Origin of the sequence: Streptococcus pantholopis (assembly GCF_001642085.1) — a bacterium.
In the GTDB taxonomy this organism is placed as follows: domain Bacteria; phylum Bacillota; class Bacilli; order Lactobacillales; family Streptococcaceae; genus Streptococcus; species Streptococcus pantholopis.
On sequence record NZ_CP014699.1, the window covers coordinates 634142 to 749484 of the forward strand.

Genomic DNA, 115343 nt, shown 5'->3' on the forward strand with positions numbered 1-115343 from the left:
AACCGTGAATTTGTGGAAAGCATCGGCGGCTGGCGCAACGGCGCCTTAACAGAAGATACGGATATCTCCTTTAAAATTATGCAGAGCGGAAAGCTGATTGCACTGGCTTATAATTCTGAAGCTTTTCAGCAGGAGCCTGAAACAGTAAAGACTTATTACATGCAGCGAAAACGCTGGGCAAAAGGCAATTATGAAGTCGTTCTGGCCAATTTTAAACACCTTTTTGATAAAAGCAATTGGCGGGTAAAATTGGAAGTCTTTTACTATTCTTGTACTTTCTTCTGGTTCAATGCCGCCATTATTTTATCTGACCTTGTTTTTCTGGCTAATATTACAGCTATGGGACTTCATCTGTTTGTTCCAGATGTTCGTCTGCCTTTTACCTTTGATTCAAGTAATATCTATATTACCCAGCTGATGCTGTTTAATTGGATACTGATGATTTTACTTTATCTTTTACAAATTAATATTTCCTTAGCTACACAGTTTGGACAGGCAACAGTCAGACAGGTGTGGCTGGCTCTGGCTGCCTATTTTACCTATGCGCAGCTGTTCATTATAGTCTCTATTGATTCCGTTATTTCGGTAACTCTTGATAAGATTTTCCGGCGTGATGGGACTAAATGGGTTAAAACAAAACGATTTGCAGGTTAGGAGAAGATGTGAAGCGAACAAAATTTAGATTTATTTGGTTTACAGTAGTTTTAGCAGCCTTGACAGCTATTATGTTCTATGCCAGAAAGGACAGCACAGGTATTTTACAGAAGAACAGTTATAAGGAGTGGCAGCAGCACTTTGTTGTTGCAGGACAGGATTATGCTTATGTCAAAACAAGCACGGACAAAGACAAAGATATTGTCTTGTCCGAAGCACAGGGCTATGGTATGCTGATTGCTGTTGATGCGGCAGAAAAAGGCCAAGCGCAGCAGGAGGATTTTGAAAAACTCTATCAGTATTACCTTTCTCATAGGGAAGGAGAGACTCAGTTAATGTCCTGGCGGCAGACAGTTATTGAAAACCAAGTTAGTGCTGAAGCCAATAATGCTACAGACGGCGACCTTTATATTGCTTATTCTTTGATAAAAGCAGCGAAACAGTGGCCTAAAAAATCTGATGACTATCTGCAACAGGCACAGGCGATTTTACAAGATATTCTGACATATAATTATAACAGCGAACAAAAAATTCTGACTGTCGGCAACTGGGCAACTGCAGACAGTAAGTTTCATAATCTTGTCAGAACATCAGACATCTTACCAGCTCAGTTTCAGGCTTTTTATGACCTTACGGGCAATAAAGACTGGCTGACCATCAAAGATTCAATGCTTTCCAAATTAGAGACTGTCAGCCAACAATATGAAACCGGACTTGTTCCTGATTTTGTTTGGGTTGACGGCGATACAGTATCTCCTGCAGAGCCCAACGATATCTCAACAGAAAATGATGGGGACTATTCATACAATGCCTGTCGTCTCCCCTACAATTTAGCTCAAAGCAAGGATAATAAGAGCCAAAAAATAGTAACAAAAATGCTGGACTTCTTTATGGAGGAAGACAGTATTAAAGCAGGATATGATTTAGAAGGCCAGCCCTTAAACCAGTATCAGGCTTCCAGTTTTTCTGCTCCGGTTTTTTATGCAGCTAATAAAAATAATGATTACCGTAAGCTGGTTCAGCAGAACAAATACATTTTCATGACTGAACTCTCTTCTGAAAATTACTATGAAGCAGCTTTAGTCACTTTAGTCGCTTTAGAATCATTATAATATCAAAAACTCTTGGAGAAAGCCCAGTCGGCCGGAACTCTCCAAGAGTTTTTTAAAACAAGATACAAAGACCGTTAAAAACGCAAAAGGAAAATAGGCGGTAAGTCCGAAATCTCTGATTTGGCAGACGCACCCCTGCCAAGACGACTAGAAGGGTGCGGTCAGGCGGCTGGTACTGAAATCAGTCTACATGCCTTTTCTTCTCCCTTCCTTTTTAGTCTCCCAGTCTGTTTGTTAATAAAAGAGTAGGTGAAACAAAAAAGATAGTTTGAATGAGCAAATGATTCATTTTTTAGATTATTAGAAGTATGAAACATTTTGGTTACAAATGTTACATGATGTTTAGGAAATCTGAAGAAAGATTGTTTCTTTGTTATTTCTATGTTAAAATGGCTGGTATAGATGTTATTATGACATCTATACTTATAAATAAAGAGGTTTTAACAATTATGAAAATGAAGCGAAAACTTTTAAGTTTACTTACAGTTTTAGCGGCTTTAATAGGGATCTTTTCATTAAGTCAGACAGTTAAAGCAGAGTCGGTTACAAATTATACTAACACAGCTACTGTGACGAAAGAAGATGGAACCTTGCTGTCAGAAAATGCTTCAGTAGGTTACTGGGAGCCTCTGGCGGTTAGTAACCGTATCACTTTTCCCGATGAACAAGCTATTAAAGCAGGAGATACTTTAACGCTCAAATTACCTGAGCAGCTGAGTTTTTCCACTACTATACCTTTTGAGGTCATGCACGACAGCGGTGAGTTAGCCGGTCAAGCTATTATCAATTCTGAAACAGGTGAGGTCACTGTGACCTTCACGGATATTTTTGAACGACTTCCGCTTGATAAACAAATGTCTTTAAATTTTAATGTGCTGGTCAATCATAATACCGTTCCTACAAACACTCCTATTAATATCACATATGAAGGAGTGGTTTATCCGCTGATAGTGGAAGAACATACGGTGGTACCTGTCAGTCCAGTTATTACTAAGACGGGCTATCAGGATAATCTTGATTCCAGTATTATCCACTGGCGTGTTTTAATTAACAGTCAGCAAAGTTTAGTTGAAAACTTGACAATTGCTGATACACTTGGCGAAGGGCAGGAACTGATTCCGGAATCAATGCTTGGTGTCCAGCTTCAGTTTGTTGACGGGGATCCTGTCGACTCACTTGATGAGGCGGCTTCACGTCCTTATCATTATGACTTTTCAAAAGATATTACTTATACAAACGATGCGTTAGGAAAAACGAACGGCTTCACCTATACTATAGGAGGAACCAGTAATAATGCGGTTTTCCTATCATATGATACGCGTTTGACTTCTGCGCAGGCTGCTGGTACGGATATGACAAATTCTGTTGCTATTTCAGGCCAAAATATTACCTATACTACTGAGACAGGGTATGCCCGTATAGAAGCTGCATACGGCAGTGCGTCATCGAGGATTCTCCCTAATGTGTCTGAGGAAACAACAACAACCACGCAGACAACAACAGAAAATGCAACGACAACTTCAGCACCAACGACAACAGAAAATGCTGCAACGACAACAGCAGGAACGACAACGGAAAGTTCAGTAAGCACATCAGAATCAGCTACAACAAGTCCAACTAACAACAGTTCTGAAAATACTGGCACAACCAGTTCAGTTTCTGAAGGCGGTCCGGTAACAACAGTCTCATCACAAAGTAAAAAAGCTAAAAAAGCTTCTCTTCCCAGCACTGGTGATGAAAACAGGCTGTTACTGCCTATCATAGGTATTATTGTAGTCAGTATCACGATTTGGCTTTTCACTGGCCAAAAAGCTAAGAAAAATTGAGAATGACAATTCACATAAATCATAAAAGACGGAACCTAGGGTTCTGTCTTTTTTGTTTAACTTGCCTGACAAAGCAGCTTCTCTTAGCGAATTTCTGTTAAATAAAAGACTCAAAAAAATTAAGCCGTCTTCAGCTGAAATGATAACAGCAACAGAATTGATCTAAAAGCGTTTACAGTTGTTTCAGTTAATTGCTGCAGTAATAAGATTGCTAAATGATTTTAATTAGTTTTGTCTTATAAATCATGTCGTGTTAAATAGAATCAAAAACAAAAAAGCCAAATTCGAAGAAATCGAACTTGGCTTAATACTGTTTTTAGTCGGTAAATGCGGCTGCTTATTTGAGACCGTATTTCTTGTTGAAACGATCCACACGGCCGTCTGCCTGTGTGAACTTTTGACGTCCTGTATAGAAGGGATGCGAGTCTGATGAAATTTCGACACGAACAAGCGGGTAAGTTTTTCCTTCAAACTCTACAGTTTCGTTAGAAGTACGTGTAGAGCCGCTAAGAAACTGATAACCGGTAGTAGTATCCATAAAGACGACAGAACGATATTCCGGATGAATGTCTTTTCTCATTTTAAATTCTTTCCTTTCTGCCATGACAGACGCCTGCCATAGTTGTTAACCATTATATTTTACCAGAACTCAACTGGCTTGACAAGCTTTTTATTCAAAAAAATAGATTATTTGCCTGAGACTGATAGATAATTGCCTAGAAAGATAAGACAGGGTTTTTAGCACCTGATTCTTACGGCTCTGGGCTGTTTTTTAACAGTGCCTTAATTTCTTGGTAAATGATTTCGTTTTCCTCAAGGCTGTATGAATTTGCACCGCTGGCCAGAGGGTGGCCACCGCCCGCATGTCGTTTAGCGATGCCGTTGATGATATGTGATTTGCTGCGCAGGCGCACACGATAGTGGCCGTCAGGCTGTTCCACAAATATGGCCCAGGCCTCCACGCTGTTGATTTTACCTGGAGTAGCGACAATGGCAGATGTTTCAGGATCAGTAATATCAAATTTTTTCATCAGTTCCTGAGTTAGAACCAGCCGTGCCGCACCATTTTCGTCAATTTCAAGATTAGATAAGGCATAAGCCTGCAGTTTTGCAATTTTTAAAGAAAAACTGTCCATTTGTCGTGCGATAGCTGCAAAATCAAAATGATAGTTTCTCAGCTGGCTGGCTATAGAGAAGGTTTTACTGCTGGTAGAAGGGTAGAGGAAACGCCCGGTATCACCGACAATTCCGGCATAAAGAAGGCGTGCTGCCTCATCTGAAAGTTGTAGCTGCAGGGTCATAGCAAAATCGGCGATAATCTCGCTGCTGCTGGAAGCGTCAGTATCAACATAGATAAGATCTCCATAGGCGTCGTCGTTAGGATGATGATCGATTTTAATAAGAAAATCTCCCTGTTCATAGCTGCTGCTATCAATCCTCGGCCTGTTAGCAGTATCAGTTACAATTACTAGAGCATCTAAGTAATCGCTGTCACTTACAGTTTCCATTTGTCCCAGCCAGGCTAGTGTAGGTTCATCGTAACCTGGAGTGATGACCTTTTTATCCGGGAAGTTGTGTTTAATGATTTCTTTGAGACCAAGCTGGCTGCCCAGTGCATCAGGATCAGGTTTCATATGTCTATGGATAATGATTGTATTATACTGCTTAATTTTTGCTAAGATTTGTTCAAATAGTGTCATAAAAAAATCAGTTCCTTTTTAAAATCATATCAATATGAGGGATGCCGTCTTCCAAATAGCGGCTAGAGGTCGTTTGAAAGCCAAAAGAGGCATAAAAATCTTTGAGGTAGAATTGTGCTTGGATAGAGACAGGAAGTGCGGGCAACTTTTCTTGGCAAATTTGCAGAGCCTGTCTGACTAGTTTCCTTCCAAGGCCGTTTTGCCGGCAGTTCCTTGCGGTTAAAACGCGGCCTAATGCGACACTTTCCTCTCCGGGTATTATCCGGCAGTAGGCCTGAATGTCTCCGGATTTTTTCTTGAAAAAATGCAGGGCTTCTAAATCATGTTTATCTACTTCTTGGTAGGGACAGTTTTGCTCAACAATAAAAACGGCAACCCGCACCTGATAGATAGCGAAGAGTTCGGATTTCGTCAGTTCCTCAAATGTTTTGCAGACCCACATAAAGTTCCTTTCTTTTCGATGTTATTATACCATAAAAAAAGAGCGGTCCGACAGTATAGCAGAGCCGCTTTTCCGGTTTTTCCGCCCTTTTAAAAGCTGAGGACTGCCTCCCAAGTGTTAGAAAGCAGAAGCTTAGAACAAAAAGCATCAGACTGGAAGCTGTAGCTGCGGTTTAGAGACAGCAGCCAAATCAGCTTTTCGCTGTTATTTAATGTCTTGGTATTTTGCCTGTAAGCCACGGATGACAGCAGGCCTTTCAGCGATTTTTTCAGTCCAGGCCTGTACGTTTTGATAGGATTGGACATCAAGGAATTCTCCTGCTCTGTCCCAAATTTTATCTTGAGCCAGACGGCCGTACCATGACCAAATGGCAATATCTGCGATAGTGTAGCTGCTTCCGGCGATATAAGGCTTAAGTGCCAATTCTTTATCCAGCAGATCGAGCTGCCGTTTGGCCTCCATAGCAAAGCGATTGATACTGTACTCAATTTTTTCCGGTGCATAATGGAAAAAATGACCAAAGCCGCCTCCAAGAAACGGTGCGGCACCGGTTTGCCAGAAGAGCCAGTTTAAGACTTCTGTTCGTTGAAGAGGATCTGTTGGCATCAGCTGATTGAATTTTTCAGCTAAATAGAAAAGAATATTAGATGACTCAAAGATACGAATAGCTTTGTCCCCTGACTTATCAAGCAGAGCTGGAATTTTTGAATTAGGATTGATTGCAACAAAGTCTGAACCAAACTGATCGCCTTCACTGATTGCGATTCGGTAAAGGTCATATGCTGCCTCAGTGATTCCCAGCTCTTTAAGCTCTTCAAACATGATGGTCGCTTTTATGCCATTGGGCGTGCCAAGGGAATAAAGCTGAAAAGGATTGCTTCCGCTTGGCAGTGTCTGTTCAAATCGAGATCCGGCAGTGGGCTGGTTAAGGCTGCCCCACTGTCCGCCCATACTGGCAGGATTTTTCCAAATTTTAGGTGGTTGATAGTCTGACATGATTTTCTCCTTTTAAAATATAAGAGTATATGAAACGCATATAAACAGAACAGTATAAAGGGCACTGCAGCTGTTTGCACCGAATTTCGAGTTCACTTAAAGGCGTCCGATAAAACAAAAAGAAAAATACTGATTAATCATTGAAGTCAGTCATTTCTTTCAGCAATTCTGCTCAAGGTGTTTTGGCGTATCAGTCAGCATACTTTTGATATCTTAAGTTTTTAAGAAATTACCGCTCGTTGTGCTAGACTGCTTACTTTAGAGAGACGCCTTTGCTTTAACGATGTGATAAGCATAGCAAATTTACACTTGAATTTCAAATAAATTGTGTTAAGATAGTAAAAATATCATTTTGCTGCGGGAGGACTGATAATGGATAGGCGATTGCTGCAAGATTTAGCAAAAACTGAGCTGCACTGTCATTTAGATGGTTCGATTTCGATGGAGACCATTCGTCTTTTGGCTGATATGGCTGGAATTATGCTGCCGCAATCAGATCAGGAGCTAAAAAAGCTAGTTACTGTGCCTGAGCAGACTGAGAGCCTGACCGATTATCTGAAAACTTTTGATTTTATCCGCCCGCTTTTACAGACTAAAAAAGCACTGCAGATGGCTGCTTATGATGTTGCCAGACAGGCTGCAGCTGATAACGTCATCTATATTGAAATCCGTTTCGCACCGGAGCTATCTATGGATCAAGGCTTATCCGCCCCTGAGACTGTCTTTGCTGTTTTAGAAGGCTTAAAGCAGGCAAAAACAGATTTTGGCATTAGGGGAAAAGTCATTGCCTGCGGGATGCGTCAGTCTCCTAAAGAATTGACTCGAGACCTTTTTGGGCAGCTGGCAGAGCTTTCAGAAGCTGGTTTTGCTGGCTTTGATTTTGCTGGGGATGAGCATGGTTTTCCCCCTGCAAAAATTGAGGATTTAATCCGCTATACTCAAACTTTAGGCCGTCCTTTGACCTTCCATGCCGGTGAATGCGGCTGTCCAAACCATATTGCCGATTCTATCGCTCTTGGGATTAAGCGCCTGGGGCATGTAACAGCTATTCATAATCAACCTGAAATCATCAAATCTTTGGTTGAACATCAAGTTACAGCAGAACTTTGTCTGACCAGCAATCTTCAGACCAAAGCAGTAAAGGATTTATCTGATTTTCCCTATCAGGAATTGTATGACGCAGGTGCAAAAATTACCATCAATACTGATAACCGGACAGTATCTGATACAAATCTAACCAGAGAATATGAACTGTTTCACCAGTACTTTGCAGCTGATTTAGCAGATTTTCTGCAGTTTAACCGCAATGCTGTCCAAGCTTCTTTTACAAGCGATGCTGAAAAAAGGGATTTATTAGCAAAAATAGAAAAATTATATGCTGCATTCTTGTAGAAATATGCTAAAATAATAGTAATGTTTTATTGGAGGAAGAAATGGCTTTAGCTAAAATTGTTTTTGCCAGTATGACCGGAAATACTGAAGAAATCGCTGATATAGTCGCTCAAAAATTAGAAGATTTAGGGCATACGGTTGAAGTAGATGAGTGTACAACAGTTGATGCAGCAGATTTCGAAGATGTGGATCTGGCTATTGTAGCAACCTACACCTACGGTGACGGGGAGCTTCCTGATGAGATTGTTGATTTTTACGAAGATTTAGCTGATTTAGATTTGTCAGGTAAACTTTACGGTGTCGTTGGGTCAGGGGATACCTTTTATGATTATTTTTGCCAGTCCGTGGATGATTTTGAGGCACAGTTTGCTTTGACAGGAGCTTCAAAGGGAGCAGAGTCAGTTAAGGTGGATTTAGCTGCTGAAGACGAAGACATTGAACACTTAGAGGCTTTTGCAGAGGAACTTTCAGCAAAACTGCCTTAAACCATATCTGAAAGCCAAACCGAAAAAGCTGTTTGGCTTTTTTATTTACTAGGCTGCAAATCTAATAATTATGATGCAATTGAGTGTGCCCTATAAAACATTTTCGAACTGTCTTTTCATTTCTTGTGAGAGGCAGTCAGCAGCTTTTAGTTTTTCTGGTTTTTATTCATGAAATTGTTTTCAAAAGGGGGTATAATAGAATAAAAGCTGATTATTAGTTTTAGACAGAGGTTTTTCTGTAAGAGAGAAAAGAGGTGCACAATGGTAAAAAATAGGGAGTATGCCTTTGGTTTTCATGATAACGTCAAGCCGCTTTACTCAACAGGCAAGGGGCTGACAGAAGAAATCGTCCGCAATATTTCTGAAATTAAGAATGAGCCGCAGTGGATGCTTGATTACCGTCTGCAATCTTTAGAACTATTCAACAAGCTGCCTTTGCCTGACTGGGGTCCTGACTTATCCGGCATTGATTTTGAGCAGGTTATTTATTATCAAAGATATTCCGGTGAAACGGTTCGTTCATGGGATGATGTCCCTGATAAAATCAAAGAAACTTTTGACCGTTTGGGGATTCCTGAAGCTGAGAAGCAATTTTTGTCCGGAGCGGTGGCTCAGTATGAATCAGAAGTTGTTTATCACAATATGCAGGCTGAGTTTGAAAAACAAGGGATTATTTTTACAGATACTGACACCGCTGTCCAGAAATATCCGGAGTTGGTTAAAAAGTATTTTGGCACCATTATTTCCAATGCAGAGCACAAATTTGCTGCCTTAAACGGTGCTGTTTGGTCGGGCGGAACATTTATTTATGTGCCAAAAGGAGTTCAGTGTGATATTCCTGTGCAAACTTATTTTCGGATTAACGGTGAGAATGCCGGTCAGTTTGAACGGACCTTGGTTATCGTTGAGGAAGGTGGGTCTATCCAGTACATTGAAGGCTGTACAGCCCCTACCTATTCTGCCAACAGCCTGCATGCAGCGACCGTGGAAATTGTCGTCAAAAGAGATGCCTACTTCAGATATACTACTATGCAAAATTGGTCGGACAATGTTTACAACTTAGTGACTGAGCGCGGGACTGTTGCTGAAAATGGGACTTTGGAGTGGATTGATGGCAATATCGGCAGTAAGGTCAATATGAAATACCCTTGTTCCATCCTCAATGGGCCTCATGCCCGAACAACAGTTCTGTCCATGTCCTTTGCCAATTTCGGTCAGGATTTGGATGCCGGCTGTAAGGTTTTTCACAATGCTCCCCATACGTCATCGACTTTAATCTCAAAATCAGTTGCCAAGGATGGCGGCAGAACGGATTACCGCGGTCAGGTCACTTTTGGGAAGGACAGCTCGGGTTCCAAATCACATATTGAATGTGACACGATTCTTATGGATGATTTATCTTCATCAGATACCATTCCCTTCAACGAAATTCATAATGCTAATGTGGCTTTGGAGCATGAGGCTAAAGTTTCAAAGGTGTCTGAAGCTCAGCTTTATTATATGATGAGCAGGGGGATTTCAGAAGAAGAAGCGACTGCCATGATTGTTAATGGTTTTATGGAACCGATAACCAAAGAGTTGCCGATGGAATATGCAGTTGAATTAAATACTCTGATTAATATGAGTATGGAAGGCTCTGTCGGCTGAGGTTTTGTCTTTCTTGCCAAGCGGCCCGCTTTTCTTTATAATATTAACAAGATGAAGAAAATCCATTTGAAGTATGATAATCTCAAGAAAGGGTTGCTTTTAGCCGGTTTTGTGCTTATCATTCTGTATTTTTTACTTTTTATTGTGAGGCATTATCAGGATATTGCAGCTGTTTTTTCTGCAAAGCAGCCCTTGGAAGATTTTGAAGCACATTTCAAGGCTCGGACGCTGCTGAATTTTATATTGCTTATCTTGCTGACAGCAGTGACGGCGGCTATTCCGTTTATGTCCAATGCTGTTTTTGCTGTTTTTAACGGGGTGGTCTTTGGACCTTTGCTGGGCTTTGTCATGAATCTGTCCAGCAATGTCATCGGGAATTTTTTCTTGATTCAGGTGATGAAGAGGGTTAATATTGCAGACAAAGATAGTCGGTTTCAGAAGCGGCTGGCTGAATGGGAGGCTTTTGAAAACAAAACGACAGCCCTAATAATAGGCTATATGCTGCCGATTATCCCGACATTTATTATTGATTACAATGTGACGAAAATGCGGATTTCCTGGAAGCACTGGTTGCTTTGTGCTTTAATCGGAGTAGCTCCGACCAGCCTCCTCTATGCTTTTGGCGGCGATGCCATTTTATCCGGCAACATCAAACGTCTGGCTGTCATTTTGGTTATTATGATTTTGGTATATGGCAGTTATCGTTATTTTAAAAAGAGAAAAGAGAAATAAGTATGGAATTGAATCATATTCGCCAGCAGATTGATTTGGTCGACAAAGATCTGGTTGCCTTGCTGGAAAAACGAATGCAGCTGGTAACTGAGGTCAGTCAATATAAAAGGGAAAAACAACAGCCGGTTTTGGATTCCGTTCGTGAGCAGACTGTCCTAAAAAAAGCAGCTGCCTATGTCGAAAATAAAGAATTTGAAAACAGTATTGTCAGTATTTTTTCTGATATTATGAAACATTCACGCGCTTATCAAACCAGTAAATTAGAAGAATGAAGAAAGTTTGGGCCTTATTTTTAGTTTTTATCTTGGCCTTTGTGGCTGGAATTATGCGCTATAGTTTGAGTCAGTGGCTTTCTCCTGAGTGGGGGACAGCAATTGTTAATTTTTCCGGGACTGTTTTCTTAGCTTTTTTTATCAAAGGGATTTTTTCTGAAAAAAAGGCATCAAAAAACCTATTAACTATTTTTAGCTCCGGTTTTATCGGCAGTTTTACGACCTTTGCCGCTCCTCTTTTGCTTATGCTTCAGGCTCTGCAGGAAGGTGATTGGGCTAAATTTAGCTTTTGGTTTTTGATTTATTTCTTAGGAGGCATAGGGGCAGTGCGTTTGAGCATTTATTTGGCCAAGAGAAGGATGGAGAGACAGAGTGATTAATATTTTAGGGATTGGTTTTGCCTGTGGTATAGGAGCTCTTTGTCGCTATATTTTATCGTTTGCTAACAGAAAAAACTTTCCTTTTGGAACCCTGATCAGCAACCTTTTCGCGGCTTTCCTTGTAGGCTTTTTTTCGCGGCATCTGACAGATAAAAATCTTAATATCTTCTTATCTGTCGGATTTTTAGGGGGCTTAGGAACGTATGCTACCCTAAACTATGAATTTGCGGCCTTTTTCTCAAAACGATCCTATGCTTTTGTTTACTACAGCCTGACCTATGGTCTGGGGCTGCTTTTAGCCTACATCGGGATGTCAGTTTGAATAAGTCTTTGTTGAAAGCTTTAGTATGCAGTCTCTGCTCTATTTTAATGACTGACACATCGGTAAGAAATACCGATGCATTTAATCTTGAGTTATTTAAAAGAGATTTGGATTTCGCAGTATTTTTCTGGTGAAAAGGGCTGGACAGCTCTGCATATTTCTGTTAGAATAATGGTTGTGCTTGTAAAGAAAGCGCAAAAAACAGCTAATCCGCTGGGACGGAGCTCTTATGATTAGTAAAGAAGGAGAATCACATGAATCCATTAATTCAAAGTGTAACTGAACAACAGCTGCGGACTGATATTCCTGAGTTTCGTGCTGGTGATACAGTTCGTGTTCACGCTAAGGTTGTTGAAGGAAGCCGCGAACGGATCCAAATTTTTGAAGGGGTTGTTATTTCCCGTAAAGGTCAAGGCATTTCTGAAATGTATACAGTTCGGAAAATTTCCAGCGGTATCGGCGTTGAACGGACATTTCCGCTTCACACACCGCGTGTTGAGAAGATTGAAGTTACTCGCCGCGGCCGCGTTCGCCGTGCAAAACTCTATTATCTGCGTTCTCTGCAAGGTAAAGCTGCACGGATCAAGGAAATTCGTCAATAAGAAAAAAGCTCTTTACAAAGGGCTTTTTAACTTTTTATCAAATGTCTTGCGGGTTATCCTTTCAAAAATATAGAGCAGAAATATTTTTGCTGGCAGGGAGACTTGCATTCGGGCTGACTCTAAGGTACAATAGAAAGAGCTTATTTGTGTCCCCTTAGTTAAATGGATATAACAGCTCCCTCCTAAGGAGTAGTTGCTGGTTCGATTCCGGCAGGGGATATTGGCAGCAATGGCCTGTTTTAGTGTGTTACCAATAGATAGAGGACATTTATAGAACGAGATCTTACTTAAGAGACCAAAACCAGCAAAGCAAGCTGCTTAAGTGCAGCTTTTTCTTTTGCCTGCAGGAGCCTGCTGCATCTTTTAATGCTGAACTGCCGGTTCTGATTTATTGCTATCTTAGTCTGCCAATCTTGTAAGAAAAATGGTATAATAGGGGCGTTATTAGAAAAACGTAAAAGGAAGTATCATGGCACGTAAAAGAAATTCTATTGACAGTCGTATTGATTACTCAGTAGTGTTACCTGTTTTTATTCTTCTGCTTATTGGTTTAGCAGCAGTTTATATCGCAACACTGCACGATTATCCAAATAATGTCACTATGGTGATGACCCAGCAGATTATTTGGATGCTTTGCGGCTGTGTTATTGCTTTTGTTGTTATGCTTTTTAGCACCGAGCTGCTTTGGAAGATCACGCCTTATCTCTATGTTTTAGGCCTGTTTTTAATGATTCTGCCCTTAATTTTTTACAGCCCGACCCTAGTTGAAGCGACAGGGTCAAAAAACTGGGTGACAATCGGTTCGGTCACCTTATTTCAGCCGTCAGAATTTATGAAAATTTCCTACATTTTGATGCTGGCCCGGTCAACTATCTGGTTTCATCAAAAATATCAGGAGCTGACCTTTAAGCGGGATTTGCAGCTGATTGGCATTTATGCTTTAATTACCCTGCCTGTTATGATCTTTTTGGGCCTGCAGAAAGATTTAGGGACAGCTATGGTTTTTATGGCTATACTGGCCGGTATGATTCTGATTTCTGGGATATCTTGGTGGCTGATTTTACCGGTTGTTTTGTTTGTAGCTCTTTGTTTTTTGATTTTTATCATTATCTTTCTTATCCCCAACGGCAAAGAGTTTCTTTTCAATCTGGGAATGGATACCTATCAAATTAACCGTATATCCGCTTGGCTGGATCCTTTCAGCTTTTCAAAAACAATTGCCTATCAGCAAACGCAAAGTATGGTTTCAATCGGTATCGGCGGTTTGTTTGGACGAGGATTTGGAGATGTTGCTTTGTCGGTGCCGGTTCGCGAAAGCGATATGATTTTTACAGTCATTGCCGAAGATTTCGGCTTTATCGGCAGTGCCATTGTTTTGGGGCTCTATTTGCTTTTGATTTACCGTATGATTCGTGTGACATTTGCTTCTAATAATCGGTTTTATGTCTATATTTCGACTGGTTTCATTATGATGATTCTTTTTCATATTTTAGAAAATATTGGAGCGGCTATTGGTATTTTACCGCTGACTGGCATTCCTCTGCCTTTTATTTCCCAAGGGGGGAGCGCACTTATCACCAATCTTATCGGCGTAGGCTTGGTTCTTTCTATGGGATATCAGAACAACTTAAATATTCAAAAAGAGATTGCTGAAAAATTTCTGAGAAGCCGGCGCTGAACACTTAGATGGCAGATTTAAGCCATCTTTTTTTGTGCTTTCAGCAAGGAACGGTATTCAGTTTTCAACGAGATCTTTTTTTGTCTGCTTTTTAACAGTATTTGTGTCTTAAAATAAAAAAGACAGGCTTCTAATAAGAAGACCTGTCTTTTGATATAAACGGGCAAAGTTTCAGCTTATTCAGCCATCTTAGCAGTAAAACTTTACTGCCTATGTAATCTACGGAAGTAAATTACCGTAAGGCTTATAGACAGAAGTGCAAAACCAAGAATAACTGCGCCAGCAGATGTGTCTTCACCGGTACTTGGAAGTTTTTTCTTAGGTCTGTTTGCTGTCGTCGTTGGTGTCGGCTTACCGTTAGTTGTAGTGGTTGTTGTTGGATCAGAAGTACTTGCCCCAGAAGTGACTGTTGTTGGATCAGAACTACTTGCTGTAGTGGTGGTTGTTGCTGGATCAGAACTACTTGTTTCAGAGGTAGTAGATTCTGTTGACTCTGTTACAAGGGTTGTTCTTGCTTCAGTCACAGTTGTCGTGACCGGTGAGTCGGTTGTAGTGGCTGCTGGGGTTCCTGTTGTAGTAGTAGCCTCCGTTGTTGTAGTATTTGTGTCTGATGTCGTGCCTGCTATAGTCGTTGTTGGTTCAGTGGTTGTCGTTGCTTCTGCAGTGGTACTTGCTTCTGATGTCGTAGTAGCTGCAGTCGTTGTCGCAGGTTCGGTTGTTGTAGGTGCAGCAGTGGTTGTCGCTGACGTTGTAGTGGTCGTAGTTGTCGTTGTTTCTGGTGTATAGATATTTTCAAAAACCGCATCATTGTCTGTGTAGGTTACGGTTGCACTCAGATTCCCCTGATCATCGGCTTCGACCTTAACAGTGACTTTGATTGGCTCTGCATCATAGGTGATACGGTCAATTGTCTGACCGGCATTGGCTTCTGTAACGGTGTAGTTGTAAACACCGGCAGTATCATAGGTAAGTTTGGAGAATGTGATGTTGCCATCTGCATCGTTTTTTACTGTTTCAACGGCTTCACCAGTTTCATCATTAGTCAGTGTGAATTCAAATTCTTCTGCTTTTAAGTCACGTCCTGTCAGCTTTTTAGTAGCAGCAATGCTTGCTGAGGTTGTTTTGCGCTGGTTGCTGATTGTTCTAATCACTCCTTCTGAACCGACAGTCACCTCAATCGGAGTGGAGTCAAGTATATAACCTGTTGGTGCAGCCACTTCTGTAATAGTGAATGCGCCAAGCTTTACATCTTCTTCTGAATAGACAGGGGATTGTGCCACACCATTTTGGTCAGTTGTAACAATTTCTTCAGCTGCAGTTGCTCCCGCCGGAGGCGTGATTTTGAACTGAGCATTAGGAAGACGATTCAGTGTTTTGCTGTCTACCTTATAAAGTGTGATGCGGTAACCAGTCTGCAATTGGATTGTACCGCCGGTTGTGACGACTGAATTGCCTGTATGGTAATAGGTTAGCTGTGTATTCGTGCTAGTTGAAGTGATATCTTTCTCATCAGCTTTCATTGAGACCCCATTTTGCACCTTAGTGCCGTCTGCAGGGGCAGTTGTATCATACTGAATTTGGAAACTGGCTGTTTTCCCGTTTTTTACAAATGAAGAGGCCTTGTTGATTTTTAGAACAAACTGAGTGTAAGATTCATTCCAGTCAATAGTATAATCAGTACCCGGTGCTAACTCTTCTTGATCCATAAGGCTGAAGTCATTGCGGTACCAGCCCGCTGTTACTTTGAAAGTCTCAGGAATAAACTGCATTGGCGAGTAGTTTTCTGAAACAGTATCTGTCACTTCAATGGTCTCATAGCTTTCTTGTCTGGTGTTAATGCGCACTGTCCAGCCATGAACATACTGACCGTTTTTTCCAAGCGTTTCAGATGTCCAGTCTTTACTGCTTATGATTCCGCCTATTTTAGCAAAATTTTCTTTTTCGATGATGTATGAATAGTCAGAAGGTTTCGCAGGCGAAACTTTGATTTGGTGAGTGATAGTTTTTTCGGTTTCACCTGATGGAAAGCTGATTTCTGTATTTTCTGTCAGCTCTTCTGCTTTAAACTGAGTATAAAAAGTACCAGATACCCCTTGAATTTCTGTACCACCTTTTTCTTTAAGGTAATCAGCTAGATTTTTTAGGGTGATAGTAGCAGTGCCGCCAGCTCCTGCCCCGTTTGAAACAACACTTGCTTCTCCGACTGCTATGCCAGTGGCTTTGTCTGTTAGATCAAAGGTTGTTGCTGTTACAGTAAGCGGCGCAGGAATAGTGAAAGTAAAGGTATCGCCATCACTAAGATTTCCATCGTAAGCACTTAAGTCAAAATCGACAGCATATCGATAGTTGTTGTTTTGAGTAAGCTGGTAAATCCCGCCGCTTTGGGAGGCTTCCCGGCCATTTGCAACATCCCAAACAATGACATTTGTGATAACATTGGTCAGCTCTTTGGCGCTTACAGTTTCAGCGAAGGCTGTTATGCTAAACAAAAGAAGGAATGGGGTTAATAAGCTAATAAACTTTTTCTTCATTGAACCTCTCCTTTAGGTTTTAAAATTTTAGAACATACTTGATAGTTTTTTCAAGCATGAAAAATAAGAGGAGTTGCTATACTCCTAAAATCATTATAATAAAAAAGTAATTGAATTGCCATCTTTTTTTTTTTTTTTGAAAATTAAAAATATTTTATGAGGGGATAGAAAGACGTTAACGCTTCTGACTGAAAAAACTATCTGCATACTTTATACTTTGATTGTCTGATCCCCCGTCTTGTAAATTTTTTAAAGAGCCAAAATAAACTATTGATAATGACAAGACTGCCACCAAATTCAGCTGAAATAGTGGTACTTATATTCATTAGTATAACAGGAGAATTGCCGGCTCTAGTATCTTTTTCATAATACTCCCCATCACAAGTCCCAGTTTAAGAAGGCTTAACCAGCGCCATCAATAGGTTTAAAAAGCCTGCCGCATGCTCACCTGTGCTGATTTATGCTACTGTGCTAATCTATTGAGCAGCGGTCCATCATCTGATACGAAAAAACTGCATGCCGTCCAGTTCATAATTATTCCGCCGATTAAATCCAATAATAGCACTTGCCAGTGCTAATGCTTTTGTTTTTATTAACTTACAATACAAAGGCTGCATAAAGTTCAAGCAAAAATAGGGATCTTACGATGAGCCACTAAAGGCTCAAGAGGGAAAGGCTTACTCACAGAGCAGCCGCACTCGTAAGTTGTCGTTTTTTTGTAAAGAGCTTAGGTCGTGTGCAATGTAACAGTGTCCTTTTTCAGAGCGGTATTTATGCAGCAGCCCATCTTATTGCTGGAATAAAAACTGTTTCACTTTATACAAAAGCGATATCATTGCAGTCAGATAAACCAAGAAAAACCAATCAACAGACTGTTACAATTATGTTTTAGATAGCAGCTGGGGGGTGGTTTTGATATCGGTGTTTACTGAGTATCAAAGAGTCCTGAACGGCAGTATGTGATGAGCAGATTTTTAAGTGACTCACTGCAAGCTGTTTTATTTTAGGATTAAAATATGAAAAGGTGTAAAAATATGTTATAATAGGGAGTATGGATTATCATGATTATATTTGGGATTTAGGCGGTACACTGCTGGATAATTATGAACTGTCCGCCCAGGCTTTTGCCGAGACTTTGATAATGTTTGGTAAAAAGGCGGATCATGATGAGATTTATGCAAAGTTAAAAGAATCCACTCAGGCAGCTCTTGCTTATTTTGTCCCTGAAGCAGAAAATTTTCTCACATTTTACCGTATAAATGAAGCAAAGCGGCTGGAAAACCCGGTTTGTTTTGCTGGTGCAAAAGAAGTGCTGCAGAAAGTTGTGGCATCCGGCGGCCGCAACTTTTTGATTTCGCATCGGGATCAGCAGGTTTTGGAAATTTTGGATAAGACGGGGCTTGCTCCTTATTTTACAGAAGTCATCACTTCTGCTAATGGCTTTGCTCGAAAACCGAATCCGCAAAGCCTGCTTTATTTAAAAAATAAGTATCAGATACGCAAGGGACTGGTTATTGGAGATCGTGATATTGACATAGAAGCCGGTCAAAAAGCAGGTTTTGCTACTTTGCTTTTTGACGGTAAAAAATCATTATTGGAGATAGTGACATAAATGACAGAAGAAAAAACGCATTTTGAAGATTTGAGTCAGGAATATGATGCCAGCCAGATTCAGGTCTTAGAAGGTTTAGAGGCAGTTCGGATGCGCCCCGGCATGTATATCGGTTCAACTTCAAAGGAAGGGCTTCATCATTTAGTATGGGAAATCGTTGATAACTCAATTGATGAAGCTTTGGCAGGTTTTGCAACCCATATTGAAGTTTTCATTGAAGCAGATAATTCCATTACTGTCGTTGATGATGGCCGCGGAATTCCTGTTGATATTCAGGAAAAGACCGGACGTCCGGCAGTTGAGACTGTTTTTACAGTTCTGCATGCTGGCGGTAAATTCGGCGGCGGCGGTTATAAGGTGTCCGGCGGCCTTCACGGTGTTGGCTCTTCTGTTGTCAATGCGCTGTCAGAGCAGCTCGATGTAAGTGTTCATAAAAATGGGCAAATTTATTTTCAGGAATACCACCGCGGCCTTGTTGCGGCGGATCTGGCCGTTATTGGAGAGACGGACCAGCACGGAACGACCGTGCATTTTACGCCGGATTCTGAGATTTTTACAGAGACAACAGAATTTGATTTTGACAAATTGGCTAAACGAATACAGGAGCTGGCCTTTCTTAACCGCGGTCTGAAAATTTCAATTACTGATAAAAGGGCTGGTTTGGAGCAAGAGCGGGAGTTCTACTATGAGGGCGGCATTTCAAGCTATGTTGAGTTCATTAATGAAAACAAAGAGACGGTCTTTGAGACCCCTATCTACACAGAAGGCGAGCTAGATGGAATAGCAGTTGAAGTGTCCATGCAGTATACCGCTTCGTATCATGAAACCATTATGAGTTTTGCCAACAATATTCATACGCATGAAGGCGGGACGCATGAACAAGGGTTTCGAACAGCGCTGACCCGCGTCATTAATGATTATGCTAAGAAGAATAAATTGCTTAAGGAAAATGAAGACAATCTGACTGGCGAGGATGTTCGTGAAGGCTTGACGGCTGTTATATCTGTTAAGCACCCCAATCCACAGTTTGAAGGCCAGACCAAGACCAAACTCGGTAATTCCGAAGTGGTCAAGATAACCAACAGACTTTTTAGCGAAGCTTTCAGCCGTTTCTTGCTGGAAAACCCTCAGACAGCTAAAAAGATTGTAGAAAAGGGGATTCTGGCTTCTAAGGCACGGATTGCTGCTAAGCGTGCCCGTGAAGTGACACGCAGAAAATCGGGCTTGGAAATTTCCAATCTTCCCGGGAAACTGGCTGACTGTTCATCAAATGATGCCAGTCAAAATGAATTGTTTATTGTCGAGGGAGACTCAGCCGGCGGTTCAGCTAAATCTGGGCGCAACCGAGAGTTTCAGGCTATTCTGCCTATCCGCGGTAAGATTTTGAATGTGGAGAAGGCCAGCATGGATAAAATTCTTGCCAATGAAGAGATTCGCAGTCTGTTTACTGCCATGGGGACAGGTTTTGGAGCAGATTTTGATGTGACAAAGGCCCGCTATCAAAAATTGGTTATTATGACAGACGCTGATGTGGACGGTGCGCATATTCGCACTTTGCTGCTGACACTTATTTACCGTTTCATGCGGCCGGTTTTAGAAGCTGGCTATGTCTACATTGCTCAGCCACCAATTTACGGTGTTAAAGTCGGCAGCGAGATTAAGGAATATATCCAGCCCGGAAGCGATCAGGAAGAAGAGCTGCAGCAAGCTTTGGAACGTCACAGCTCGGGCCGCTCAAAACCGACCGTTCAGCGATACAAAGGTCTGGGAGAAATGGACGATCACCAGCTCTGGGAAACGACAATGGATCCTAATAACCGTTTGATGGCGCGTGTGTCTGTTGATGATGCCGCAGAAGCGGATAGAATTTTTGATATGCTGATGGGGGACCGTGTGGATCCCCGCCGTGAGTTTATTGAAGAAAATGCGGTCTACAGTACGCTTGATATTTAATCAGAGATTTTTTGAAAAGCGCATAAAAGTATGGTATAATCCTAGCGTTACAATATATTTTTTCACGAAATAAAAAGACCATTTAAGGAGATTAAGATGTCTAGCGGAATTTTATTGCTGATTATTGCGGCAGTTCTCTTAGTGATTGTTGCCTATCTGATTGGCGTTATTATACGTAGGCGAAATGATTCGCTGATTGAGAAACTGGAAGAAAGAAGGCAGGAGCTGTTTGAGCTGCCTGTTAATGAAGAAATCGAGGCCGTTAAATCCATGCATCTGGTTGGTCAGAGTCAGGCTGCTTTTCGCGAGTGGAATCAGAAGTGGGTTGATCTTTCATTAAACACTTTTTCAGATATTGAGAATCATATTTTTGAAGCAGAAAATTTAAATGATCGTTTTAAGTTTATCCGAGGGAAGCAGGCAATTGATAAAATTGACAGTCAGCTGACCTTAGCCGAGGAAGATATCGCTTCAATCCGTGAGGCGCTCGGTGTGCTGAAGGAGCAGGAAGAAAAGAACAGTGCCCGTGTGACCCATGCTTTAGATTTATATGAAAGCCTGCAGAGTTCGATTAAGGAAAATGAAGATAATTTTGGGGCAACAATGCCTGAAATTGATAAGCAGCTCAAAAATATCGAAAGCGAATTTTCTCAGTTTGTTGATCTGAATTCGACCGGCGACCCTGTTGAAGCTTCAGAAGTCTTGGATAAGGCTGAGGAGCATACAATTGCACTGGGACAAATCTCAGAGCAGATACCAGCTGTGGTTGCTAAGCTCGAAGATGATTTTCCGGATCAGCTGGATGATTTGGAATCAGGCTACCGCCGCCTGTTGGAGGAGCGTTATTACTTTCCTGAAAAGGATATTGAGCTGCGTTTTCAGGAAATTCGGGAAGCTATCCATGATAACTCCAACCAGTTGATTTCCTTGGATATGGATCGTGCCCGTGAGGAAAATGACCATATCCAGACCAAAATTGATGATCTTTATGATATTTTCGAACGTGAAATTGCGGCCCATAAGCTTGTTGTAAAAAATAATAAGGTCATTCCCCGTTATATCAAGCATGCTAAAACTAATAACAGACAGCTGGAAAATGAGATTGTCCGCCTCTCGCACAAATATATATTAAGTGAAAGCAAAGATCTTAATGTTGATGGTTTGAGGGGGCAGATAGCAGAAGCTGAGGAGTCTGTCCTGCCGCTTATTCAGCAGTTTACCGACAATGAAGCACCTTTCTCTGAACTGCAGCAAAAGTATGAGAAGATATTAGCTACCTTAGCTGAGGTTGAAAACAGTCAGATGGAAGTTTACGGTGAAATTAAAGATATCGAAATGATTGAAGAGACAGCTCGCAAGCAGCTCGACAAACATATCAATAAACTGCATATGATTAAGCGCTTTATGGAAAAAAGAAATCTCCCGGGCATTCCGCAGGATTTTTTGTCCCAGTTTTTTACAACCAGTTCACAGCTGGAAGCTCTGATGGATGAGCTAAGTCGAGGCCGTATTAATATTGATGCTGTTTCCCGCCTGACGGAAGTATCGGCCGGAGCCTTATCCAATTTGGAAGAAACCACTTATCAGGTTGTGGAGGATGCGACCTTGACAGAGCAGCTCCTACAGTATGCTAACCGTTACCGCAGCTTTGAGCCAGGTGTCCAAGCCAGCTTTGATACTGCTTTGCAGTTGTTTGAAACCGATTATGATTACGCGGCTTCTTTTGATGAAATATCTTATGCTCTTGAGTTAGTTGAACCGGGAGTGACAGAGCGTTTTGTCTCTTCTTATGAGAAAACTCGGGAAACAATTCGTTTTTAATTTCAGCATCAAAAGTCTTTAATCAATCCGTTAGATATCCTAAAAAACGGGAGAGACAGCTTTGATTGTCTCTTCTGTTTTTGCCAGTTACTGGGCTGGACAGCTGTTTTCGGCTCAGTCTGTCTTATGCTGAGACAGGCTTTTATTTTTAGCTTGCTATTTTCAGAATTTTCTTGTAGAATAATAATTATAAAACTAAAGCGTTGAGAGAAAATGATCTGAGATGTCAAAACCAGAGAGTGTTCTGTAATGCTGAGAGGGGCACACAAACCTCAGGTCTCACATTCTTGAGTGCGTATGCGAAAGCTGTTTTTGCTGATAAGTAGTGTACGACGGCAGGTTCACGTTACGAATCAGAAGTCATGTACTTCATGAGAGCAGCTCAGGCGACTGACTGCTGAATTAAGGTGGAACCACGTATGTTACGTCCTTGCAAATGCTTTGCGAGGGCTTTTTTGTTATCAGATATAAGGCAATGCTATTTAGATAGATTAATAGGGCTTAAGAGCTGTGGAGCACGGTATGACAGCGCGAACTTGGAAATGAGAAAGTAAAGGAACCTTTAAACTGAGGTTTTGTCCCGCTTTCTAGGTGTTCTGGCAGGTGTGCGTCTGCGAAATCAAAGATTTCGGACTTACCGCCAGCCGTAGCCGTCTGAAGGCTTTGTCGCCCTATCGGCCGACCGCACCCTTCTAGTCGTCTTGGCAGGGGTGCGTCTGCGAAATCGAAGATTTCGGACTTACCGCCAGCCGTAAACGTCTGAAAGCTTTATCGTCCTAGCGGCCGACCGCAGCTTTCTAGTCGTCTTGGCAGGGGTGCGTCTGCGAAATCGAAGATTTCGGACTTACCGCCAGCCGTAGCCGTCTGAAGGCTTTGTCGCCCTATCGGCCGACCGCACCCTTCTAGTCGTCTTGGCAGAGGTGCGTCTACGAAATCAAAGATTTCGGACTTACCGCCATTTTTGCTTTGCTCTTTTAGCGGGCTTTGTATCTTGTTAATTGAACACGGCCTAAACGCTGTGTAAAAAAGATAGACTTCCCTTGAGTTCTTAGTGACTCAGCGGTCAGTCTCCTATTTTTACTTTGCGTTTAATAAGGCCTTTGTATCTTGTTGTGAGGAGGGATGATATGATTAAGGGGTTGCGGCATATTACTCCTTATACACCGGGCAGTCAGCCGGCGGGAACTGATATGATTAAACTGAATACCAATGAAAATGCTTATGCGCCCAGTCCGGAAGTGCAAAGGGCACTTCAGACTTTTGACAGCGGCAGTTTGCGCCGTTATTCCAGTTTAGATCAGGATGGTTTGCGTCAGGTTTTGGCAGATCATTTGGCTGTTGCAGCTGACCAAATCATTGTCGGCAATGGTTCAGACGATGTTTTGTCAATGGCTTTTTTAGCCTTCTTTAATACGCAGCAGCCTGTTCTTTTTCCCGATTTGACTTACGGCTTTTATAAGGTGTGGGCGGATTTATATCATATTAATTATCAAGAAATCCCTTTGGCAGATGATTTCAGTCTTAGAGAGCAGGACTATCTGGGTCTTAACGGTGGTATAGTTCTTGCTAATCCTAATGCACCGACTGGACTGAGTAAATCTTTGCAGGAAATTGAAAAAATTGTTCAGGCTAATCAGGATACAGTCGTTGTAATTGATGAAGCTTATGTTAATTTTGGCGGCGAATCTACTCTTCCTTTGCTGAATAAATATGATAATGTTTTTATTATACGTACTTTTTCAAAGGATGCTTCATTGGCGGGTCTGCGTGTCGGATACGGAGTCGGAAATCCCAAACTGATAGGAGTAATCAAGGCGGTTAAAAATGCTCTTAATCCTTATAATGTTGATAGTATTGCTGAATGTTTGGCAACTGCCGCAGTGAAATCGTGGGATTATTACAAACAAGCTAATCAAAAAATTGTTGCAACGAGAGAATGGTTTGCTGCTGAGTTAAAGCGCTTAGGCTTCAGAGTTTTGGAGTCAAAGACAAATTTTATATTGACAGAACCTTCCGGTGTGACAGCTGGCGATTTATGGACCTACTTACAGTCACGGCATATCTATGTCCGCTATTTTCCAAATGTGGAACGGCTTAAAAATTTCCTGCGGATTTCAATCGGAAGGCCAGCAGAAATGGAAAAAGTAGTTCAGGCCATTCAGGAGTTTCTTTAAATGAAAAAAACAAGTTTACCAATTGGGATGCATGATAAGCTGTTCAAACGGGCCAAGCTTATGTATAAAATTGAGCATGATATCAGCAGCTTGCTGATGGGAAAAGGGTTTAACCGTATTGAGACACCGACCCTAGAACATTTTGAAGTTTTTTCAGATGACCTTCAGGCCAATCACTACCATTTTTTTGATAAAACAGGCGAACTGCTGGCTCTCCGTCCGGATATTACCAGCCAAATCGGGCGGGTTATTGCCTCTACACAGGTCGAAACGCCGATTAAGTTTTCTTATTCAGGTAAAGTTTTTAATTACAATGAAGAGCTGAGAGGACTTACAAATGAGCATACACAGGCAGGTATTGAAATTGTCGGTTATCCTGCACAAGAAGCCTTAGCTGAGGCTGTTCTTTCTGCCAAGGAAGCGCTGGATACTGCTCAAGTTTCTTCCTACCAGTTTGAATTTTCCCATGCAGCGGTTCTGCAGACTGTGTTTGCTGACTTGAATCTTGAGGAAGAAATCAAGCAAGGTCTGCAGGATGCCATAAGAAATAAAAATATTACAGCTCTGAATACCTTTACTAAAAGGCATCCCAGTGACTTCAGCGCTTTGCTGACGCAGCTCCCTTTTTTGTTTGGCGAAGGGGGGACTGTTATCAGTCAGGCTCGTCAGCTGGTTGCTCATCCGGATATTTTAAGGGCTTTGGAAGATTTAGAAAAGCTGATGAACCGGCTGGCTGCGTTTTTCCCGACAATTCATATTGATTTGGCGCAGATTCCGACAATGCCTTATTATACAGGTATTATGTTTAAAGTTTTTGGGGATAATGTTCCGGATGCTTTTGTCTCAGGCGGGCGTTATGATAAGCTTTTTGAGCGGTTCGGTGCTAAAGAGCTGACTGCAGTCGGTTGGAGTGTCGATATTGATTCCATCTATCAAGCAGTGCATGACAGCAGCAAAAATGAAAGGGGCGACTGATGGAAGAGCAGATTACGATAGCTTTAACCAAGGGGCGTATTGAGAAAGATACCATAAAACTGCTGGAAAAGGCTGGGTTTGATATGTCTTTTATGGCTGATAAGGGCAGGAATTTAATTTTTGAAAGTCTAGACAGACAGTTTCGTTTTCTGCTTGTTAAGGCACCGGATGTGACGACTTATGTCCGTCATGGTGTCGCTGATGTCGGTGTTGTCGGGAAAGATGTTTTATTTGAACACCCGTCTGGTTATCTGGAAATGCTTGATCTCAATTTTGGGCTCTGTAAATTTTCGGTTGCTTCAACACAGGATTATCAGCCCCACGACCACAAACGCAAACGAATTGCTACCAAATATCCTGCTGTAGCCAGAAGACACTTTAACAAAAAAGGAGAAGATGTCGAAATCATCTCTATACAGGGCAGTGTTGAAATTGCTCCGCTTATAGGTCTGGCAGATGCTATTGTCGATATTGTGGAGACCGGTAATACATTAGCAGCAAACGGCCTTCAGGTTTACGAAGATATTTGCCGGATTTCTGCTCGGATGATTGTCAATGAAGCGGCTTTAAAAAATAAGGCACAGCTGCTGCCTTTTCTAAAAAAAATAGAAACGATTGTGGGTAAGGAGGAGGTCCCTTTTCAATGAAAAGACTGACTGGAACGAATGCAGAGATTGCTGAGCTGCTTTATCAGGAGCAGCTGGATCTAGCAAAGCAAAATGCAGATACTGAGGCTGCTGTCCGGCAAATTCTTGCTGCAGTGAAAGAGGGGGGCGATCAAGCCCTGCGCGATTACTCTACTGCCTTTGATAAAATAGCTGTACAGAGGCTTGAAGTAGAAGAAGAGCTGATTGATGCAGCTTTTGCTGAAATCGATCAAGATGTGCTGGGGGCTCTGGAGCGCGCTAAGGAAAATATTGTCACTTATCATCAGCAGCAAGCGGAAACCGGCTTTGAAGACCGGCCAGAGCAGGGAGTACTCCGCGGTCAGCTTGTCCGGCCGATTGAGCGTGTCGGTGTTTATGTCCCCGGAGGAACAGCAGCTTACCCTTCGTCAGTTCTGATGAATGTCCTTCCTGCTAAGATTGCTGGCGTAAAAGAGATTATCATGATTACACCGCCCCAGAAGCATTTTGCACCAGCTATTCTGGTTGCTGCCAGACTATCAGGAGTTGATAAGATTTATCAGGTTGGAGGGGCACAGGGGATAGCTGCCTTGGCTTACGGGACTGAAACGATTCCTCGTGTGGATAAAATCACAGGGCCGGGCAATATTTATGTTGCTACTGCTAAGAAACAGGTATATGGTCTTGTTGGTATCGATATGATTGCCGGCCCGTCAGAAATAGGGATTATTGCTGATTGTTCGGCCAACCCAAACTATTTGGCTGCTGATTTACTGTCTCAGGCAGAACACGATGTACGTGCGCGTGTTATTTTAGTAACAGTTTCTGAAAGCCTAGCTGATGCGGTTGAAGAGGAGATTGAGCGTCAGCTGCAAAACTTGCCGCGTCAGGACATTGCCCGTCAGGCGGTGGAGAATAATGGACGGATTATCATTGCTCAAGATACTGCCGGTATGTTTGACTTAATGAATCAAGTGGCTCCCGAGCATTTGGAAATTGCCATGGACGACGCTTATACTTATTTGGAACAAATCAACAATGCCGGTTCCGTTTTTCTGGGACATTATACCAGCGAGCCGATTGGGGATTATTATGCCGGTACCAACCATGTCTTGCCGACAACTGCTACCAGCCGCTTTTCCTCAGCACTGGGGGTACACGATTTCGTTAAACGTATTCAGTATACCCAGTATTCAAAAGAGGCGCTTAGGGCTGCCAAAAAAGATATCACCAAACTGGCCTATGCAGAAGGACTGCAGGCGCATGCAAAAGCAATTGAGGTGCGAAATGACAAAGGTTAAAGGGCTGCTGGTTATGGACGTTGATTCGACCCTTATTCAGGAAGAGGGTATTGATTTACTGGGTCAAGCGGCCGGACTAGGGGAAAAGATAGCCGCTATTACTGAGCGGGCTATGCAGGGAGAACTTGATTTTAAGCAGGCATTGGCTGAACGTGTGGCCTTGCTCAAAGGGCAGCCGGACAGTCTGTTAACAGAGATACTGCCCAGACTGCATTTTACCCCTGGTGCAGAAGCCTTGATAGCAGAACTGCATAAGCGGGATTATAAAGTCGGCTTGGTGTCCGGCGGTTTCCATGAAACGGTTGATTTATTAGCTCAGCGTGCAGGAGTCGATTATGTCATGGCTAACCGCTTAGAAATAAAGGATGGTTTTTTGACAGGCCGGCTGCTGGGAGAAATTGTAACTAAGGATATTAAGGCTGCTAAGCTTTGCAGCTGGGCTGCCGAAAATAAGTTAACACTCAGCCAAACAGTTGCCGTTGGTGATGGGGCCAATGATTTGCTGATGCTGAAAACCGCCGGCGTCGGTATTGCTTTTTGTGCTAAACCGATTGTACGAGAGCAGGCTTCCTACCGTATTGATGAGGCCGATTTATATAAAGTGATTGATATTTTAGATGAGGTAAATCGATGAGACAGACTGAGATTGAGCGCCAAACTGCTGAAACGAAAATTAAGCTGCGGCTGAACCTAGATGAACAAACCCCTGTTGATATTGATACGGGCGTGGGTTTCTTTGACCACATGCTGACCCTTTTTGCCCGCCATGGCCGCCTTTCTTTGACTGTAAAGGCAGAAGGCGATCTTTGGGTGGACAGCCATCATACTGTTGAAGATGTGGGTATTGTGCTCGGCCAAGCCCTTCGCGAGGTTCTTGGTGATAAGGCAGGAATCAACCGCTATGGGACCAGCTTTGTTCCAATGGATGAAACCTTGGGGATGGCCAGCCTTGATTTATCAGGCCGAAGCTATCTTGTTTTTGAGGCGGACTTTGCAAATCCTAAACTAGGGAATTTTGACACTGAACTGGTTGAAGAATTTTTTCAAGCCTTGGCCTTTAACTGTCAGATGAATCTACATTTGCAGATTTTACATGGGAAAAACAGCCATCATAAAGCTGAAAGTCTGTTTAAAGCGACGGGGCGCGCCCTGCGTGAGGCGGTCAGCTTTAATGCAGATATTCAAGGCGTTAATTCAACTAAGGGAATGCTTTAGCAAAAAGAAAGGGCATCCGGTGCTGCCGGCTAAAATGATGCTGCCAGTTAATCAAGCAGCTGTTTTTAGCCTATAGGTGCTTGGTAAGTGAAATGATTATTGTAATTGATTATGGTGCAGGGAACACCGCAAATGTTTTGCGGGCTTTGGAAAAGCTTCAGGTTAAAGCTGAGCTATCAAGTGATAAAGATAAAATTCTGTCTGCTGATGGGCTGATTTTGCCGGGAGTCGGTGCTTTTCCGGCTGCAATGGCAGAACTTGAACGGCGCGGCCTGATTCTTGCTATTAAAAAGGCGGCATCGAAAGGGATCCCTCTTTTAGGGATTTGTTTAGGAATGCAGCTTTTGACTGAGAAAAGTTTAGAGCATAGTGAGACAAAGGGTCTGGGTTTTATTCCCGGAGTCTGCCGTAAGATTCCGCCTGAGAAAGGTTTGCCTGTTCCGCATATGGGCTGGAATGACCTTATTCTTAAACAGGCAACGCCTCTGACTGCTGATTTGCCTAATCAATCCGTTTACTTTGTCCACAGCTACTTTACAGACGTACCAGCGGCCTATATTGATGTGACAGCAGATTATTCAATCGAGGTTCCGGCAATGATTCATAAGGATAATGTCTACGGGGTACAATTTCATCCAGAAAAATCCGGTACAGTCGGACTGAGGCTGCTTGAAAAGTTTGTCAGTCTGTGTAAAAAATAAGATCGGATAAAGAAAAGAGAGGAGATGCACTTCAAATGTCAGTCTGATCCTCCTCTGTTAGTTGTACAATAAATAGTGATTTTAAAGAAAGGGAAAGGTTCGCTGATTAGTCTTTTGATGCGGATCTGTGCTCAAAATCTGATGAAAAGGTTCATGGCAGCCCTCAGCAACCTCAGCTGTGTCTGAACAATGCTGCAGACTTTTTAAGCTGATTTTCTGTCTTCATCAGATAGGTTGAGCACTTGGTATTGTAAGCATGTATATTCTTCCGGCGATTGATATAAAAGAAGGACAGGCAGTCCGGCTTTTTAAAGGTGATTTTAAGCAAAAAACAGTTGTCAATCCGGATGTGCTGGGTCAGGCACGTATTTTTGCTGATGCTGGCATGTCTTTTATCCATGTAGTTGATTTGGACGGAGCCCTGGCCGGTCAGGCAACTAACCGTGATTTGATCGCTGCCTTAAAGGCTGCCACAAGTCTTGGCGTCGAAGTCGGCGGCGGCATTCGAACACTCCAGCAAATTAAAGATTATCTTAATGTCGGCATTGATCGTGTCATTATTGGATCAATGGCTGTTAAAAACCCTGAGTTTGTAAAAACTGCCCTCGATAAATTCGGTGCCGACAAGATTGTTGTCGGAATTGATGCTAAGCAAGGGCTGGTTGCAACAGAAGGCTGGCTGAAAACCAGTACAGTTGACTACCTCAGTTTGGCTAAGGAAATGGAAAAAGTGGGTGTCCGGCTTTTTGTCTACACAGATGTTGAGCGTGACGGCACATTGGCCGGTCCTAATTTTGATCATTACAGAAGCCTGATTTCAGAACTTTCAAAAGCTCAAGTAATAGCCTCAGGGGGAATTGCCGGACTGGACGATTTAATTCAACTGCAAGAAATAGGAGCAGCCGGTGCTATCGTTGGCAAAGCCTACTATAGCGGTAATATCAGCTTAGAAGAATTAAAAAGATTTGGAGGCTAGCTAATGCTAAAGAAACGGATTATTCCTTGTTTAGATGTTAAAAACGGGCGTGTGGTTAAGGGAATTAATTTTGTCAATCTGACTGATGTCGGTGATCCTGTTGATGCAGCGCGTGCTTACTATGAAGCAGGCTGTGATGAGCTAGTCTTTTTGGATATTACAGCTACCCATGAGGGGCGAAAAACCACTCTTGATATGGTCAGACGGGTAGCAGAACAGGTTTTTATTCCTTTTACGGTTGGCGGCGGCATTGCCTCAGCGACTGATATGAATCAGATGCTTAAAGCCGGTGCTGATAAAGTTGCTGTCAATTCTGCTGCTTTAGCTGACCCGTCTTTAATTAAAGAATGCTCTGAAAAATTCGGCAGGCAATGTGTTGTTTTAGCCGTCGATGCGAAAAAACAGTCTGACGGGACATGGCATGTTTATGTCGCGGGGGGACGTAAGGATACAGGGAAAGACTTGCTTGAGTGGGTTAAAGAAGCTGTGGGCTTAGGTGCTGGAGAGATTCTTTTGACCAGTATGGATAAAGATGGGACCAAATCTGGCTTTGACCTTGATATGCTTGAGGCTGTTGAAGAGGTCGTTGACGTACCGATTATTGCCTCAGGTGGCGCCGGTAATATTGCCCATATACTGGAAGTCTTTCAAGAAACGACAGCGACAGGCGCCTTAGCGGCCTCTATCTTTCATTATGGAGAGGTCACGATTGCAGAAACAAAAAAAGCTATGGCTGCCAAGGGAATTGAGGTACGGCTATGACAGATTTTAAGCTTGATTTTACCAAGCAGGATGGGCTTATTCCGGTGATTGTAACAGATTATCAAACGAATCAAGTCCTTATGCTGGCTTATATGAACGAAGAAAGTTACCATCTGACTCTTGAAACCAAAGAGATGCATTATTGGAGCCGTTCACGTCAAGAAATTTGGCATAAAGGAGAAAGCAGCGGGCATTACCAGTATGTTAAATCTATCAAAACAGACTGCGATCAAGACACATTGCTGATTGCCGTTAAACAGAAAGGTGCTGCCTGCCATACAGGCGCTTATTCCTGTTTTTTTAAAGACATTTATCCTAACTAACTATATTGATGAACTGAACTCGCCCTAAAATCCTAGTGAAAAAGATGGCTGTCAGTGTGATGCAAGACATCACTTGCCATCCCCTATTTTCATACGGATTTTTTAACGGGCTCTGTATCTTGTTGGAACTGAACACGGGCTAAACGCTGCGGGAAAAAGAGACGCAGTCGTAGGAAGCATAAGCTGACATACGAAAGTGGCTGCTCTGTGAGTATAGCCTAACCTCGAATCTTTCTGGATTCATCGGTCAGTCTCCTATTTTCCTTTTGCGTTCTTAGCGCCCTTTGTATCTTGTTGGAGGAGGGGTTATGCTTGAAACACTCTACAAAGAAGTTTTGAATCGTAAGGAAGAGCCTAAGGAAGGCTCCTATAGCAATTATCTTTTTGATAAGGGATTGGATAAGATTCTAAAAAAAGTTGGTGAAGAAGCTGCTGAGGTCATTATTGCTGCTAAAAATGCCGATAAGGATGAGATTGCTAATGAAACGGCGGATCTTCTTTATCATCTGGCTGTCATGCTGGCGGAAACTGGTGTGACCCCGCAGGATGTTGACAAAGTTCTGCAAGGGCGTCAAGGCAAGAAAAGCCGTGTGCATGACCGAAAAACTATTACTGACTATTAAATCTTATCTAATTTATCGCCTTAATTGTGTCCGCTCTTGCTAAGTCAAAATAAAAAACCGCTTCTTAGCGGTTTTTTATGTATCTCTTACAGCTATTAGTACAGAAAATTGTTTTTCTAAATTTCTCCTCTTTGTACTTTGCGGATAGTTTCCAGCTGTCTGGGCAGGATAGGGTGAGCGGCAATAAAGGAATCTAGGTCTTCTAAGGGCAACCAGATAAAGTTTACTGTTTCGTCAGTCTGCAGCACAATACTCTTTTTGTCCCAGGTGGTCTGTAAATAATAACGATCAATCAGTGAAGCAGCATCAGATAAGACCTTTCGCTCCAAAAATCGCGGTTTAGCAGACTGAATGCCTGTTTCTTCTGCCAGTTCACGGATAACAGCGTCTTCGGATGTCTCACCCTGAAGGACAGAGCCGCCGGCAGTTGCCTCAAAATAACCGGCATATTGCCCTTTGGAAAAACTTCTCTGCATAAAAAGAATATCGCCATCACTGTGCTGAACCAAAACTTCGGCTACTAAGTGGAACAGCCCTTTGGGAATCCCGTGTCCTCTGGTTAATGTTATCGATGTTTTTTGTCCGTTTTCCAGATAAGCATCCCATTTTTCCATGCGTCTGGCCTCCTTTTAGGTTATAATAAAATTATAACACAAGGAGGATTTTGCTATGCATGTTCTTATTGCTCCTGATTCATTTAAAGAGAGCCTGACAGCCCTTGAAGTTGCTAAAAATCTTCAAATTGGTTTCAGCCGTTCCATGCCGGAAGCTAGCTTTGATTTGCTGCCGATAGGCGATGGCGGAGAAGGCACCTTAACAGCTCTTTGCGATGGTCTGCAGCTTCAAAAACAGACCGTTCAGGTGACGGGAGCACTGGGCCGGAGAGTCTTAGCTCCTTATGCAGCAAATGATGATTTGGCTGTTTTTGAGATGGCAGCTATCTGCGGGATAGAACTCGTCCCTCCTGTTCAGCGTCAGCCCTTGACTTTAACGACCAAAGGTGTTGGCGACATGCTGCTCTACTTGGCTCAAACAGGTGTCAAAGAAATTATGGTAGGGGTCGGCGGCAGTGCAACTAATGACGGTGGTATCGGTATGGCCTTAGGCCTTGGCTTTAAGTTTTTAGATGCTCATGGTCAGGAGCTGCCAGCTACCGGTGCTCATTTGGGGCAGGTCAAAACTGTTGTTCCGCCTCCTAACTCACCGCTTAAAAACCTTAAACTCACTATTATGACAGATGTGATTAATCCTTTATGCGGCCAACAAGGGGCGACTTATGTTTTTGGTCCCCAAAAAGGGCTGCCGCTAGCAGACCTTGCTGAGATTGATCAGGCAATGCATACTTTTTACCAGCTGGTCGATCCTCACTTGATTGACTTAGCAGGCAGCGGAGCAGGAGGGGGCATGGCGGCTGGTTTAATCGCTTTTGCAGGCGGTCAGATGGCTTCAGGCATTAATACTGTTTTAGACCTTCTTGATTTTGACAATCGTGTTAAAAAGGCTGATTTGGTTATTGTTGGCGAAGGGCGGCTGGATCGGCAGAGTCTGGCAGGTAAGGCACCTATTGGACTAGCCAGACGGACACCGGCTGGGCTGCCAGTTTTGGCCATTTGTGGCAGTCTTTCCGATGATTTGCCAGACTTCCCTTTTGAAAATATTCAGGCCGCTTTTCCCATTATTTCGGCAGTGGGCTCTCTGGAAGAGATACTGGCAGCGGCGGATAAAAATTTGATACGAACTGCCCAGAATATCGGTAATCTTCTAAAATTACAGCAAAAAGTATGACAGCCAGTACTGCCGAAAAAGCCAAAAAAAGCCCGACACTATGGGTCAAAAGAAGAGAATTGAGGCAGTGCTAATTACTCTTGGGTGAGATGAGAAAGGATGGGAAAACCTTAGCCAGATTTTAGTCAGCCCAATTATTGATTTTAATAAGCTATTAAAAACCAGCTGATTGTTTTAACCAGCTGGTTTTTATGCTTTATATGAGGCCAGCTAAGGATCCGAACTAAAAGTCTGCTTTTCAGTTTTCTTTGCGGAATAGTCTTTGCCAAAAGGATTTTTTGCCTGTTTTTTCTGCTTGTGTTCTTTCTTTAAAAAATTGAGGATAAAGCTCTTTAATATCAGTATGAGAGGCATTTTCTGCCTTGTCAGTATGCATGATAAGGCCAAAGGGAGACTGGCTGCCTTCTTCATTGATGATAGTAGCAGTTAGTCCGGCAGCCTGAGCTTTTTTCATATAGGCCATCTGGACAGCTACAGTCAGTTTATCAGAAATTTTTACAGCCACAAGACCGTATCGATCAACCATATCTGACATAATGTTGTCAAAATGAGAGAGAATCGGCTGCTTACCGGCATCTTCAAGCAGGATACTGAGAACTACCCGCTCAGCAAAAGTTCCTAAATAGTTTCGTTGTTCATCTGGTTTAAGGCGCTGCTCACCCTGAGCACTCTGCAGAATTTTTTGTTCCAATTCATCCATAGCTTTCTCCTTATACAGGTTATCTAATAAAATTATACCGCAATTTGTCTGGCTTGGAAATTCCTTTTCTTTTCTAAATAAGTTGAAAAAAATTTTTAAAAGATGCTATAATAAAAAGATAAGAAAGAGAACACGGCCCAAGCTCTTTGCAAAAAAGGCAGCCCTCCCTCGAGTCTCCAGTGACTCCTCGGTCAGGCTCCTATTTTTGCTGTGAGCTTTAAACGCCCTTTGTGTCTTGATGTAACTGAACATGCCCTAAGAGCTGTGCAGTGAAATCATCCGGTGGATGATTTCAGCCCGAACCTAGAAATGGGAAAGTGAGGGGACAGGAAATCTGTATCGTTACCTAGTTACCACTAGCCGTAAACGACTGAAAGCTTTGTCGCCTTAACAGTCGACCGCACCTTTCTAGTCGTCTTGGCAGAGGTACGTCTGCGAAATCAGAGATTTCGGACTTACCGTCATTTTCATACGGATTTTTAAACGGGCTTTGTATCTTGGTGGAATTGAACACGCCCTAAGAGCTGTGCAAAAAAGATAGCCTGTCCTAGAGCCTTGAGGGCTCTTCGTCCAGTCTCCTATTTTTGCTTTGCTCTTTTAACGGGCTTTGTATCTTGATAATTGAGCACGCCCTAAAATCCTAGTGAAAAAGATGGTATAACCATGCTTTGTAATAGCAATTGATTAGAAAAGCCGTAGCCGTCTGAAAGCTTTGCCGTCCTAGCGGCCGACAGCAGCTTTCTAGTCGTCTTGGCAGAGGTGCGTCTGCGAAATCAGAGATTTCGGACTTACCGTCATTTTCATACGGATTTTTAAACGGGCTTTGTATCTTAATGGAGGTTTTTATGAATGAAAACGGAAAGCAGGTAAAGAGGTGGCAGATTGTCAGTTGGGTTTCCATTTCTTTAGCTGTCATCTTTTTTCTGCTGACTTTGGTTTTTTCAACTCTTTATCTGCATGAATGGAGTGCAAGAATTCAGGCGGAGAGGCGGCTTGAAGAAATGCGGGAAAGGCCATCATCTTCCAGTTCTTCCAGCAGTTCCAGCAGTAGCTCCAGTTATGATGATGATTATGATGATACTTACTACACCTATAGTTTCGGAGACGCTGTTGATTTTAAGGAAGGTTTGCGTATTGCGGTCACAAGTGCGGAAGAGGACAGTTCAGTTAAGATGAATAATGTTTTAGAGGGCGAAAAGAAAGTTGTGGTTTCCCTAACGGTTTCCAATGAAACGAAGCAGGATGTTACCTTTTATCCTGAAGATTTCATTGTCTTCAGCGAGAATAGCTATGCCTTCTTTAATTCGGCAACTTATGATAACGACATTCCGGATAAAATTGCCTCCGGAGAGACTAAGAAAGTAGAGCTCTATTTCACCTGTGATGAAGGTGAGCCGTTTTCTGTCAACTACGGAGATGTTATCTGGAGCGGTTCACAAACCGGCGGTTCTAATACCATTTAGCTGGTTGCTGCTGCTTTAGCTGCTGAAGCTGAGCAGCGAAATCTCTTCAGCCCTTAAAAACAGTCATTAGCTGTTCAAGAGACCTAAAGACCTCAAAAACACTGGCAATACAGTAGTTTTTGAGGTCTTTTGAGGTCTGAAAAAAGTTTAGAGAGTATAAAACTATTTTGGCCAGAGTATAGCTTAAATTATCTTGAAAACCCTACCAAAAAGCATTGAAAAGGCTTTCAAAAATTGCTATACTGATATAAAGCACCTTACTGGTAATTTATATAGTGAAAGGAGCCTTTATTATGGCCAAAAATTATGATGATTTAGCCCGGGATATCATTGCTCATGTTGGCGGTGAGGATAATGTTTTAAGTCTCGGTCATTGTATTACCCGCCTTCGTTTTTATCTGAAAGATGAGTCGAAAGCGGATACTGATTATCTGGCAGAGCGTGAGGGCATTGTGACCGTTGTACAGGCAGGCGGCCAATATCAGGTGGTCATCGGAAATCATGTCAATGAAGTCTATGAAGCTATCTTAGCAAACAGCCGCATCAAAGGAACAGCTGGTGGAGCAGAGGACGGAGAGTCTGAAGAGGAGCCCCAGCCTAAGGGAAATTTACTTGACCGTTTCATCGCCCTTATGTCGGGGCTATTCCAGCCAATTTTGGCCGTTCTGGCAGGTGCTGGTGTACTTAAAGGTTTAGCCGCACTTTTGGTTATCAGCGGTGTATCAAACACTTCAGGACTGTATATGGTTGTTCAAGCTGCCGGAGACGGGTTTTTCCAGTTTTTACCGATGGCTTTAGCGCTAACGGCAGCCCGTAAATTTAAATCAAGTGAATTTATTGCATTGGCAGTAGCCGGTGCCATGCTTTATCCATCTTTAGTGAATCCAACTGACGCTGAGCCCCTTATGGTTCTTTTTAAAGGGACACTGTTTGAATCGGAAATTTATATGACTTTCTTAGGTATTCCAATGATTCTGCAATCCTATTATTCAACGGTTGTCCCAGTTATCTTTGCTGTTTGGTTTGCCGGTAAAGTTGAAAAATTAGCAAAGAAGATTATTCCTGATGTCATTAAACTAGCACTTGTTCCAGCCTTTACTCTTCTTATCGCAGTACCGGTTTCCGTTATGCTGATTGGTCCAATTTCTTCTTGGGCGGCCAGTATTGTGGGTGGAGCGATTGGAAATATTATTGACTACAACACAACGATTGCTTATACTATTGTCGGCGGCCTTTGGCAGATTTTGGTAATGTTTGGCCTTCATTGGGGTTTGGTGCCGATTATGTATAATAACTATGCGACACAAGGATTTGATACCGTTCTAGTCGGTTCATTCGGTGCATCATTTGCCCAAATCGGAGTGCTGTTGGCTGTTATTTTGAAAACAAAAGAGTCAAAAGTAAAACAGATTGGCTGGCCCGCTTTTGTAACTGGTATTTTTGGTATTACAGAACCTTCTATTTATGGGGTGACCCTTCCAATGAAGACACCGTTTATTATCAGCTGTGTCGCCGCCGCTCTCTCTGGGACATTAGGCGGATTTTTGAAACTTGTTTCTTATACGTCAGGTGGCCTTGGAGTTTTCAAATACCCAACATTTCTTGATCCTGAAGGGATTAATACGATGAATGTCTGGAATGGCGTATTAGTCAGTGTTTTTGCCTTTGTTTTAGGTTTTGTTATGATGATGTTCGTCAAAGTCCCAAGGCTCTATGGCAAAAAGGCAGTTGAAAATGAAAAAAAAGCGACAAGCGATTCTGTCCCCGCTGCAGTTCAAAGTGATGATTTAACCAGCCCTCTTACCGGAGAGGTTAAAGCACTGGCCGATGTTCCGGATCCAGTGTTTTCAACAGGGGCTATGGGTCCTGGTGCCGCTGTTGAGCCAACAGTCGGTAAAGTCTTGGCGCCGGCAGATGCAACAGTCAGTCTTGTTTTTCCAACAAAACATGCCATCGGTCTTGTGACTGACAGCGGCGCCGAACTTCTTATTCACATTGGTATGGATACTGTCAATCTTGAAGGGAAGTATTTTACTGCCCATGTTGACAAGGATCAAAAGGTTAAACGAGGGGATAGTTTGATTGATTTTGACATCGAAGCGATAAAAAAAGCCGGCTATTCTGTGACAACACCGATTATTGTCACTAATGCTGCTGAATACCTTGAAATTCAGACAACAACCAGCAGTTCAGTCACTCCGGAAGATTTATTGCTGACTCTAACAAAATAAAGAGCAGCTGGAAAAGAGAAATCAAGGTTTAAAGAGTATCTCTTAAAAGTGAATGACAAAAAGTTCTCTGCTCTCTGCTTTTGCTGCCGGCTGACGGAGCGCTTTGTCTGATAAAGCAGTCAGAGCAGTTTTAATTGCAATGAAGATATGCTGAAAGCAAATAGAGACTTTGAGTTTTCGGTTTGCTTAAAACTAAAGATTGTGGTATTATTAACGTGTAAAAAAATAAACTCATAAGGAGAGTATTCTAATGTCAATTATTACTGATGTCTACGCTCGCGAAGTCTTGGACTCACGCGGAAATCCGACAGTTGAAGTGGAAGTGTACACTGAATCAGGTGCTTTTGGACGCGGCATGGTTCCTTCAGGAGCTTCTACTGGAGAACACGAAGCTGTAGAACTTCGTGACGGCGATAAATCCCGTTACCTTGGGAAAGGGACTCAAAAAGCAGTTGATAATGTCAACAATGTTATTGCTGAAGCCATCATCGGTTTTGATGTTCGCGATCAGCAAGCTATCGACCGTGCGATGATTGCTCTTGACGGAACTCCGACAAAAGGGAAGCTTGGTGCCAATGCTATTCTTGGTGTGTCCATTGCAGTAGCGCGTGCTGCAGCTGATTACCTTGAAGTACCGCTTTACAGCTATCTTGGCGGTTTCAATACAAAAGTTCTCCCAACTCCAATGATGAATATCATCAACGGCGGTTCTCACTCAGACGCTCCGATTGCTTTCCAAGAATTCATGATTGTTCCTGCTGGTGCGCCTACATTTAAAGAAGCTCTTCGCTGGGGTGCTGAAATTTTCCACAACCTTAAGTCTATCTTAGCAGAACGCGGTCTTGAAACTGCTGTCGGTGACGAAGGTGGTTTTGCTCCTAAGTTTGACGGTACAGAAGATGCTGTGGAAACAATTATTAAAGCGATTGAAACAGCTGGCTATAAACCAGGAGAGGAAGTCTTTATCGGCTTTGACGTTGCTTCATCAGAGTTTTATGCTGATGGCATCTACGACTACACTAAGTTTGAAGGCGAAGGCGGCGCAAAACGGACATCAGCAGAACAAATTGATTATCTGGAAGAATTGGTTAACAAATACCCAATCATTACAATCGAAGATGGTATGGATGAAAATGACTGGGATGGCTGGAAAGCTTTGACAGAACGTCTTGGTGACCGTGTACAGCTGGTAGGTGATGACTTCTTTGTTACAAATACAGACTACCTTGCACGCGGTATCAAAGAAGGTGCTGCTAATTCTATCCTTATCAAGGTTAACCAAATCGGTACCTTGACTGAAACATTTGAAGCTATCGAAATGGCTAAAGAAGCTGGTTATACTGCAGTTGTTTCTCACCGCTCTGGTGAAACTGAAGATTCAACAATTGCTGATATCTCAGTAGCTACTAATGCCGGCCAAATCAAAACTGGTTCACTGTCACGTACAGACCGTATTGCTAAATACAATCAGTTGCTTCGTATCGAAGATCAGCTTGGTGAAGTGGCTGAATACCGTGGCCTCAAATCATTCTATAATCTTAAAAAATAAGTTTTACGGCTCTTATAGAGTGCAGTGAAGCTGTAATAATGTGTTTTACATCAAAAGACTGAGAAAGAATATCTTCTTTTTCAGTCTTTTTTTATCTTGAAAAATCAGAAAGAGCACTGCTTTTTTGCTGTGTTTCTGTTTGACATGAAGATAAATAGGAATTGTAATGAAAAATTTTTGTGATTTATGGTACAATAATATACAAAAGTATATTATGGGGGTCTTATATGGATTTGCAGACCAATGTTACCGGCTTACAAGGAACCATTCATGTTCCAGGTGATAAATCAATCAGTCACAGGGCGATTATGTTTGGGAGTTTAGCCGAAGGGACGACTGCTGTTTCAAATATCTTGCGAGGCGAAGATGTCCTAGCCACAATGCAAGCCTTTCGCAGTCTTGGTGTCCCGATTGAAGATGACGGTCACCTTGTTAAGATTCACGGTGTCGGTTTTAATGGTCTGCAGGCCCCAAAAGAACCGCTGGACTTAGGGAATTCCGGGACTTCTATCCGCTTGCTGTCCGGTCTTTTAGCCGGTCAGGATTTTGCTGCAGAGATGTTTGGCGATGACAGTCTTGCCAAGCGGCCTATGGATCGAGTAACGATTCCTCTGCGGCAGATGGGAGTTGATATTTCCGGACGGACAAGCCGTGATTTGCCTCCTTTAAGATTAAAAGGCAACAAAGCCCTGAAGCCTATTCAGTATCAGCTGCCTGTTGCGTCTGCTCAGGTTAAGTCAGCTTTGATTTTTGCAGCCTTGCAGGCTGATGGTGAATCAGTTATTCTTGAGAAAGCACCGACCCGTAATCATACTGAAGAAATGCTGCAGCAGTTCGGCGGTCGTATTGCAGTTGATGGGAAGACGATTCGGCTTAGCGGCAATCAGAAGCTGACAGGCCAAAAGCTGACTGTTCCAGGTGATATTTCAAGTGCGGCCTTTTGGCTGGCTGCCGGTCTTTTGACTGCTGACAGTCAGATTGTACTGAAAAATGTTGGTATTAATAAAACGCGGACAGGTATTTTAGAGGTCATTGAAGCGATGAAGGGGCAGGTTCAGTTTTCGGACGTTGATTCTGCTGCCCAGTCAGCAACACTGACTGTTAGGACTTCGGAGCTGACAGCGACAGAAATTGGCGGTGATATTATTCCGCGCCTGATTGATGAACTGCCGATTATTGCCTTATTAGCTACACAAGCAAAAGGTCAGACAGTTATTCGTGATGCTCAGGAACTCAAGGTGAAAGAAACTGACCGTATCCAGGCTGTTGCTTCAGCCTTAAACGCTTTGGGTGCCTCTATCACCCCGACCGACGACGGAATGATTATCCAAGGAGGGACTCCTCTGCACGGCGGCAGGATTAATACGATGGGAGATCACCGTATCGGCATGATGGCCGCAATTGCTGCCTTGGCGGCGCAAGAAGGGACAGTTCAGATAGAGCGGGCAGAAGCGATTAATACGAGCTATCCGGCCTTTTTCGATGATTTGAAAGGATTGATTAATGGCTAAAGTTTTATTGGGATTCATGGGTGCTGGGAAAACAACAGTAGCGGGCTATCTGACGGATAATTTTCTGGATATGGATACGATTATCGAAGAAAAGGTCGGTATGTCTATTACAGATTTTTTTGCTGAGTATGGTGAAGCCGCTTTTCGTAAACTAGAATCCGAAACCCTTCAGGAACTGATGAAAATTGACGGCGACATCATTATTTCCACCGGCGGAGGGGTTGTCATCAGTGAAAAGAACCGCGAACTTCTGCGGCAGAACCGCAAATACAATGTACTCTTAGCAGCATCGTTTGAAGTACTGTATGAGCGCATCAAGAATGATAAAGTTTATCAAAGGCCGCTCTTTTTGAATAATTCAAAGGAAGATTTTCATGGTATTTTCGAGCGGCGGATGATGCTTTATGAAGGCTTGTCGGACTTAATTATAAATGTTGACAACCGTACACCGGAAGAAATTGCAAGGATTATTAAATGCATGTAGGTTATTTAGGTCCCAAAGGGTCTTTTACGCATAATATTGCGCTCAAGGCTTTCCCGGATGAAGAGCTCATCCCTTTGGGGACGATTACAGAAGTTATCAAGGCTTATGAAGAGGGTGACGTGTCTTATGCAATTGTACCTGTTGAAAATGCTATCGAAGGCCCGGTCCTTGAAACATCGGATTATCTTTTTCATCAGGCGCACATCGAAACAATCGCTGAGATTGTCCAGCCGATTAAGCAGCAGTTACTGGCTACCGCACAGGGTAAAAAAATCGAAAAGATTTTCTCTCACCCTCAGGCCATTGCTCAGGGAAAAAAATACGTGCTGGAAAATTATCCTGATGTCATTATTGAGGCTATGGCCAGCACGGCTTATGCTGCCCGTTATGTTGCGGAGCACCCGCAAGCCAATTATGCCGCCATTGCCCCGCAGGCGGCGGCAGATGAATACGGACTTGAAATTATTGCTCAGGATATTCATGAGATTGACAATAATTACACCCGTTTCTGGGTTCTTGGGCCTAAAGCCGTTCCAATTGATTTAAAAGAGACGGATAAAAAAATTTCTTTAGCCTTTACTCTGCCGGATAATTTACCGGGTGCACTCTATAAGGCTTTATCTGTTTTTGCCTGGCGGGGTATTGATTTAACAAAAATTGAAAGCCGTCCTTTAAAAACGGTTTTGGGGGAATATTTCTTTATCATTGATTTTGCTAATCATAATGAAGAATTAGTCGGCTTTGCTTTAGAAGAGTTGACAGCTATTGGGATTCACTATAAAATTTTAGGAAAATACACTGTTTATCAATTAGGGTAACTGTTACAATAGATCAGTTTGTATGGAAAGATAAGAATTGTTTGGAATAAGTTATGACAAGAAATAATAGAAGCGGCTTAAGCCACCACGAAGAACTGCGGTACGATTACCTCTTAAAAAATTTGCAGTATCTAAATGACAGGGAAAAAAATGAATTTAACTACCTGCAGCAGAAGATGAATCAGGCTCAGTACCAGCAGCAGGCCTACTACGACGGCTACCATTCATTTTCTGATTATGAGGCTTTAGGCAATCAGCAGGATTTTTACCCTGAAGATTATGAAGAAGCAGATGATGACACTTTGCTAGGTCTGCCTAAATATCCGACAGAAAGAACATCTTCCCGCAGATCAAGGCGGTCTGCTTCAGCTGTACAGCAGGGAGATCTGCCTGTTTATCCAAATACCTCAGATTACAGTTCCAGAAAACCTAAAAAAGGTCCGAAAAGAGGACGGCTGAAAAAAATTCTTTTGACAGCTGGATTTGTTCTGCTGGCAGTGTTTGCCGGCATGATTTTTATGTTTATCAAGGGAATGAATGATATCTCCTCTGGCAAATCGGACTACAGCGCTGCAGTAACTGAAACCTTTAATGGTGTAGATTCAGAAGACGGTACTAATATTCTGGTTTTAGGGTCTGACCAGCGGGTGACTCAAGGCTCGGACGAGGCCAGAACAGATACAATCATGGTTGTCAATGTCGGCAATAGCGACAAAAAAGTTAAAATGGTTAGCTTCATGCGTGATACACTGGTCAATATTGAAGGCTACAGTTATGATGATTATTCCTATGATTTGAAGCTCAATTCAGCCTTTAATTTTGGTGAACAGGATAACAACCAAGGGGCAGAGTATATGCGGCGGGTTCTGAAGAATAACTTTGATATTGATATCAAATACTATGTGATGGTAGATTTCGAAACCTTTGCTGAAGCTATTGATACCCTGTTTCCTAAAGGTGTAAAGATTGATGCACAGTTTGGGACTGTTGATGGGGAAGATGTGTCTTCTGTTGAAGTTCCTGATGATCTTAATATGGAAAACGGTGTCGTACCTAATCAGACGATTGAAGAAGGAGTTCAGCGTATGGACGGGCGGACTCTGCTCAACTATGCGCGTTTCCGCAAAGATGATGACGGCGATTACGGCCGTACGGTCCGTCAGCAGCAGGTCATCAGTGCCATCATTTCACAAATTAAAGATCCGACCAAACTCTTTACAGGTTCAGCAGCGATTGGCAAGATTTATGCTTTGACTTCAACCAATATTTCCTACACCTTTTTGCTGACTAACGGCTTGTCTATGCTGAGCGATGCGCAAAACGGCATTGATCAGGCTACGATTCCGTCAGAAGGCGGCTGGATTGATGATTTTGATATGTACGGCGGACAGGCGCTCTATATTGATTTCGAAAGCTACAAGCAAGAGCTTTCAGATTTAGGCCTGCGTTAAAGATAAAGGACAAGGAGGGGCCTTCTCGGCTAAGCTGGGCTGCTCCTTATTTTTTTGCCAGCATAGAAAGGCTGAAAAAAAGAAATGCTAAAAAAGAATGATATTGTAGACACTGAAATAGTCGATTTGAGCCATGAAGGACAGGGTATCGCCAAAGTTGCAGGCTTTGTCTTTTTTGTTGACAATGCTCTGCCTGGGGAGAAAATTCGCATGCGGGTGCTCAAGGTAAAAAAAGCCATTGGATTTGGAAAAGTTGAGGAATATTTGAGCCGGTCGCCCTTTCGCAATGAAGATTTGAATGCAGACTATCTGAGGACAGGAATTGCAGATTTAGGTCACTTGGTTTATTCAGAACAGTTAAAAACTAAGCGCCGGCAAGTGATTAACACCCTTTATAAAATTGCTGCCATATCCGATGTTCAGGTAGCAGAAACACTTGGTATGTCCAATCCTTATGCTTATAGAAACAAGGCTCAGGTACCGGTCCGCCGTGTCAACGGTCAGCTTGAAACAGGTTTTTTTCGCAAGCATTCTCATGATTTGCTGCCTATTTCTGACTATTATATTCAGAATAAAGAAATTGATCGTTTGATTAATTTTACCCGTGATTTACTGCGCCGTTTTGACCTTAAGCCTTACGATGAGAAGGAAGAGACAGGACTTATCCGCAATCTTGTTGTCCGCCGAGGGCATTATTCTGGTGAAATGATGCTGATCTTTGTGACAAGACGCCCCAAGATCTTCCGTATCGAGCAGATTACCGAAAAAATTGTGGCGGAGTTTCCTGCTGTCAAATCGATCATTCAAAACATTAATGATAAAAAAACCAATGCTGTTTTTGGCAGTGATTTTAAGACGCTTTACGGTAAAGATACCATTGAGGACACTATGCTTGGGAACCGCTATGCCATTTCTGCACCATCCTTCTATCAAGTCAATACCGAGATGGCCGAAATACTTTATCAAACTGCAATTGACTTTGCAGAAGCAAAAAAGAATGACATTGTGATTGATGCTTATTCTGGTATTGGAACAATTGGCTTACTGTTTGCTGGAAAAGTTAAGGGCGTTTATGGTGTTGAAGTGGTTGAGGAAGCTGTGGCTGATGCTAAACGGAATGCTGCCTTAAACAGTATTACCAATGCACACTACGTAGCCGATTCGGCCGAACAGGCTATGGCAACATGGGAAAAAGAGGGGATTAAACCCAATATCCTTCTGGTTGACCCGCCTCGTAAGGGTTTGACCGAAAACTTTATCAAAGCCAGCAGCGCCATGCAGCCGGATAAACTGGTCTATATATCCTGCAACCCGGCCACCATGGCGCGTGATATCAAGCTCTACGGAGAACTTGGTTATAAGCTGCAGAAAGTGCAGCCTGTAGACCTGTTTCCAATGACACATCATGTTGAGACTGTAGGACTTCTAGTAAGAAATATTAAAGATGACAAACGGGGAGGTTAGCATGGGTATTTGGGACGACTTGAAATTGGTTCACTTGGCTAGTAATGCTTCTTTTAGTAAAGGGGTTGCCTACTATCAAAGCCAGGCAGTGTTAAGTGGAGAAAAGAGTGAAGATGGTATTTATAAGGGGCAGGTTAGTGGAGCGCAAGGTAAAACTTACCATGTTACAATAAATACCCACCATCCTAGAAAGTCAACCTGTACCTGCCCGTTTGCGACAGGCAGGCGAGTGATTTGTAAACACATGGTAGCTTTATACTTTTTCTATTTTCCCAGACAGGCTGATGCTATTATTGCAGAGTGGGAAGAGGAGGAACGAGAAAAAGAAGAACGCTATCTGAAATGGGAAGCAGATTATACAATGTTCCGACAGAAAAAAGTCGAGGAAATCACAGCTTATGTTAAGACTTTGAGTGAAGGCCAACTCAGAGAGAAATTAATAGAAACGCTTTTAAAAGAATTTGATTGTAACTATCCAGACTGTGATGAAGAGTCCGACTATGGTGAGGACTATTATTTTTGATTGATGAAAACAGTAAAATCACCCTCCTATTTATAAAAGGAATTGAAGGAGAATTATTTGTGAGCTGGATTATGACAAAATTACTGTTACGGAATTGACCAAACGGGCTGAAATCAATAAAAAGACCTTTTACCGCTATTATCCGACTTTGGCTGACCTGTTGGCAGAGATGCAAGAGCAGTGTGCTCAGTCTTACATTGACTTGATTAATGATTTAAGCCTGCCGGATGATTTGGAAAAGATGCAGCGTGCCTTTTTTGATTTTTCGGCAGAGAAAGGAGAGGCTTATGATAAGATTACCATCAGCCAGACCTCTATCGAGACATTCGTCAAGACATGGTGGATATTGCCATGGCTTCCACTTGGCCCAAGTTAGCAAGGTTGAAACAACTCAGCGATATTCAAAAGATTAGTTTGCTCAATTTTGTCTAAAACACAGGCTTTTCTCTCTATCGCCAATGGGTGGAAGAAGGAAGGCGAACCCCATTGGAAGAAGTAATTGAGACGGCTAATCTCTTGACACTCGCAGGCGTCCAATCTCTTTTGAAATAAAATATGTCACACTTCCTCTTTTTTAGTGGCATATGTCCCGTTTTTAGAAAAGTGCCCATTGTTTTTTGACAGTGGGCATTTACAATAGTCTTAAACAGAAGAAACGAGGTGACAATATGGACAAAGATATCTGGCAACGGTTGGTTGACGGTGATGCAGTAAATAGAAAGAGAATACGGTGACATCGTTCTGTCAGAATTTAATCGCTGCCGCGACCTGCAATTTCGGATCAACCAAACTCTTCCCTCTTCTCCCAAGATTCATGATCTGTATGCAGAATTACTTGGCAGATACTTATCGGCCACCAGTCACATCATGAGTCCATCGCAGATTGATTTTGGGAAAAATGTTCATCTTGGTGACAGGGTATTCATCAATCATAATCTGATCCTCATGTCCATTGGTGGTGTTACGATTGGAGATGGGACATTTATTGGCCCCAATGTCAGCATTGTCACGGATAATCATGTCTTAGAGGATACTCTTGTTTTGCGTTGCCAACCCGTTAAGGTTGGACAAAAGGTTTGGATAGGCGAAGGAGTTAAGATTATGCCTGGCGTCAGCATTGGAGATGGGGCAGTCTTAACCAGAGGGGTGGTTGTCACATCACATAATGGTAATCAGACTTTCAAACAGGAAGGACATGAGGCTATTGAGTTAGTCTTTGCGAATTTTCTAGCCCCTTTTGATACGGACTACCACCTCAATGGTCAACAGGTCGTTACTATTGATGAGGATAAGGCAACGGGGACAGCCTACTGTCATGTGGTTTTGATCGGGCCAAACCAAGAGGAGAAACGGATTCAGACGACCCAAGGTGTTTGCTACGACGATGAGTATGTTGAAGTGAGTGGTCAATGGAAAATTGCTAAGCGCACTTCTTACTTTATGTACATGGAGAGCAATGTATGAACAACCATTTTTCACCTAGAGTCAAATATTATATTGATAATTATTTAGATGGGATTCGCTTAGCTTCTACGGGGAAAGGTATTGCTTTTATCCATTCTGGAATGCATTCTAGTGATTTTGAACAATATTTTAATGTTGAATTACATGATATTGTAATAAACAATTCAGATATGGATTTTTCGATCATTTATTCAAACTATTAACTCTAATAGCCAATTTCAAAGTATTATCAAAAAATTCATCATCTATTTAACAGATAGGAGGAGAATGGGGTAAGAAACCGTATTCACAAAAAGGTCTTCCTTTTGTTGTACTATTTCCAATCCAAAAATTCAAGAAAGGTGTGTGACTAAGGAAAATCAGTATAAGGTGAATGGTATAAATAAACGGCAAACAGTCCTTGATTGTTTGGCTTTATTATATAGTAAAAAAGAATAATCTGTTTTTTGAAGTGATATTATTATGATTATACATCATCGCTGAAATGTCTATAAATGCTAAATAGTGTAGTGAGATAAATGTCTCTATGGTATAATGATTTTAGTATAATATGGACTATAGGAGTAGTAATGGCAAACTATGTTTATCAGAAAATAATCTGCTCAAAGAAATTTTTAGATTCCTATTTAATTGATTATTACCCAATCAGCCAGAATGATAGAATTGTTCCACCATACATTAGCTTTAATAGGTTAGTGGGAGTTTCTGACTTAAGTGAGTACAGAGAGAAGTTCGGAGAGCATATCTATTACGGAGACAGTTTTACCTATTCAGAATGTGAGAACGGATTATTTGAAGTGAAGTTTACCACTAAACGAGATTATCCGATTGCTGCTATTCGCAGAGCAATAGAAGTGGAACACTCTGTTGAATGGTTTGCTGTTGAAGACAATTGTATCTATGTTTCTCATTTCTACTGGTCAGATGGCATAAAAGAGTCGATTCATACTCTAGGTTCTGCATTTGGTAGTTGGTATTCAAAGCAGTATGAACTTGAAGAGTCCCTTGAGGATTCGGATCATCTCATATGGTATTATCTGAACGAACACAAATGCTCATGGATTCTTTGGTCAGATTCATTGCCAATTCCGAGGTTTTTTTAACTGAATCAGCCAAGCTACTAAAAAAGTAGCGCATTTCAGAACAGTTGCTTTTAAATTAGAAGATATTGTTCACCATGAAAAATCTTTGATCAGGCAGATGTCAGCCAATTCTTTAGTTGGTGACCAGAATGCCCTCAGCAAACAAACCAAGGAATTAAGCCAGCGGGTTCAAATTGATGAACTTATGGTTAACAGCTTTATCTATGACCAAGAGGCTCAAGTTCGATTTTATGAATTGTTGGCAGAAGGGGTGAATGATTATAAATCGGAAAGGCTAGAGACTAAAAAATAGGGCAGAAATCAGATATTCACCATATTTGATTCCTGTCCTATTTTTGTTTAGGAAGCCAAAAAACCTAGTGAAGGTAAAATCATAACCACCCGTCAAACGGGTGGTTATGATTCTTTTGAATTAATAGCTTTAAGCAGTAACTGTTACACTAAGTCTCAACTAGCTATGCCTCCTGCTTCTGGATAGACATTAAATGACGCTAAATCGTTAATAAGCATTTTCCACAAATGCATGATGTCGTAGCAGTATCAAAGCTCAACTATTACTACAAACAGATTTGGTCCGGCAAACAAAACAATATCAATACTATAGAAATCGATGCAATTGAAGCCTTAGCAGATTATTAGTGTTATTAAAAATCATATGATACCGAGAAAGTATGGTAGTAGTTACCAATGGTTCGTAAACGATACTATTTTACAATTTGGAGAATATCTTCAGTCTTTGCTCGTGGATTTTTTTCAAATTCATTAATCTTATTGAGGTCATTATTCTCTTGAGCATATCCTAACCCTATCCCCATAAAGATAGCTTCATCCTCTGGAATATTGAAAAATGGTCGAATTTCTTTGGGATAACGGATAAATTCGTAAGCTGGAATTGCAGAAATTCCTCTCTCGTGGGCCGCTAAAGTGACTCCATATCCAAATGCACCAACGTCATACGCTGAAAACATTGTAGCATTTTTAGGAATTGTAATATAGATAATTACTGGAGCATGAAAATTCCATGAGCTTTCTTCCATAAAGCCAAGTTTATCTTGGGGTTCATCTTCTGGATACGGACTGACATCTGCAGCTTTCCAAAAGTCCACCATGTTTTCCCATTCACCCTCAGTCCAGTCGTTAGTTGTAAATTGAGGAGGGACGACTTCTGTCCATGATTTTTCGCCACTAACGACATTTGCATGGTGTAATGTATGCATTTTTTTAGCAGCATCTCCCGTAAGAACATACGCTTTCCAAGGCTGGCTGTTACACCATGACGGTGCCCACTGGGCATCGGCGATAATCTTTTTAATAATATCATCACTGATTTCTTTGTTTTTGAACGCACGGGCTGAGTGGCGTGTACGTAAAATACTATTACTCATCTACCTTCTCCTTTGGGTGTATTTTTTATTTGAATTATACTATAATTGTAATTAAACTTAGTATTTTCGTAAAGTAGGTACTTTACGGTACCTATCCAATTTGCAATGTAAAAAGGTCTTCATTATGCTATATGATAAAAGTTCAAAAGTCTACGAATTGGGAATAAATTATATTTTAGCAATTATAAAGGGTAAGTGGAAAGTGAACATATTGTGTGCGTTGGGTAATAAGCCGTTTCGGTATAATGCATTATTAGATAGTCTAAATCGTGCATTTGGCAATAGGATTACTCAAAAAGTTTTGACTAATCAATTGAGAGAACTTGAAAATGATGGCTTAATAATGCGAACAGAAATTAAATCTTCTTATCCTAAAATTGTCTATTATAGTCTGACACCGAAAGGGATAAAGGTAGCTGAACTAGTACATCAATTTTCAATATTTGGCGAGAAACTTATCGAAGATAGTGAAGATATTGAGATTTTATATAAATTTAGTGATATTTGATTGTTTTCTTTTTTGATTTCGTATAGTATTTCGGAGTAATTAGAATCGTCAGTGGAAAAGGTGCTTTTGTGATTTAAAATCAAATAAACACCTACATTATCCTAAGTGGACTTGTCCACTGCAGCTAGTATAGAGACCAAAAAAATAGGACAGAAATCAGATATTCATCATATTTGATTCCTGTCCTATTTTTGTTTAGGAAGATATTATTTTGTATGATGTGCTTTTCTTGCTCTTAGGATATCACCGTAGCCTTTTCCCATCATAGCTAGCAGAGAGCGCTGCATACAGATGAAGCAAGCAATGAAGAGGGCAATTCCAAGGAGGACATTCGCTGCAGAGAGGACATTTAGATTTGCAAAACGAACATAGACGTAAATACCTAAAATAAGCTCTAATTCTGCTGTAATCATTCCTGGGGAATAGGGAACTCCAAGATTTGCCACGCGAATCGCCAGTATATGAACAATCCCTTCAAAGATGCATAAATTCATGGCAACCAACAGAAAAACAGGCTGATTGTCAAATAGATAAGGAGTTAGTGAGAACGTTAATAAGAGAATTCCTGTTGGGATACGACTGGCACGGTGAAGTTCTTCGGAGGCATGCAGACCTGTTACCTTGCTGACAACCTTGTCAATAAAGCCACCGGGATAACGGCCTTCTTCCCACTCATGGAAAACAAACAAAACCGTATAGAGTAAAACAATTTTTTGAGTAAATGAAGGGGAGCCTGTGATTCCTGCGATCATGAGAAATATAATAGAAATGGCAGTGTAGAGCTCAAGTGCATTCCATCGAATAAATTTAATCATTGTATAACCTCCAATTTATATAGTGTTTATCTTAGCACTGTTTTTAGAGGGCAACAATCATTAAAATTTTAAAATTAGTGTGTTAAGCAACACTTTGTTGTTTTTTGTTGATAAAATCACTCAAATTATATATAATAATGGACGATTGGAAGGAAGAGCTTATTGGTGAGTTACCAAAAGTTTAATAAGGATAATGACAGATTTAAGAGTTTTAAAAACACAAAAGGCTATTCGTGAGAGTTTTATAAATTTAGTAGAGGAAAAAGGCTTCCTGTCTTTGACTGTGCAGGATATTCTCAATAGAGCCCTTATTAATCGAAGGACCTTTTATAACTATTATATGTCGAAGTATCATCTGGCAGATGTGATGATTGCTGAATTGGTCGAACGCTATTCGGCATTGCTAGATTTTAGTCTTGGTAATAGAAGTCAGCCCTTGACAGTGACTCAGTATGCAGATCATATGATGAATGAGTTTTATGATGAACGCAGAGCTATATTGCTATTATGGAATCTTCCGGCAGATCATGGCGATCTTTATACACAATTGCGTAAACTGATGAAAGAGCGATTTTCTGCTTTTTTAGAAAGCAAGGCAAGCGATGGCGATCTTGTCGATTTTCAAGCTGAAATGATGCTTTCAATTATTTTATCGACTTTTCACTATATTCTCGAACATAATGAACACTATACGATTGTTGAATTAAATAAACAATTTCAAAAATTAATCACTAACTCTTTTATCCCTTTAGGAATAACCCCCAATAAAACAGAATAAGTAAAATAGTGATAGGGCTGACTGTTGTTATTGCTGAAGTCAGTTATCAGCTATAAGATTAATGGTCATTATTTAATGCTGGTTTTTCGTTTCTTACATTTGGCGTGACACAATTTGCGATGAGTCTTTTTCAAAAATTGAAACAATTAGTTGAAGTTTTAGCTTTAAAGAAAGATTTATCCTGATGACGGAGGTGCTGCAATGGGCAAAAAGACAATGCGGGAAAGATTGGAAGCTTATGCCAAGCAAAGGTATCAGGTGGAGGCTGAGGAACTTCCCTTTCGCCGAGAAGATTATGCTGTTTTACGTCATGCGAATACTGGTAAATGGTTTGCGGTATTCATTGCAAAGGAGTACAGTGCCTTTGGTCTTGCAGGAGAAGGCACTGCAGACGTTCTTTCGCTAAAGCTGAAAGATGCCGATTTTGCGGATTTTTTAATGCAGCAGCCGGGCTATCTGCGAGGATTTCCAAGCAAAAAATGGAACTGAGTGTCAATGCTGCTGGACGGTACAGTTCCTTATGAGGAAGTATGCCGATGGCTTGAAGAGAGTTTTCAAATAACCCATACAAAAACAAGCAATAAGAAAACCCCGTTATTAAAAAGAAAGCATTCACTGAAACAGAAAAGGAAATGAAAAAAAGCTTTCATGCAGTCTCTTGCATGCTTTTAAACTATAGTTTGCATTAAACATAAGCATTTGCTATATAAAGATTGCTGTGATAAACTGATTTTAATAAAGCTGGGCTAGTTTGAGCTGCTGTGCTGTTTTCACTGGATAAGGAGCACATCAGTAGCAATGAGGTGTAGGTAGGTTTGGAAACTTCATCTATTTCCAGAGCTAGTGAGGCTTTTGCTTAGCTATTTTTATAGATGAATTAAGGGGGAAAAATGACAAAAACATTAACGGATTATATGATGTCAGGAGAAGTCATTGAAAAGGACTCGCCGGTATATAAAGAGATTCATGAAGTGACAGCTGAGACACTTCCTATGGTGGAAGATCTTAACATGGTCAAACGGGATAAAGAAGCTGTGCGTACCCTGATTGGGCAAATCATCGGCAAGGAGTTGGACGAGACAACTGAAATTATACTCCCTTTTCGGACGGATTTTGGGCGCCATATCAAACTGGGCAAAGAAGTCTTTATCAACACGGATGTTATGCTGACCGACCTTGGTGGCATTACTTTGGAAGATAAGGTATTGATCGGACCTCGTGCCAATCTAATCACAGTCAATCATCCCAGTAATCCTAAGCAGCGACGCGGTCTGATTCTAAAACCGATTCTTATTAAGCGCAATGCTTGGATAGGTGCGGGAGCGACTGTTTTACCAGGTGTAACCATTGGCGAGAACGCCATCGTTGCAGCAGGCAGCATTGTTTCAAAAGATGTTCCAGACAATACCATTGTTGCAGGTGTACCGGCTAAGGTGATCAAGGAAGTGGAGTAGAGCATAAGTATCTGCTTTTTGTTTATTTCTAGTATGATGACGCAGCTGTTGGGCAGATTGATCGTTACTTTGGAGATATGAAGATTTTAAAGTGAGGATAATGATGCGAAAAAAACTATTGCCAGTTCTGGTCCTTTTGCTTGCTTTAGTGGGAGCGAGCTTCTGGCGGGGACTGTCTAATCAATCGAAACAATCCAGCACGAAACCCATTCAAAAAGATGGGAGTGCTGCCATTATGCCTCAGTTTGATGCCAAAAAGCAAACAGTTACTTTAAATGATGGGAACGTTATGCCAGTTTACGGCCTTGGGACCTATAGTTTAACAGGTTCGACAGTGAAGGAGGCCGTCAGCAGTGCACTTAAGCAAGGCTATCGTCTGATTGATACAGCTTATATGTATCATAATGAAAAGGAAATCGGCGAAGCTATTCGAGAGTCAGGCCTTCCACGTGAAGAGATTTTTCTAACGACAAAAATTTACCCCAGCCAGTTTAACGACCCTGAATCTGCAATTGAAGCAGCTTTGGACGAACTCGATATTGATTATATTGACATGATGCTGCTCCATCATCCAGGAGATGATGATGTCAAAGCCTATCAGGCCATGGAAAAATATCAGAAAGCTGGAAAAATTAAATCTATCGGCCTGTCTAATTATTATATTGATGAGTTAAAAGCCTTTTTACCACAAGTGGAAACGATGCCAGCCCTTGTTCAAAATGAAATTCATCCCTATTATCAAGATAGCCAGGCAACGACTTATATTCAAAGTCTGGGTATCGTGGTAGAAGCTTGGTATCCACTGGGCGGCAGAGGCTATCAAGAAGAGCTTCTCAGCGATCCTGTTCTTGAAAAAATTGCAGAAAAATATGACAAATCAGTTGCGCAAATCATTCTTAGATGGGAACAGCAGCGTCAGATTATAACCATTCCCGGCTCCAGCAATCCAGAGCATCAAGCTGAGAACCAGGCTATTTTTGATTTTCAATTGACCGAAGAAGAGATGCAGGAAATTAATCAGTTAAACAGGGATGAAAAACACGACTGGTACTGACGGCTGTCCTGAAAAATAAGTGTAAGAACGCCATTACTAGGCGGCTAACGGTTTTCTGCAGAAACGGCTGGATTGAACAGGAAGCTTGGTATGACCGCTTGTTCTTTAATGATTTTTCGGATTTTGAAGAAGTGACTGAAAAAGAAGCTAATATGTTTATTTGGGGGTGAGAGCGACATGACAAATATTGTTGAACTGGCGCATAAAATCGCCAAAGAAGCACACGGCGGTCAAGTAGATAAAGCGGGTGTTGATTACATTAAGCACCCAGAAACAGTGGCTTCTCTTGTGGATAAAGATAATGAAAAAGCAGTGGCATATCTGCACGATGTCATAGAAGATACAAACTACAGCTTGTCTGATTTGCGCAGTGCTGGCTTGCCCGATGAGGTTGTCGCGGCAGTTGACCTTATCAGTAAGAAAAAAGGACAGCCCTATCAAGACTATCTGAACAATGTCAAGACCAATACGCTTGCTAGGGCCGTTAAGCTAGCGGACTTAAAACATAATTCTGACTTATCGAGACTGCCTTATGTCACTTCTAAAGATAGAGAACGGTCAAAAAAATACAAAGAAGCGATTGCCTTTTTAAGCAATCAGCAAAATGAAGAGGACTGAGGATGAAGCCATGAGGTGGTTTGACTTTATATCAAGAAAAACAAGCGGCACTGTCTGATTAAGAAATCCGTATGAAATAAATTAATTGAGCACCTAGAGGACAATTCTGGGTGTTTTTTCTTGTTTGAGAAGATTTGAACTGACTGCAAAAAGAATTAAAGGTAAAAAACTTATCAGCAAATTTTATGCTGCCTGTCTGTCTGAAAAAATTAACCTTACTCTTGGTCCTAGTTAAACTATCTAAACATATAGGCAAACGGGGGTTATTCCAAACTTGACTCAAGAACTTTAGATGAAATAGAAAATGGTATTTCAAACCTTCTCTCAGGTATCCTGAATTTTCAATGATATCAAATGACTGTTCCTCTCCCTCTACATCTGCTAAACAACTTTCAATTGTCCTAAAACTGTAAATAATTTTTCTTGGGCTTCTTCAAGAGTGAAATTTGTCTGCAGCAGCCAATAGCACACAAAGGCCACAACTCCGCCTGAAAAAATATGCACAAAGGAAGTGTCGGGAAAACTGCCTATCTGGTCGCTGTTATGATGAATAGCAGAAACCAGCATATTTTGAAAAGCGGCTGAGAAAATAGCAGGCTGGCTGGATAATAGTTGAAAGATTGCAAAACGGTGCTGCTCAACTGCCAAAAGGATATTATCTAGAAAAAGACGGTTTTCGGTTTCTGTAATTGATGTCAGATCTTTTACGAGCGGCCTGCAGGCCTTCTCAATAGCCATAAGAATTTGCTGCAGTAAGTTATTGTAGAGATGGTCTTTAGTTTCATAATGCTGATAAAAAGCATTTCGAGAGACTTGAGCCAGTTCGCATATTTCCTTAACAGATATTTTAGTCAGATCTTTCTTTTGCAATAATTCTAAAAAAGCCTTTTGGAGAGCTTTTTCTGTTTTTTTAAAGCGCAAATCTTGTTTCAAATTGACAGTCCTTTCTGATTTGTCATTTAAGTGACAGTTTGCTTAAATTTGCCAATTGACTTTCTTAAATGACAGATGTAATATAGTGACTATAACATAAAGAAAGTTGGAAGGCAAATGGCAAATCGTATTACAGAAATTTTAGGAATTGAAAAACCCATTATTCAGGGACCGCTGGCTTGGCTGACGAACGGCGCCTATGCTGGAGCAGTCAGTGCAGCAGGCGGCTTAGGTGTGTTAGGAATTAGTGCTGGGCAAAAAGTTGCTGCTACAACGGTAGAAGAAACTGTTGAAAACATGCGCCGCGAAATTCGCATTGCTCGTGAGATTACTGATAAGCCTCTTGGTCTGAATATCGCACCTGGGAATCCTCTTACAGATGTTTTTACCCAGCCTATGATGGATTTAATGAAAGAAGAGGGAGTCGGTGTAGCTATTATGGTTGGAACTTTCTCGGCTGACTGGACTAAGAAGTTTCATGATAAAGGGATTAAAGTTGTTTTTCGAGCAGAAACTCCTACAGTTGAAAATACTGAAGAGGCCATCCAAGGTGGTGCTGATATTATTGTTGCTACCGGCTTTGATGAAGGCGGGACAGTACCTGAGAAAGTGATTGGGACTTTCTCGATTGTACCGATGATTGTCGATGCTGCTAAAGGGCGCGTACCAGTCATGGCAGCAGGCGGTATTGCGGATGCGAGAACGGCACGGGCTGCCTTTGCTTTAGGAGCAGAAGGACTTTTTGTAGGTACCGCCTTTATGATGTCCCAAGAGTCTGTTTTATCACCAAATATTAAGGAATTAGCACTGAAGTCAAATGCCTCTGATCTTTTGCTTTATAGAACGGTTCCAGCTTACTACCGCTCATTGCCGGGGGAAATTCCTGATAAACTTTTAGAAATGAGCCGAGCGGGGGCTACTGAAGAGGAAATTTTTGAGGTACAAAGAGGTTACAATGGTATGCGGGATGGCATGTTATTTGGAGATTTAAGCAAAGGGTTTGCTTCTTTCGGTCTAGGGATTTCAATGATTGATAAAATTGAACCTGTAGCAGTTATTATGGATAAATTAATGTCAGGAATTGAGGATTTGCTGTAAAAATGACAGGAAAACAAATGAAGATTGTGCTGCAAATGGTTTCTGGTTACGGAGGAGAGTTTAAGACCTGGCGTTTGCCTGAAGCTAAAGCTGATGCCTACACAGACATGGATTTCTATGTCGAAATGGCACAGCTGGCAGAAAAAGGGAAACTCCATGCTCTGTTTATGGCGGATACCCCGGCACTTGTTAATGATTTAACTAATGAAACGCCGATGCACTCGATGGATCCGCTGATTGCAATGACATCGGTTGCCCGAGCGACCAAGCATATAGGATTAGTTGGCACTTTTTCAACGACCTTTAATGAGTCCTATAATCTAGCTCGTCATCTGAAAACACTGGATGTGATTAGCCATGGACGTGTGGGTTGGAACGCTGTAACGACCTCAACACCTGCAACTGCAGCCAATTTTGGGACACATTTGAAGTCTAGTCGTGAACGTTATGGGCGGGCTCATGAGATGATTGAGGCAGTCCAAGGACTATGGGGGTCTTGGGGGGAAGCTGCTTACTTGCATGAAAAAGAAGCAGGACAGTTTGCGGATATGTCCAAAATCAAGCCAATTCACTATAAGGGCAATTATATTCAGACAGCAGGACCTCTTCCTATTCCCCCTTCTGAACAGGGGCAGCCGCCAATTTTTCAAGCTGGCCCAAGCTCTGAGGGCATCCGTTTAGCAGGTCGCTTTGCTTCAGGTGTTTATGCCAATCCTTTTACCATTGAAGAAGCACGTGACTATCGAAACGCACTCAGGGAAAGTGCTGTGGCTCACGGACGATCTGCTGACGATATTAAGGTCTTTACAGGTTTCATGTTTACCATTGCTGATAGTAAAGAAAAAGCACTTGCTCGAAGACGGGCTGTTCTAGAGTTTGATAAGGAAGAGCTAGACCAGCGTCTGAGCTACCTAGCTGCTATGGTTGGGTTGAATTTCCAAGGAATTGATCCTTACCAGCCTTTGCCCAAAAATTGGTTGAAATTAGCTCAGCCTAACCCATATGATCCTCGTTCACCGAGAGCATTAGAAGTTTTAAAAGAAGGTTATTCACCAGTTGATACGCTGGCACACGGTGTTATCAATTATCACCCGGTGGTTATTGGAACAGCTGGCGATGTCGCAAATTTTCTTCAAGAATGGTTTGAAGCCGGGGCAACAGACGGTTTTTCAATTGTTCCTGATCTGGCGCATGATGGTGTCTCCGCCTTTGTAGAACAAGTAGTGCCTATTCTTCAAGAGCGTGGCATTTTTCACGAAGAGTATGAGGGCGCAACATTACGTGAAAATCTTGGTGTTCCTTACCAGTATGGAATCCGAAATGAAGATTAACTAAATAAGCAGCCAGTAAGGACAATTCACTGCTAGCTGCTTTTTATTTAGAGGAAATTTGCAGCCAATCTTTTGCTTAAACGGTAAAAAGGCAGAACCTGTCTCATGATGTTCAGGTTGAGAGTAAGTTGCTTGTTCAAAGGTCTCTACAAGCAGGCAGTCTGTGCAAGCTCTCAATACTCAATAAATACTCTCAGATACCATAGATAGCAATTCTTAACTGCTGGTTGACAACTCATACGTAACGCCTTTCCTGATAAAAATGATTGCTGTGGTCTTTTATTAATTTTAGCGGTATAATAATAGTATTGAATCGCTGATTGGGCATATACTCTCGAAAAACTAAGGTTTTTGGTAAGTTATCTTGTCTAAACAAGGTACCAAAGGAGCGCTGCCTGACACAAGCACTACAATTAATTAGGGGAAGAAAAGGAAATAATGAGGGAAAAGTGGATTGACACGGCAAAAGGGATTGCCATACTGCTGGTGATCATTGGGCATGTAAGCGCAGGGCTTGAAGGGATATGGAATTTCAGCTTTGTATACGGGATACATTTGGTGATATTTTTTGTCCTGTCCGGCTATACTTCAAAAAAGAAAAGAATAAACGGCGATTATTTGAATGCGCGCTTTTCCCGCTTAATGGTTCCGTATTTCTACACCTGCTTGCTGATTATGCTGACGGATATTTTTAACAGCTATCTCGTTTATCATGAGCGTTCTGCTGCAAGCATTACAAGGTTAATCAGCCGGGATCTTGTCAGAAGTTTTTTTGCTTCGGGGACTCATACAGTATTTGGCACAATTGAGCTGGGCAGCAAGATAGGTGCCATATGGTTTCTTCCGGCCATGTTTTTTGCTAGCCTTTTGCTTCAAGCTGTTCTAAACTATTTCGGTGAAAACGATGCCTATGCCGGAACAGTCTTAGCCCTTATTGCCCTAACCGGCCATATTTCGGCACAGTTCCTATGGCTTCCTTTCAGCATTCAGTCCGGCATGATGGCAGCCTTTTTTATGTGGATAGGATTTGTTATACGTAAACATGATTTGCTTTCAAAAGTGCGATGGTCCCACTATCTCTTTGCTCAGCTTATTTTGCTGCTGGGAATCTTTTTGGGATACTGTAATGTCAATTTTGTTACAGCCGATATCAATGATGTTATTTTATCCGTTTTAGTCGGTTTATCAGGTTGTTTGCTGGTATATGGCATCTCTGTTATTTACAAGGGCCGTATTCTTGACTATATCGGACGGATTTCTTTAACCGTTTTATGCACCCACCTATATGCCTTAGAGGCTTTGGCACCCTATGTTAATAAAAGCCTTGATTTGTTGAAGCTGGAAGGTAATCTTAGAGTCTGGACATGTATTGTCATTGAAATTCTTTTTGCTGTTTTGACGGCCTCGGCAGTAGAAAAGCTCAAACACTCTTTTTCAAGGCGAAAATCAAGCTTCTTAGAAAAAAGGCAGACAGACGGCTTTGATGTGAATACTCTTACGGTTGATATAGCCAAAGGTCTGCTGCTTTTATCAATACTGTTCAGCTTGTTTAGAATCGATGAGAACTTAAGGACAATCCTTTTTTCCTGCCAGATACCGGCTCTTGTTTTTCTGTATGGCTACAGCTATGACAGCTCTAAAAGTGTCAGCAAAATAATAAAGAACAGCCTAAGCTTTTTTCTGCTGCCGTACAGTCTTTTGGTTATCGGTGACTTACTGCTTCAGGCAAACCATTGGACGCCCTCTTTTCTTGATGATAAACTGTCCCAATATCTTTTTGGTCTGTCTTTGACCAAAGAGCTCTGGACGGATCTGCCATCAGTTGGTTTGGCCGCCCTCATGTTGCTGCTCTTTCTCATTACTTTGATTTATACAGCAGTGGACAGACTATTCAAAACAGATAGGCTGAAATGGGCCTGTTGCCTCAGCCTGTCTTTGCTTGGCTTAGCTCTTGGGGAAATGGGCTATTGGCTGCTTTGGAGCCTTGATATAGCCTGCTATGCTATCATTTTTTACCGTTTAGGCCACCAGTTTCATCAAAAACAATGGCTGCAAACCGTCCTCAACAATTCCTTCTTATATTTTATCCTTTCCCCTATTTGGGCTTATATGATCTATATCGGGGGAATGGATATGATTGTTAGGCAGTACGAGCCTTACGGCATGGTTATCATAGGATCTCTTGCAGGAACGCTCTTAACTATTGGTCTAGCTGATTATATTCGTCAGAACTGGCCTCTTGCCCAAATTTTTTTAAAAAAGGCGGGAGAAAGCTTTATGATGGCTCTTGCGGTGTATACTTTACTTGGGGCTCAAATAGAGTCAGCTGCAGCTTCTGTGTTTAATCCCTCAAGCTTTGCTTATCTGCTTTTATCTATCATACTTCAAATCTTCCTTTCAGGAATAGCTATACAGATTTTATTATCCGGAAAAAATAGGCTTTCAAAACTGATAAGCAGCAGAAGATAAAGGAGAAAAGACAAATTTTTAAAGAAAAAGTAAATAAAACAAGAGCCTAAAGGAGATATGAGAACCCTTTTGCTTGCTTGGCTTGAGTATGAATTAAACACGCCCTAGAGGTTGCGGGAAAAAGATGTTCTGATTTAGAATCTGGTGATTCGTCAGTCAGTCCCCTATTTTCCTTTTGCATTTTTAACGGGCTTTGTATCTTGTCGAATTGAACACGCCCTAAGAGCTGTGCAGTGAAATTATCCAGTGGATGATTTCAGCCCGAACCTAGAAAAGGGAGAGTGAGGGGGTTGGAAATCAAAGATTTCTGACTTACCGTCAGCCGTAAACGTCTGAAAGCTTTGTCGCCTTGACAGTCGACCGCACCTTTCTAGTCGTTCTGGCAGGGGTGCGCCTACGAAATCAAAGCTTTCTGGCTTACCGCCATTTTTGCTTTGCTCTTTTAACGGGCTTTGTATCTTGTTGGAATTGAACACGCCCTAAAATCCTAGTGAAAAAGATGGCTGTCATCGTGATGCCAGCATCACTTGCCATCCCCTATTTTCATACGGTTTTTTTAACGGGCTTTGTATCTTGTTGAAGGAGATGTAGATGGTAACGGCAAGTGAGAAAATGCAGTCAGGTGACTGGTACGATGCTAATTTTGATCCGGAATTGATCCAAAAACGGTTGGCGGCTCAGGACTTATGCTTTGAACTTAATCAACTAAAACCAAGTTTGGAAAAAGAACGTTCAGCAGTTATGGCAGAGCTTTTTGGCCGAACTTACGAGGGTTTGGTCCTGCTCAGCTCTTTTACTTGTGATTATGGTGAAAACATCAGCTTTGGTAAAAACTGTTTCGTCAATGTTAATTGCTATTTTATGGACGGTGGAAAAGTGACTCTGGGAGACCATGTTTTTGTAGGGCCTTCAACAGTTTTTTATACAGCCAACCACCCCCTGGACTATCAGCGTCGCAATGCTGGACTTGAACAAGCTTTGCCGATTACTGTCGGCAATAATGTCTGGCTGGGGGCCAATGTCAATGTTATGCCTGGTGTGACAATCGGAGACGGCTGTGTCATCGCTTCTGGCAGTGTGGCAACAAAGGATATACCGGCCAACAGCTTGGCGGGCGGTGTGCCTTGCCGTGTGATGAAGACAATTGAACAAAAGGAAGGACAAGCACATGATTAAAGTTGTCGCAACAGATATGGACGGTACGTTTTTAAATAGCCGAAATGACTATGACCGCAAACACTTCAAAGTGCTTTTTGAAAAAATGACAGACCAAGGCATTCGTTTTGTCAGTATCTCCGGCAATCAGTATTACCAAATTCAGTCTTTTTTTCCTGAATTAAAAGACCGTATCACTTTTGTTGGAGAAAATGGGGCTTATATTGTTGAAAACGGCAGTTTTATCAAGAGTCACCGTTTGAGCAATGATTCTGTACGCCTTGTACTGGATTATCTGACAGAAAACAAGTTTGACCATGAACTGGTTTTATGCGGTGAGCAGTCAGCTTATATTTTGCAGGCATCAGCTCAGGAAGTCAAGGATTATTTTTCTATTTATTACCATCGTTTGACAGCAGTAGAAACATTTGCTCAATTGCCTGATGATAATTTTATGAAGTTTTCATTCAACACCCCGGAAAATCAAACGTATGCCATTGTCGATGCCTTGAATGATAAACTGGAAGGAAAGGTTGTCGCAGTAACCAGCGGTCATGGGAATATTGATGTGATTGCTGAAGGTGTCAATAAAGGAACGGCGATGGCTTATTTATTAGATAGGTGGGGAGTTACGGCAGAAGAGCTGGCAGCTTTTGGTGATGGCGGCAATGACATTGAAATGCTCAAGCTGGCTAAATATTCCTATGCCATGTCCAATGGCAGTGCAGATGTAAAAGCAGCAGCTTCAGCTATCGCGCCTTCTAATGATGACAGCGGAGTGCTGAAAACTATCGAAAAGTTATTAACCTAAAGCATAAAAAGAAGCGGGACAAAAAATGTGATTTCGAGAATATCGATTTATTACCCTCCCGCTCAGCTGCTCATTTGGGTTATAGAAATTAATTATGCCTAGTTTTGGCAAGATAAGACAGCCTGAGTGCAGTGTATACTAGTTTGTTTCTTGGTAAATTTTCATTCAATATTGCATCGAAAAAGCCCTCAAAGCTAATTTTAGTTCAGCTTTGGGGGCATAATTGTAGGAATTTTATGGATTTCTGCACAGCTCCTCAGCTAGTTTTAAAAAATTGAAGTGAGAAGATAAGGGTAGATTTTACCAGTCACAAGAGATATACAGTTTTTCAAAACCAGCTTCGGTTTTGCCTGCTTATGGTAAATACTTACCGGCAGCGAGATAGAGATGGTACCACTCGTGGTGAGTCAGTTTAACATTAGCAGCTGTACAGACATCAGCCAAGTGTTCGGGGTTCATTGTGCCGACAATAGCCTGCATGTTGGCAGGGTGTCTCAGAATCCAAGCAATGGCTGCAGCCGCTTTGGAAATGCCGTATTTATCCCCGATTTCCTGCAAAGCTTGGTTCAGTTCTGGGAAATTAGGATGATCAATGAAGCTGCCTTCAAACATTCCATATTGAAGAGGGGACCAGGCCTGAATCGTAATATCATGCAAACGGCAGTAGTCCAGTATGCCATTATCCCGGTCGATGGACATATCGGTTGTCTTATTATTAAGATAAAGCGACTGATCGATGAGCTGAGACTGTTCTAAAGAAAGCTGAAGCTGATTAAAAATGAGCGGCTGTTTAACATATTTTTTCAGCAGCTCCAACTGCATTGGCGGAACATTACTAACACCGAAATAGCGAACTTTACCTGATTTTTCCAATGTATCAAACGCTTCAGCGACTTGTTCCGGTTCAAAAATTAAATCCGGCCGATGCAGCAGAACAGAATCCAAATAGTCTAGTTTCATCCGATGCAGGCTGTCATCAACACTGCTAAGAATATTTTCTTTTGTCCAGTCAAATTCGTTGCGTTCAAAACAGAGCCCAACTTTCGATTGGATAAAAACATCATCCCGTTTATTGCCGCTTTGTGCAAAGGCCTGACCAAAGCGTGTTTCAGCTTCGCCATTACCATAGGCGGTTGCGTTGTCAAAGAAATTGACGCCGCAATCAAGAGCTGTTTGGATGATTGTCGCTGCCTCTGAAACAGATAGAGCTGGCATCCGCATACAGCCCAGAATAATAGCAGCAGCCTCTTGCGGGCCGCGAGCAACAGTAATTGTTTTCATGACTAGCACCTCCAATGTTTTACTTTTATTATAGTACTTAGAGCAGGTCTAAGGTCAAGTCCTAAGGCAGACAGAGCAGCTCAAAAGCATAAAAAATTAGAATAACAGAAATAGGCTATTATCAGATTGAAAAGGAGCAGCAGCTTCCTCAAATTATTGAGCAGGATACTGTAGCTGAAAAGACACTCAAATGCTGCTGACAGGATAATCTTTGCAGAAGATTGCAGGAAAATGCTTATAAATACTTATAAACACTTAAATATGTGTTATAATATAAATAAGGAGAGTTAGTCTATGTACCAAGAACAGCGTTTAAGGAAAATTCTGGAAATATTGGCGAAACGGGGGGAGCTGTCTGCTAAAAAAGCTATGGAAGAGCTGCAGGTTTCCAGAGATACTGTTCGGCGTGACTTTGCGCTTTTAGCACAGCAGCACAGAGTTAAGCGAACACATGGCGGTATTTTGCCTATCCTTGAACCATCTCTGATTCCTGCTTTTAAAGAGCGTTTAGAGGAACTGAATGAGGAGAAGGAGAGAATGGCACAGATGGCCTTGCCTTTTCTCAAACAGGGAGGCTATTATTTTTTTGATGTTTCAACCAGTCTGCTGCGTCTAGCCCAATTGACAGATTTGCCCCTTACTGTCTATTCGCATTCTCTGGACAATGCCCTTGTTTTTTCGGAAAAGGAGCAAATCGATTTTCACTTACTTGGAGGGCGTTTTTATGTTGCTAATCGTTTCTACTTTTCCTTAAAAGAAGCAGAACTGCTTCGATCGCTTCACTTAGATATAGCTTTTATTGGAGCTGCCGGCCTCCGAGGTGGAGAAGTGAGTTTTTCGGATGTCGAAGATGTGCAGGTCAAAGCTCTGGCTCTCAAACGGGCACAAACCAAGGTTCTGATTGCCGAGGCAGGGAAGTGGGAGCGGCAAGGGCCACATGTCCTGTGTTCCTTAGCAGACTTTGATTATTTGATTTGTGACAGGAAACCTGATAAAGCCCTTCTAGACAGTATAGGCCGTCAGACACAGGTCCTTTACTAATATTATACTATTTACCCAATAAGGATTTTTGCTACTAAGGAGATATTATGACTGAGGTAAAATTGATTATCAGCGATATTGACGGTACGATTTTGGACAGCCAGCACCAATTGGACAGTGGGTTAAAGGGAGCTGTTGCAGAGCTAAAAGAGAGAGGAATCCCCTTTATTCTGGCTTCGGCCAGATCGCCTTACGGGATGGCTCCTTTAGCACAAGCCTTAGGACTTGAAGGAGTTCCAATGGCTTGCTACAACGGGGCATTGATTGTTCAAAAATACAAAGACAGCTATCAATTCGTCTACGAAAATCCCTTAGACAAAGGAGAAGTCAGCAGTCTTCTGCAACTACTGAAAGATGATTTCCCTCAAATATCAGTCAATTGTTACGCAGGAACCGATTGGCTGGTTGAAAAAAAAGATAAGTGGGTCTCGCTGGAAGCAGGCATTACAGGAGAAATGCCTGTTGTGACTGATTTTACTGATTTTCTCAGCCGGCAGACTGTTTCTGTACATAAGCTGCTTTTAATTGCAGAAGCAGAGGAAATTCAAAATCTCTACCAATTGTTGAATAAGCAGCTCTTTAAATATATTCACTGCTATTTGTCAAAGGATAATTACCTGGAAGTGACAGCAAAGACTGTTTCAAAAGACAGAGCACTTAGAGAATTGGCTGCTTATTACCATCTTAATCTTGAACAGACGATGGCAATCGGCGATAACTTCAATGATATGCCCATGTTAGAGTCAGCAGGACTTGGCGTGGCTATGGGCAATGCACCGCAGACCGTTAGAGAGAGGGCAGATGCTATTGCTGAAAGCAATGATCAAAACGGTGTTTCATCTGCCATTGCCGACTATGTTCTTCGTTAAAATCGGAAGGAAAAGTTTAGGAAATCGGAGCCCTGGCGGCCTAGTAAAATTTAGCGATGAATCTGTCTTGGTCTACAGCTACGCGTGTGTGTTCTGCCTTACCAATGAGTTCCTCTCCTTCATAAGCAGCAATTGAAAAATGGTACTGCCGCCCTTTCCGAGTCATCTGTCTGATAATAATTCGAATATCTGTTCCGATTGGACTGGCTGCTAAATGCTCAATAGATATGGCCGAACCAACACTTGTTTCATTCTCTTTTAGCTGCGGCTGCAGATGAGTAAAAGCCGTGTTTTCCATGAAGGCAACTAAAGCCGGTGTAGCAAGAACCTCCAGTTCTCCTGATTCCATGCTTTTAGCAGAATCTTTAGATTCTGTGTGATAAATTTTCTGAAATAACATTAGTAACATCTCCTTTAAATAAGATACAAAGGGCGTTTAAAAGCTCACAGCAAAAATGGCGGTAAGCCAGAAATCTTTGATTTCGTAGGCAAACCCCTGCCAGAACGACTAGAAAGGTGCGGTCGACTGTTAAGGCGACAAAGCCTTTAGACGGCTACGGCTAGCTAACTTGAAAGCAATTCTAAACTTAGCCATATCTTTTTTGCACACTTAGCCCGTGTTCAATTAACAAGATACAAAGCCCGTTTAGGGCGGTTCAGTTCCGATGAGATACAAAGCCCGTGAAGAGGCAGAAAAATAATTTTATTTTAAACAGAAAGCACGGAGCAATATTTTCTGCCGAGTGAAGTCTGATGGGCGGCTGAGATTTGCTTAATTGCTGCTTTCGTGTTAAGATAGAAATGTTTAAATCATTATGAAGAGGTGGTAAAATTGGCATTTGGTGATAATGGACCACGTAAAAAAACGGCTTTTGAAAAATTAACATTATTTGTTGTCATTTTGATGGTTCTTGTGACTGTCGGCGGTATTTTGATTAGTGCTTTGAGTGTCCTGCTGTAAGCAAAACCGTCAGCGACTGGAGCGATTGCCATTTTAAAATAGACTTGGATGGTTAAATGACAGGCAGAAAGTGGTTTTGAAAGTTCCGGAGGTTCATCCGGTTTCCGACTATTTCTGCTGTGTTTTTTTGTCTTCTAAGAAACAGAAAAAAAGAAGGAATAAAATAGATGAGTATGTTTTTAGATACGGCTGCTGTAAAAGTGAAAGCCGGCCAAGGCGGCGATGGCATGGTGGCTTTCCGCCGTGAAAAATATGTTGCTAACGGCGGTCCTTGGGGAGGAGACGGCGGCCGGGGTGGCAATGTTATTTTTAAAGTGGACGAGGGGCTGCGAACTCTGATGGATTTCCGCTATAATCGCCACTTTAAAGCTAAGCCCGGTGAAAAAGGAATGACCAAGGGAATGCACGGACGAGGAGCCGAGGATTTGATTGTACCTGTCCCGCAGGGAACAACTGTTCGTGATGCAAAAACTGGCAAAGTTCTTGCCGATCTTGTCCGCAGGGATCAGGAATTTACTGTAGCACATGGCGGCCGAGGGGGGCGCGGGAATATACGCTTTGCGACACCTCGCAATCCGGCACCTGAAATCTCAGAAAACGGGGAGCCCGGTGAAGAGCGTGAATTGGAGCTTGAATTAAAGATACTGGCAGATGTGGGCCTGGTTGGTTTCCCCTCAGTCGGGAAATCCACCTTGCTTAGTGTTGTTACAGCCGCCCAGCCTAAAATCGGTGCTTACCATTTTACGACCATTGTTCCTAATCTGGGTATGGTTCGTACAAAATCGGGCGAAAGTTTTGCGATGGCGGATTTGCCGGGACTGATTGAGGGTGCCAGCCAAGGGGTTGGTCTTGGAACACAGTTTTTGCGACATATTGAAAGAACACGGGTGATACTGCATGTGCTTGATATGTCTGCAGGAGAAGGACGTGATCCCTATGAAGATTATTTGGCTATCAATAAGGAGCTGAAATCCTATAATCTTCGTCTTGCAGAGCGTCCGCAGATTATTGTAGCCAATAAAATGGATATGCCTCAGGCAGCTGAACAGCTGGAAATTTTTCGAAAAAAATTAGCTGCTGCATATGATGAATTTGCTGATCAACCTCTGATTTTTCCAATTTCCGGTTTGACACATCAAGGGCTGGAAAATCTGATGGAAGCAACAGCAGAATTGCTGGATAAAACACCTGACTTTCCTCTGTACAGCGACGCTGATATGGCTCAGACCGAAACATATTACGGTTTTTCAGCTGATGATGAACATCCTTTTGATATTTCCCGCACTGACGATGCCGCTTGGGTATTATCAGGTGAGAAATTAGAAAAGCTTTTTGTGATGACCAATATGGAGCGCGACGAAGCTATTATGAAATTTTCCCGCCAGCTGCGTGCCATGGGGGTTGATGAAGCTTTGCGCAGCCGCGGAGCTAAGGACGGTGATACCGTACGTATCGGCAGTTTTGAATTTGAATTTGTTGACTGATATTCAGCCAGCTTAAGGTATTCAGTTTTAGCTATGAACTTAAAATGAAAAGGGGGCTTTATGGGGGATAAACCGATATCATTTAGGGACAAGGACGGAAATTTTGTTTCAGCAGCAGATGTTTGGAATGCAGAGAAATTAGAAGAGCTTTTTAATAAACTCAATCCTAATCGCAAAATTCGCTTGGAAAAAGAGAAGAGAAGAGAAGAAGAAACCGGGAAGCAGCAGGATCCTTGACCCAAGGCAGGCTGGATTTCCGGCTTTTTACTTCTTTATCAATCCTTTTTCAGTCAGCTGGTAGCTTATTTGGGGAACATGGCTGATATAGCTGCGGTCATGAGAAACACTGATGATACAGCCTGGGTAGGTTTTTAGAACTTGCCGGATAGATTTCTGTGAAGTGGGTGAGAAACTGCGGGTGGGTTCATCCAGCAGTAGAATTTTGTACCGGTTGAGCAGCATCTGAGCGAGGAGGAGTTTTGCTTTTTGTCCGCCTGAGAGTTTATTTACAGGCTGATAAATGTCCTCATAATTGAACTGTAAACTGGAAAGGTAGGTCAGTACCTGCTCTTTTTGGTGTCTTCTGCCGCAAAATTCCAGAGCTGTTTCTTGACCATCCCAGATCTCATCATAATTTTGCGGCATGTATCCAATAGACAAAGTGCCCTTTTGCTCTTTAAGCTCTTGGTAAATATGTTTTAACAAGCAGGTTTTGCCGATACCATTGCGCCCGGTAATGACAATTTTATCCTGTCCATATACCGTGAGGTTGATAGGAATGGTTTTTCCTGTTTGAGGCAAGGACAGCAGTTCGTGTTCATAGCAGAGAATTTTCTTTCCAGCCGGCAACGGCTGCAGTTTTTGAAAATCAATATGAATGGTGTCTGTTTGGTAAGGAGCGGGGCCTTTTTGTCTGTTCTCTCGTTCAAAGCGCTTTTGCTGAGCCTTCAGGGCTTTCATTTTTTTGGCTAAGAGCCGGCCTTCAATGTCATTTCGTGTCTGATTGAGAGCATGGTGAACGGCAGACTGAGAGCGCCTGAGTTTAGAAAGCTGCTTGTTTCTTTCCTGTTTTTCTTTTTTGGCCAGCGCGTTTTCTTTAGCAAATTGCCTTTGTCTATCAGTCACATAATCCAGATAGCGGCTTTTTTTCGTATGTACTAGAGCTTGTTTTTTCTTTTTATGGTGTTCTAAATGAATAATTTTATTAGCAGTTTTTGCCAGTAAATGCTCATCATGAGAAATAAAAATAATGGTTTGCTGGCTTTGTTGGATGGTATTTTGCAGCCATTCTAAACTGTCCAAGTCCAGATCATTAGCCGGTTCATCAAGAAGAATCAAATCTGAGGGTGTCGAAAAGAGCTTTATAAGCTGCAGCTTCAGCCTCTCCCCTCCTGAAAGACTGCCGATAGTTTGGGAAGAATCAAAATGTGTACTGTCAAAACCCAGCTCGTTAGCAAGTTGGAAGCAGCGGTTAAAATCAAAAAAACTGTCAGTCTTAGAATTGTAAAGATAGGAAAAGCAATCTTTGTTCTGTTCTGCTGCCGGCATCTGCTGGGGCAAATAGCTAATATTCTGAAATGAATGACTGATTTGGCCATGGACGTCTGCATACTCTTTGATACTTTCAGGATCAAAGAGGTAAGAGAGCAAAGTGGATTTTCCTACCCCTTCCTGACCAATCAGAGCGACCTTATCTCCTTTTTGAATGCTGACAGTCAGATCAGGGACTAGTACAGCGGCTGTACGGCGGTGCTTTATTGTTAAATGGTTAAGTTGCAGCATAGCTATTCTCACTTTCTTTCAAACACTGTCTAGCCTGATGAGCAGCAGCTAATTTTGGCCGTGACAGGTTTTTGCGATAGAAAAACTCTCCTACCTGACAAGTAGAAGAGTAAAGTGAGGCTATAAAAACAAGCCTTTACTATCTAAGTAAAGCTGACTAAAAAAATTAAAGCGCACACTAAAAAACTAAACTTGTTCAGGTAAGCCTAACAAAAGATTAGCTTTTTGCTGTCCATGGCGCTTTATTTCCTCCTTAAGATTCACTACTTTAAGTATAGCAGATGATGAAAGCGGTGTCAATATTTTGCTGCAGGAAAGCAAAAAATCTTTTTCGTCTGGGATAAGGAGCACAGCAGGGCTGAAATATAACTTGCAGCAGTTGTGAAAATTATGCAGCCGTTGGTTTTACAAAAGCTTTCAGCCTGATAGAAAAAGAGATATCAAAATATTATATTAAGCAAAGTCCTATAAGTACAAATAAAAGGCCCCGTCCTTAAAAGTGACGAAGTCCTTTGCATCAATTTTTATTATCAGACATTTAAAACTTTGTTTAGAAAATCTTGCAGGCGAGGGTGTTTAGGCTGGTCAAAGATTTCCTCAGGGCTGCCGTCTTCTAAGAATTCACCGCCGTCGGTAAAAATCACACGGTTAGCCACTTGACGGGCAAAACCCATTTCGTGTGTGACAATCAGCATTGTCATGCCTTGATGGGCTAAATCCTTCATAACATTGAGAACATCACCGACCATTTCGGGGTCTAGAGCAGATGTCGGTTCATCAAAAAGCATGATAGCAGGGTTCATGGCTAAACTGCGGGCAATAGCCACCCGCTGTTTCTGACCTCCTGATAAGCTGTCCGGCTTCGCATCCGCCTTTTCAACTAAGCCGACTTTTTCCAGCAGCTCCATGCCGACCTTTTCCGCCTCTTCCTGAGAGTACTTTCCCAGCTCTACAGGGGCAAAACAAATATTTTCAAGGACGGTCATATGAGGGAAAAGGTTAAAATGCTGGAATACCATCCCAATATTTTCACGTGCTTTGTCAACATCAGTGTTTTTATCCGACAGCTCATAGCCGTCTACAATAACTTTCCCGCTGGTAATACTTTCAAGGAGGTTAAGGGTCCGCAGAAAAGTAGATTTCCCCGAACCAGAGGGACCGATAATGCAGACAACATCACCTTCATAGAACTGCGTTGTAATGCCTTTTAAAACTTCATTATCTCCAAAAGATTTATGGAGGTCCTGAACATCAATTTTTAATTCTGCCATTATTTTAACCTCTTTTCTAAACGTCTGGCTAAGCGTGTTAACAGCGTAATCATTACAAGGTAGATAATTGCCAGGATCGCATACATACGGAAGGATTGATAGTTGCGGGCAATGATGATTTTACCGGTTTGAAAGAGCTCAATCAGGCCAATAGCCGAGACAATCGTCGTATCTTTCAGTGAGATAACAAACTGATTAATGAAGTTGGGCAGCATCAGTTTAACAGCCTGCGGCAGAATAACTTTTCGCATTGTTGTTCCGTAGGAAATCCCCAAACTGCGACTGGCTTCCATCTGTCCTATAGGAACGGCCTCAATACCGCCGCGGACAATTTCTGCAATGTAGGCTCCGCCGTTGAGCGACAGCGCAATAGTTGCTGCCAAAAAGTCATTGATCGGGCTTTGATTGCCTGTAATCGATTCAATTAAATTGGGAATTCCCCAGAAAATAAAGGCTGCTACAATCATCAGAGGGATACCGCGGATAACATCAACAAAAACAGACGCGATGGTTCGCAGAGTTTGGCTAGGCGTAACAGCCATCATCCCAACAATAATGCCGATAATCATTGCACAGGCAAAAGATACTAGAGTTAGCATCAGCGTTGTTCCCAAACCGGATAGGAGCTGGCCGTAGTTATTGGCGATTAAACCAAAAATAGTTGATTCATCTACCGTACTGTCCTCTGCCTTATCATTATTAGTTTCTGATCCCAGATACTTATCAATAATTTCATCATACTGTCCGGACTCTTTAAGAGCTGCTAAACCGTTATTAAACATTTCTATCAGCTCTGGATTGCTGCCTTTTTTTACAGCAAAACCATACTCTCCAGATTTTTCCCCTTTGATTGGAGTATCAAAGTTCCGCCCCTGAGAGATAGCATATTTCAGCACTGCCTCATCATCCATTAAGGCATCGATGGATCCTGAATTTAAACTGTCATACATGGTCGAAGCTTCATCGAAGGCTTTTAAACTGTACCCATATTCTGCCGCATGTTCTTCGAGCCAGCTATAGGAAGCTGTCCCGTTTTTAGCACCGACTGTTAAGCCGGCCAGCTCTTCGTAACTGCTGATGTCACTGCCGGATTTAACAGCTAAAATGATATTTGATGTGTAATATGAATCCGAGAAATCAAAGATTTTCTTGCGGGCATCAGTAATTGACATACCGGCAATAACAGCGTCGGCCTGACTGGACTGAACAGCGTTGAGTGCGGCGTCAAATCCCGGATTGCTGATTTCAATTGTAAAGCCTTGCTGATCAGCGATTGCCTGAATTAGCTCCATGTCGATACCGACATATTGACCGCTGTCGTTCTGAAATTCAAAGGGAGCAAATGAAGAGTCGGCAACAATTTTGTAGCTGCTTTTGACTGGAGTTGCTTTGCTGGACGCATCGCCGGTCGAAGCCAAATTGCTGTTTTCTGTCCCCAGCCATTTAGCCATGATTTCGTCATATGTGCCATCTTCTTTCATGGATGCAAAAGCCTGATTAAATTCGTCAATAAGATACTCATATTTGCTGCCTTTTTTTACAGCAAAAGCAAAACTTCCGACTTCTTCGCCGTCAATATTGATAGCATACTTTTTTCCTTGACTGATAGCATACTGCACAACAGGCTCATCATCCATAGCCGCGTCAATAGAGCCTGAATCAAGACTGTTGTTCATTAGATCGCTGGTATCAAATGTTTTTAAAGTGAAGCCATACTTATCTTTATTTTTTTCTAAAAATGTCTGAGCTGCTGTCCCGTTCTTAACCCCAACCGTTTTTCCTTTGAGCTGACTGTAATTTGAAATATTACTGTCATCACGTGTGTAGAGAACGACTGCCGTATCATAGTAAGTGTCTGAAAAGGTAAAAACCTTCTCCCTCTCCTTAGTAACTGTTGTTCCTGCCATCAAGGCATCAGCTTGTCCAGCCTGAACGGCATTGACTGCAGCATCAAATCCGGGGAAAGTCATATTGATATCCCAATTTTGCCGCTTAGCAACTTCATTGATGATATCAACATCAATCCCTTTATAGGTCTGATCGGAATCTTTAAATTCAAACGGAGCATAAGCAGTATCTGAGACGATAGAAATCGTTTCAGCCTTCACGGGCATAGCACCTGATATAAAGAATAGTGAGAGCAGTGCCAAAAACAGTGCTTTAAAGTAATTCTTCATTTTGGTCTCCTTTATACAGTATGATTAAAATTATAGCAAAATTCAAAGGATTAGGCAAACACCCACTGTAGATTATGTTATATTTTATCACATAATGTAGAGCAGCAGCATCTTAAACTGCTGTCTGAAAGACTTTTTTAGCTCTATCCTTCTATTAATATATAATTAAATTATAGCAAAATACAAAAGATTAGGCAAATTCTTCTTGAAAAGGTGTCATGTTTTCTGACACAAACCTCAATTCGGTCCTTTTCTCCGCATTATGTTAAAATGTAAATAAGTTGAAAGAATTAGGGGGAGCTGCCTTTTCAATGCAGCAGGGAGAGATGCTTAAGTCCATATAGACTGATTAATGGGATTTATTCTTTCCCATTTTTTATGAGTGACATCGAATAGGCCCTAAATGCTGCGGGAAAAGCGTAGTTAGGTTTAGAACTTTGAAAAAGCGAATAAAGTACCACTAGGCGATTAGCGTCCTGCTGAACAGACTTAAGACGACTTTGAAAGTTTAAAATTTTACCCCCTTTCTAGTCGTTCTGGCAGAGGTGCGTCTGCGAAATCGAAGATTTCGGACTTACCGTCAGCCGTAAACGACTGAAAGCTTTGTCGCCTTAACAGCCGACCGCACCCTTCTAGTCGTCCTGGCAGAGGTGCGTCTGCGAAATCAGAGATTTCGGACTTACCGTCAGCCGTAGACGTCTGAAGGCTTTGTCGCCTTGAAAGTCGGCCGCCCCTTTCTAGTCGTCCTGGCAGAGGTGCGTCTGCGAAATCAGAGATTTCGGACTTACCGTCAGCCGTAGACGTCTGAAGGCTTTGTCGCCTTGAAAGTCGGCCGCACCCTTCTAGTCGTCTTGGCAGAGGTGCGTCTGCAAAATCAGAGATTTCGGACTTACCGTCTTTTTGCTTTGCTCTTTTAACAGGTTTTGTATCTTAGTGAGAGGAGAAGTGATGATTGATCGAAAAGAAAACAATCGTTTTAAACTTGTTTCAAAATATGAGCCTTCGGGCGATCAGCCCAAGGCTATTGCAGCTTTAGTCGATAATATTGAAGGTGGTGAGAAAGCCCAGATTTTGCTGGGTGCAACAGGTACTGGAAAAACCTATACTATGAGTCAGGTTATTCAGCAGGTGAATAAGCCGACACTTGTTATTGCTCATAATAAGACCCTTGCTGGGCAACTTTACGGCGAGTTTAAAGAATTTTTTCCGGACAATGCTGTTGAATATTTTGTTTCTTATTATGACTACTATCAGCCGGAAGCTTATGTACCTTCGAGCGATACTTATATTGAGAAAGACAGTGCGATTAATGACGAGATTGACAAACTTCGTCACTCAGCTACATCGGCCTTACTGGAGCGCAATGATGTAATTGTTGTTGCTTCAGTCAGTTGTATCTATGGTCTGGGTTCACCCAAGGAGTATGCCGAAGGAGCAGTCAGTCTCCGGCCGGGGCTGGAAATTTCACGGGATAAACTGCTCAATGATTTAGTTGATATCCAGTTTGAGCGCAATGATATTGATTTTCAGCGCGGTCGTTTTCGCGTTCACGGTGATGTTGTTGAAATTTTTCCTGCTTCCCGTGATGAACATGCGTTTCGCATAGAATTTTTTGGTGATGAAATTGATCGAATTCGAGAAATTGATAGCCTGACCGGCAAAGTTTTGGGAGAAGCTGATCATTTGGTACTTTTTCCGGCTACTCACTTTATCACCAGTGAAGATTATATGGAGCGAGCTATTTACAATATAAAAAAGGAAATGGAAGAGCAGGTTAAACTTTTTGAGAAAGAAGGGAAATTGATTGAAGCGCAGCGTATCCGGCAGCGAACAGAGTATGATGTTGAAATGCTGCAGGAAATGGGCTATACGAACGGCGTTGAAAATTATTCACGCCATATGGATGGTCGAAGCGAAGGAGAACCGCCCTATACCTTGCTTGACTTCTTTCCGGAAGATTTTTTGATTATGGTTGATGAGAGCCATATGACGATGGGCCAAATTAAAGGGATGTATAACGGGGACCGTTCCCGCAAAGAAATGCTGGTTAATTATGGTTTTCGCCTGCCAAGTGCGCTGGACAACCGGCCCCTGCGCCGCGAGGAATTTGAAAGTCATGTCCATCAGATTGTATATGTTTCTGCGACACCGGGCGACTATGAACGGGAGCAAACCGATACAGTCATTGAGCAAATTATTCGGCCGACCGGTCTTCTTGACCCCGAAGTAGAAGTTCGGCCAACTATGGGGCAAATGGATGATCTGCTGGGAGAAATTAATGCCCGTTCTGAAAAAGGAGAACGAACCTTCATTACCACCTTAACAAAGAAAATGGCTGAAGATTTGACAGACTATCTTAAAGAGATGGGGGTAAAGGTCAAATATATGCACTCGGATATCAAAACGCTGGAACGGACCGAGATTATTCGCGACTTACGCCTAGGCGTTTTTGATGTTCTTATTGGTATCAATCTTCTGCGGGAAGGTATTGATGTACCTGAAGTCAGTCTGATAGCTATCTTAGATGCTGATAAAGAAGGCTTTTTACGCAATGAACGGGGGCTGATTCAGACAATCGGCCGGGCAGCCCGTAATTCAGAGGGGCATGTTATTATGTATGCCGATACTATAACGGACTCGATGAGACGGGCAATTGATGAGACGGCCCGCCGCCGTGAAATTCAGATGGCCTACAATAAGAAACATGGTATTGTGCCTCAAACCATTAAGAAAGATATCCGTGATCTGATTGCTATTACTAAGGCCAGCGATGAAGATGGAATTGTTGCTGAGGATCTGGATGTCTCCACAATGACTAAGAAAGAACGCCAAGAAACAATCAAGAAGCTGCAAAAAGAGATGCAGGAAGCAGCCGAACTTCTTGACTTCGAATTAGCTGCTCAGCTTCGGGATATGGTCTTAGAACTCAAAGCGATGGACTAGAAGGTGTCCATTGCTTTTAATGATGTCTTGTATAAGCTAAAACACAGTATTTTTAAAAACAAGAAAAAAGACATGGTGGCTCATGTCTTTTTTCTGTTAATTAGTGGGCAAAGTGATTCTTTTTTCGGTAGTTTTATCAAAAAAATGGCCTTTAGCAATATTGAGAGTTAAGGAAACTTTTTCTCCAGGCTGATGGTCATCATGTGCATCGGATCTAGAAACAAATTCATTGCTTCCAAATTTGGCATAAAGCATCGTTTCAGAACCCAAAAGTTCAGAAACAAGAACTTCAGCTTCGATGTTGGCTTCTGGGTAGGTCTCTCGAACAATTTGCTGGGTAGAGATATCTTCTGGCCGAATACCGAAAATGACAGTTTTACCAAGATATCCCTGTGATGCAAGAATTTTAGCTTGACCTGCCGGCAGACCAAGGCGTAAGCCTTCGTTATTAACCAAGCAATCTTTTTCAACGGTCAGTTCAAAAAAATTCATGGCGGGGCTGCCGATGAAACCGGCAACAAATTTATTTGCTGGTTCGTTGTAAAGTTCTTTAGGGCTGCCAATCTGTTCAATACGTCCAATTGTTCCTGAACCATCAGGACTTTTGCTGGAGCTCATGATAACGATTCTATCAGCCAAGGTCATTGCTTCAGTTTGATCATGGGTGACGTAAATGGTTGTGGCACCAATGCGGCGGTGGATCTTGGCAATTTCAGCACGCATAGAAACTCGAAGTTTAGCATCTAGATTTGATAAGGGCTCATCCATTAGGAATACTTTAGCATCCCGGACAATGGCCCGCCCCATAGCAACCCTCTGTCGCTGTCCTCCGGAAAGATCAGCAGGTTTACGTTCCAAAAATTCTGTCAGCCCAAGGATTTGAGCGGCTTCTTTAACCCGCTTGTCAATATCTGATTTGGCATATTTTCGAAGTTTTAGACCAAAAGCCATGTTATCGTAAACGGACATATGAGGATAGAGGGCATAATTTTGGAAGACCATTGCAATATCACGATCTTTAGGTGATTTATCATTAACAAGCTGATGATCAATCCTTAGCTCACCTTCTGTAATATCTTCAAGGCCAGCTACCATTCGCAGAGTTGTCGATTTACCACATCCAGAAGGACCGACAAAAACAATAAACTCGCGATTCTTTATATTAAGATTAAAATCTTCAACAGCATAATGGTTGCTGTTAGGATACTTTTTATAAATATGATTCAGATTTAATTCAACCATAGTGTTTTTTCCTTACTAATTTCAACTGTTTTTTCTCTCTTCGGAAGTATATTACTTAACAGATCCTCCGGTAATACCTTCAACATAATATTTTTGCATGAACATAAAAAGCAGAGTAATTGGAATAGCAATGAGCACAGAGCCTGCTGTAAAAGATAAGAACCAATTATTAATTGTATCTTGCTGCAGCATAGAGAAGAGGCCGATAGCCACTGTATATTTGCTGGTGACATCGCCAAGAATAACTCTGGCAAAGATGAAATCAATCCAGGGAGCAATAAAGGCCATCAGAGCTGTATAGACAATAATTGGTTTAGCCAAGGGCAAGGTAATTTTAAAGAAAATATCCATGCGCCTTGCTCCATCAATCATAGCCGATTCATCCAAAGAGTAGGGGATGGTATCAAAGAAACCTTTTGCAATATAAAAATTGAGAGCAGCCCCAGCTGAATAAACAAGAATTAAGGCCAAAAGTGTCTGATCCAGATTGAGTGCTTTAAGAATATAGTAAACAGCAATCATGCTCATAAATCCTGGGAACATATTAAGCACTAAAGCTAATTTTAAAAAGCCGTTACGATGCTTGAACTTGATACGGCTAAGTGAATAAGCCATAGCGACAGTGATAAAAGTTGAGATGATACAGCTGGCAGTCGCCACATAAAGAGTGTTTAAAAACCACCTGCCAAAAGGGAAAACATTCTGATTGAAGAGCTTGGTATAGTTTTCGAATGTCCATGTTTTTGGGATAAAATAGTTGACATAAGCCGTGCCTTCACCGCGAAAACTGGATAGCACAACCCAAGCGATTGGAAAAAGCCAGATAATGGAAAGTACAGTCAAAAGCAGATAAACCAGAGCTAGTCTTACATTCTTACGATTTTTCATTACTTGACAACCCCTTCTTTATAAGAATTTGTCCTGGTGTAAGCCAGTAAGCTAAAGACAGCTGAGAGGACAAAGATAATAATACCAATAACGGAAGCCAGATTATAATCTGCAGCAGTCACAGTTAGATTATAAAGCCATGTAACTAAGAGATCTGTACTGCCTGCCTGATAGAAGCTGGAATTGCTTGGACCGCCTCCCGTTAAGAGATAAATCACATTAAAATTATTAATATTGCCGATAAACTGCTGAATCAATGTCGGTGTCATAACCAAGAGAATCTGAGGGAAGGTGATCGATTTAAAAATTTGAAATTTATTGGCTCCATCAATTTCAGCTGCCTCTATTTGTTCCTGCGGCAGATTCATAATAATTCCAGTGGCAACCAGCATAGTAACTGGAATCCCAACCCACATATTGACAAAAATAATCGAAAATTTTGCCCATATTGGATCTGATAAAAAAGGAAGAGGTGAGGCAGCAGAAACGAAACCAAGTTTTTCCAAGAAAGCATTGACCGGTCCTGCATCATTGAGGAGGTTGCGCATAATCAACAAAGAAATAAACTGAGGGACAGCAATAGTAATAACAAAAATAGTCCGCCAAAATTTCTTGAACTTTAAGCCTTTTGTGTTAATCAATAAAGCCAGAATAATACCGAAGAAAAAATTGGTTGCTGTTGCAAATACGGCCCATATCAATGTCCATGATAAGACCGGAAAGAAGGTATTGGCCATACGGCCGTTAAAAACATTGCCAAAATTAACAAATCCGACCCAGTCAAAGAGGCTTTTGGGCGGTAAATGACTGTGATCGTAACTAGTAAAGGCCAAACAGATCATATAAATCAGCGGCAAGACAGTAAAAAGCAGCACACCAAGTAGTGGCAGTGCCATTAAAGTCATATGGAAACGCCCGTTTGTCAAAGTCAGTAAGTCTTCTTTAAAGGTAGGAATTTTCTTGCCTTCTTTATTAAGAACATACAAATGACAGGTGCTTTTAAGGCTGCACCAGTAAATATAAGCAAAAACCAAACAAAAAATAACAGAAGCCAGACCGAAAATAAGCAGCAGCATGGAGTTATCTCCATTAACAGTTACCTGCAGTTTAACTCCGTCAATTGTTTTTGTAACAGTACCTTGTTCTTTAGTTCCAAGTGTAACCAGTCCTTTAAGAGCAGGAATAACCTGACTGATAAAAGCAATGATAAAACAAACTTCAGAGAGGAGAAAGAAAAATCCCTTAACGAATTGCTTATTTTTGATATTAGCCAATCCCATGATAAAAAAAGACAGTCTAATATCCCAGCTTCCTTTCCTAAAGGATTCTTTAACAGGTAAAGTTGCCAAATCCAATGCACTTGTATTCATGAAAACCTCCTTTTAAATAAGATACAAAGCCCGTTAAAAGAGCAAAGCAAAAATAGGAGCCTGACCGCTGAGTCACTAAAGACTCAAGGGAGGGCTATCTTTTTTGCACAGCTCTTAGGGCGTGTTCAATTCCAGCAAGATACAAAGCCCGTTAAAGGAGCAAAGCAAAAATGACGGTAAGCCAGAAATCTTTGATTTCGTAGGCGCACCTCTGCCAAGACGACTAGAAGGGTGCAGGCGGCCGATAGGACGACAAAGCCTTCAGACGGCTACGGCTGGCGGTAAGTCCGAAATCTGTGATTTGGCAGACGCACCTCTGGCAGGACGACTAGAAAGGTGCGGTCGACTGTTAAGGCGACAAAGCTTTCAGACGTCTACAGCTGGCGGTAAATCAAAACTCTTCACTTTCACCTACACACCTCTGTTAAGAGGGATGTTGCGGTGATTTTTTGATTTGAATTGAGTACATGAAGTCTGCATAAAACAGGAAAGAGCGGCAGTCATATTTCACCACAGGACCTTCCTGCAGCGTCATCTTAGCGGCAAAAAAAGAGCCGTAAAACAAGTTTAATTAACAATTGACTTGTTTCCGGCTCCAGGAAAATTAATTATTTAGCATCTGCTAATTCTTCATCAAAATCTTTTAGTTTAGTGAGGTAATCACTTGCTTTGATTTTACCGTTATAAGTATCACTGAGAAGAGCTGCACTTTCTGTCCAAAATGCTGTCATTTGGCTTAATTTAGGAGTTACTACTGTATAATCTTCTGAAGAGGCCATTGTAATAACTGCTTGAGCTAGTTCATTTGACTGAACAGCTTCAGATGCTTGAATTTCTTTGTTAGCCGGGATAATATTGCGTCCTTCATATTCAAACTGATTTTTTTGACTTTCGGCGCTTGTCAGCAAAGAAGCCAGTTTATAAGCAGCTGCGATACGCTTAGTATCAGAACCAGCAGGAGCCTGATTGACTGCAAAAAGTTTGACACCAAGGAAAGCCTTTTGCTGAACAGTCTTACCGCCGATTGACATGGTTGGGTAAACAGCAATACCTAAATTGTCTTTCCCGATAGCTTCTTGAGCAGCAGATAAATCCCATGGGCCTGTCTCGATAGCAGCTACTGTGCCATCGCCGAATTTTGACATGGTATTTTCAGCTGTCAAGTTAACAAAACCATCATTAGATTTTTGATCAGCAATCCACTGCAGAACAGAGACACCTGCTTCGTTTCCCCAATTTGTTCCATCGACATCTTCTCCGTTTTTGCCAAAAAGGGTATCACCTACAGACATAAAAAGAGGAGCAGTAGCATAAGCATTCATTGATTTAAAAGTTGCACCAAATTTAGCTTTTGTGGTAATTGTTTCATAGCTGCTAACATCTTCTGCTGTTAACTGTGACTTATTGTAAAAAAGAACTTGTGATTCGATCCCAAATGGGAAAGCGTAAGTTTTGCCCTTGTATTCAGCGCCAGCAACCGCCTGATCAGTAGCGCTATTTTGAATTTCTTCTTTATATTGATCTGGAATTTCTTGAATAACACCAGATTCAACTAATTGTCCCAGCTGATCATGAGGCAGCGAAAAAACATCAGCAGCCTTTTCAGGATCTTTTTTAACATTTTCCTGAGCTTTTGAATCATTGGACTCAACAATCTTAACTTTATAGCCTGAATTTTCTTTTTCAAACTGTTTGACAATCTCCTGATAGGATTTTTTGGCTCCAGTGGGAACCCACAGCTTAATTGTTGTCTTCTTTGATGCCGCTTCAACCTGTATCTGGTTATTTGCGGTTGCAGCTATTGCAGCAGCTAAGCTTAGACCGGCAATGCCGGCAATGATTTTTTGCCATTTTTTCATAGCAATTTCCTCCAAAACTAAAAAATAAATACAAATATATTATGCAATCGTTTGCAAAAAAAGTCAAGACATTTTCGAAAAAAAATTTTTTAAGCTTAGTAAATGGCCAGAAATCAAAGAAAAAAATAAAACAAACGCTTGCATTTTATCCCTCTCACTGTATAATGTAATATAAAAGCTAAAAAAGGCTGTTCCAGATAAATTTTGCTTTTGCGCCTGGGTTGAAGTAAGCAAGCCCCGTCTTGGCAAAGTGATTATTTTTAATAAATCATTATTTTTATAAGAACAATGGGCTTACAGGCACAAGAGTCAAATCTCAGCCCATTTCAAATTAAAAAAGCAGAGAGTGAGAGATTCCAGCTTTTGAAGTTCTGTTTTATTCTTTTAAGCTTATTGCCTATCTTTACTGAAAATTCCACATAATGTTATGTTTTGACCGAAAGGAGATATGTGTGGTTACGATAAAAGATGTCGCCCATAAGGCAGGCGTTAACCCTTCAACCGTCAGCCGAGTTTTAAAAGATCACCAATCGATTTCTATAAAAACCAAGGAGAAGGTCAGAAAGGCAATGCGTGAATTGGGCTATGTCCCCAATGTTGCGGCGCAGATACTGGCCAGCGGTTTGACTTACAGTATCGGTCTTGTCTTTCCTCCTCTTTTAACTCCGGATCGTCTCAGTGAACCATTTTTTATGCAGATTTTGTCTACAATTACTAACGAAGCTAAAAATAATGATTTTACGGTTTCGATTGCAACAGGAATGACAATGGGGGATTTGGAAAAACAAGTTCAATTGATGTACAAACAAAAACGAGTTGACGGTTTTATTATTCTTTATTCTGAACAAGATGACCCGATCAAACGCTACTTACTGGCCAATCGGATACCTTTTGTCATCGTCGGAGCTCCGGAAGGTTTTGAAAACCAAATAACCTATATAGATAACGATAACCAGCTTATGGCAAGGACAGCGGTAGAATTTCTGTATGATAAAGGACATGGAAAAGTTCTTTTTGTTACAGATGATTTGCAGTCAGAAGTATCATCAGAGCGCTATATTGGATATTTAAAAGGTATTATGAAATTAGGCTTGCCCAGTCAGCCTCCCTTGCTTTTTGACCGAAAAGATCCAGCAACAGTTGAGCATTTGATTGATACCATTCGCAATTTTCAAGCCACTGCTTTGATTGTTATTGGTGATGTTTTAGCTATTCGAATTGTTCAGCTGCTCTCTTATTATGAGCTTAAAGTACCAGATGATCTTTCTGTTATTACATTTAATAATTCTGCTTACGGAAAACTCATTCATCCTTATTTGACAACTTTTGATATCAATATCAGCAGTTTAGGCTCGATTAGCTTTAAACGTCTGTTAGCTATTATCAAAAATCCGAATGTAGAGCTTAGTGAAAAAATTATTGTCCCCTTCACTTTAAAAGAAAGGGAAAGTGTCAGGAATTTACGCAAGACTATATAGTTATGCTGCATTTTATTAACTCATTGAGGCTAAAAACTGTTTTATTCAAACTTATTTTAGTCTTTTTTGTATTGAAATGAAGTGATACACTAATCGAAATAGAGAGTTGATTTTTCAGATAGTGTATATTGTTTGTTCTTTATAAAAAGGGATGAAAGGCTCAAGAATAAGAAAAATCTAAAAAAATGTTGACTTACGCAAACGCTTGCGTTATAATCTTATTGTCCTTAAGCTAGACAGGATAAGAATTAAGTTCAGCAGGAAATGGCGGAATAATTCTGGAGTTTCTCTAATACTAGCCGCTATGCCGAAGTATGCAGAGCAGCTATCTAGGAGTGGGACAGGCCCCTAATTATAGCGTTTGTCGCCCTCCGCAAACATCTAGTAGGCGGTTTAGAGCTTTGAAAAAGCAAATAAAGTGTCACTGGTCGACAAGCGCCTTACTGCACAGGCTTAAGACGATTTTGAAAGCTTAAATTTTTGCTGCACCCTTCTAGTCGTCTTGGCAGGGGGTGCGCAGACGAAATCAGAGATTTCTGGCTTACCGCCTTTTTGCTTTGCCCTTTTAACGGGCTTTGTATCTTTTTGAACTGAACACGCCCTAAACGCTGCGGAAAAAAGATATCCTAACTTAGAATCTGGCGATTCGTCAGTCAGTCCCCTATTTTCCTTTTGCGTTCTTAACGGGCTTTGTATCTTTTTGAACTGAACACGCCCTAAACGCTGCGGGAAAAAGATGTCCTGACTTAGAATCTGGCGATTCGTCAGTCAGTCCCCTATTTTCCTTTTGCGTTCTTAACGGCCTTTGTATCTTGTTAATTGAACACAGCCTAAGCTCTGTGCAAAAAAAGATAGCCCTTCCTCGAGTCTTTAGTGACTCATCGGTCAGGCTCCTATTTTTGCTGTGAGCTTTTCACGGGCTTTGTATCTTGTTAATTGAACACGCCCTAAGAGCTGCGTAAAAAAGATAAAATTTCCTAGAGTCTTAGTGACTCTTCGTCAATTTTCCTATTTTTGTTTTGCTCTTTTAATGGGCTTTGTATCTTTGTTGGAGGAGATGGATAATGGAAAAACGTGCAAGTGGTGTTTTGATGCATATCAGCTCTCTTCCTGGGAAATTCGGAATTGGAACTTTCGGGGAAGAAGCTTATCGTTTTATTGATTTTTTGGAAGAAACAAAGCAGACTTACTGGCAGATTTTGCCTCTGACTACAACCAGCTACGGGGATTCTCCTTACCAGTCTTTTTCGGCTGCTGCCGGTAATACACATTTTATTGATTTTGATTTGCTGGAGGAAGCTGGCTTCTTGGAAAAGGCCGATTATCAGTCTGTTGATTTTGGACAGAATCCGGAAAAAGTTGATTTTGCTCGGATTTTTACAGCGCGGCGTCCAATTTTAGAAAAGGCTGTAGCCGCTTTTTTGGCACAAAAAGATGCCGTCCTCTTGCTGGATATTTTTGAGAAGGAAGCGGGTTGGCTTCAGGATTTTGCTGAATTTATGGCTCTTAAAGAATATTTCGGCAATAAAGCACTGCAGGAATGGGAGGACAAGGCAGCTATCAGGCGTGATGAGGCGGTTTTGGCGAATTACCGTCTGAAATTGAAGGACGCTATCAACTATCACAAAGTAACACAGTATTTTTTCAGTCAGCAGTGGGCGGCCTTAAAAACCTATGCTAATGATAAAGGAATAAAAATTATTGGTGATATGCCTATCTATGTTTCGGCTGACAGTGTTGAAGTGTGGACGATGCCGGAGCTTTTCAAAGTAGACAGCGACAAGCGCCCTCTTTGCGTGGCAGGCTGTCCGGCTGATGAGTTCAGTGCAGACGGGCAGCTTTGGGGCAATCCTATCTACGCCTGGGATAAGCATGAAGAAACGCACTTTACTTGGTGGGTTTACCGTATTAGGGAAGGCCTCAATCTCTACGATTTCCTGCGCATTGACCATTTTAAAGGCTTCTCAGATTATTGGGAAATCCGCGGTGATTATGAAACAGCCAATGATGGAGAGTGGAAACCGGGGCCTGGACGTGCTTTATTTGATGCTGTTAAAGCTAAACTGGGGGATGATCTACCGATTATTGCTGAGAATCTGGGCTATATTGATGAACGTGCCAAGCAACTTTTGGAAGATACGGCCTTTCCGGGAATGAAGATTCTCGAATTTGGTTTGCTTGATACGCGGGGCAAAAGTACCGACATTCCCCATCACTACACAACTAATACAATCGCTTACACTGGTACTCATGACAATGAAGTTATTAATGGCTGGTATGAAAATCTGACATCGGACCAACAGCATTATACTGATGTCTATACACGCCGTCAGCCTGATGAACCGATTACTCAGGCGATGTTAAGATTGCTTTATGGTTCGGTTAGTAGTATAGCTATCAGCTGTATGCAGGATTTGCTGAACAAATCTGCTGACTGTCGGATGAATGTCCCCAATACTCTGGGCAGCAACTGGCAGTGGCGGATGTTAAAAGATGACCTGACTGATGAAAGGAAGGCCTTCTTGACTGAAATTACCAGTATTTACAACCGTAAAAATACTGATTTACATCAACAGAAGGATGGTAATCATGATAACACAATTTAGACAGTATCTGGAAAATCAAGGAAAAAATTTGACGGCTTTGTCCAATGAAGAAATCTATCTCACCCTCATGGACTATATTAAAAAGTTAGCTGCTCAGAAAACCAAAAATACGGCTAAACGAAAAGTTTATTATATTTCAGCAGAATTTTTGATCGGAAAACTCCTGTCCAACAATCTTATTAATTTGGGAATTTACGATGAAATTCAGGAGGAGCTGGCTGCAGCTGGGAAGTCACTGGCTCAGGTCGAAGATGTTGAGCCTGAACCTTCTTTGGGCAATGGCGGGTTAGGACGTCTGGCTTCCTGTTTTATTGATTCCATGGCTACGCTGGGAATTAACGGAGAAGGTGTTGGTCTGAATTACCATTGTGGCTTATTTAAGCAGGTTTTTAGAAACCATCAGCAGGAGGCAGAGGCAAATTACTGGATTGAAGACAATTCTTGGCTTACTCCGACATCTGTCAGCTATGATATCCCTTTTAAGGATTTTACGCTTAAATCCCGTCTCGATCGGATAGATGTCTTGGGTTATCAGCAAGATCACAAGAATTATCTCAATTTATTTGATATTGATGGGTTGGATTACAGCCTAATTAAAGACGGTATTTCTTTTGATAAAACTGAAATCAAAAAAAATCTGACGCTCTTTCTTTATCCGGATGATTCTGATAAAAATGGTGAGCTGCTGCGGATTTATCAGCAGTATTTTATGGTATCCAATGCAGCACAGCTTTTGCTTGATGAGGCGCTGGAGCGCGGATCTAATCTGCATAATCTGCCGGACTATGCTTATGTGCAGATAAATGATACCCACCCTTCGCTGGTGATTCCGGAGCTAATCAGGCTTTTGACAGAAAAACACGGCTTAGATTTTGAAGAAGCCGTTTCAATTGTCAGCAAAATGGTAGGCTACACCAATCATACGATTTTGGCGGAAGCCCTTGAAAAGTGGCCGCTTGACTACCTCAATGATGTTGTTCCGCATTTGGTAACGATTATTGAAAAATTAGACAGTCTGATTCGCAGTCAGTATCCTGATTCGGCCGTTCAGATTATCGACAGCGATAAACGGGTGCACATGGCCCATATGGATATTCACTTTGCAAACAGTGTTAATGGCGTGGCGGCTCTGCATACAGATATTTTAAAAAACAGTGAGCTAAAAGCTTTCTACAATATCTACCCTGAAAAATTCAATAATAAGACAAATGGGATTACTTTTCGGCGCTGGCTGGAATTTGCCAACCAGGATTTGGCAGCCTATATTAAAGACCTGATTGGCAAAGATTATCTTTATGATACAACAAAGCTGGAAGACTTACTGTCTTTTGCTGATGATCGGGCTGTCCACGCTAAGCTATCCGTTATCAAGCACCAAAATAAACGGGCACTTAAACGTTATCTGAAAGATAATCAAAATATTGAACTGGACGAAAATTCCATCATTGACACGCAGATAAAACGTTTCCATGAATATAAGCGGCAGCAGATGAACGCTCTTTATGTTATTCACAAGTATTTGGCTATTAAAAAAGGCCAGATGCCTAAACGAAAAATCACTGTTATATTCGGCGGTAAGGCTGCTCCTGCTTATACGATTGCTCAGGATATTATTCATCTGATTCTGTGTTTATCAGAACTTATTAATAACGATCCTCAGGTCAGTCCTTATCTCAATGTCCATTTAGTTGAAAATTACAATGTCAGTCTAGCTGAAAAACTGATTCCGGCTACAGATATATCTGAACAAATTTCTTTAGCCTCAAAAGAAGCATCGGGTACCGGCAACATGAAATTTATGCTTAACGGAGCACTCACTCTTGGGACGATGGATGGCGCTAATGTAGAAATTGCCGAATTGGCCGGTCGTGAGAATATTTATACGTTCGGCAAAGATGCAGATACGATTATTGATCTCTACGCTCAGTCAGGCTATAATCCGTCAGATTATTACCACAGCAGCGCTGACATTAAAGAAGCTCTTGATTTTGTCATAAGTGATAGGATGTTAGCGATAGGCAGCCAAGAACGTCTTTCGCGGCTTTATCAGGAAATAACCAGTAAAGACTGGTTCATGACCTTAATTGATCTGCAGGATTATATTGCCGTAAAAGAGCAGATGCTGTTAGATTATGAAGACCAAGAAAGCTGGAATAAAAAGGTAATTCATAATATTGCTAAAGCAGGCTTCTTTTCGTCTGATCGGACGATTGCCCAGTACAATGAAGAGATATGGCACAGCTCCTAGTCGGAAAGTCCAACTCATATGGCAAAAACTTATAATAAAACAGACTGCAGCTGCAGTCTGTTTTATTATCGGTCTTTTTGAATTTTTATAATTTCCCCATTTTGAATTTTTATAATTTCCCCATTGACAATTGTATAATTATAAAATATAATGGAAACATATTAAAGACGAAAAGAGAATTCAAATGAAAATAAAAACTGTTTTTCGCAGCTTAGCTTTTATAACAGCAGCCCTCTTTTTAACAGCCTGTGGATCAGGCGGGCAGGAAGATACTTCAGTAAAGGATATTGAGGATAAAGGGACACTGGTTGTCGCCATGAATCCCGAATTTGCACCTTTTGAGTTTAAGACACTGGTTGACGGGAAAGATAGGATTGTCGGAGCAGATGTTGAGATAGCTCAGGCCATTGGAGAAGAGCTCGGTGTTAAAGTGAAATTCTCATCAATGTCCTTTAATAATGTTCTGGCCAGTCTCCAGTCTGGGAAAGCTGATATTGCGATTTCGGGAATTTCAGCTACAGAAGAAAGGCGAAAAGTTTACGATTTTTCTGAAACCTATTATGAATCGGTCAATGTGGTTATTGTCAGAAAAGCAGACTTAGATAAGTATAAAGATACAGACGCTTTTTCTGGTCTTTCTGTTGCGACGCAAAAAGGATCAATTCAGGAATCAGTGGCTCAAGAACAGCTGGACGGGGCTAATATTGTTTCGCTGACACAAAATGGTGAGATGATTAATGAACTGAAAAATTCGCAGGTGGATGGCGTTGTTCTTGAAAAACCGATTGCAGAAGGCTATGTCGCTAAAAACGATGATCTGGCTATTGCTGATATCAGCCTGAAATCAGGTGATTCAGATGCCTATGCTGTTGCTATGCCTAAAGGCAGCACTGCTTTGAAAGAAAAAGTGGATAAGGTCATCAAAAACCTAAAAGAGTCAGGGAAAATCGATCAGTTTGTCCAGGAAGCCTATGACTTATCTGTGTCTGAAAAAGAACAGTGATTTTGAAATAGGCTGAACTCAGTGCAATGACTAAAAAGAAGAGACTGGAACAAAGATTCCAGCCTCTTCATTGCTGTTTAGCTTTGTTTTGTTCGATTACGCCTGACAGCAGTTAAAAGTATTATCAGAAGAAAGGCAGAGTTTGATATTTTTGTCAGGCAGGTTTTAGCTTATTTATTCATACAGGAGAAAAGATGGAACTAGCTCGTTTTGGTGTGGAGGAATGGCTCAATCGTCATGAAAGAGAAGCACAATACGATATTGCCGGTGTTTCTATAGAGTCACTCAGCTTGGAGGAACTCTTCCAGCTGACAGCGACAGATTCGGCGGCTTTTTTTCAGAATTTAGCAATTAAACCGCAAGACTACGGGTGGATTGAGGGTTCACCGGCTTTTAAAAAGTCAGCGGCTCAGTTATATCGCCATTTAAAGGCAGATAATATTTTACAGACAAATGGAGCAACTGGTGCCAATTGGCTTGTCTTGTATGCTTTGATTGAACCGGGGGATCATGTGATTTCCCTTTATCCCACTTATCAGCAGCTTTATGATATCCCAAGGTCATTGGGGGCAGAAGTTGAGTTCTGGCCGATTAAAGAAGAACTGGGCTGGCTGCCCAGCCTAGATGATTTACGCCAAATGATTAGGCCTAATACAAAAATAATCTGCCTTAATAATGCTAACAATCCAACAGGAGCTGTCATGGATGCAGATTATCTAAGAGAGCTGGTCGCTCTTGCCCGCTCTTGCGGCGCTTACATCCTAGCGGATGAAGTCTACCATTCATTTGGAGAAGAAGAACCGCCGGCAGTAGCTGATCTGTATGACAGAGGCATATCGGTTAACAGTCTATCCAAAACCTACTCATTGCCGGGGATTCGTGTTGGCTGGATAGCGGCGAGAGAGCAGTTGATCGAGCGTCTGAAAAATTATCGGGATTATACCATGATTTCTGCTGGTGTTTTTTCCGATATGGTAGCTGTTTTAGCTTTGGAAAACCGGCAGCAGCTGTTAGATCGCAATAAAAAAATTGTTCAGACCAACTTGCAGATCCTTAAAGATTGGGTAAAACATGAAAAAAGAGCCAGTTTTATCCCTCCCGACTGGGTATCTACCGCTTTTGTAAAACTGGAAACCAAGCTGCCTACAGAGGAGTTTTGCCTGCAGCTGTTGAGAAAGTACGGTGTATTAGTAGTGCCGGGCAGCCGTTTTGATTTGGAAGGACACGTTCGTATCGGCTACTGCTGTTCGGCTGAAACACTGAAAGAGGGGCTTAAGCGCCTGTCGCTCTGTTTATCAGAAGATGAGCAGTCTGTGTCGTAAGCCTGACGCTGACAAGGACAATCAACTGTCGTTATATGCCTATCTAAGCCAGGTCTTAGATTTTTAGTTACAATTTGTAGAAAGAAGAAAAGATGAAAATAAAACAAATGATTTTAGCAGCCGCTGCTTTAGTTACTGGTCTGTTTTTAACAGCCTGCGGATCGTCTTCCAGTCAAAGCCTTCAGGAAAGGATACAGGAAAAGGGGAAATTGGTTGTAGCAATCAGCCCCGATTATGCCCCCTTTGAATTTAAAGCTTTAGTCGATGGCAAGGATACAATAGTGGGGGCTGATGTCCAGCTGGCACAGGCTATTGCAGATGAACTTGGCGTTGAACTGGAACTGTCTTCAATGAGTTTTGATAATGTCCTTTCCAGTCTGCAAAATGGTAAAGCAGATCTAGCAATTTCCGGTCTTTCCTACACAAAGGAGCGGGCTAAAGTTTATGATTTTTCGGTTCCTTACTATGAGACAGAAAATGCTGTTTTAATTAAAGCTTCTGATTTCGATACCTATACTGATGCAAACAGTCTGGCCGGTAAAAAAGTGGCCGTTCAAAAAGGCACAATTGAAGAAAATTTAGCTAAAGATCAGCTGTCTGATTCAAATATTGTGGCTTTGACAGCAATGGGAGAAGCAGTAAATGAATTGAAATCAGATCAGGTACAGGCAATTGATTTGGAAAAACCGGTTGCAGAAGGCTATCTGGCACAAAATTCGGATTTGACTTTAGCAGCTTTTGCTCTTGAAACAGATGAAGGAGATGCCAAAGCTGTTGCAATGCCAAAAGACAGCGGGGATCTTCTTAAAACGGTAAATAAGGTGATTAAACGATTAAAAGAAGAGGGTAAATATCAAGACTTTATCGCAGACGCTGCCCAGCTGACAGGCTCGCAAGTCGAATAGTAGTGCTTACAGCAGCGAAAAAGTGGAGTAACATTTTTTCGGGCCTGATTAGAACTGATGCTTGACAAAGGAGCGGGAAAAATATAAAATAGTGAAGAACGTATGTCGTTACAATAGTCTTGAGGAGGTGAAACACATGTCAAAAACAGTCGTACGTAAAAACGAATCACTGGACGATGCTCTTCGTCGTTTCAAACGTTCTGTGACTAAAGCTGGGACTCTTCAAGAATCACGTAAGCGTGAATTCTACGAAAAACCTTCTGTGAAACGTAAGCGTAAATCAGAAGCAGCTCGCAAGCGTAAAAAATTCTAAATTCTAAATAGAGATAAAGAGCTGGGAATTCCCAGCTCTTTTTTGAATGCCGCTTTTGTTTATCAAGCAGTTTGAAAAAAATAAGAGTTTGGGCTTGTCCCAAACTCTTATCATCATAAATATAAGTGATCAGCCAGAACCTAAATGAAGAGAATGAGGGGCGATCGATTTTCAGGATTTATCGGTTTTGCACCTTTCTCTTTTTTAGTCTGAGCTATTATTTTTGTGCTAACAAATCACGGATTTCAGCAAGCAGCTCTTCTTGTGTCGGACCAGCTTCGGCTGCAGCTTCTTCAGCTTGCTTTTTACCGAGCGCTGTTGCTTTATTAGCAGCTTTAACAACAAAGAACAGTGTTGTGCCAACGATAAGGAAATTAATAACAGCACTCAAAAAACTGCCGTAAGCGATACCGTGCCATGAAAGCCCAGTTAAATTTTCAACTCCTGCCGCTTCAACCAGCGGGTTAAGTATCAAAGGAGTGATGATATCACCGACAAGTGAAGTGATGATAGCATTGAAAGCAGCCCCCATAACAACGGCAACAGCTAAATCAACAACATTTCCCCGGAATAAAAATTCTTTGAGTTCTTTAATCATTTGCAATCCTTTCTATTTTACTGTTTTCCATTATAAAGAAATTATCTGTGAAAAGCAAGATAGGTGCTTGATTTTTTAAAATTTACAGATAGTATAAAAAATGCTATAATGAAACGTAAGACTAAAATGGGTTTTTGTGTGGAGGTGAGCGTTTGGCCTTAGATAAAGACAAGATTACCGAAATCAAAAACAGCGTAAATATTGTTGATGTTATTGGAGAAGTTGTCAGTCTGTCTAAGGCTGGCCGTAATTACTTAGGGCTCTGTCCTTTCCATAAGGAAAAGACGCCTTCTTTTAATGTTATTGAAGACCGGCAGTTTTTCCACTGTTTTGGTTGCGGAAAATCAGGGGATGTTTTTAAATTTCTTGAAGAATACCGGCAGATCAGTTTTCTGGAGAGTGTCAAAATAGTTGCCGAACGCGGCAACATACCGCTCCAGCTGGATATTGCACCTGCTCAGTCGAGACAGTCGCATCCTCATCAAAACCTTTACGATATTCATCAAGATGCTGCCAAATTTTACCATGCCGTTTTAATGACAACCAAGATGGGTCAGGCGGCGCGTGATTATCTCTATCAAAGAGGTCTGACAGATGAGACTATCGTTTATTTTAATATCGGGCTGGCTCCTGATGAGAGCGATTATCTTTATCAGTCTTTGAAGGAAAAGTACACAGAAGAGACGATTGCGGATTCAGGGCTGTTCAACATTTCTGAACGAACTGGCGGTGTTTATGATGCGTTTAGAAACCGTATTATGTTTCCGCTGACTGATGAACATGGGCAGGTGATAGCTTTCTCCGGTCGGATTTGGACTTGGCAGGAAAATTCCGGCAGACAGGAGGCAAAATACAAAAATTCACGTTCAACGCTTATTTTTAATAAGTCTTATGAACTGTATCATTTGGATAAAGCCAGAACGCTCATCAGTAAAAAACATGAAGTCTATGTGATGGAAGGCTTTATGGACGTCATAGCGGCCTATAATGCCGGATGCGAGAATGCGGTGGCCTCTATGGGGACGGCCTTGACACCTGAGCATGTCAGCCATCTGAAAAAGTTCACTAAAAAAATCATCCTTACCTACGATGGGGATAAAGCCGGGCAGCAGGCGATTGCTAAAGCTTTGGAGCTTTTGACAGATTTATCTGTCGAAATTGTCCGCATGCCCAATCAAATGGATCCGGATGAGTTTAGCCAGAAAAATTCTCCGGCAGCTTTACAGAATCTGCTGGAAAATTCCCGTATCAGCAGTGAGGAATTTCTGATACAGTATCTCAAACCGGAAAACAGTGACAATCTGCAGTCTGAAATCGCCTATGTTGAGCAGATTGCAAAAATTATTGCCCGATCGCCTTCTATAACAGCGCAAAACACCTATATCAATATGGTGGCCGACTTACTGCCGGACTTTGATTACCTGCAGGTAGAGCAGGCCGTTAACAATGAGCGGCTGGCAGAGCGTTCACAGCTGAAACAGGGTCATACAGGTGTTAGGAGCAGACCGGAACAGACCGTGAATCTGCCGCTTTCAAAGAGCCTTTCTGCTCTTATGAAAACAGAGAATCAGCTCTTGCACCGCCTGCTTCATCACGACTATCTATTCAACGAGTACAGAAATAAGGAGGAGTTTTCATTTGAAACTGAGGAACTTGAAGCTTTGTACCAGATTGCTAAGAAGCAAGGTGAAATCACCGATTGGGATTTAGCACAGATGTCCGATCAGATCAGGCAGGCTTATTATCAGATGCTTGAAGAAAATCTGCCGGAAGAAGTTGCTCCGGGTGAGATGGCCGATTTAGAAAATAAGCGCGCCCGCTTGCTAAAAGAGCAGGAACTGCGCCGGCAGAGCAAGCTGATTCGTGAATCCAGCAATCACGGGGATCTTGATGGAGCTTTAACAGCCTTAGAAAATTTAATTGCCCAGAAAAGACAAATGGAATAGAGGAAAATAATGGCCAAAGAAAAAGAGATAACAACATTTAATGTTCAAGTTGCTGAATTTATTCGCAATCATAAAAAAGAAGGGATAGCTATTGATGATGAGGTGACAGAAAAACTGGTTATCCCTTTTGCTCTTGATGCTGACCAAATTGATGATCTCCTTGAAAGGCTGACAGATGGCGGTATTTCGATAACCGACAAAGATGGAAACCCTTCTGCAAAATATATTATTGAAGAACCAAAGCCCGAAGAACTGACTGATGAAGAACTTCTTGGCAGCAATTCGGCCAAGGTCAACGACCCAGTCCGTATGTATCTTAAGGAGATAGGGGTAGTGCCTTTGCTGAGCAGCGAGGAAGAAACGAGGCTGGCGGTAGCTGTAGCTAACGGGGACTTGGAAGCTAAGCAGCGCTTAGCTGAGGCCAATCTGCGTTTGGTAGTTTCTATTGCTAAGCGTTATGTCGGCCGCGGTATGCAGTTCCTTGATTTAATTCAGGAAGGCAATATGGGTCTGATGAAGGCGGTTGATAAGTTTGATCACTCAAAAGGATTCAAATTTTCGACCTATGCTACATGGTGGATCCGTCAGGCGATTACACGGGCAATTGCCGATCAGGCTCGAACGATTCGGATACCAGTTCATATGGTAGAGACAATTAACAAATTGGTTCGGGAACAGCGCAATCTCCTTCAAGAACTTGGGCAGGACCCGACCCCTGAACAGATTGCTGAACGCATGGATATGACGCCGGACAAGGTGCGTGAAATTCTTAAGATTGCGCAGGAACCTGTCTCGCTTGAAACACCAATCGGCGAAGAGGATGACAGCCATCTCGGTGATTTTATCGAAGACGAAGTCATTGAAAATCCAATAGACTACACAACACGTGTCGTTTTGCGGGAGCAGCTGGATGAGGTGCTGGATACTCTTACTGACCGTGAAGAAAATGTGCTGCGTTTGCGTTTTGGACTGGACGATGGCAAGATGCGGACGCTTGAGGATGTAGGTAAGGTCTTCAATGTGACCCGTGAGCGTATTCGTCAAATTGAAGCAAAAGCTTTGCGCAAACTGCGCCACCCCAGCCGCAGCAAGCAGCTGCGCGATTTTATCGAAGACTGACAGCTGTTTAACGGTTAAAAGGATTGTCAGGTCAGAGAACTGTTCTTGTTTTGCAGAAAGAGTAAGCGTTTTGATATAAGGCTGAAACAAGACGAAGGAGATGGAATATGGCTGAAAAAAAATATACAGAAGAAGAGGTAGCTCATATAAAGGATCGTATTCTTGAAGCGCTTGAGATGGTCATTGATCCTGAATTAGGGATTGATATTGTCAATCTTGGGCTGGTTTATGAAATTCGTTTTGAGGACAGCGGGTATACGGAAATTGATATGACGCTGACCACCATGGGCTGTCCTTTGGCGGATCTCTTGACTGACCAAATTTATGATGTGATGAAAGCTATTCCGGAAGTCACTGAAACAAAAGTCAAATTGGTTTGGACACCCGCCTGGAATATTGAAAAAATGAGCCGTTATGCCAGAATAGCACTTGGCATTCGCTAAAAAATAAAAAGGATGAAAAATCCTTTTTTTTAGTGTAAAATAAGGTGACGATAAAATTTAATGGGACATGGTCTAAACACTGCTGGAAAGACATGCTCTGGTCCAATGCTGATTTAGCTGGCAGCCGGTAATCGCCTGAAGTCTTTGTTGCCCTGCGGCCGCCCGCGCCCTTTGAGTCGTTTTGGCAGAGGGGCGTCTGCGAAATCGAAGATTTCGGACTTTTCGTCAGTCGTAAACGTCTAGGATACAGAGCGTTTCTTTTGGTGTTTTTACAGTCTATGTTTCATGGTTAAAGGAGTTTTTGATGATTTTAATTACTGGTGCTAATGGTCAGCTGGGAACAGAATTGCGCTATTTGCTGGATGAGCGCAATGAGGATTATGTTGCTGTAGATGTTGCTGAGATGGATATTACGGATGCGCAAAAGGTAGAGGCCGTTTTTGAACAAGTGCAGCCAACCTTGGTTTACCATTGTGCAGCCTATACTGCTGTTGATGCGGCAGAAGATGAGGGAAAAGAGCTGGACTATGCCATTAATGTCACTGGCACTGAAAATGTTGCTCGGGCAGCAGCCAAACATCAGGCAACACTGGTCTATATTTCAACTGATTATGTCTTTGATGGCCGTAAACCGCTGGGTCAAGAATGGCTGGAAACAGATCAGCCTGATCCGCAGACAGAGTACGGCCGCACTAAACGTTTAGGTGAAGAAGCAGTGGAAAAATATAGTGACCGGTTTTACATTATCCGTACAGCCTGGGTATTTGGCAATTATGGCAAGAACTTTGTCTTTACCATGCAGAATTTGGCTAAGACCCATGACAGTCTTACTGTTGTTAATGACCAGCACGGTCGTCCGACATGGACAAGAACACTGGCCGAATTTATGACTTATTTGGCAGAAAATCAAAAATCATTCGGTTATTATCATCTGTCTAACGATGCTGATGGAGATACAACCTGGTACGACTTTGCTCTTGAAATTTTAAAAGATACAGATGTTACAGTAAAACCGGTTGCTTCCGACCAATTTCCGGCTAAAGCTAAGCGTCCTTTTAATTCAACCATGAGTCTGGATAAAGCCAAAGCGACAGGCTTTGTTATTCCAACCTGGCAGGAAGCTCTGCAGGAATTTTATAAACAAGAGGTAAAACAGTAATCCTCTTATCCTTTTGTTCAGCTGTCTTTACTTTAAAGTTAATACTGGCAAAAAACTGATTGACAGGCATTTTTGCTTTTTATCGTGTCTGGAACAGAAGCTTCCAGGCTTTTTTATAATCAAATACGCCTCCTGTTCGGCGTCAGCTATAAGCAGTGTATTTTCTCAGCTGTACAGGGCGGGAGTGAGACATTTCCAAATCAAAATAGTATTATGTTTTTTGAGTTTGCTGCATCTCGTGGCTCTTATAAAAGGTTTTTTAGCCAATCTTTCCTTAGATAAGCAGCCTATTTAGGGGGAACTGGCTTTTTAATTTTTTTCGCAAAAATAATGGTATTATGTTATAATGACTTTGATTGTATGTAAATGGAGAAAGGTGTTTATGCAGCATATTTTCATCATAGGAAGTCGTGGCCTGCCCGCTAAATATGGTGGCTTTGAAACATTTGTTGAAGAATTGATTAAAACTAAAAAAAGCAAGGCAATTAACTACCATGTTGCTTGTTTGAGTGATGAGGAGCACCACAGCCATTTTACTTATTTGGGAGCGGACTGTTTTACTATTAAGGCCCCAAAAATCGGACCTGCACGTGTCATTGCTTATGATATGATGGCCATTCACTATAGTTTGTCGCTGATTAAGAAGGAGAAGATTGCATCACCGATTTTTTATATCCTAGGCAACACAATTGGTGCTTTTATCGGTGTATTTAAGAAAAAAATCCAGCGAGCAGGCGGCAGACTTTATGTTAATCCGGACGGTTTGGAGTGGAAACGTTCTAAGTGGTCCAAACCGGTTCAGACTTATTTGAAATATGCCGAAAAATGCATGGCAGCCCAGGCCGATTTAGTGATTGCTGACAATATAGGTATTGAACATTATATTAAACAGGCTTATCCTAATACACGGACTCGGTTCATTGCTTATGGAACTGACCTTAGCCAGTCTTCGCTGAAAGCAGACAGCCCCAGCGTTTTAGCCTATTTTGAAAGGTGGGGGCTCAAGCAGGGGCAGTATTATCTTCTGGTCGGACGTTTTGTTCCGGAAAATAATTATGAAACGGTTATTCGTGCATTTATGCAGACGCAAACACAAAGAGACCTGCTTATTATTTGCAACCATGAGGGCTCTCCTTTCTTTGAAAAATTAAAGGCAGCTACCCGCTTTGAAGAGGATAAACGGGTTAAATTTGCTGGAACAGTCTATGACCACGATTTGCTCAACTATCTTCGTGAGCATGCTTTTGCTTACATTCATGGACATGAAGTCGGCGGAACTAACCCTGGGCTTTTAGAAGCATTGGCTCACACAGATTTGAATCTGGTATTAGGTGTTGATTTTAATCGCTCCGTTGCCGGTGAAGCAGCCCTTTACTGGAATAAAGAAGAAAGTGATTTGGCTCAGCTTCTTGAAAGAGTAGATGGACAGACTGATTTTTCTGATTTAGCGCAAAATGCTAAAGAGGTTGTCAGCAGCCGCTATACTTGGGAAAAAATTACCAAGGAATATGAGGATTTATTTTTAAATGAAAGTTAATATTCTAATGTCCACCTACAACGGGGAAAGCTTTGTAGCAGAGCAGATTGAAAGCATTCAGGCACAGACCTTTAAAAATTGGCAGCTTTTAATCAGAGACGATGGCTCAAGTGATAGGACACCAAATATTATTGAACAGTATGTCAAAAAAGATAGGCGGATTCGCTTTATCAATGCCGATAAGCGGGAGAATATCGGTGTTATCCAGAATTTTTTTACACTGGTTAAGTATGAAAAGGCAGATTATTATTTTTTTAGCGACCAAGATGATATTTGGCTGCAAGACAAGCTGGAAATGACTTTAAAGGAAGCGGCCAAATACGAAAAAAACAGTCCTTTGGTTGTTTATACTGATTTAAAAATTGTTGACAGAAACCTGACGGTTTTGCAGGAGAGTATGATAAAAACTCAGTCAGGGCATGCTAACACTGATTTGCTGGCGGAACTGACAGAAAATACTGTAACAGGTGGAACAATGCTGATTAATCATGCTTTGGCTGAGCAATGGCATCACTGCCGCAGTCTGCTGATGCATGACTGGTATTTGGCCCTGCTGGCCAGTGCACTTGGCCGCTTAGTCTATCTAGATAGAGCGACAGAGCTTTACCGGCAGCATGACAGCAATGTGCTAGGAGCCAGAACATGGTCGAAAAGGATGAAAAACTGGCTGCGCCCGCATAAGCTTCTTGAGAAATACTGGCTGTTGATTACTGCCAGTCAAAAACAGGCGGAAAACCTGTTGGACTTAGATTTATCTGACGATACCAGAGACTTAGTAGAAGCTTATGTGAGTTTACTTGACAAACCGCTCAGCCAGCGTTTGGAACTTTTGAGAATATGTGGATTTAGGAAAAACCGTCCTTTTCATACCTTTGTTTTTCGCACACTGATTGTTACTAAGTTTGGTTATAGGAGAAAATAAATGGGGTTATTTAGTCGAAAAAACCGTATCTTGCTGAAAGAATTAATCAAGACAGATTTTAAATTGCGCTATCAAGGTTCTGCAATTGGCTATCTTTGGTCTATTTTAAAGCCTTTGATGCTGTTTGCAATTATGTATCTTGTTTTTATCCACTTTTTACGTTTGGGCGGCGATGTTCCCCACTTTCCGGTAGCACTTTTGTTGGCTAATGTGATTTGGGGCTTCTTCTCAGAAGCGACCAATATGGGAATGGTGTCCATCGTCACAAGAGGCGATTTACTGAGAAAACTAAATTTTTCCAAAAGTATTATTGTTGTTTCAGCGATTTGCGGGGCTGCTATTAATTTCGGCATCAATCTGATTGTTGTGATGATTTTTGCCTTATTTAACGGTGTGAGGTTTTCTTGGACAGTATTTATGATTTTCCCCCTGTTTATTGAGCTTTTTCTTATAGCAACAGGGATTGCGCTGATTTTATCGGCTTTATTTGTTAAATTCCGTGATTTATCACAAATTTGGGAAGTTATCATGCAGGCCGGACTGTATGCTACGCCGATTATTTATCCTATTACCTTTGTAACAGAGCGCAATATTGTTGCTGGTAAGCTTATGATGCTCAACCCCTTGGCTCAGATTATTCAGGATTTGCGTTATTTCCTGATTGACCATGCCAACACCCCAATTTGGCAGCTGATCAATCACAAATCCATTGTTGCGATTCCTTATCTTTTGCCAATCCTTGTATTTCTGATTGGACTTTTGATATTTAATAAACAATCCAAGAAATTTGCGGAGATTCTCTAATGACAGATAAAAATATTGCAGTAAAAGTTGATCATGTCAGTAAATATTTTCGATTACCGACAGAAAGTACTCATAGTCTAAGAACAGCTATGGTTAATCGTTTTAAGGGAATTAAAGGTTATACTGAGCAGCATGTCCTCAGAGACATTAACTTTGAAGTGGCAGAAGGCGACTTCTTTGGAATCGTCGGCCGCAATGGTTCTGGGAAATCAACGCTTCTGAAAATCATTTCACAGATTTATGTTCCCGAAAAAGGAAAAGTTACAGTAAATGGCAAGCTGGTTTCCTTTATTGAGTTAGGAGTTGGTTTCAATCCTGAACTGACCGGTCGGGAAAATGTGTATATGAACGGTGCATTGCTCGGTTTTTCAACAGACGAAATTGATGCGATGTATGACGATATCGTTGATTTTGCCGAGCTGAAAGAATTTATGAATCAAAAGCTCAAGAATTACTCAAGCGGTATGCAGGTGCGTCTGGCCTTTTCAGTCGCTATCAAGGCGCAGGGAGATGTTCTGATACTTGATGAGGTACTGGCTGTCGGTGATGAAGCGTTTCAGCGCAAATGCAATGACTACTTTTTAGAACGAAAGACCAGCGGTAAGACCACCATTCTGGTTACGCATGACATGGCAGCGGTTAAAAAATATTGTAATCGGGCGGTTTTAATTGAAGACGGTCTGGTGAAGGCCTACGGGGAGCCTTTTGATGTTGCTAATCAATACAGTTTTGACAATACAGAACAAGTTGTTGATGATAAGGCAGAACAAGATGACAGCCAGGCAGCTGCTGAAACAAAAGCAGCTCAAGTTGACAATTTGCAAGTGAAATTGCTGTCTAAGAGCCGTATCAGGCCGGATGAAAAAATTAAATTTGCCATTTCTTATGATGTTTTAGATGATACTCCCACCTATATTGCTCTGTCTTTAACGGATATCGACCGCAATATTTGGGTTTACAATGATAATTCCATGGATTATCCGACAGCAGGCAAAGGCCATAAAACTGTTACCTATGAGTGTGATCTGTCAGCACTCAATGATATCAAGGTCAAACTGGAAGTGACAGTCAGAGATGAAAATGAACAGATGCTGGCTTTTTCTTCTGCTGCTCATACGCCGGTTATTTTGCTTAACAGGACGGATATTCAGGCTGATGATAAATCAGCCCTTGATTCAGCCAGTGGCCTAATCCAAAGAAACGGCAGCTGGGAATTTACAGAATAAGGCCTGCTTGCTAATCCGGATGAAAGCAGCAGTGACCCGCCCTTTTCCGTCGCTCTGAAGGGGTGCGTCTGCGAAATCACAGATTTCGGACTGACCGTCAGTCGTAGCAGTCTGAAAGCTTTGCTCTTTTCACGGCCTTTGTATCTTGATGAATTGAACACGGCCTAAAATCCTAGTGAAAAAGATGGCTGTCAGCGTGATGCTTAGGCATCACTTGCCATCCCCTATTTTCATACGGATTTTTAAACGGCCTTTGTATCTTATGAAAGGAGGTAAGACTTGGTGAAGGTGTCTATTATTTGCACTAACTATAATAAAGGGGGTTGGATTGCAGATGCTATTGAAAGTTTTTTAAGGCAGAAGACCTCTTTTTCCTATGAAATTATTTTGGTAGATGATGCATCAACTGATGAGTCACCGGCTATTATCAAGTCTTACGCCGATAACTATCCAGAGAAAATCCGAGCCTTTTTTCAGACTGAAAATCTGGGAATTACAAAGACTTGGGTAAGCATCTGCCAGGAGGCCAAAGGGGAATATATTGCCCGCTGTGACGGTGATGACTACTGGATAGATGATTATAAGCTGCAGAAACAAGTAGAATTATTGGAGCAGTCTCAGGATTCCAAATGGTCAAACTCTGATTTTGATTTTGTTAACAGTCAAGGGAAGGTAACCCAGCCTAAGGCTTTTGCCAATCAGAGCATCCCTTTAATTACCACCTATGAAGAGATGCTGGCCCTAAAGGGGATGACCATGGCTTCTACTTGGTTGGTTGAGAGGGAGCTGATGCTGGAAGTCAATCAGCTGATTGCTTTAGATGCGGTTGATGATACCTTTAATCTGCAGCTGGAACTATTCCGAAGAACAAAACTTAGTTTTTTATCCGATGCTACAACCGTTTACCGCATACATGATGAGTCTGACTCACGGACAAAAGACATGACTAAGCTGCGCCAGCGTTTTCAGAGATTGCTGGAAACTCAGATTGAGTATGTCAACAAATATCCGGATACTGATTATAAGAAGGCTTTTCTGACACTTTTAGGCAAGCATACTGAATTCGAAACGCTGCTATCGCAGGGCTTCCAGCCGGCTGCTATAACGAGCGGACAAAAAGTGACCGTTTATTATGCCAGCGACAGTAGCGATTTTTCTGAAGATAACGTTTCAGAATTTCCGCTTCAGGAAAGTGACCGTTTAGTGATTAAGCTGCCAGCTGCCACGCAGCATCTGAGGATTGATCTGTCGGAAGTTCCCAGCTATTATAAGACTGTCAGGCTGATTGATCCAGAGTTTAATACCGAGCTGCTGCCCGTTTTGACTAATGGCCTGCAGATTGGAGAAGCTTTCTTTTTTAATGACCCTGATCCCCAGATTGTCTATAATACTGAGCGTATCAGCAGCTCTGACCTGATTTTTCAGTATGAGATGTTCAACCTTGAGGACAGTCGGTCAGAGAATTACCTTATTCGCCTGTTATCTGAAGATTTGTATGACAGTCGTTCAGAGCTGCAGAAACTCAGGCTCTCTCAGACCGATTACCAGCGTGTCAAAAAAGAAAGAAATGCTTACAAAAAAGAATTAGAAGAGATGGTTATCAGATATAATGCCGTGACCCATTCGCGTCGCTGGACGATTCCGACAGCTTTGATTAACATGTTTAGGAGAAAAAAATGAAGAGACTGCTTTTATACGTCCATTTTAATAAATATAACCGTGTCAGTTCGCATGTTTATTATCAGCTGACTCAGATGCGTCCTTTATTTTCCAAAGTTGTTTTTATTACAAACAGCATGGTATCGGCAGTTGATCATGAAAAGCTGAGAAGCCGAAATATTATTGATGATTTTATTCAAAGGGAGAATATCGGCTTTGATTTTGCTGCTTGGCGCGATGGTATGAATGAAGTCGGTTTCGACAATATAAAAGATTATGATGTTCTGACCGTTATGAATGATACCTGCTTTGGTCCCCTGTGGGATATTAAAGATTATTATCTTAATTATGAAGAGCAGGAAAACATAGATTTTTGGGGACTGACTAATAATCGTCAAACCAAACAGTTTAAAGAGCATATTCAAAGTTACTTTATGACTTTTAAACATGCTGTTTTACAGTCGGAGGCATTTCATCGATTTTGGACTAATATTCGGAATCATACTGATGTGCAGCGAGTCATTGATGAATATGAGACCCAAGTTACAACCACACTTCTGGATGCCGGTTTTCAGTATCAGACTGTCTTTGATACTACTAATGAGGATGCGTCGCACATGCTGCATGCGGACTTTTCTTACTACCATCCAACAGCTGTTTTGGCTCATAGGGTTCCTTTTATCAAAGTGAAAGCAATCGATGCCAATCAGCATATAACACCTTATTTGTTGGATGAGATTGAACAGACTTCAGATTATCCGATAGATTTGATTGTCTCTCACATGTCAGAAATCAATTACCCCGACTTTAAATATCTCTTAGGTAAGAAATACCTGCGGCCGGCGGTTTTGCCTGAGCTTCTGCGAAAAAAAATCGCTGTCCATCTGCATGTATTCTACCTTGATTTGCTGCCGGAATTTCTGCTGGCTTTTGAGCAGTTTCATTTTGATTACGACTTGTTTATCACAACAGACAGCAAAGAAAAAGAAGAAGATATTCAGAAGCTCCTGCTTGAACAGCAAAAGCAAGCTCAAATATTTGTTACCGGCAATATCGGCCGCGATGTTTTACCCCTCCTTAAACTTAAAGATGAACTGAAAGATTACGATTACATCGGTCATTTCCATACTAAAAAGTCTAAAGAAGCTGATTTTTGGGCAGGTGAGTCCTGGCGCAAGGAGCTGATTGCCATGCTCCTTAAGCCGGCAGACAGTATTATAGCTAATTTTGAAAACGAAAAATTAGGGCTTGTTATTGCTGATATTCCGACTTTTTTCCGTTACAATAAGATTGTTGATGCCTGGAATGAGCACCTGATTGCACCGGAAATGAACAAGCTTTGGCAGCAAATGCAGATGACAAAGACCATTGATTTTAACCAATTTCATACATTTGTCATGAGTTATGGTACTTTTATCTGGTTTAAATATGATGCCTTAGCTCCTCTCTTTGATTTAGGACTGCAGGACAAAGATATTCCGGCAGAACCTTTGCCGCAAAATTCCATTCTTCATGCGATTGAACGTTTAATTGTCTATATCGCTTGGAGTCAGCATTATGATTTTAGGATTTCACAAAATCCGGTAGCCTTGACGCCTTTTGTGGATAATAAATTATATAATGAACGCGGCAGCAGTGCTCCGCATACGTATATTGATTTTACTTATATGGGAGGTATCAAAGGAGCAATTAAGTATATTTTCATAGGGCCGGCAAGGGCAGTGAAGTATATTATTAAGCGTTCTTTGGAAAAATTGAAATCATGAGAAAATTACTAAAAGACATAAACTGGGTGAATGTGCTGCAGCATATTCTTTTACTCATATTTACCTTTTATATGAATTTGTATCTGGTGACCAGCAACCTTCTGTCAGGGCACGATATGCCGGCTCCTTTTGCGAGCCTGTCTTTCTACTTGATGCTGGTTTACCTCCTTTCGGTAGCTGCTTTGGGGATTTATTTTTCAAAGGAAATCAACAGAAGCTTCTTTATCAAGCTGGGGATTTCTTATCTCATTTATCTGTGTGTTTCCTATTTCCTTTTAGTTACCAGAAATATCAATAATAAACAGTTCGATCCATGGGCCCTATCCCAAAATCATTTTTTTGAGGGCAATGCTTTGCTGACTGTTGGAGCTATTGTAGCTATTGGCTATCTTTTTCACTACCTCTTTGAACAAAAACATTATTTTTCCGGATTGGAAGCTGTTATACTGGACTACCAGCCTAAAGGAAGAATACTGTATCTCGTTTTAGCCACTATTATCTGTAACGACAGCAGACTCCTGCACGGTTTTTTACCTGCTGCTGAAGAATATTTTGAAAAAGGCAATGTGGCTGATTTCATTTCTTATCTGACTTCTAATCTGCTTTGGATTATTTTTCTTGTTGTGCTCTTATCTATCACAGCTTTACAGGCTTTAAGAGATCTCAGACGAAATAAGGCCAGTCTGTCTCTCAGTCTGATAACCAGCCTGTTTTTGGCACTTGTCTTCAATTACTGCCTTCAATATGGGGTGAAGGGAGATTCAGAGCTGCTGGGTGCCTATATTTTCCCAGGGGCTGTCCTGTATCAAATTATTTTCCTGACAGTCGTTTATATCATGGTTTATGCCCTTATCAACCGCTATCTTTTGGCGACACTTTTAATCACCGTTTCAGGAGTTCTTATTTCAGTCGCAAATTTTATAAAAGAGTCACTTCGAAATGAACCGCTCCTGATTACAGATTTTGTTTGGCTGCAAGATGTTAATCTTCTGGTAAGTTCTGTCAACATCAGAGTTGTTATTTATTTGGTAGTAATGCTTTTGCTGACCGGAGCTTTTTATTATTACTTTAGAAAAAAAATGCTGCCGGGTCCTATTTTCAATAAAAAGCGTGTTCGCTTTTCCATTCTTACAGCTTTAATAGGGCTGTCGCTGTTTGTTTTTTTGGTTTTCAAAAATGAAAAAAACAATATGATCACTAAAGGGATACCTGTGGTATCAACAGTAAATAATTGGGCTAATATTGAATGGATGGGGTTTGATGTCAATGCCAGATATAAATCACTAATGTATGTCTGGACAAAACAGATGACAAAATCAACCATGGATACACCTAAAGACTACAGTGAAGAGAATATCAGGCAGATTGCTGAAAAATACACCAATCTTGCTGAAGAGATTAATGCAGACAGGGCTAACAGTATCTCAGATCAGACTGTCATTTATATTCTCAGTGAAAGCTTTTCCGATCCCTTTAAAGTGGCCGGCGTAACAGTCAGCCAAGATGTTATGCCGAATGTTCGGGAGATCGAAACACAGACGACCAGCGGCTTAATGCGTTCCGATGGCTATGGCGGCGGCACAGCTAATATGGAATTCCAAACGCTGACCGGTCTTCCTTTTTACAATTTTTCTTCTTCCGTCTCGACTCTTTATACTGAGGTTGTTCCGAAAATGTCCATTTTCCCTTCTATCAGCGATCAGTTTGATGCTAAGAACCGTATCGTTCTGCATCCATCCGGTGCCAAAAACTATAATCGGAAAACGGTCTATGAACAGCTGGGATTCGATACTTTGATTTTTTCGTCTGATTCAGACGATACCTTTGAAAATGCCGAGAATCTCGGTGTCAGTGTCAGTGATGAGACAGTCTATGACAATGTTTTAAGTCAGCTAAAACCGGACGAAAGTCAGTTTTTCTCTGTTATCACAATGCAGAACCATGTTCCATGGTCGGTCGGAAAACCAGCGGATATTCAGGCATCAGGCCAAGATTTCAGTGAATCTCAAAATGGTGCGCTGACGGAATATGTCCGCTTGTTAAGTTATACGGACTCTGCAACTAAAGATTTCTTGGACAGCTTATCAGAGGTGGATAAGGACATTACAGTTGTCTTTTACGGGGACCATCTGCCGGGCTTATACCCAGACAGCGCCTTTACTTCTGATCCGGACAGTCAGTATTTGACAGATTATTTTATCTGGAGTAATCACGAGACAGCAAAAATGGATTATCCACTAGTTAACTCTAGTGATTTTACTGCCGAACTTTTGGCTCATACGAATTCTAAAGTCTCTCCTTATTATGCTTTGTTAACCAGTGTCCTTGAGAATGCCAGTGTGGACAAAGAGGAGCTGACAGCAGAAGAAGAGGAAGTTGCCAATGATCTAAGGATGATTCAGTATGACATTACTGTTGGAAAATCTTATATCAGCGACTATAAAGATTTTTTTGAAATTAACTAAATGAGGAGAAAGATGGAAAAGTTATTGAAGATCGGAAACTCAGTTTTCTTTGTTCTGATGATGTTATGGGGTTATTTTGCTGTTTACTTTGCCTTTCAGTATTTAAATATTGACTATACTAATTTGACCGATGCTCTGGCAAAATTGCTGACTGTTTTTGTTGTTCTGCTGTTCTTTGCTTTTCATTTTAAAAAACAGACAGTTAGAATCGGCAGGATAGCCTATAGCTTTCTGATTTCTCATAAAAAATACGTTTTAGCCGGTCTGTTTGTTTTTCAGCTGCTGATTACATTTTCCAGTTTAGCTCTGGCTTCTGCAGATACAACAATTGTTTATTTAATCACCACTGATCCAAAATATGCTGCCGCGACAGACTACATTTCCTTGAATCCAAATAACTTTTTGCTGGTTGTGTGGTTTAAAATTAATTATTTTCTGACCAGGGAGAACCTAGTTGCTGCACTAGCTTTTTGGAATATCCTGTTTATTGATTCATCCATCGTTTTTGTTTACCTGTCGAATAAGCTGATGCTGAATAAGAAAACAGCAGATGTTTCCTTTTTGCTCTTTACGCTTGTTCTCGGCCTTTCCCCTCAACAGCTTTATACTTATTCCGATGCTATCACGCTTTTTCTGCTCAGTCTCTTTATTCTGCTGGCTGTCCTTATAGTAAAAGGCAGGCTAAAGGCAAGAGGAAGCGCTCTTGCAGGCCTAGTGCTGGCAGCAGCCTATGGTTTTAGGCCGACAGTTATAATATTTATCATCGCAGGCGCCATTGTACTGGCGGTTTACGTCGTTAAGCAAAAAGCGGCTGTGCTCAAGCCGTATGTGAAAGTGCTGCTGATAGCGGTCTGTTCATTTATTCTAGTGAACAGGGCTCTGGCCTTTTCTTTAGATAAACAGGACTTTGTCAACTACGAACCGCAGATGAGCCGCACCTTGCTCTATTATGTTAATCTGGGACTGACCTACTCTGGGAATGTCCATTCGGAGATTTCTGAAGAAGTTTGGCAGTCAGCCGGAAAAGACAGAAACAGGCTGGCACTGAATGAAATCAAGCAGCGTTTAGCAGATTATAAATTTACGACCTTTGTTGGCCATTTGTTCTATAAATATTATTGGATAGTGGGCGAAGGGAACTTCGGCTGGTTCCAGGAAAGGGTGCTGAGTGAAGAGCAGCGCTTGACGGTTCAGTGGCTGAAAAACGTACAGGATAGTGCTTTGGCCAGATGGATCAGAAGTTACATCTATGTTGAAGGAGATAATTATTATTTATATGGCTCCTTGCTGCAAATCATATGGATAGGTGTTTCAGTCGGTCTTATAGCTTTTTGCTTCTTCTTTGATGCCAATAACGGTTTTCAGCTGTGGATGCAGATTACCGTATTTGGCGGCCTGCTGTTTCTCATGCTTTTTGAAGGCGGCAGAACACGCTATCTTATCCAGTTCCTTCCTGCTATTTTAACGATTTCTTCAGTAGGAATACATCAGCTTAATAGGCTGCTGAGCCAAAAGATAAGTGAACAAGGAGGGCACTCTCAGCTGTCGTCCTGATAATCGAAAGTTTAAAAAACAGCTCGGTGAAAACCGAGCTGTTTTTTATATCTGTTTGACAGGCAGAATCTGTTTTCTACCCTTTTTCTTTAATAATATAAACAGGACGTTTTTTGGTCTCTAAAAAGATTTTGGCAATGTATTTTCCCAGTATTCCGATACAAAACAGCTGAATCCCGCCCATAAAGAGTATGATAGAGACTGTGCTTGCCCATCCAGATACCGGGTCATCCCAAATTAATTTACGAATAACGATAAAAATAATAGCAAAGAGTGAAAAAACAAAACTCACTGTCCCAGTCCAAGTTGCAATATTTAAAGGCACTTCAGAAAAGTTAACGAATCCGTCAATAGAATATTTGAGCAAGTCAAAGAAATTCCAGCTGGTTTTTCCTGCAATCCGTTCACGGTTTTCAAAACTGATATAAGTTGTCTTGAATCCAACCCAAGAAAAGATACCCTTAGAGAATCGGTTGACTTCACCCAAGGTTAAGATACTGTCAACAACTTGTCTGGTCATCAAACGAAAGTCTCTGGCGCCGTCCACCATTTCCGTGTCCGTAATTTTATTAGCAAACCAATAAAATAGTTTTGAAAATAAGGAGCGTATCGGAGGTTCACCTTTTCGATTAGCACGCCGTGTACCGACAACATCATAGCCTTCTTGAATTTTATCATACATTTCAGGCAGTAAATCCGGCGGATCCTGGAGATCAGCATCCATTACCGTAATTAAATCCCCTTTAGCCTCTTCCAGACCGGCCAGCAGTCCAGCCTCTTTTCCAAAGTTTCGGGAAAAGGAAATATAGTGGACATTGCTGTAAGTTTTTGCCATATCGCGCAGGACGGAAAGAGTCCCGTCTGCAGATCCGTCATTGATAAAAAGATAGTCAAACGCGACCTTATCCTTCATGCGGCTTTCAATGCTTTGCATTTCTTTTAAAAAGGGGCGGATAGCCTCTTCTTCATTGTAACATGGAACAACAACAGATAAAAGTGTCATAATACAGCTGCTTTCATTATAATTCTTACTTTAGATTATACCATAGAAAGGCTGTTTTAGTAAATCTGAATATAAAAAGGCAGCAAATCATCAAGAAAAAATCTTTTTTTCGAATAGAAAAGTAAGACGGTTCAAAAGAATATCAGCTGCACTTTACATGGCTGTTTTCATTGGCAGACAGACGATTTATGTCTAAGTGTCAAACTGTTCGGAGTCTAACCTTAAAAAAGTCATTAAGCTGAAAAAGAGCAGGTGCTTTACACTCGTCTATTATAAAAGAGCAGCTCTTTTGTAAAAAAGCTTTAAAATAGCAGGCTTGCCCATCATATCAATGAATGTTATAATAATTTTAAATAAAAAAAGAAAGGTTATATTATTGGAAAAGAAAAAGCTACAGACTTATCTTATCGCTCCTTTTGTAATGAGCGTTTTCTTGGGGACCGGATCTGTCCTGGCTGATGAACAGTATGTGGACAGCCCACTTCCGGAAACTGCTGTGACAGAGGCACAGCCAAGCATTCAGACAGAAGCGGCAGATAACAGCGACAGAGCTGTGGAAATTCCGGAAGGAGTACTGCCATCAGAATCGGCTGATGTTCAGGAGGAACCGGCTTCTAATCTGACGGCGTCAACAGAAACTGAAGAGGCAAAAGACCCTGTTGTTCAGGAGGGGACAGCTGCTGCAAATGCTGAAGATGAAACAGCAGTTTCTATCAATGTGGAAGAACTTCAGCAGTTGAGTGAAAGTGCTGAGGAGGCCTCTTTAAGAGCAGCATCGCCTGATGAAAGTCAGCAAGAATTAGCTGCAGCCTTGGAAACACAAATGATGTCTTCGGCTGCTGATGCAGTGCTTCATACGCAAACCAATCAGCCCCAGCCTGTTACTCTGGCAAATATAACGAATAAAGAGCTGGCTATTGCCTATCAGAAACCGGTTGCTTCCGATGAACGCATTATGTTTGCTGTTTGGTCTGATGTGAATGGACAGGACGACTTAGTATGGTATACTGCTGATGCAGCAGGCGCCGCTTATGTTGACTTATCACGGCACAGGTCTTACGGTACTTATCATATTCATACCTATTCGGTTCGAAACAGCGGTAATTATGGTTTAGATGCGATGACTGTCACGGTAGCCGAACCGCAAATTGAAACAGCGATTAAACAGACCGGTAATGGCAGCTTTGATATCATTATCAGCAAAGTTCCTCAAACGATTACTGGTATCATGGTTCCGGTCTGGTCAGATCAAAAAGGCCAAGATGATTTGATATGGTACACTGCCCGACAGACTCAGCAGGGAACTTATACAGTCAGTGTTGCGGTGAAAAATCATAATAATGACAGAGGGCACTACCATGCGAATATCTATGGCTACAGTACGATATTAGGGAGCCAAATCGGTCTAGCATCCACATCTGGTTTTGACAATGTGGATACACGCAGCAATGCTGCGGTTTCTATTGCAAATTATGCTGAAAATAAAACCACTTTTGATGTCGTGGTTGCGGGCTCATCAACGACCAAAGAGATTAAAGCCGTTAATATCGCAGTCTGGTCACAGGATAAGGGTCAGGATGATCTGAAATGGTACTCTCCGACAGTCAGAAATAACAGAGCTTCTGCAACTGTCAATATTGCAAATCATTCTAACCGCTCTGATCAGTATATTGTTCATGTGTATACGGACTATAGCGACGGAACAACAGTGGGGACAGTTCTGGGTTCCTATAAAATTACCAAACCAGCAGCTAAAAACACTGTTACAGCCAGCTTAACCAGCAACGGCATTGCTATAAAACTGGATTCTAATACCGTAACGGATTACAGCAAAGTCCATTTTGCAGTCTGGTCACAGGATAAGGGTCAAGATGATCTCCAATGGTATCAATCGAGCAGCAGTGGTACTGTTACTGCACCGTACAGCAATCACAGGGGTTATGGGATTTATCACATTCATGCTTATCTCAATGATAAGGGGCGTATGGTTGGTCTTAGTGCAAAAGATTTCGATATTGGCCAGCCTAATGTGAAAACAGCAATTGCTAAAGCCACTGAAACCAGCTATACAGTAACTGTGTCTGAGATCCCAGCTTATATAAGTTCGATAATGCTGCCAGTCTGGACGAGTCATAATGGTCAGGATGACCTCAGCTGGCTTACTGCAGACAGGCAAGCTAACGGCACTTATACAGCAACTATTAATTTGCGGGATCATAACTTTGAAACGGGGCATTACCATGTTAATGTCTATGGGCAAAGTAAAATCGGTAATCAGTTTATCGGCCTGTCAGCAACTGAAGGATTTACGGTAACGGAGACCGTCAGAGCAGCAGATGCTGCAGTCGCAGTGACGAACCACAATGCGGCAGCTGGCAGACTTGAAGTAGTGGTTACAGAAAAAGCTGACGGGAAAATTGTCAAAAATGTCCAAGTAGCGGCTTGGTCAGAAAGCAATCAAGCCAATCTTGCCTGGTATGAAACGACCTCAGTAAGTAACGGTAAGGCGTCTGTGACTGTAGATGCGAAAAACCATGGTTATATTCAAGGAAACTACACCGTTCATGCCTATATTAATTATAATGATGGCAGCACATCAGGATTTGATCTGGGGAGCTATGCATTCAATGCTGAAAGACCGGCGGTTGAATTACCATCATATTTCATTGATATCAGCAGCCACAACGGCATTATTTCAACAGCTGAATTTACTTCTTTGAAACAGCAGGGGATTGAAGGTGTTGTTGTGAAACTGACTGAAGGAACGAGCTATACCAATCCTTATGCCCGGGCGCAGATTGCTAATGCTCAGGCAGCCGGTATCAAAGTATCTGCTTACCATTACTCGCATTACACGACAGAAGCGCAAGCCAGAGCCGAAGCTCAGTATTTTGTCAGCGTCGCTCAGTCTTTAGGGCTTTCAAATGCTACTGTGATGGTCAATGATATGGAAGAATCTGCTATGCTGCCTAATATTAACAGCAATGTACAAGCTTGGCAGAATGAGATGAACCGTCTGGGATATAACAATGTTGTTCACTACACAATGGCCAGCTGGCTGGATATCCGCGGCGGTCAAGTCAGCACATCCCAGTTTGGCTTATCGAATTTCTGGATTGCCCATTACACCAATGGTTATACTTACTTGAGTCAAGAACAGGCAAAAGCTCTGTCCTACTACTCAAATGCTGCAGCTTGGCAGTACACCAGTGTTTCACCTAAGTTATCGCATAATCTGGACGAAAATATTGATTATACCGGCCGGTTTACCCGATAAGGATTAGTTAGAAAGTTGGCGCTTATGACCAAAATAATCAGTCGTTTTGCAGCCTGTCTGGCAGTGATTGTTTTACTTACTGCCTGTGCAGATCAAAAAAACGGAACGGACAATCAAAGAGCTTCTGGAACTGTTTCATCTTCCCAAGTAACCAGTCAGGCTCAGTCAGAAGACTCTCGGACTTCATCGTCTTCTGACAGAACTTCTGAGTCAGGAGAACAGACAGAGTCTGAAATAGCAGCAATCAACGGACTGGATAGCGGCCGAGTCTTAAAAGGGGATTATGGAACCATGGCAGGCAGCTGGGAAAATGCTGCCGCTGATGCCCTTACTTTCAATCAAACAGGTTTAACAACATCAGGAATGACTGGAAGCTTCCTTGATATTGATCAGGATGGTGTTTTATTGCTGAATGTTGAAACAGCCGATAAAACCAATCTGACGCTCTACATTATTCCAGCCGGTAAGACTCTTTCATCTGCTTACTTTAGCAATGGACAGTCTGATACGACTGATATAGCAAAAGACCGCATTCTTTCTTCTCAAGACCTAACTGCAGAGAATTTAGCAGAGAAGGCTTATTACCATATTACTGCTGAATAAAGAATCGTGAAAAGCGGTCAGCGGTTTAAAAGCAAACGGCTCAGCGCTTGTTTACGTGCCTGCTTTTATAGCAACGCTTTACCATTTCGGTCAGTCCGTCTGGCATGGGAAATGGTAAGGCTTTTTTTATGTAAATGCCTTGCTGCTAATCATCAATGACTTAGCAGTAGAGACTGTTTGTGTTTTTTGCTATAATAAAATGGATTAAATATTGAGGTGACGTATGGGATATACAAATTTGTTGGAGCGTTTTTTGACTTATGTCCGAATCAATACTCGCAGCGATCCTGCCAGTAAAAAGACACCTTCAACGCAGAGCCAGATTGATTTTGCACTAAACATTCTAAAACCTGAAATGGAGGCTGTTGGTCTTCAGGATGTGCATTATTTGCCAGAGAATGGCTATATAATCGGTACTTTACCGGCTACAGATCCGGCAAAAAAGAACAGAATCGGTTTTATTTCGCATATGGATACTGCCGACTATAATGCTCAAGGAGTTAATCCGCAGGTTATTGAACATTATGATGGCGGCAGTATCGCTCTTGGTGAATCGGGTTACCATTTGACACCGCAGGAATTTCCGAAATTAAAGCATTATAAAGGGCAGACTTTAATTACAACTGACGGTTCTACCTTGCTGGGCGCTGACGATAAAGCAGGTATCGCAGAAATTATAACAGCAATGGCTTATTTAGCTGAGCATCCCGAGATAAAACACGGTGAGATTCGAGTCGGATTTGGTCCGGATGAGGAAATCGGTGTTGGAGCAGATAAATTTGCTGCAGACGATTTTGCTGTTGACTTTGCCTATACAGTTGATGGCGGTCCGCTTGGTGAACTGCAGTATGAGACCTTTAATGCCGCTGCTTTGGACATTGATTTCTTAGGCCGCAACGTCCATCCCGGAACCGCAAAAGATCAAATGGTCAATGCCTTGCAGTTGGCTTTTGATTTTCATGCTCAGCTGCCTGATGCCGACCGTCCGGAAAAGACCGCAGGCTATGAAGGTTTTTACCATTTATTTAAGCTAGAAGGAAATGTCGAAAAAGCCCATAGTTCTTATATTATCCGTGATTTTGACAGTCATTCATTTGAGGAGCGCAAAGCTTTGGTCCGAAAACTTGCTGAGAAAATGAACAGGGATTATGCAGCTAAACGTGTTTGTGTCAGTTTAGATGATCAGTACTACAATATGAAACAAGTGCTGGAAAAGGATAAACGTCCGGTAATTATTGCGGAAGAAGCTATGAAAAAAATAGGCATCAAGCCGCTTATTGCTCCTATTCGAGGCGGAACAGACGGCTCAAAAATTTCTTTTATGGGCATTCCGACCCCTAATTTATTTGCCGGCGGTGAGAATATGCACGGGCCGTTTGAGTTTGTCAGTTTGCAGACAATGGAGAGGGCTGTAGATCTTATTATTGAAAT

Annotated in this window: 102 protein-coding genes and 1 tRNA gene (2 of these 103 running past the window's edge); 82 read left to right on the forward strand and 21 right to left on the reverse strand. The window is 41.7% G+C overall.

Features of this window, described 5'->3' with window-relative positions:
* The 3 genes from A0O21_RS03000 to A0O21_RS03010 all read left to right on the forward strand — a co-directional run.
* Positions 1-654, forward strand: the 3' end of a protein-coding gene (locus tag A0O21_RS03000) for a glycosyltransferase family 2 protein (RefSeq protein WP_067061024.1). The gene continues 657 nt to the left of window position 1, outside the view; the window shows 654 of its 1311 coding nt (coding positions 658-1311); the start codon falls outside the window, past its left edge; it ends in the stop codon at positions 652-654.
* A gap of 8 nt (positions 655-662) precedes the next feature.
* Complete coding sequence (locus tag A0O21_RS03005; protein WP_067061027.1) at positions 663-1766, forward strand: family 8 glycosyl hydrolase; 1104 nt, start codon at positions 663-665, stop codon at positions 1764-1766.
* A gap of 449 nt (positions 1767-2215) precedes the next feature.
* On the forward strand, positions 2216-3592 hold the full coding sequence (locus A0O21_RS03010; protein WP_067065082.1) for a collagen binding domain-containing protein: 1377 nt from the start codon (positions 2216-2218) through the stop codon (positions 3590-3592).
* A 337-nt stretch (positions 3593-3929) separates the two neighbouring features.
* On the opposite strand, the gene A0O21_RS03015 is transcribed toward A0O21_RS03010, so the two are convergent.
* The 4 genes from A0O21_RS03015 to yghU form a co-directional block, all read right to left on the reverse strand.
* Positions 3930-4172, reverse strand: a complete 243-nt coding sequence (locus A0O21_RS03015) for a type B 50S ribosomal protein L31 (protein WP_067061030.1) — start codon at positions 4170-4172, stop codon at positions 3930-3932.
* Positions 4173-4344: 172 nt separating this feature from the next.
* Positions 4345-5292 (reverse strand): DHH family phosphoesterase, encoded by a 948-nt coding sequence (locus A0O21_RS03020; RefSeq protein ID WP_067061033.1) that lies wholly within the window; start codon positions 5290-5292, stop codon positions 4345-4347.
* A gap of 7 nt (positions 5293-5299) precedes the next feature.
* Complete coding sequence (locus A0O21_RS03025) at positions 5300-5734, reverse strand: GNAT family N-acetyltransferase (RefSeq protein ID WP_067061036.1); 435 nt, start codon at positions 5732-5734, stop codon at positions 5300-5302.
* A 204-nt stretch (positions 5735-5938) separates the two neighbouring features.
* Positions 5939-6730 (reverse strand): glutathione-dependent disulfide-bond oxidoreductase, encoded by a 792-nt coding sequence (gene yghU / locus A0O21_RS03030; RefSeq protein WP_067061039.1) that lies wholly within the window; start codon positions 6728-6730, stop codon positions 5939-5941.
* 372 nt (positions 6731-7102) lie between these two features.
* Here yghU and add point away from each other — a divergent pair, with 372 nt between their 5' ends.
* From add to A0O21_RS03080, 11 genes are all read left to right on the forward strand, one after another.
* Positions 7103-8122 carry an adenosine deaminase gene (gene add / locus A0O21_RS03035; RefSeq protein ID WP_067061043.1) on the forward strand — a complete coding sequence of 340 codons (1020 nt, stop codon included), beginning with the start codon at positions 7103-7105 and terminating at the stop codon, positions 8120-8122.
* A 41-nt stretch (positions 8123-8163) separates the two neighbouring features.
* On the forward strand, positions 8164-8607 hold the full coding sequence (locus A0O21_RS03040) for a flavodoxin (protein ID WP_067061047.1): 444 nt from the start codon (positions 8164-8166) through the stop codon (positions 8605-8607).
* Between the two features lie 261 nt (positions 8608-8868).
* Positions 8869-10254, forward strand: coding sequence for a Fe-S cluster assembly protein SufB (sufB, locus tag A0O21_RS03045; RefSeq protein WP_067061052.1), 1386 nt, complete (start codon positions 8869-8871; stop codon positions 10252-10254).
* A 51-nt stretch (positions 10255-10305) separates the two neighbouring features.
* Positions 10306-10986, forward strand: coding sequence for a VTT domain-containing protein (locus tag A0O21_RS03050; protein WP_067061055.1), 681 nt, complete (start codon positions 10306-10308; stop codon positions 10984-10986).
* A gap of 2 nt (positions 10987-10988) precedes the next feature.
* A complete protein-coding gene (locus A0O21_RS03055; RefSeq protein WP_067061059.1) occupies positions 10989-11258 on the forward strand; it encodes a chorismate mutase in 270 nt (89 codons plus the stop codon).
* The gene (locus tag A0O21_RS03060) at positions 11255-11638 is read left to right on the forward strand and encodes a fluoride efflux transporter FluC (protein WP_067061062.1); all 384 of its coding nucleotides are present in this window, start codon (positions 11255-11257) and stop codon (positions 11636-11638) included. Before A0O21_RS03055 ends, A0O21_RS03060 begins: the two co-directional genes overlap by 4 nt.
* On the forward strand, positions 11631-11960 hold the full coding sequence (locus A0O21_RS03065) for a CrcB family protein (protein ID WP_067061065.1): 330 nt from the start codon (positions 11631-11633) through the stop codon (positions 11958-11960). The genes A0O21_RS03060 and A0O21_RS03065 overlap by 8 nt, the downstream gene beginning before the upstream one ends.
* A 75-nt stretch (positions 11961-12035) precedes the next feature.
* Positions 12036-12197 carry a hypothetical protein gene (locus A0O21_RS10845; RefSeq protein WP_158511686.1) on the forward strand — a complete coding sequence of 54 codons (162 nt, stop codon included), beginning with the start codon at positions 12036-12038 and terminating at the stop codon, positions 12195-12197.
* 17 nt (positions 12198-12214) lie between these two features.
* Entirely contained in the window at positions 12215-12562 is a 348-nt protein-coding gene (gene rplS / locus A0O21_RS03070) for a 50S ribosomal protein L19 (RefSeq protein ID WP_067061068.1), read from the forward strand.
* A gap of 148 nt (positions 12563-12710) precedes the next feature.
* A tRNA-Arg gene (locus A0O21_RS03075) sits at positions 12711-12782 on the forward strand.
* Positions 12783-13031: 249 nt separating this feature from the next.
* Positions 13032-14240, forward strand: coding sequence for an FtsW/RodA/SpoVE family cell cycle protein (locus A0O21_RS03080; RefSeq protein ID WP_067061071.1), 1209 nt, complete (start codon positions 13032-13034; stop codon positions 14238-14240).
* Between the two features lie 203 nt (positions 14241-14443).
* Here the strand turns inward: A0O21_RS03080 and A0O21_RS03085 are convergent, their stop codons facing one another.
* The gene (locus A0O21_RS03085; protein WP_067061074.1) at positions 14444-16771 is read right to left on the reverse strand and encodes a Spy0128 family protein; all 2328 of its coding nucleotides are present in this window, start codon (positions 16769-16771) and stop codon (positions 14444-14446) included.
* A 1051-nt stretch (positions 16772-17822) separates the two neighbouring features.
* Between A0O21_RS03085 and A0O21_RS03090 the strand changes: the two genes are divergently transcribed.
* The 14 genes from A0O21_RS03090 (at position 17823) to hisE (ending at position 31833) form a co-directional block, all read left to right on the forward strand.
* Complete coding sequence (locus tag A0O21_RS03090; RefSeq protein ID WP_067061078.1) at positions 17823-18383, forward strand: HAD-IA family hydrolase; 561 nt, start codon at positions 17823-17825, stop codon at positions 18381-18383.
* Positions 18384-20336, forward strand: a complete 1953-nt coding sequence (gene gyrB / locus A0O21_RS03095; protein ID WP_067061081.1) for a DNA topoisomerase (ATP-hydrolyzing) subunit B — start codon at positions 18384-18386, stop codon at positions 20334-20336. It begins immediately after the preceding gene.
* A 96-nt stretch (positions 20337-20432) separates the two neighbouring features.
* Positions 20433-22157, forward strand: coding sequence for a septation ring formation regulator EzrA (gene ezrA, locus A0O21_RS03100; protein ID WP_067061084.1), 1725 nt, complete (start codon positions 20433-20435; stop codon positions 22155-22157).
* A 1127-nt stretch (positions 22158-23284) separates the two neighbouring features.
* Positions 23285-24331: a histidinol-phosphate transaminase gene (hisC, locus tag A0O21_RS03105; protein WP_067061087.1), complete on the forward strand. Its 1047-nt coding sequence runs from the start codon at positions 23285-23287 to the stop codon at positions 24329-24331.
* Positions 24332-25306 carry an ATP phosphoribosyltransferase regulatory subunit gene (locus A0O21_RS03110; protein ID WP_067061091.1) on the forward strand — a complete coding sequence of 325 codons (975 nt, stop codon included), beginning with the start codon at positions 24332-24334 and terminating at the stop codon, positions 25304-25306. It begins immediately after the preceding gene.
* Positions 25306-25953: an ATP phosphoribosyltransferase gene (gene hisG / locus A0O21_RS03115; protein ID WP_067061094.1), complete on the forward strand. Its 648-nt coding sequence runs from the start codon at positions 25306-25308 to the stop codon at positions 25951-25953. The genes A0O21_RS03110 and hisG overlap by 1 nt, the downstream gene beginning before the upstream one ends.
* Positions 25950-27233: a histidinol dehydrogenase gene (hisD, locus tag A0O21_RS03120; protein WP_067061097.1), complete on the forward strand. Its 1284-nt coding sequence runs from the start codon at positions 25950-25952 to the stop codon at positions 27231-27233. Before hisG ends, hisD begins: the two co-directional genes overlap by 4 nt.
* On the forward strand, positions 27220-27867 hold the full coding sequence (gene serB / locus A0O21_RS03125) for a phosphoserine phosphatase SerB (RefSeq protein ID WP_067061101.1): 648 nt from the start codon (positions 27220-27222) through the stop codon (positions 27865-27867). Before hisD ends, serB begins: the two co-directional genes overlap by 14 nt.
* Positions 27864-28448, forward strand: coding sequence for an imidazoleglycerol-phosphate dehydratase HisB (gene hisB / locus A0O21_RS03130; protein ID WP_067061104.1), 585 nt, complete (start codon positions 27864-27866; stop codon positions 28446-28448). Before serB ends, hisB begins: the two co-directional genes overlap by 4 nt.
* A 92-nt stretch (positions 28449-28540) precedes the next feature.
* A complete protein-coding gene (gene hisH / locus A0O21_RS03135) occupies positions 28541-29149 on the forward strand; it encodes an imidazole glycerol phosphate synthase subunit HisH (protein ID WP_067061107.1) in 609 nt (202 codons plus the stop codon).
* A gap of 256 nt (positions 29150-29405) precedes the next feature.
* Complete coding sequence (gene hisA, locus A0O21_RS03140) at positions 29406-30125, forward strand: 1-(5-phosphoribosyl)-5-[(5-phosphoribosylamino)methylideneamino]imidazole-4-carboxamide isomerase (RefSeq protein WP_067061111.1); 720 nt, start codon at positions 29406-29408, stop codon at positions 30123-30125.
* A gap of 3 nt (positions 30126-30128) precedes the next feature.
* Complete coding sequence (hisF, locus tag A0O21_RS03145) at positions 30129-30887, forward strand: imidazole glycerol phosphate synthase subunit HisF (protein ID WP_067061114.1); 759 nt, start codon at positions 30129-30131, stop codon at positions 30885-30887.
* Positions 30884-31210, forward strand: coding sequence for a phosphoribosyl-AMP cyclohydrolase (gene hisI / locus A0O21_RS03150; RefSeq protein ID WP_067061119.1), 327 nt, complete (start codon positions 30884-30886; stop codon positions 31208-31210). Before hisF ends, hisI begins: the two co-directional genes overlap by 4 nt.
* Positions 31211-31518: 308 nt before the next feature.
* Positions 31519-31833 carry a phosphoribosyl-ATP diphosphatase gene (gene hisE, locus A0O21_RS03155; RefSeq protein ID WP_067061124.1) on the forward strand — a complete coding sequence of 105 codons (315 nt, stop codon included), beginning with the start codon at positions 31519-31521 and terminating at the stop codon, positions 31831-31833.
* Between the two features lie 116 nt (positions 31834-31949).
* On the opposite strand, the gene A0O21_RS03160 is transcribed toward hisE, so the two are convergent.
* Complete coding sequence (locus A0O21_RS03160; protein ID WP_067061127.1) at positions 31950-32447, reverse strand: NUDIX hydrolase; 498 nt, start codon at positions 32445-32447, stop codon at positions 31950-31952.
* Positions 32448-32502: 55 nt separating this feature from the next.
* Here A0O21_RS03160 and A0O21_RS03165 point away from each other — a divergent pair, with 55 nt between their 5' ends.
* Positions 32503-33618 carry a glycerate kinase gene (locus tag A0O21_RS03165; RefSeq protein ID WP_067061129.1) on the forward strand — a complete coding sequence of 372 codons (1116 nt, stop codon included), beginning with the start codon at positions 32503-32505 and terminating at the stop codon, positions 33616-33618.
* 238 nt (positions 33619-33856) lie between these two features.
* On the opposite strand, the gene A0O21_RS03170 is transcribed toward A0O21_RS03165, so the two are convergent.
* A complete protein-coding gene (locus tag A0O21_RS03170; RefSeq protein ID WP_067061134.1) occupies positions 33857-34318 on the reverse strand; it encodes a DUF1694 domain-containing protein in 462 nt (153 codons plus the stop codon).
* Positions 34319-35163: 845 nt separating this feature from the next.
* Here A0O21_RS03170 and A0O21_RS03175 point away from each other — a divergent pair.
* The 14 genes from A0O21_RS03175 (at position 35164) to A0O21_RS03240 (ending at position 48671) form a co-directional block, all read left to right on the forward strand.
* Positions 35164-35781, forward strand: a complete 618-nt coding sequence (locus A0O21_RS03175) for a DUF4352 domain-containing protein (protein ID WP_067061138.1) — start codon at positions 35164-35166, stop codon at positions 35779-35781.
* Between the two features lie 293 nt (positions 35782-36074).
* On the forward strand, positions 36075-38012 hold the full coding sequence (locus A0O21_RS03180) for a beta-glucoside-specific PTS transporter subunit IIABC (protein WP_067061141.1): 1938 nt from the start codon (positions 36075-36077) through the stop codon (positions 38010-38012).
* A gap of 250 nt (positions 38013-38262) precedes the next feature.
* Positions 38263-39561, forward strand: a complete 1299-nt coding sequence (gene eno / locus A0O21_RS03185) for a surface-displayed alpha-enolase (RefSeq protein ID WP_067061146.1) — start codon at positions 38263-38265, stop codon at positions 39559-39561.
* A 227-nt stretch (positions 39562-39788) separates the two neighbouring features.
* Entirely contained in the window at positions 39789-41072 is a 1284-nt protein-coding gene (gene aroA, locus A0O21_RS03190; protein WP_067061161.1) for a 3-phosphoshikimate 1-carboxyvinyltransferase, read from the forward strand.
* Positions 41065-41556 (forward strand): shikimate kinase, encoded by a 492-nt coding sequence (locus tag A0O21_RS03195; RefSeq protein ID WP_067061163.1) that lies wholly within the window; start codon positions 41065-41067, stop codon positions 41554-41556. Before aroA ends, A0O21_RS03195 begins: the two co-directional genes overlap by 8 nt.
* Positions 41547-42374, forward strand: a complete 828-nt coding sequence (gene pheA / locus A0O21_RS03200) for a prephenate dehydratase (protein ID WP_067061166.1) — start codon at positions 41547-41549, stop codon at positions 42372-42374. Before A0O21_RS03195 ends, pheA begins: the two co-directional genes overlap by 10 nt.
* Before the next feature lie 53 nt (positions 42375-42427).
* Positions 42428-43825, forward strand: a complete 1398-nt coding sequence (locus tag A0O21_RS03205; protein ID WP_067061169.1) for an LCP family protein — start codon at positions 42428-42430, stop codon at positions 43823-43825.
* A gap of 84 nt (positions 43826-43909) precedes the next feature.
* Positions 43910-45289: a 23S rRNA (uracil(1939)-C(5))-methyltransferase RlmD gene (rlmD, locus tag A0O21_RS03210; protein WP_067061172.1), complete on the forward strand. Its 1380-nt coding sequence runs from the start codon at positions 43910-43912 to the stop codon at positions 45287-45289.
* Between the two features lies 1 nt (position 45290).
* Positions 45291-45812 (forward strand): SWIM zinc finger family protein, encoded by a 522-nt coding sequence (locus tag A0O21_RS03215; protein ID WP_067061176.1) that lies wholly within the window; start codon positions 45291-45293, stop codon positions 45810-45812.
* Positions 45813-45906: 94 nt separating this feature from the next.
* Positions 45907-46188 (forward strand): TetR/AcrR family transcriptional regulator, encoded by a 282-nt coding sequence (locus tag A0O21_RS10985; RefSeq protein WP_067061179.1) that lies wholly within the window; start codon positions 45907-45909, stop codon positions 46186-46188.
* 491 nt (positions 46189-46679) lie between these two features.
* Positions 46680-47276 carry a nuclear transport factor 2 family protein gene (locus tag A0O21_RS10610; protein WP_148660294.1) on the forward strand — a complete coding sequence of 199 codons (597 nt, stop codon included), beginning with the start codon at positions 46680-46682 and terminating at the stop codon, positions 47274-47276.
* On the forward strand, positions 47273-47479 hold the full coding sequence (locus tag A0O21_RS03230; protein ID WP_067061182.1) for a hypothetical protein: 207 nt from the start codon (positions 47273-47275) through the stop codon (positions 47477-47479). The genes A0O21_RS10610 and A0O21_RS03230 overlap by 4 nt, the downstream gene beginning before the upstream one ends.
* A gap of 366 nt (positions 47480-47845) precedes the next feature.
* Complete coding sequence (locus A0O21_RS03235; protein ID WP_067061185.1) at positions 47846-48379, forward strand: hypothetical protein; 534 nt, start codon at positions 47846-47848, stop codon at positions 48377-48379.
* 97 nt (positions 48380-48476) lie between these two features.
* Positions 48477-48671 carry a hypothetical protein gene (locus tag A0O21_RS03240; RefSeq protein WP_148660295.1) on the forward strand — a complete coding sequence of 65 codons (195 nt, stop codon included), beginning with the start codon at positions 48477-48479 and terminating at the stop codon, positions 48669-48671.
* 412 nt (positions 48672-49083) lie between these two features.
* Here A0O21_RS03240 and A0O21_RS03245 read toward each other — a convergent pair whose 3' ends face one another.
* Positions 49084-49764: a nitroreductase family protein gene (locus tag A0O21_RS03245; protein WP_067061192.1), complete on the reverse strand. Its 681-nt coding sequence runs from the start codon at positions 49762-49764 to the stop codon at positions 49084-49086.
* A gap of 124 nt (positions 49765-49888) precedes the next feature.
* Here A0O21_RS03245 and A0O21_RS03250 point away from each other — a divergent pair, with 124 nt between their 5' ends.
* On the forward strand, positions 49889-50272 hold the full coding sequence (locus A0O21_RS03250) for a winged helix-turn-helix transcriptional regulator (RefSeq protein ID WP_067061197.1): 384 nt from the start codon (positions 49889-49891) through the stop codon (positions 50270-50272).
* A 206-nt stretch (positions 50273-50478) separates the two neighbouring features.
* Here the strand turns inward: A0O21_RS03250 and A0O21_RS03255 are convergent, their stop codons facing one another.
* On the reverse strand, positions 50479-51087 hold the full coding sequence (locus A0O21_RS03255) for an HXXEE domain-containing protein (RefSeq protein WP_067061200.1): 609 nt from the start codon (positions 51085-51087) through the stop codon (positions 50479-50481).
* Between the two features lie 193 nt (positions 51088-51280).
* Here A0O21_RS03255 and A0O21_RS03260 point away from each other — a divergent pair, with 193 nt between their 5' ends.
* The 5 genes from A0O21_RS03260 (at position 51281) to A0O21_RS03280 (ending at position 54991) form a co-directional block, all read left to right on the forward strand.
* Complete coding sequence (locus A0O21_RS03260; protein WP_067061204.1) at positions 51281-51865, forward strand: TetR/AcrR family transcriptional regulator; 585 nt, start codon at positions 51281-51283, stop codon at positions 51863-51865.
* Positions 51866-52066: 201 nt separating this feature from the next.
* Positions 52067-52354: an MmcQ/YjbR family DNA-binding protein gene (locus tag A0O21_RS03265; protein ID WP_067061207.1), complete on the forward strand. Its 288-nt coding sequence runs from the start codon at positions 52067-52069 to the stop codon at positions 52352-52354.
* A 401-nt stretch (positions 52355-52755) separates the two neighbouring features.
* Positions 52756-53319, forward strand: coding sequence for a DapH/DapD/GlmU-related protein (locus A0O21_RS03270; protein ID WP_067061210.1), 564 nt, complete (start codon positions 52756-52758; stop codon positions 53317-53319).
* 100 nt (positions 53320-53419) lie between these two features.
* Complete coding sequence (locus A0O21_RS03275) at positions 53420-54373, forward strand: aldo/keto reductase (protein WP_227806883.1); 954 nt, start codon at positions 53420-53422, stop codon at positions 54371-54373.
* Between the two features lie 177 nt (positions 54374-54550).
* A complete protein-coding gene (locus A0O21_RS03280; RefSeq protein ID WP_067061213.1) occupies positions 54551-54991 on the forward strand; it encodes an HD domain-containing protein in 441 nt (146 codons plus the stop codon).
* Between the two features lie 381 nt (positions 54992-55372).
* Here the strand turns inward: A0O21_RS03280 and A0O21_RS03285 are convergent, their stop codons facing one another.
* Positions 55373-55924, reverse strand: a complete 552-nt coding sequence (locus tag A0O21_RS03285) for a TetR/AcrR family transcriptional regulator (protein WP_067061216.1) — start codon at positions 55922-55924, stop codon at positions 55373-55375.
* 117 nt (positions 55925-56041) lie between these two features.
* Here A0O21_RS03285 and A0O21_RS03290 point away from each other — a divergent pair, with 117 nt between their 5' ends.
* The 5 genes from A0O21_RS03290 (at position 56042) to A0O21_RS03310 (ending at position 62788) form a co-directional block, all read left to right on the forward strand.
* Positions 56042-57022 (forward strand): NAD(P)H-dependent flavin oxidoreductase, encoded by a 981-nt coding sequence (locus tag A0O21_RS03290; protein WP_067061220.1) that lies wholly within the window; start codon positions 56042-56044, stop codon positions 57020-57022.
* A 2-nt stretch (positions 57023-57024) separates the two neighbouring features.
* Positions 57025-58353, forward strand: coding sequence for an NtaA/DmoA family FMN-dependent monooxygenase (locus A0O21_RS03295; RefSeq protein ID WP_067061223.1), 1329 nt, complete (start codon positions 57025-57027; stop codon positions 58351-58353).
* A gap of 438 nt (positions 58354-58791) precedes the next feature.
* Positions 58792-60822, forward strand: a complete 2031-nt coding sequence (locus tag A0O21_RS03300) for an acyltransferase family protein (RefSeq protein WP_067061226.1) — start codon at positions 58792-58794, stop codon at positions 60820-60822.
* Positions 60823-61413: 591 nt separating this feature from the next.
* Positions 61414-61998, forward strand: coding sequence for a sugar O-acetyltransferase (locus A0O21_RS03305; RefSeq protein ID WP_067061229.1), 585 nt, complete (start codon positions 61414-61416; stop codon positions 61996-61998).
* A complete protein-coding gene (locus tag A0O21_RS03310; protein ID WP_067061233.1) occupies positions 61991-62788 on the forward strand; it encodes a Cof-type HAD-IIB family hydrolase in 798 nt (265 codons plus the stop codon). The genes A0O21_RS03305 and A0O21_RS03310 overlap by 8 nt, the downstream gene beginning before the upstream one ends.
* Before the next feature lie 354 nt (positions 62789-63142).
* On the opposite strand, the gene A0O21_RS03315 is transcribed toward A0O21_RS03310, so the two are convergent.
* Positions 63143-64069: an aldo/keto reductase gene (locus A0O21_RS03315; RefSeq protein ID WP_067061236.1), complete on the reverse strand. Its 927-nt coding sequence runs from the start codon at positions 64067-64069 to the stop codon at positions 63143-63145.
* A gap of 294 nt (positions 64070-64363) precedes the next feature.
* Between A0O21_RS03315 and A0O21_RS03320 the strand changes: the two genes are divergently transcribed.
* Together A0O21_RS03320 and A0O21_RS03325 are read left to right on the forward strand one after the other, a co-directional pair.
* Positions 64364-65110: a DeoR/GlpR family DNA-binding transcription regulator gene (locus A0O21_RS03320; RefSeq protein WP_067061239.1), complete on the forward strand. Its 747-nt coding sequence runs from the start codon at positions 64364-64366 to the stop codon at positions 65108-65110.
* Between the two features lie 47 nt (positions 65111-65157).
* Positions 65158-65979 carry an HAD family hydrolase gene (locus tag A0O21_RS03325; protein ID WP_067061242.1) on the forward strand — a complete coding sequence of 274 codons (822 nt, stop codon included), beginning with the start codon at positions 65158-65160 and terminating at the stop codon, positions 65977-65979.
* 40 nt (positions 65980-66019) lie between these two features.
* Here the strand turns inward: A0O21_RS03325 and A0O21_RS03330 are convergent, their stop codons facing one another.
* Positions 66020-66379, reverse strand: coding sequence for a thioesterase family protein (locus tag A0O21_RS03330; protein WP_099092212.1), 360 nt, complete (start codon positions 66377-66379; stop codon positions 66020-66022).
* 432 nt (positions 66380-66811) lie between these two features.
* Between A0O21_RS03330 and A0O21_RS03335 the strand changes: the two genes are divergently transcribed.
* The 3 genes from A0O21_RS03335 (at position 66812) to A0O21_RS10925 (ending at position 68661) form a co-directional block, all read left to right on the forward strand.
* A complete protein-coding gene (locus tag A0O21_RS03335) occupies positions 66812-66940 on the forward strand; it encodes a DUF4044 domain-containing protein (protein ID WP_067061249.1) in 129 nt (42 codons plus the stop codon).
* Between the two features lie 167 nt (positions 66941-67107).
* Positions 67108-68424 carry a GTPase ObgE gene (obgE, locus tag A0O21_RS03340; protein WP_067061252.1) on the forward strand — a complete coding sequence of 439 codons (1317 nt, stop codon included), beginning with the start codon at positions 67108-67110 and terminating at the stop codon, positions 68422-68424.
* Between the two features lie 60 nt (positions 68425-68484).
* Positions 68485-68661 carry a hypothetical protein gene (locus tag A0O21_RS10925; protein WP_099092213.1) on the forward strand — a complete coding sequence of 59 codons (177 nt, stop codon included), beginning with the start codon at positions 68485-68487 and terminating at the stop codon, positions 68659-68661.
* A 27-nt stretch (positions 68662-68688) separates the two neighbouring features.
* Here the strand turns inward: A0O21_RS10925 and A0O21_RS03345 are convergent, their stop codons facing one another.
* The 3 genes from A0O21_RS03345 to A0O21_RS03355 form a co-directional block, all read right to left on the reverse strand.
* Positions 68689-70206 carry an ATP-binding cassette domain-containing protein gene (locus tag A0O21_RS03345; protein ID WP_067061256.1) on the reverse strand — a complete coding sequence of 506 codons (1518 nt, stop codon included), beginning with the start codon at positions 70204-70206 and terminating at the stop codon, positions 68689-68691.
* A gap of 530 nt (positions 70207-70736) precedes the next feature.
* Positions 70737-71477 (reverse strand): amino acid ABC transporter ATP-binding protein, encoded by a 741-nt coding sequence (locus A0O21_RS03350; protein ID WP_067061258.1) that lies wholly within the window; start codon positions 71475-71477, stop codon positions 70737-70739.
* A complete protein-coding gene (locus tag A0O21_RS03355) occupies positions 71477-73654 on the reverse strand; it encodes an ABC transporter substrate-binding protein/permease (RefSeq protein WP_067061262.1) in 2178 nt (725 codons plus the stop codon). The genes A0O21_RS03350 and A0O21_RS03355 overlap by 1 nt, the downstream gene beginning before the upstream one ends.
* A 948-nt stretch (positions 73655-74602) precedes the next feature.
* Here A0O21_RS03355 and uvrB point away from each other — a divergent pair.
* Complete coding sequence (gene uvrB, locus A0O21_RS03360) at positions 74603-76597, forward strand: excinuclease ABC subunit UvrB (RefSeq protein WP_067061265.1); 1995 nt, start codon at positions 74603-74605, stop codon at positions 76595-76597.
* A 96-nt stretch (positions 76598-76693) separates the two neighbouring features.
* Here uvrB and A0O21_RS03365 read toward each other — a convergent pair whose 3' ends face one another.
* The 4 genes from A0O21_RS03365 to A0O21_RS03380 all read right to left on the reverse strand — a co-directional run bounded on the left by A0O21_RS03365 (position 76694) and on the right by A0O21_RS03380 (position 81956).
* On the reverse strand, positions 76694-77839 hold the full coding sequence (locus A0O21_RS03365) for an ABC transporter ATP-binding protein (RefSeq protein WP_067061269.1): 1146 nt from the start codon (positions 77837-77839) through the stop codon (positions 76694-76696).
* Between the two features lie 51 nt (positions 77840-77890).
* On the reverse strand, positions 77891-78727 hold the full coding sequence (locus A0O21_RS03370; protein WP_067061272.1) for a sugar ABC transporter permease: 837 nt from the start codon (positions 78725-78727) through the stop codon (positions 77891-77893).
* Positions 78727-80097: a carbohydrate ABC transporter permease gene (locus A0O21_RS03375; RefSeq protein WP_067061275.1), complete on the reverse strand. Its 1371-nt coding sequence runs from the start codon at positions 80095-80097 to the stop codon at positions 78727-78729. The genes A0O21_RS03370 and A0O21_RS03375 overlap by 1 nt, the downstream gene beginning before the upstream one ends.
* A gap of 608 nt (positions 80098-80705) precedes the next feature.
* A complete protein-coding gene (locus tag A0O21_RS03380) occupies positions 80706-81956 on the reverse strand; it encodes an extracellular solute-binding protein (protein WP_067061278.1) in 1251 nt (416 codons plus the stop codon).
* Positions 81957-82408: 452 nt separating this feature from the next.
* On the opposite strand from A0O21_RS03380, the gene A0O21_RS03385 reads away from it, so the two are divergent.
* The 7 genes from A0O21_RS03385 (at position 82409) to rpsU (ending at position 91831) form a co-directional block, all read left to right on the forward strand.
* Positions 82409-83434 (forward strand): LacI family DNA-binding transcriptional regulator, encoded by a 1026-nt coding sequence (locus tag A0O21_RS03385; protein ID WP_067061280.1) that lies wholly within the window; start codon positions 82409-82411, stop codon positions 83432-83434.
* A gap of 1064 nt (positions 83435-84498) precedes the next feature.
* The gene (gene malQ, locus A0O21_RS03390; RefSeq protein ID WP_067061283.1) at positions 84499-86040 is read left to right on the forward strand and encodes a 4-alpha-glucanotransferase; all 1542 of its coding nucleotides are present in this window, start codon (positions 84499-84501) and stop codon (positions 86038-86040) included.
* The gene (glgP, locus tag A0O21_RS03395; protein ID WP_067065088.1) at positions 86027-88288 is read left to right on the forward strand and encodes a glycogen/starch/alpha-glucan family phosphorylase; all 2262 of its coding nucleotides are present in this window, start codon (positions 86027-86029) and stop codon (positions 88286-88288) included. Before malQ ends, glgP begins: the two co-directional genes overlap by 14 nt.
* Positions 88289-88478: 190 nt before the next feature.
* Positions 88479-89291: an ABC transporter substrate-binding protein gene (locus tag A0O21_RS03400; protein ID WP_418346439.1), complete on the forward strand. Its 813-nt coding sequence runs from the start codon at positions 88479-88481 to the stop codon at positions 89289-89291.
* 194 nt (positions 89292-89485) lie between these two features.
* On the forward strand, positions 89486-90613 hold the full coding sequence (locus A0O21_RS03405; protein ID WP_067061290.1) for an aminotransferase: 1128 nt from the start codon (positions 89486-89488) through the stop codon (positions 90611-90613).
* A gap of 92 nt (positions 90614-90705) precedes the next feature.
* A complete protein-coding gene (locus tag A0O21_RS03410) occupies positions 90706-91518 on the forward strand; it encodes a transporter substrate-binding domain-containing protein (RefSeq protein WP_067061293.1) in 813 nt (270 codons plus the stop codon).
* 136 nt (positions 91519-91654) lie between these two features.
* Positions 91655-91831 carry a 30S ribosomal protein S21 gene (gene rpsU / locus A0O21_RS03415; RefSeq protein WP_000048058.1) on the forward strand — a complete coding sequence of 59 codons (177 nt, stop codon included), beginning with the start codon at positions 91655-91657 and terminating at the stop codon, positions 91829-91831.
* A 217-nt stretch (positions 91832-92048) separates the two neighbouring features.
* Here the strand turns inward: rpsU and mscL are convergent, their stop codons facing one another.
* Positions 92049-92429, reverse strand: coding sequence for a large conductance mechanosensitive channel protein MscL (gene mscL, locus A0O21_RS03420; protein WP_067061296.1), 381 nt, complete (start codon positions 92427-92429; stop codon positions 92049-92051).
* Between the two features lie 152 nt (positions 92430-92581).
* Between mscL and dnaG the strand changes: the two genes are divergently transcribed.
* The 12 genes from dnaG to A0O21_RS03480 all read left to right on the forward strand — a co-directional run bounded on the left by dnaG (position 92582) and on the right by A0O21_RS03480 (position 109029).
* A complete protein-coding gene (gene dnaG, locus A0O21_RS03425; RefSeq protein WP_067061299.1) occupies positions 92582-94375 on the forward strand; it encodes a DNA primase in 1794 nt (597 codons plus the stop codon).
* Positions 94376-94384: 9 nt separating this feature from the next.
* On the forward strand, positions 94385-95494 hold the full coding sequence (gene rpoD, locus A0O21_RS03430) for an RNA polymerase sigma factor RpoD (protein WP_067061304.1): 1110 nt from the start codon (positions 94385-94387) through the stop codon (positions 95492-95494).
* Between the two features lie 107 nt (positions 95495-95601).
* Positions 95602-95937 (forward strand): metal-sulfur cluster assembly factor, encoded by a 336-nt coding sequence (locus A0O21_RS03435; protein WP_067061307.1) that lies wholly within the window; start codon positions 95602-95604, stop codon positions 95935-95937.
* Positions 95938-96241: 304 nt separating this feature from the next.
* Positions 96242-97096 carry a dTDP-4-dehydrorhamnose reductase gene (rfbD, locus tag A0O21_RS03440; protein WP_067061310.1) on the forward strand — a complete coding sequence of 285 codons (855 nt, stop codon included), beginning with the start codon at positions 96242-96244 and terminating at the stop codon, positions 97094-97096.
* Positions 97097-97478: 382 nt separating this feature from the next.
* A complete protein-coding gene (gene cps2T, locus A0O21_RS03445; RefSeq protein WP_067061313.1) occupies positions 97479-98633 on the forward strand; it encodes a beta 1-4 rhamnosyltransferase Cps2T in 1155 nt (384 codons plus the stop codon).
* The gene (locus tag A0O21_RS03450) at positions 98623-99555 is read left to right on the forward strand and encodes a glycosyltransferase family 2 protein (protein WP_067061316.1); all 933 of its coding nucleotides are present in this window, start codon (positions 98623-98625) and stop codon (positions 99553-99555) included. The genes cps2T and A0O21_RS03450 overlap by 11 nt, the downstream gene beginning before the upstream one ends.
* Positions 99556-100359: an ABC transporter permease gene (locus A0O21_RS03455; RefSeq protein ID WP_067061319.1), complete on the forward strand. Its 804-nt coding sequence runs from the start codon at positions 99556-99558 to the stop codon at positions 100357-100359.
* A complete protein-coding gene (locus A0O21_RS03460; RefSeq protein ID WP_067061322.1) occupies positions 100359-101585 on the forward strand; it encodes an ABC transporter ATP-binding protein in 1227 nt (408 codons plus the stop codon). The genes A0O21_RS03455 and A0O21_RS03460 overlap by 1 nt, the downstream gene beginning before the upstream one ends.
* Positions 101586-101864: 279 nt before the next feature.
* A complete protein-coding gene (locus A0O21_RS03465) occupies positions 101865-103265 on the forward strand; it encodes a glycosyltransferase family 2 protein (RefSeq protein ID WP_067061326.1) in 1401 nt (466 codons plus the stop codon).
* Complete coding sequence (locus A0O21_RS03470; protein WP_067061329.1) at positions 103262-105010, forward strand: rhamnan synthesis F family protein; 1749 nt, start codon at positions 103262-103264, stop codon at positions 105008-105010. The genes A0O21_RS03465 and A0O21_RS03470 overlap by 4 nt, the downstream gene beginning before the upstream one ends.
* Positions 105007-107475 (forward strand): LTA synthase family protein, encoded by a 2469-nt coding sequence (locus A0O21_RS03475; RefSeq protein WP_067061332.1) that lies wholly within the window; start codon positions 105007-105009, stop codon positions 107473-107475. Before A0O21_RS03470 ends, A0O21_RS03475 begins: the two co-directional genes overlap by 4 nt.
* A gap of 12 nt (positions 107476-107487) precedes the next feature.
* Positions 107488-109029, forward strand: a complete 1542-nt coding sequence (locus A0O21_RS03480) for a glycosyltransferase family protein (protein WP_067061335.1) — start codon at positions 107488-107490, stop codon at positions 109027-109029.
* 76 nt (positions 109030-109105) lie between these two features.
* Here A0O21_RS03480 and A0O21_RS03485 read toward each other — a convergent pair whose 3' ends face one another.
* Positions 109106-110032 carry a glycosyltransferase family 2 protein gene (locus A0O21_RS03485; protein WP_067061338.1) on the reverse strand — a complete coding sequence of 309 codons (927 nt, stop codon included), beginning with the start codon at positions 110030-110032 and terminating at the stop codon, positions 109106-109108.
* Positions 110033-110453: 421 nt separating this feature from the next.
* Between A0O21_RS03485 and A0O21_RS03490 the strand changes: the two genes are divergently transcribed.
* The 3 genes from A0O21_RS03490 to pepT all read left to right on the forward strand — a co-directional run.
* Complete coding sequence (locus A0O21_RS03490; RefSeq protein ID WP_418346440.1) at positions 110454-113309, forward strand: GBS Bsp-like repeat-containing protein; 2856 nt, start codon at positions 110454-110456, stop codon at positions 113307-113309.
* Between the two features lie 24 nt (positions 113310-113333).
* A complete protein-coding gene (locus A0O21_RS10990) occupies positions 113334-113912 on the forward strand; it encodes a hypothetical protein (protein ID WP_067065092.1) in 579 nt (192 codons plus the stop codon).
* 223 nt (positions 113913-114135) lie between these two features.
* A protein-coding gene (pepT, locus tag A0O21_RS03500; protein ID WP_067061345.1) for a peptidase T crosses the window boundary here: on the forward strand, positions 114136-115343 show its 5' portion. 13 nt of this gene lie beyond the right edge of the window; only the first 1208 of its 1221 coding nucleotides appear in the window; the start codon lies at positions 114136-114138; its stop codon lies beyond the right edge, outside the window.

Bases quoted from the DNA above. Each gene is read 5' to 3' on its own strand.
- A0O21_RS03010 (WP_067065082.1), top strand. From the start codon at position 2,216: ATGAAAATGAAGCGAAAACTTTTAAGTTTACTTACAGTTTTAGCGGCT.
- A0O21_RS03015 (WP_067061030.1), bottom strand. From the start codon at position 4,172: ATGAGAAAAGACATTCATCCGGAATATCGTTCTGTCGTCTTTATGGAT.
- A0O21_RS03020 (WP_067061033.1), bottom strand. From the start codon at position 5,292: ATGACACTATTTGAACAAATCTTAGCAAAAATTAAGCAGTATAATACA.
- A0O21_RS03025 (WP_067061036.1), bottom strand. From the start codon at position 5,734: ATGTGGGTCTGCAAAACATTTGAGGAACTGACGAAATCCGAACTCTTC.
- yghU (WP_067061039.1), bottom strand. From the start codon at position 6,730: ATGTCAGACTATCAACCACCTAAAATTTGGAAAAATCCTGCCAGTATG.
- add (WP_067061043.1), top strand. From the start codon at position 7,103: ATGGATAGGCGATTGCTGCAAGATTTAGCAAAAACTGAGCTGCACTGT.
- A0O21_RS03040 (WP_067061047.1), top strand. From the start codon at position 8,164: ATGGCTTTAGCTAAAATTGTTTTTGCCAGTATGACCGGAAATACTGAA.
- sufB (WP_067061052.1), top strand. From the start codon at position 8,869: ATGGTAAAAAATAGGGAGTATGCCTTTGGTTTTCATGATAACGTCAAG.
- A0O21_RS03050 (WP_067061055.1), top strand. From the start codon at position 10,306: ATGAAGAAAATCCATTTGAAGTATGATAATCTCAAGAAAGGGTTGCTT.
- A0O21_RS03055 (WP_067061059.1), top strand. From the start codon at position 10,989: ATGGAATTGAATCATATTCGCCAGCAGATTGATTTGGTCGACAAAGAT.
- A0O21_RS03060 (WP_067061062.1), top strand. From the start codon at position 11,255: ATGAAGAAAGTTTGGGCCTTATTTTTAGTTTTTATCTTGGCCTTTGTG.
- A0O21_RS10845 (WP_158511686.1), top strand. From the start codon at position 12,036: ATGCATTTAATCTTGAGTTATTTAAAAGAGATTTGGATTTCGCAGTAT.
- rplS (WP_067061068.1), top strand. From the start codon at position 12,215: ATGAATCCATTAATTCAAAGTGTAACTGAACAACAGCTGCGGACTGAT.
- A0O21_RS03080 (WP_067061071.1), top strand. From the start codon at position 13,032: ATGGCACGTAAAAGAAATTCTATTGACAGTCGTATTGATTACTCAGTA.
- A0O21_RS03085 (WP_067061074.1), bottom strand. From the start codon at position 16,771: ATGAAGAAAAAGTTTATTAGCTTATTAACCCCATTCCTTCTTTTGTTT.
- A0O21_RS03090 (WP_067061078.1), top strand. From the start codon at position 17,823: ATGGATTATCATGATTATATTTGGGATTTAGGCGGTACACTGCTGGAT.
- gyrB (WP_067061081.1), top strand. From the start codon at position 18,384: ATGACAGAAGAAAAAACGCATTTTGAAGATTTGAGTCAGGAATATGAT.
- ezrA (WP_067061084.1), top strand. From the start codon at position 20,433: ATGTCTAGCGGAATTTTATTGCTGATTATTGCGGCAGTTCTCTTAGTG.
- hisC (WP_067061087.1), top strand. From the start codon at position 23,285: ATGATTAAGGGGTTGCGGCATATTACTCCTTATACACCGGGCAGTCAG.
- A0O21_RS03110 (WP_067061091.1), top strand. From the start codon at position 24,332: ATGAAAAAAACAAGTTTACCAATTGGGATGCATGATAAGCTGTTCAAA.
- hisG (WP_067061094.1), top strand. From the start codon at position 25,306: ATGGAAGAGCAGATTACGATAGCTTTAACCAAGGGGCGTATTGAGAAA.
- hisD (WP_067061097.1), top strand. From the start codon at position 25,950: ATGAAAAGACTGACTGGAACGAATGCAGAGATTGCTGAGCTGCTTTAT.
- serB (WP_067061101.1), top strand. From the start codon at position 27,220: ATGACAAAGGTTAAAGGGCTGCTGGTTATGGACGTTGATTCGACCCTT.
- hisB (WP_067061104.1), top strand. From the start codon at position 27,864: ATGAGACAGACTGAGATTGAGCGCCAAACTGCTGAAACGAAAATTAAG.
- hisH (WP_067061107.1), top strand. From the start codon at position 28,541: ATGATTATTGTAATTGATTATGGTGCAGGGAACACCGCAAATGTTTTG.
- hisA (WP_067061111.1), top strand. From the start codon at position 29,406: ATGTATATTCTTCCGGCGATTGATATAAAAGAAGGACAGGCAGTCCGG.
- hisF (WP_067061114.1), top strand. From the start codon at position 30,129: ATGCTAAAGAAACGGATTATTCCTTGTTTAGATGTTAAAAACGGGCGT.
- hisI (WP_067061119.1), top strand. From the start codon at position 30,884: ATGACAGATTTTAAGCTTGATTTTACCAAGCAGGATGGGCTTATTCCG.
- hisE (WP_067061124.1), top strand. From the start codon at position 31,519: ATGCTTGAAACACTCTACAAAGAAGTTTTGAATCGTAAGGAAGAGCCT.
- A0O21_RS03160 (WP_067061127.1), bottom strand. From the start codon at position 32,447: ATGGAAAAATGGGATGCTTATCTGGAAAACGGACAAAAAACATCGATA.
- A0O21_RS03165 (WP_067061129.1), top strand. From the start codon at position 32,503: ATGCATGTTCTTATTGCTCCTGATTCATTTAAAGAGAGCCTGACAGCC.
- A0O21_RS03170 (WP_067061134.1), bottom strand. From the start codon at position 34,318: ATGGATGAATTGGAACAAAAAATTCTGCAGAGTGCTCAGGGTGAGCAG.
- A0O21_RS03175 (WP_067061138.1), top strand. From the start codon at position 35,164: ATGAATGAAAACGGAAAGCAGGTAAAGAGGTGGCAGATTGTCAGTTGG.
- A0O21_RS03180 (WP_067061141.1), top strand. From the start codon at position 36,075: ATGGCCAAAAATTATGATGATTTAGCCCGGGATATCATTGCTCATGTT.
- eno (WP_067061146.1), top strand. From the start codon at position 38,263: ATGTCAATTATTACTGATGTCTACGCTCGCGAAGTCTTGGACTCACGC.
- aroA (WP_067061161.1), top strand. From the start codon at position 39,789: ATGGATTTGCAGACCAATGTTACCGGCTTACAAGGAACCATTCATGTT.
- A0O21_RS03195 (WP_067061163.1), top strand. From the start codon at position 41,065: ATGGCTAAAGTTTTATTGGGATTCATGGGTGCTGGGAAAACAACAGTA.
- pheA (WP_067061166.1), top strand. From the start codon at position 41,547: ATGCATGTAGGTTATTTAGGTCCCAAAGGGTCTTTTACGCATAATATT.
- A0O21_RS03205 (WP_067061169.1), top strand. From the start codon at position 42,428: ATGACAAGAAATAATAGAAGCGGCTTAAGCCACCACGAAGAACTGCGG.
- rlmD (WP_067061172.1), top strand. From the start codon at position 43,910: ATGCTAAAAAAGAATGATATTGTAGACACTGAAATAGTCGATTTGAGC.
- A0O21_RS03215 (WP_067061176.1), top strand. From the start codon at position 45,291: ATGGGTATTTGGGACGACTTGAAATTGGTTCACTTGGCTAGTAATGCT.
- A0O21_RS10610 (WP_148660294.1), top strand. From the start codon at position 46,680: ATGAGTCCATCGCAGATTGATTTTGGGAAAAATGTTCATCTTGGTGAC.
- A0O21_RS03230 (WP_067061182.1), top strand. From the start codon at position 47,273: ATGAACAACCATTTTTCACCTAGAGTCAAATATTATATTGATAATTAT.
- A0O21_RS03235 (WP_067061185.1), top strand. From the start codon at position 47,846: ATGGCAAACTATGTTTATCAGAAAATAATCTGCTCAAAGAAATTTTTA.
- A0O21_RS03240 (WP_148660295.1), top strand. From the start codon at position 48,477: ATGTCAGCCAATTCTTTAGTTGGTGACCAGAATGCCCTCAGCAAACAA.
- A0O21_RS03245 (WP_067061192.1), bottom strand. From the start codon at position 49,764: ATGAGTAATAGTATTTTACGTACACGCCACTCAGCCCGTGCGTTCAAA.
- A0O21_RS03250 (WP_067061197.1), top strand. From the start codon at position 49,889: ATGCTATATGATAAAAGTTCAAAAGTCTACGAATTGGGAATAAATTAT.
- A0O21_RS03255 (WP_067061200.1), bottom strand. From the start codon at position 51,087: ATGATTAAATTTATTCGATGGAATGCACTTGAGCTCTACACTGCCATT.
- A0O21_RS03260 (WP_067061204.1), top strand. From the start codon at position 51,281: ATGACAGATTTAAGAGTTTTAAAAACACAAAAGGCTATTCGTGAGAGT.
- A0O21_RS03265 (WP_067061207.1), top strand. From the start codon at position 52,067: ATGGGCAAAAAGACAATGCGGGAAAGATTGGAAGCTTATGCCAAGCAA.
- A0O21_RS03270 (WP_067061210.1), top strand. From the start codon at position 52,756: ATGACAAAAACATTAACGGATTATATGATGTCAGGAGAAGTCATTGAA.
- A0O21_RS03275 (WP_227806883.1), top strand. From the start codon at position 53,420: ATGATGCGAAAAAAACTATTGCCAGTTCTGGTCCTTTTGCTTGCTTTA.
- A0O21_RS03280 (WP_067061213.1), top strand. From the start codon at position 54,551: ATGACAAATATTGTTGAACTGGCGCATAAAATCGCCAAAGAAGCACAC.
- A0O21_RS03290 (WP_067061220.1), top strand. From the start codon at position 56,042: ATGGCAAATCGTATTACAGAAATTTTAGGAATTGAAAAACCCATTATT.
- A0O21_RS03295 (WP_067061223.1), top strand. From the start codon at position 57,025: ATGACAGGAAAACAAATGAAGATTGTGCTGCAAATGGTTTCTGGTTAC.
- A0O21_RS03300 (WP_067061226.1), top strand. From the start codon at position 58,792: ATGAGGGAAAAGTGGATTGACACGGCAAAAGGGATTGCCATACTGCTG.
- A0O21_RS03305 (WP_067061229.1), top strand. From the start codon at position 61,414: ATGGTAACGGCAAGTGAGAAAATGCAGTCAGGTGACTGGTACGATGCT.
- A0O21_RS03310 (WP_067061233.1), top strand. From the start codon at position 61,991: ATGATTAAAGTTGTCGCAACAGATATGGACGGTACGTTTTTAAATAGC.
- A0O21_RS03315 (WP_067061236.1), bottom strand. From the start codon at position 64,069: ATGAAAACAATTACTGTTGCTCGCGGCCCGCAAGAGGCTGCTGCTATT.
- A0O21_RS03320 (WP_067061239.1), top strand. From the start codon at position 64,364: ATGTACCAAGAACAGCGTTTAAGGAAAATTCTGGAAATATTGGCGAAA.
- A0O21_RS03325 (WP_067061242.1), top strand. From the start codon at position 65,158: ATGACTGAGGTAAAATTGATTATCAGCGATATTGACGGTACGATTTTG.
- A0O21_RS03330 (WP_099092212.1), bottom strand. From the start codon at position 66,379: ATGTTATTTCAGAAAATTTATCACACAGAATCTAAAGATTCTGCTAAA.
- obgE (WP_067061252.1), top strand. From the start codon at position 67,108: ATGAGTATGTTTTTAGATACGGCTGCTGTAAAAGTGAAAGCCGGCCAA.
- A0O21_RS10925 (WP_099092213.1), top strand. From the start codon at position 68,485: ATGGGGGATAAACCGATATCATTTAGGGACAAGGACGGAAATTTTGTT.
- A0O21_RS03345 (WP_067061256.1), bottom strand. From the start codon at position 70,206: ATGCTGCAACTTAACCATTTAACAATAAAGCACCGCCGTACAGCCGCT.
- A0O21_RS03350 (WP_067061258.1), bottom strand. From the start codon at position 71,477: ATGGCAGAATTAAAAATTGATGTTCAGGACCTCCATAAATCTTTTGGA.
- A0O21_RS03355 (WP_067061262.1), bottom strand. From the start codon at position 73,654: ATGAAGAATTACTTTAAAGCACTGTTTTTGGCACTGCTCTCACTATTC.
- uvrB (WP_067061265.1), top strand. From the start codon at position 74,603: ATGATTGATCGAAAAGAAAACAATCGTTTTAAACTTGTTTCAAAATAT.
- A0O21_RS03365 (WP_067061269.1), bottom strand. From the start codon at position 77,839: ATGGTTGAATTAAATCTGAATCATATTTATAAAAAGTATCCTAACAGC.
- A0O21_RS03370 (WP_067061272.1), bottom strand. From the start codon at position 78,727: ATGAAAAATCGTAAGAATGTAAGACTAGCTCTGGTTTATCTGCTTTTG.
- A0O21_RS03375 (WP_067061275.1), bottom strand. From the start codon at position 80,097: ATGAATACAAGTGCATTGGATTTGGCAACTTTACCTGTTAAAGAATCC.
- A0O21_RS03380 (WP_067061278.1), bottom strand. From the start codon at position 81,956: ATGAAAAAATGGCAAAAAATCATTGCCGGCATTGCCGGTCTAAGCTTA.
- malQ (WP_067061283.1), top strand. From the start codon at position 84,499: ATGGAAAAACGTGCAAGTGGTGTTTTGATGCATATCAGCTCTCTTCCT.
- A0O21_RS03405 (WP_067061290.1), top strand. From the start codon at position 89,486: ATGGAACTAGCTCGTTTTGGTGTGGAGGAATGGCTCAATCGTCATGAA.
- A0O21_RS03410 (WP_067061293.1), top strand. From the start codon at position 90,706: ATGAAAATAAAACAAATGATTTTAGCAGCCGCTGCTTTAGTTACTGGT.
- rpsU (WP_000048058.1), top strand. From the start codon at position 91,655: ATGTCAAAAACAGTCGTACGTAAAAACGAATCACTGGACGATGCTCTT.
- mscL (WP_067061296.1), bottom strand. From the start codon at position 92,429: ATGATTAAAGAACTCAAAGAATTTTTATTCCGGGGAAATGTTGTTGAT.
- rpoD (WP_067061304.1), top strand. From the start codon at position 94,385: ATGGCCAAAGAAAAAGAGATAACAACATTTAATGTTCAAGTTGCTGAA.
- A0O21_RS03435 (WP_067061307.1), top strand. From the start codon at position 95,602: ATGGCTGAAAAAAAATATACAGAAGAAGAGGTAGCTCATATAAAGGAT.
- rfbD (WP_067061310.1), top strand. From the start codon at position 96,242: ATGATTTTAATTACTGGTGCTAATGGTCAGCTGGGAACAGAATTGCGC.
- cps2T (WP_067061313.1), top strand. From the start codon at position 97,479: ATGCAGCATATTTTCATCATAGGAAGTCGTGGCCTGCCCGCTAAATAT.
- A0O21_RS03450 (WP_067061316.1), top strand. From the start codon at position 98,623: ATGAAAGTTAATATTCTAATGTCCACCTACAACGGGGAAAGCTTTGTA.
- A0O21_RS03455 (WP_067061319.1), top strand. From the start codon at position 99,556: ATGGGGTTATTTAGTCGAAAAAACCGTATCTTGCTGAAAGAATTAATC.
- A0O21_RS03460 (WP_067061322.1), top strand. From the start codon at position 100,359: ATGACAGATAAAAATATTGCAGTAAAAGTTGATCATGTCAGTAAATAT.
- A0O21_RS03470 (WP_067061329.1), top strand. From the start codon at position 103,262: ATGAAGAGACTGCTTTTATACGTCCATTTTAATAAATATAACCGTGTC.
- A0O21_RS03475 (WP_067061332.1), top strand. From the start codon at position 105,007: ATGAGAAAATTACTAAAAGACATAAACTGGGTGAATGTGCTGCAGCAT.
- A0O21_RS03480 (WP_067061335.1), top strand. From the start codon at position 107,488: ATGGAAAAGTTATTGAAGATCGGAAACTCAGTTTTCTTTGTTCTGATG.
- A0O21_RS03485 (WP_067061338.1), bottom strand. From the start codon at position 110,032: ATGACACTTTTATCTGTTGTTGTTCCATGTTACAATGAAGAAGAGGCT.
- A0O21_RS03490 (WP_418346440.1), top strand. From the start codon at position 110,454: ATGAGCGTTTTCTTGGGGACCGGATCTGTCCTGGCTGATGAACAGTAT.
- A0O21_RS10990 (WP_067065092.1), top strand. From the start codon at position 113,334: ATGACCAAAATAATCAGTCGTTTTGCAGCCTGTCTGGCAGTGATTGTT.